The 115343-nt window shown below is 49.9% G+C and carries 101 protein-coding genes, 4 tRNA genes and 1 pseudogene (2 of these 106 running past the window's edge); 45 read left to right on the forward strand and 61 right to left on the reverse strand.

What is annotated here, in order from left to right; all coding sequences use genetic code 11:
• Both rhlB and ACG1BZ_RS18270 read right to left on the reverse strand, forming a co-directional pair.
• Positions 1–570: the start of an ATP-dependent RNA helicase RhlB gene (gene rhlB, locus ACG1BZ_RS18265; protein ID WP_413663063.1), read on the reverse strand. Its footprint begins 939 nt before the window's first position; only the first 570 of its 1509 coding nucleotides appear in the window; its start codon is at positions 568–570; its stop codon lies beyond the left edge, outside the window.
• Positions 571–617: 47 nt separating this feature from the next.
• Complete coding sequence (locus ACG1BZ_RS18270) at positions 618–1235, reverse strand: DoxX family protein (protein ID WP_413663064.1); 618 nt, start codon at positions 1233–1235, stop codon at positions 618–620.
• Between the two features lie 144 nt (positions 1236–1379).
• On the opposite strand from ACG1BZ_RS18270, the gene ACG1BZ_RS18275 reads away from it, so the two are divergent.
• From ACG1BZ_RS18275 to ACG1BZ_RS18285, 3 genes are all read left to right on the forward strand, one after another.
• Positions 1380–2093, forward strand: a complete 714-nt coding sequence (locus ACG1BZ_RS18275) for an alpha/beta fold hydrolase (protein ID WP_413663065.1) — start codon at positions 1380–1382, stop codon at positions 2091–2093.
• A 172-nt stretch (positions 2094–2265) separates the two neighbouring features.
• A complete protein-coding gene (locus tag ACG1BZ_RS18280; protein WP_413663066.1) occupies positions 2266–3696 on the forward strand; it encodes an MATE family efflux transporter in 1431 nt (476 codons plus the stop codon).
• A gap of 121 nt (positions 3697–3817) precedes the next feature.
• On the forward strand, positions 3818–5284 hold the full coding sequence (locus tag ACG1BZ_RS18285; protein WP_413663067.1) for a succinylglutamate desuccinylase/aspartoacylase family protein: 1467 nt from the start codon (positions 3818–3820) through the stop codon (positions 5282–5284).
• A gap of 11 nt (positions 5285–5295) precedes the next feature.
• Here the strand turns inward: ACG1BZ_RS18285 and ACG1BZ_RS18290 are convergent, their stop codons facing one another.
• Genes ACG1BZ_RS18290 through hemA form a run of 4 tightly spaced genes read right to left on the reverse strand, consistent with a single transcriptional unit; the run spans position 5296 to position 9472 of the window.
• Positions 5296–6195 carry a cation diffusion facilitator family transporter gene (locus ACG1BZ_RS18290; protein WP_413663068.1) on the reverse strand — a complete coding sequence of 300 codons (900 nt, stop codon included), beginning with the start codon at positions 6193–6195 and terminating at the stop codon, positions 5296–5298.
• A gap of 42 nt (positions 6196–6237) precedes the next feature.
• Positions 6238–7065 carry a peptide chain release factor N(5)-glutamine methyltransferase gene (gene prmC, locus ACG1BZ_RS18295; protein WP_413663069.1) on the reverse strand — a complete coding sequence of 276 codons (828 nt, stop codon included), beginning with the start codon at positions 7063–7065 and terminating at the stop codon, positions 6238–6240.
• A gap of 50 nt (positions 7066–7115) precedes the next feature.
• Positions 7116–8198, reverse strand: a complete 1083-nt coding sequence (gene prfA / locus ACG1BZ_RS18300; protein WP_282933938.1) for a peptide chain release factor 1 — start codon at positions 8196–8198, stop codon at positions 7116–7118.
• Positions 8195–9472 (reverse strand): glutamyl-tRNA reductase, encoded by a 1278-nt coding sequence (hemA, locus tag ACG1BZ_RS18305; RefSeq protein ID WP_282933939.1) that lies wholly within the window; start codon positions 9470–9472, stop codon positions 8195–8197. The genes prfA and hemA overlap by 4 nt, the downstream gene beginning before the upstream one ends.
• A gap of 237 nt (positions 9473–9709) precedes the next feature.
• On the opposite strand from hemA, the gene ACG1BZ_RS18310 reads away from it, so the two are divergent.
• From ACG1BZ_RS18310 to ACG1BZ_RS18360, 11 genes are all read left to right on the forward strand, one after another.
• A complete protein-coding gene (locus ACG1BZ_RS18310; protein WP_413663070.1) occupies positions 9710–11527 on the forward strand; it encodes a tetratricopeptide repeat protein in 1818 nt (605 codons plus the stop codon).
• Entirely contained in the window at positions 11511–12158 is a 648-nt protein-coding gene (gene lolB, locus ACG1BZ_RS18315) for a lipoprotein insertase outer membrane protein LolB (protein ID WP_413663071.1), read from the forward strand. Before ACG1BZ_RS18310 ends, lolB begins: the two co-directional genes overlap by 17 nt.
• Positions 12159–12244: 86 nt before the next feature.
• Positions 12245–13150 carry a 4-(cytidine 5'-diphospho)-2-C-methyl-D-erythritol kinase gene (gene ispE / locus ACG1BZ_RS18320; protein WP_413663072.1) on the forward strand — a complete coding sequence of 302 codons (906 nt, stop codon included), beginning with the start codon at positions 12245–12247 and terminating at the stop codon, positions 13148–13150.
• Positions 13151–13161: 11 nt separating this feature from the next.
• Positions 13162–13236: transfer RNA gene (locus tag ACG1BZ_RS18325), tRNA-Gln, on the forward strand.
• Between the two features lie 355 nt (positions 13237–13591).
• Positions 13592–14521 (forward strand): ribose-phosphate pyrophosphokinase, encoded by a 930-nt coding sequence (locus tag ACG1BZ_RS18330; protein ID WP_282934570.1) that lies wholly within the window; start codon positions 13592–13594, stop codon positions 14519–14521.
• 189 nt (positions 14522–14710) lie between these two features.
• A complete protein-coding gene (locus ACG1BZ_RS18335) occupies positions 14711–15331 on the forward strand; it encodes a 50S ribosomal protein L25/general stress protein Ctc (RefSeq protein WP_413663073.1) in 621 nt (206 codons plus the stop codon).
• A 5-nt stretch (positions 15332–15336) separates the two neighbouring features.
• A complete protein-coding gene (gene pth / locus ACG1BZ_RS18340; RefSeq protein ID WP_413663074.1) occupies positions 15337–15933 on the forward strand; it encodes an aminoacyl-tRNA hydrolase in 597 nt (198 codons plus the stop codon).
• A gap of 205 nt (positions 15934–16138) precedes the next feature.
• The gene (gene ychF, locus ACG1BZ_RS18345; protein WP_413663075.1) at positions 16139–17230 is read left to right on the forward strand and encodes a redox-regulated ATPase YchF; all 1092 of its coding nucleotides are present in this window, start codon (positions 16139–16141) and stop codon (positions 17228–17230) included.
• 58 nt (positions 17231–17288) lie between these two features.
• A complete protein-coding gene (locus tag ACG1BZ_RS18350) occupies positions 17289–18242 on the forward strand; it encodes a DMT family transporter (RefSeq protein ID WP_413663076.1) in 954 nt (317 codons plus the stop codon).
• A gap of 92 nt (positions 18243–18334) precedes the next feature.
• A tRNA-Met gene (locus tag ACG1BZ_RS18355) sits at positions 18335–18411 on the forward strand.
• A 39-nt stretch (positions 18412–18450) separates the two neighbouring features.
• Positions 18451–18525: transfer RNA gene (locus ACG1BZ_RS18360), tRNA-Gln, on the forward strand.
• 118 nt (positions 18526–18643) lie between these two features.
• Here the strand turns inward: ACG1BZ_RS18360 and ACG1BZ_RS18365 are convergent.
• Together ACG1BZ_RS18365 and ACG1BZ_RS18370 are read right to left on the reverse strand one after the other, a co-directional pair.
• Complete coding sequence (locus tag ACG1BZ_RS18365) at positions 18644–19726, reverse strand: sulfite exporter TauE/SafE family protein (RefSeq protein WP_413663077.1); 1083 nt, start codon at positions 19724–19726, stop codon at positions 18644–18646.
• Positions 19727–19865: 139 nt separating this feature from the next.
• Positions 19866–20573: a SapC family protein gene (locus tag ACG1BZ_RS18370; RefSeq protein WP_413663078.1), complete on the reverse strand. Its 708-nt coding sequence runs from the start codon at positions 20571–20573 to the stop codon at positions 19866–19868.
• A gap of 464 nt (positions 20574–21037) precedes the next feature.
• Between ACG1BZ_RS18370 and ACG1BZ_RS18375 the strand changes: the two genes are divergently transcribed.
• Positions 21038–21157, forward strand: a complete 120-nt coding sequence (locus tag ACG1BZ_RS18375) for a DUF5993 family protein (protein ID WP_413665885.1) — start codon at positions 21038–21040, stop codon at positions 21155–21157.
• A 10-nt stretch (positions 21158–21167) separates the two neighbouring features.
• Complete coding sequence (locus tag ACG1BZ_RS18380; protein WP_413663079.1) at positions 21168–21728, forward strand: disulfide bond formation protein B; 561 nt, start codon at positions 21168–21170, stop codon at positions 21726–21728.
• An 81-nt stretch (positions 21729–21809) separates the two neighbouring features.
• On the opposite strand, the gene ACG1BZ_RS18385 is transcribed toward ACG1BZ_RS18380, so the two are convergent.
• Both ACG1BZ_RS18385 and ACG1BZ_RS18390 read right to left on the reverse strand, forming a co-directional pair.
• Positions 21810–21884: transfer RNA gene (locus tag ACG1BZ_RS18385), tRNA-Cys, on the reverse strand.
• Positions 21885–22080: 196 nt separating this feature from the next.
• The gene (locus tag ACG1BZ_RS18390) at positions 22081–23262 is read right to left on the reverse strand and encodes an MFS transporter (RefSeq protein WP_413663080.1); all 1182 of its coding nucleotides are present in this window, start codon (positions 23260–23262) and stop codon (positions 22081–22083) included.
• Positions 23263–23669: 407 nt separating this feature from the next.
• Here ACG1BZ_RS18390 and ACG1BZ_RS18395 point away from each other — a divergent pair, with 407 nt between their 5' ends.
• From ACG1BZ_RS18395 to ACG1BZ_RS18405, 3 genes are all read left to right on the forward strand, one after another.
• Positions 23670–24683, forward strand: coding sequence for a lyase (locus tag ACG1BZ_RS18395; RefSeq protein WP_413663081.1), 1014 nt, complete (start codon positions 23670–23672; stop codon positions 24681–24683).
• 363 nt (positions 24684–25046) lie between these two features.
• The gene (locus ACG1BZ_RS18400) at positions 25047–25646 is read left to right on the forward strand and encodes a class I SAM-dependent methyltransferase (protein WP_413663082.1); all 600 of its coding nucleotides are present in this window, start codon (positions 25047–25049) and stop codon (positions 25644–25646) included.
• Positions 25647–25693: 47 nt separating this feature from the next.
• Positions 25694–26557: a DUF4396 domain-containing protein gene (locus ACG1BZ_RS18405; RefSeq protein WP_413663083.1), complete on the forward strand. Its 864-nt coding sequence runs from the start codon at positions 25694–25696 to the stop codon at positions 26555–26557.
• 78 nt (positions 26558–26635) lie between these two features.
• Here ACG1BZ_RS18405 and ACG1BZ_RS18410 read toward each other — a convergent pair whose 3' ends face one another.
• The 3 genes from ACG1BZ_RS18410 to ACG1BZ_RS18420 form a co-directional block, all read right to left on the reverse strand.
• The gene (locus ACG1BZ_RS18410) at positions 26636–27037 is read right to left on the reverse strand and encodes a hypothetical protein (protein ID WP_413663084.1); all 402 of its coding nucleotides are present in this window, start codon (positions 27035–27037) and stop codon (positions 26636–26638) included.
• A 34-nt stretch (positions 27038–27071) separates the two neighbouring features.
• On the reverse strand, positions 27072–27986 hold the full coding sequence (locus tag ACG1BZ_RS18415; RefSeq protein WP_413663085.1) for a zinc metalloprotease: 915 nt from the start codon (positions 27984–27986) through the stop codon (positions 27072–27074).
• A 556-nt stretch (positions 27987–28542) separates the two neighbouring features.
• Positions 28543–29094 (reverse strand): putative adhesin, encoded by a 552-nt coding sequence (locus tag ACG1BZ_RS18420; protein WP_413663086.1) that lies wholly within the window; start codon positions 29092–29094, stop codon positions 28543–28545.
• A 764-nt stretch (positions 29095–29858) separates the two neighbouring features.
• On the opposite strand from ACG1BZ_RS18420, the gene ACG1BZ_RS18425 reads away from it, so the two are divergent.
• Genes ACG1BZ_RS18425 through ACG1BZ_RS18435 form a run of 3 tightly spaced genes read left to right on the forward strand, consistent with a single transcriptional unit; the run spans position 29859 to position 30947 of the window.
• The gene (locus ACG1BZ_RS18425; protein WP_413663087.1) at positions 29859–30266 is read left to right on the forward strand and encodes a hypothetical protein; all 408 of its coding nucleotides are present in this window, start codon (positions 29859–29861) and stop codon (positions 30264–30266) included.
• Between the two features lie 6 nt (positions 30267–30272).
• Positions 30273–30521 carry a hypothetical protein gene (locus ACG1BZ_RS18430; protein WP_413663088.1) on the forward strand — a complete coding sequence of 83 codons (249 nt, stop codon included), beginning with the start codon at positions 30273–30275 and terminating at the stop codon, positions 30519–30521.
• A gap of 3 nt (positions 30522–30524) precedes the next feature.
• Entirely contained in the window at positions 30525–30947 is a 423-nt protein-coding gene (locus ACG1BZ_RS18435) for a hypothetical protein (RefSeq protein WP_413663089.1), read from the forward strand.
• 345 nt (positions 30948–31292) lie between these two features.
• Here the strand turns inward: ACG1BZ_RS18435 and ACG1BZ_RS18440 are convergent, their stop codons facing one another.
• The 8 genes from ACG1BZ_RS18440 to edd form a co-directional block, all read right to left on the reverse strand.
• On the reverse strand, positions 31293–31805 hold the full coding sequence (locus ACG1BZ_RS18440) for an Imm26 family immunity protein (protein WP_413663090.1): 513 nt from the start codon (positions 31803–31805) through the stop codon (positions 31293–31295).
• Positions 31802–36640 carry an RHS repeat-associated core domain-containing protein gene (locus ACG1BZ_RS18445; RefSeq protein WP_413663091.1) on the reverse strand — a complete coding sequence of 1613 codons (4839 nt, stop codon included), beginning with the start codon at positions 36638–36640 and terminating at the stop codon, positions 31802–31804. Before ACG1BZ_RS18445 ends, ACG1BZ_RS18440 begins: the two co-directional genes overlap by 4 nt.
• An 879-nt stretch (positions 36641–37519) precedes the next feature.
• A complete protein-coding gene (gene pyk / locus ACG1BZ_RS18450; RefSeq protein ID WP_413663092.1) occupies positions 37520–38956 on the reverse strand; it encodes a pyruvate kinase in 1437 nt (478 codons plus the stop codon).
• Between the two features lie 117 nt (positions 38957–39073).
• A complete protein-coding gene (gap, locus tag ACG1BZ_RS18455; protein WP_413663093.1) occupies positions 39074–40108 on the reverse strand; it encodes a type I glyceraldehyde-3-phosphate dehydrogenase in 1035 nt (344 codons plus the stop codon).
• Between the two features lie 75 nt (positions 40109–40183).
• Positions 40184–40810, reverse strand: a complete 627-nt coding sequence (gene eda, locus ACG1BZ_RS18460) for a bifunctional 4-hydroxy-2-oxoglutarate aldolase/2-dehydro-3-deoxy-phosphogluconate aldolase (RefSeq protein WP_413663094.1) — start codon at positions 40808–40810, stop codon at positions 40184–40186.
• Between the two features lie 21 nt (positions 40811–40831).
• A complete protein-coding gene (gene pgl / locus ACG1BZ_RS18465) occupies positions 40832–41542 on the reverse strand; it encodes a 6-phosphogluconolactonase (RefSeq protein WP_413663095.1) in 711 nt (236 codons plus the stop codon).
• 69 nt (positions 41543–41611) lie between these two features.
• On the reverse strand, positions 41612–43072 hold the full coding sequence (gene zwf, locus ACG1BZ_RS18470) for a glucose-6-phosphate dehydrogenase (protein ID WP_413663096.1): 1461 nt from the start codon (positions 43070–43072) through the stop codon (positions 41612–41614).
• A 53-nt stretch (positions 43073–43125) separates the two neighbouring features.
• Positions 43126–44946, reverse strand: a complete 1821-nt coding sequence (edd, locus tag ACG1BZ_RS18475; protein WP_413663097.1) for a phosphogluconate dehydratase — start codon at positions 44944–44946, stop codon at positions 43126–43128.
• A gap of 828 nt (positions 44947–45774) precedes the next feature.
• Between edd and ACG1BZ_RS18480 the strand changes: the two genes are divergently transcribed.
• Positions 45775–46821, forward strand: coding sequence for a LacI family DNA-binding transcriptional regulator (locus ACG1BZ_RS18480; protein ID WP_413663098.1), 1047 nt, complete (start codon positions 45775–45777; stop codon positions 46819–46821).
• Between the two features lie 29 nt (positions 46822–46850).
• On the opposite strand, the gene nagA is transcribed toward ACG1BZ_RS18480, so the two are convergent.
• Together nagA and nagB-II are read right to left on the reverse strand one after the other, a co-directional pair.
• Entirely contained in the window at positions 46851–47981 is a 1131-nt protein-coding gene (nagA, locus tag ACG1BZ_RS18485; RefSeq protein ID WP_413663099.1) for an N-acetylglucosamine-6-phosphate deacetylase, read from the reverse strand.
• A 31-nt stretch (positions 47982–48012) separates the two neighbouring features.
• The gene (gene nagB-II, locus ACG1BZ_RS18490) at positions 48013–49011 is read right to left on the reverse strand and encodes a glucosamine-6-phosphate deaminase NagB-II (RefSeq protein ID WP_413663100.1); all 999 of its coding nucleotides are present in this window, start codon (positions 49009–49011) and stop codon (positions 48013–48015) included.
• 262 nt (positions 49012–49273) lie between these two features.
• Between nagB-II and ACG1BZ_RS18495 the strand changes: the two genes are divergently transcribed.
• Together ACG1BZ_RS18495 and ACG1BZ_RS18500 are read left to right on the forward strand one after the other, a co-directional pair.
• Complete coding sequence (locus ACG1BZ_RS18495) at positions 49274–50140, forward strand: DUF6279 family lipoprotein (RefSeq protein ID WP_413663101.1); 867 nt, start codon at positions 49274–49276, stop codon at positions 50138–50140.
• 190 nt (positions 50141–50330) lie between these two features.
• Positions 50331–51605: an aminotransferase class I/II-fold pyridoxal phosphate-dependent enzyme gene (locus ACG1BZ_RS18500; RefSeq protein ID WP_413663102.1), complete on the forward strand. Its 1275-nt coding sequence runs from the start codon at positions 50331–50333 to the stop codon at positions 51603–51605.
• An 84-nt stretch (positions 51606–51689) separates the two neighbouring features.
• Here ACG1BZ_RS18500 and ACG1BZ_RS18505 read toward each other — a convergent pair whose 3' ends face one another.
• The 3 genes from ACG1BZ_RS18505 to ACG1BZ_RS18515 all read right to left on the reverse strand — a co-directional run bounded on the left by ACG1BZ_RS18505 (position 51690) and on the right by ACG1BZ_RS18515 (position 54795).
• Positions 51690–53363 carry a lysophospholipid acyltransferase family protein gene (locus tag ACG1BZ_RS18505; protein ID WP_413663103.1) on the reverse strand — a complete coding sequence of 558 codons (1674 nt, stop codon included), beginning with the start codon at positions 53361–53363 and terminating at the stop codon, positions 51690–51692.
• The gene (locus tag ACG1BZ_RS18510) at positions 53360–54151 is read right to left on the reverse strand and encodes a UDP-2,3-diacylglucosamine diphosphatase (RefSeq protein ID WP_413663104.1); all 792 of its coding nucleotides are present in this window, start codon (positions 54149–54151) and stop codon (positions 53360–53362) included. Before ACG1BZ_RS18510 ends, ACG1BZ_RS18505 begins: the two co-directional genes overlap by 4 nt.
• A 311-nt stretch (positions 54152–54462) precedes the next feature.
• Positions 54463–54795 carry a DUF1820 family protein gene (locus ACG1BZ_RS18515; protein ID WP_172975496.1) on the reverse strand — a complete coding sequence of 111 codons (333 nt, stop codon included), beginning with the start codon at positions 54793–54795 and terminating at the stop codon, positions 54463–54465.
• 180 nt (positions 54796–54975) lie between these two features.
• On the opposite strand from ACG1BZ_RS18515, the gene miaB reads away from it, so the two are divergent.
• The 6 genes from miaB to ACG1BZ_RS18545 all read left to right on the forward strand — a co-directional run bounded on the left by miaB (position 54976) and on the right by ACG1BZ_RS18545 (position 61716).
• Positions 54976–56343: a tRNA (N6-isopentenyl adenosine(37)-C2)-methylthiotransferase MiaB gene (gene miaB, locus ACG1BZ_RS18520; RefSeq protein ID WP_413663105.1), complete on the forward strand. Its 1368-nt coding sequence runs from the start codon at positions 54976–54978 to the stop codon at positions 56341–56343.
• A 194-nt stretch (positions 56344–56537) separates the two neighbouring features.
• Positions 56538–57593 carry a PhoH family protein gene (locus ACG1BZ_RS18525; RefSeq protein WP_413663106.1) on the forward strand — a complete coding sequence of 352 codons (1056 nt, stop codon included), beginning with the start codon at positions 56538–56540 and terminating at the stop codon, positions 57591–57593.
• A gap of 16 nt (positions 57594–57609) precedes the next feature.
• Positions 57610–58080 carry an rRNA maturation RNase YbeY gene (gene ybeY / locus ACG1BZ_RS18530; protein WP_413663107.1) on the forward strand — a complete coding sequence of 157 codons (471 nt, stop codon included), beginning with the start codon at positions 57610–57612 and terminating at the stop codon, positions 58078–58080.
• A gap of 71 nt (positions 58081–58151) precedes the next feature.
• Positions 58152–59048, forward strand: a complete 897-nt coding sequence (locus ACG1BZ_RS18535) for an HlyC/CorC family transporter (RefSeq protein WP_413663108.1) — start codon at positions 58152–58154, stop codon at positions 59046–59048.
• 70 nt (positions 59049–59118) lie between these two features.
• Entirely contained in the window at positions 59119–60684 is a 1566-nt protein-coding gene (lnt, locus tag ACG1BZ_RS18540) for an apolipoprotein N-acyltransferase (RefSeq protein WP_413663109.1), read from the forward strand.
• A gap of 114 nt (positions 60685–60798) precedes the next feature.
• Positions 60799–61716 carry a TIGR01777 family oxidoreductase gene (locus ACG1BZ_RS18545; protein WP_413663110.1) on the forward strand — a complete coding sequence of 306 codons (918 nt, stop codon included), beginning with the start codon at positions 60799–60801 and terminating at the stop codon, positions 61714–61716.
• Positions 61717–61726: 10 nt separating this feature from the next.
• Here the strand turns inward: ACG1BZ_RS18545 and ACG1BZ_RS18550 are convergent, their stop codons facing one another.
• The 3 genes from ACG1BZ_RS18550 to ACG1BZ_RS18560 form a co-directional block, all read right to left on the reverse strand.
• Positions 61727–62140, reverse strand: coding sequence for a hypothetical protein (locus ACG1BZ_RS18550; protein WP_413663111.1), 414 nt, complete (start codon positions 62138–62140; stop codon positions 61727–61729).
• Between the two features lie 172 nt (positions 62141–62312).
• Complete coding sequence (locus ACG1BZ_RS18555) at positions 62313–62894, reverse strand: YdcF family protein (protein WP_413663112.1); 582 nt, start codon at positions 62892–62894, stop codon at positions 62313–62315.
• A 197-nt stretch (positions 62895–63091) separates the two neighbouring features.
• A complete protein-coding gene (locus ACG1BZ_RS18560; RefSeq protein ID WP_108734284.1) occupies positions 63092–63541 on the reverse strand; it encodes a zinc ribbon-containing protein in 450 nt (149 codons plus the stop codon).
• 161 nt (positions 63542–63702) lie between these two features.
• On the opposite strand from ACG1BZ_RS18560, the gene leuS reads away from it, so the two are divergent.
• The 3 genes from leuS (at position 63703) to holA (ending at position 67928) form a co-directional block, all read left to right on the forward strand.
• A complete protein-coding gene (gene leuS / locus ACG1BZ_RS18565) occupies positions 63703–66300 on the forward strand; it encodes a leucine--tRNA ligase (protein ID WP_413663113.1) in 2598 nt (865 codons plus the stop codon).
• An 85-nt stretch (positions 66301–66385) separates the two neighbouring features.
• Positions 66386–66910 carry an LPS assembly lipoprotein LptE gene (gene lptE / locus ACG1BZ_RS18570; protein WP_413663114.1) on the forward strand — a complete coding sequence of 175 codons (525 nt, stop codon included), beginning with the start codon at positions 66386–66388 and terminating at the stop codon, positions 66908–66910.
• A 13-nt stretch (positions 66911–66923) separates the two neighbouring features.
• Entirely contained in the window at positions 66924–67928 is a 1005-nt protein-coding gene (holA, locus tag ACG1BZ_RS18575; RefSeq protein ID WP_413663115.1) for a DNA polymerase III subunit delta, read from the forward strand.
• Between the two features lie 92 nt (positions 67929–68020).
• On the opposite strand, the gene ACG1BZ_RS18580 is transcribed toward holA, so the two are convergent.
• From ACG1BZ_RS18580 to ACG1BZ_RS18605, 6 genes are all read right to left on the reverse strand, one after another.
• On the reverse strand, positions 68021–69199 hold the full coding sequence (locus ACG1BZ_RS18580; RefSeq protein ID WP_413663116.1) for a hypothetical protein: 1179 nt from the start codon (positions 69197–69199) through the stop codon (positions 68021–68023).
• A gap of 54 nt (positions 69200–69253) precedes the next feature.
• Complete coding sequence (locus tag ACG1BZ_RS18585; RefSeq protein WP_413665886.1) at positions 69254–69739, reverse strand: hypothetical protein; 486 nt, start codon at positions 69737–69739, stop codon at positions 69254–69256.
• Between the two features lie 306 nt (positions 69740–70045).
• Positions 70046–70891 (reverse strand): CsgG/HfaB family protein, encoded by an 846-nt coding sequence (locus ACG1BZ_RS18590; RefSeq protein WP_413663117.1) that lies wholly within the window; start codon positions 70889–70891, stop codon positions 70046–70048.
• 41 nt (positions 70892–70932) lie between these two features.
• Positions 70933–71334 (reverse strand): curli assembly protein CsgF, encoded by a 402-nt coding sequence (locus ACG1BZ_RS18595; protein ID WP_413663118.1) that lies wholly within the window; start codon positions 71332–71334, stop codon positions 70933–70935.
• Positions 71334–71762, reverse strand: a complete 429-nt coding sequence (locus tag ACG1BZ_RS18600) for a CsgE family curli-type amyloid fiber assembly protein (RefSeq protein ID WP_413663119.1) — start codon at positions 71760–71762, stop codon at positions 71334–71336. The genes ACG1BZ_RS18595 and ACG1BZ_RS18600 overlap by 1 nt, the downstream gene beginning before the upstream one ends.
• Positions 71763–71766: 4 nt before the next feature.
• Positions 71767–72450 (reverse strand): response regulator transcription factor, encoded by a 684-nt coding sequence (locus ACG1BZ_RS18605; RefSeq protein WP_413663120.1) that lies wholly within the window; start codon positions 72448–72450, stop codon positions 71767–71769.
• Positions 72451–73140: 690 nt separating this feature from the next.
• Here ACG1BZ_RS18605 and ACG1BZ_RS18610 point away from each other — a divergent pair.
• Complete coding sequence (locus ACG1BZ_RS18610; RefSeq protein WP_413663121.1) at positions 73141–74799, forward strand: acyl-CoA dehydrogenase family protein; 1659 nt, start codon at positions 73141–73143, stop codon at positions 74797–74799.
• 42 nt (positions 74800–74841) lie between these two features.
• Here ACG1BZ_RS18610 and ACG1BZ_RS18615 read toward each other — a convergent pair whose 3' ends face one another.
• The 7 genes from ACG1BZ_RS18615 to ACG1BZ_RS18645 form a co-directional block, all read right to left on the reverse strand.
• Entirely contained in the window at positions 74842–75582 is a 741-nt protein-coding gene (locus tag ACG1BZ_RS18615; protein WP_413663122.1) for an SDR family NAD(P)-dependent oxidoreductase, read from the reverse strand.
• 31 nt (positions 75583–75613) lie between these two features.
• On the reverse strand, positions 75614–77662 hold the full coding sequence (locus ACG1BZ_RS18620) for an aminotransferase class I/II-fold pyridoxal phosphate-dependent enzyme (protein WP_413663123.1): 2049 nt from the start codon (positions 77660–77662) through the stop codon (positions 75614–75616).
• A 247-nt stretch (positions 77663–77909) separates the two neighbouring features.
• A complete protein-coding gene (locus ACG1BZ_RS18625; protein WP_413663124.1) occupies positions 77910–78314 on the reverse strand; it encodes an NUDIX hydrolase in 405 nt (134 codons plus the stop codon).
• A gap of 80 nt (positions 78315–78394) precedes the next feature.
• Entirely contained in the window at positions 78395–79507 is a 1113-nt protein-coding gene (locus tag ACG1BZ_RS18630; protein WP_413663125.1) for a phospholipase A, read from the reverse strand.
• A gap of 236 nt (positions 79508–79743) precedes the next feature.
• On the reverse strand, positions 79744–80466 hold the full coding sequence (locus ACG1BZ_RS18635) for a hypothetical protein (protein WP_413663126.1): 723 nt from the start codon (positions 80464–80466) through the stop codon (positions 79744–79746).
• A 1152-nt stretch (positions 80467–81618) separates the two neighbouring features.
• Positions 81619–82128, reverse strand: a complete 510-nt coding sequence (locus ACG1BZ_RS18640; RefSeq protein WP_413663127.1) for a GNAT family N-acetyltransferase — start codon at positions 82126–82128, stop codon at positions 81619–81621.
• Positions 82129–82264: 136 nt separating this feature from the next.
• Positions 82265–82468 carry a hypothetical protein gene (locus ACG1BZ_RS18645; protein ID WP_413663128.1) on the reverse strand — a complete coding sequence of 68 codons (204 nt, stop codon included), beginning with the start codon at positions 82466–82468 and terminating at the stop codon, positions 82265–82267.
• Between the two features lie 136 nt (positions 82469–82604).
• On the opposite strand from ACG1BZ_RS18645, the gene can reads away from it, so the two are divergent.
• The 5 genes and pseudogenes from can to ACG1BZ_RS18670 all read left to right on the forward strand — a co-directional run bounded on the left by can (position 82605) and on the right by ACG1BZ_RS18670 (position 86479).
• A complete protein-coding gene (gene can, locus ACG1BZ_RS18650) occupies positions 82605–83261 on the forward strand; it encodes a carbonate dehydratase (RefSeq protein WP_413663129.1) in 657 nt (218 codons plus the stop codon).
• Between the two features lie 94 nt (positions 83262–83355).
• Positions 83356–83526, forward strand: a pseudogene (locus ACG1BZ_RS18655) (rubredoxin); the annotation flags it as partial.
• A gap of 60 nt (positions 83527–83586) precedes the next feature.
• Positions 83587–84972 (forward strand): FAD-dependent oxidoreductase, encoded by a 1386-nt coding sequence (locus tag ACG1BZ_RS18660; protein WP_413665887.1) that lies wholly within the window; start codon positions 83587–83589, stop codon positions 84970–84972.
• A 103-nt stretch (positions 84973–85075) separates the two neighbouring features.
• A complete protein-coding gene (locus tag ACG1BZ_RS18665; protein WP_413663130.1) occupies positions 85076–85588 on the forward strand; it encodes a flavin reductase family protein in 513 nt (170 codons plus the stop codon).
• Between the two features lie 159 nt (positions 85589–85747).
• Positions 85748–86479, forward strand: a complete 732-nt coding sequence (locus tag ACG1BZ_RS18670) for a glycerophosphodiester phosphodiesterase (protein ID WP_413663131.1) — start codon at positions 85748–85750, stop codon at positions 86477–86479.
• A gap of 126 nt (positions 86480–86605) precedes the next feature.
• Here ACG1BZ_RS18670 and ACG1BZ_RS18675 read toward each other — a convergent pair whose 3' ends face one another.
• From ACG1BZ_RS18675 to ACG1BZ_RS18685, 3 genes are all read right to left on the reverse strand, one after another.
• On the reverse strand, positions 86606–89233 hold the full coding sequence (locus ACG1BZ_RS18675) for a TonB-dependent receptor plug domain-containing protein (RefSeq protein ID WP_413663132.1): 2628 nt from the start codon (positions 89231–89233) through the stop codon (positions 86606–86608).
• A 357-nt stretch (positions 89234–89590) separates the two neighbouring features.
• Positions 89591–91150: a M28 family peptidase gene (locus tag ACG1BZ_RS18680; RefSeq protein ID WP_413663133.1), complete on the reverse strand. Its 1560-nt coding sequence runs from the start codon at positions 91148–91150 to the stop codon at positions 89591–89593.
• Between the two features lie 472 nt (positions 91151–91622).
• On the reverse strand, positions 91623–93044 hold the full coding sequence (locus ACG1BZ_RS18685) for an amidase (protein ID WP_413663134.1): 1422 nt from the start codon (positions 93042–93044) through the stop codon (positions 91623–91625).
• Positions 93045–93292: 248 nt separating this feature from the next.
• Here ACG1BZ_RS18685 and ACG1BZ_RS18690 point away from each other — a divergent pair, with 248 nt between their 5' ends.
• Positions 93293–93853 carry a DUF2799 domain-containing protein gene (locus ACG1BZ_RS18690; RefSeq protein ID WP_413663135.1) on the forward strand — a complete coding sequence of 187 codons (561 nt, stop codon included), beginning with the start codon at positions 93293–93295 and terminating at the stop codon, positions 93851–93853.
• Between the two features lie 288 nt (positions 93854–94141).
• Here ACG1BZ_RS18690 and arfB read toward each other — a convergent pair whose 3' ends face one another.
• Complete coding sequence (arfB, locus tag ACG1BZ_RS18695) at positions 94142–94561, reverse strand: alternative ribosome rescue aminoacyl-tRNA hydrolase ArfB (protein WP_413663136.1); 420 nt, start codon at positions 94559–94561, stop codon at positions 94142–94144.
• Positions 94562–94988: 427 nt separating this feature from the next.
• Here arfB and ACG1BZ_RS18700 point away from each other — a divergent pair, with 427 nt between their 5' ends.
• The 3 genes from ACG1BZ_RS18700 (at position 94989) to ACG1BZ_RS18710 (ending at position 98456) form a co-directional block, all read left to right on the forward strand.
• A complete protein-coding gene (locus ACG1BZ_RS18700) occupies positions 94989–97367 on the forward strand; it encodes an autotransporter domain-containing protein (RefSeq protein WP_413663137.1) in 2379 nt (792 codons plus the stop codon).
• A gap of 120 nt (positions 97368–97487) precedes the next feature.
• Complete coding sequence (locus ACG1BZ_RS18705) at positions 97488–98018, forward strand: GNAT family N-acetyltransferase (RefSeq protein WP_413663138.1); 531 nt, start codon at positions 97488–97490, stop codon at positions 98016–98018.
• 147 nt (positions 98019–98165) lie between these two features.
• Positions 98166–98456: a DUF1540 domain-containing protein gene (locus tag ACG1BZ_RS18710; RefSeq protein ID WP_413663139.1), complete on the forward strand. Its 291-nt coding sequence runs from the start codon at positions 98166–98168 to the stop codon at positions 98454–98456.
• Positions 98457–98527: 71 nt separating this feature from the next.
• Here ACG1BZ_RS18710 and ACG1BZ_RS18715 read toward each other — a convergent pair whose 3' ends face one another.
• From ACG1BZ_RS18715 to ACG1BZ_RS18780, 14 genes are all read right to left on the reverse strand, one after another.
• Positions 98528–100243 (reverse strand): AMP-binding protein, encoded by a 1716-nt coding sequence (locus ACG1BZ_RS18715; RefSeq protein ID WP_413663140.1) that lies wholly within the window; start codon positions 100241–100243, stop codon positions 98528–98530.
• A gap of 888 nt (positions 100244–101131) precedes the next feature.
• Positions 101132–102115 (reverse strand): lipoyl synthase, encoded by a 984-nt coding sequence (gene lipA, locus ACG1BZ_RS18720; protein ID WP_282931475.1) that lies wholly within the window; start codon positions 102113–102115, stop codon positions 101132–101134.
• Positions 102108–102809 (reverse strand): lipoyl(octanoyl) transferase LipB, encoded by a 702-nt coding sequence (gene lipB, locus ACG1BZ_RS18725; RefSeq protein ID WP_413663141.1) that lies wholly within the window; start codon positions 102807–102809, stop codon positions 102108–102110. Before lipB ends, lipA begins: the two co-directional genes overlap by 8 nt.
• On the reverse strand, positions 102809–103090 hold the full coding sequence (locus ACG1BZ_RS18730; protein WP_282931473.1) for a YbeD family protein: 282 nt from the start codon (positions 103088–103090) through the stop codon (positions 102809–102811). The genes lipB and ACG1BZ_RS18730 overlap by 1 nt, the downstream gene beginning before the upstream one ends.
• A 167-nt stretch (positions 103091–103257) precedes the next feature.
• Positions 103258–104403, reverse strand: a complete 1146-nt coding sequence (locus tag ACG1BZ_RS18735) for a D-alanyl-D-alanine carboxypeptidase family protein (RefSeq protein WP_282931472.1) — start codon at positions 104401–104403, stop codon at positions 103258–103260.
• A gap of 249 nt (positions 104404–104652) precedes the next feature.
• Entirely contained in the window at positions 104653–105528 is an 876-nt protein-coding gene (locus ACG1BZ_RS18740; RefSeq protein WP_282931471.1) for a septal ring lytic transglycosylase RlpA family protein, read from the reverse strand.
• A gap of 147 nt (positions 105529–105675) precedes the next feature.
• A complete protein-coding gene (gene mltB / locus ACG1BZ_RS18745; RefSeq protein ID WP_413663142.1) occupies positions 105676–106686 on the reverse strand; it encodes a lytic murein transglycosylase B in 1011 nt (336 codons plus the stop codon).
• A 42-nt stretch (positions 106687–106728) separates the two neighbouring features.
• Positions 106729–107874: a rod shape-determining protein RodA gene (rodA, locus tag ACG1BZ_RS18750; protein ID WP_413663143.1), complete on the reverse strand. Its 1146-nt coding sequence runs from the start codon at positions 107872–107874 to the stop codon at positions 106729–106731.
• Positions 107867–109762 (reverse strand): penicillin-binding protein 2, encoded by a 1896-nt coding sequence (gene mrdA, locus ACG1BZ_RS18755; protein ID WP_413663144.1) that lies wholly within the window; start codon positions 109760–109762, stop codon positions 107867–107869. The genes rodA and mrdA overlap by 8 nt, the downstream gene beginning before the upstream one ends.
• Before the next feature lie 120 nt (positions 109763–109882).
• The gene (rlmH, locus tag ACG1BZ_RS18760) at positions 109883–110359 is read right to left on the reverse strand and encodes a 23S rRNA (pseudouridine(1915)-N(3))-methyltransferase RlmH (protein ID WP_413663145.1); all 477 of its coding nucleotides are present in this window, start codon (positions 110357–110359) and stop codon (positions 109883–109885) included.
• 5 nt (positions 110360–110364) lie between these two features.
• Entirely contained in the window at positions 110365–110742 is a 378-nt protein-coding gene (gene rsfS / locus ACG1BZ_RS18765) for a ribosome silencing factor (RefSeq protein WP_413663146.1), read from the reverse strand.
• Positions 110739–111422, reverse strand: coding sequence for a nicotinate-nucleotide adenylyltransferase (nadD, locus tag ACG1BZ_RS18770; RefSeq protein WP_413663147.1), 684 nt, complete (start codon positions 111420–111422; stop codon positions 110739–110741). Before nadD ends, rsfS begins: the two co-directional genes overlap by 4 nt.
• A gap of 48 nt (positions 111423–111470) precedes the next feature.
• Positions 111471–112700: a glutamate-5-semialdehyde dehydrogenase gene (locus ACG1BZ_RS18775; RefSeq protein ID WP_413665888.1), complete on the reverse strand. Its 1230-nt coding sequence runs from the start codon at positions 112698–112700 to the stop codon at positions 111471–111473.
• A gap of 150 nt (positions 112701–112850) precedes the next feature.
• A complete protein-coding gene (locus tag ACG1BZ_RS18780) occupies positions 112851–113426 on the reverse strand; it encodes an LON peptidase substrate-binding domain-containing protein (RefSeq protein WP_413663148.1) in 576 nt (191 codons plus the stop codon).
• 194 nt (positions 113427–113620) lie between these two features.
• Between ACG1BZ_RS18780 and ACG1BZ_RS18785 the strand changes: the two genes are divergently transcribed.
• Positions 113621–113902, forward strand: a complete 282-nt coding sequence (locus ACG1BZ_RS18785; RefSeq protein ID WP_282931463.1) for a peptidylprolyl isomerase — start codon at positions 113621–113623, stop codon at positions 113900–113902.
• 73 nt (positions 113903–113975) lie between these two features.
• On the opposite strand, the gene ACG1BZ_RS18790 is transcribed toward ACG1BZ_RS18785, so the two are convergent.
• Positions 113976–115343, reverse strand: the 3' portion of a protein-coding gene (locus ACG1BZ_RS18790) for an efflux RND transporter permease subunit (RefSeq protein WP_413663149.1). The gene runs 1215 nt beyond the window's last position; only the last 1368 of its 2583 coding nucleotides appear in the window; its start codon lies off the right edge, out of view; the stop codon is at positions 113976–113978.

A 115343-nucleotide genomic window follows, 5' to 3' on the forward strand; every position in this document is an offset into this window, starting at 1 on the left:
TTTACACAGTGCCTTGGCATCATCGGCAATCTGCATTACTAGCTCACGGGTCGGAGCGATAATCAGGGAGCGGGCTTCGCCGGCATAGCGCTCACCTTCAAACGGGTGCTTGAGCAGATCGTCAATCACTGTGATCAGGAAGGCCGCTGTCTTACCGGTACCGGTTTGTGCCTTACCCACCAGGTCGTGGCCATTGAGGGTGTGGGGAAGGGAGCGACCCTGAATTGGCGAGCAATACTGGAAACCCAGGTCGTGAATAGCGTGCATCAGCTCGTTGGGCAGTCCCAGGTCGTGGAAGCGGACCTTGCCCTCCTGTTCTGGAACCTGGAATTCATCCAGGGACCAGGGTGCTGCGGGTGCCGCTGGCTTTCTGCTACGCTGGCGCCCTTTTTGAGCGTTTCTGCTACCGCCCCGGCGCGACTTCCCCTCCGCCTGTGCGGATTTTGTACGCCCCTTGGCAGCCTTATCAGACGGCTTTTGCCCTTCTTTTCGGCGTCCGGAGCTGTCTTCTCCCCGGCGGGAGCCCTTATCCTCTTTGGAGGAGGATCGGCGGAACAACTTTCCTATCAAGTGAAATACTCGCTCAAATGTTCAAATAATCGGCGAGTATAACATCCCTACGGGGATCCCTGCCCGCTATAGTGACGGCACAGCCAGTAATCCACACTGAAAAACCGCCCCGCCCCACTACAAAATAGCGCCAGCAGCATAATGAAGTAGGTAGCTGCAAACTCAATACCATTTTTCAGGATGGTCACTCCTCCAGTTTCCACAAGCCATTCATAATTGCCGTGCTCCTTGAGTAAACCAACAATCTTCTCTTTACGCACCGAAGCTTCATCGATAAGGTCCTTGCGCCACTCCCAGGGCACACTCAAGGTTTTATCCGGCAACGCAGACCAACCGTTCTCCCAGTGGGCCGTATAGGCTGCCACTGCCATCACAAACATCAGGGGAATCGCCACCAGCCGAGTCGCTACGCCCAGCAAGATAGCGATACCACCAAAGAATTCCACCAATGCAGCTATCCACGCCATCAACATCGGCGCTGGAAGCCCCAACCCCCAATCGGGATTGCCAAACCAGGCAGCAACATCTTCGATATTATTCATCTTATTCATGCCGGCCAGGATAAAAATTGGCGCCAAATAAATCCGTAGTAATAATGGCCCCAGCCAGTCTATTTTGCGTACATAATGTACAAAGCAGTTGTACCAACTGCTCAGACTATTCATAGCTCCACTCATTTAGCTCACTCTCTTATCAGTGTCTTTGTTCACTTTAGTCGAGTGATATCGCCAACTCTTACACTGCACTATCTCAGCGCCCCAGAAAGCACATCTATGCTTGCAGAACCCAAGTAACTTGAGGGCAACCTAGTGGGGAAAACTTACGTACTGGTCCACGGGCTATTTCATGGAGGCTGGTGCTGGAGCAAAGTCGCCCACTTCTTGCAGCGTAATGGACATCGAGTGTTCACCCCCACCCACAGTGGTCTGGGGGAACGCAAACACCTACTCTCTCCCTCCGTTGGTCTGGATACCTTTATCCAGGACCTGATCAATACAATCCTCTGGGAGGAGTTGCGGCAAGTCACCCTTGTGGGCCACAGCTTTGGGGGAATGGCCGCAACCGGTGCCGCCGATGCTCTACCCGAGCGGGTACACCGATTGATCTATCTGGATGGCGCTGTTCCAGAGCCCGGGCGCCCATTCAGCAGCCAACTCCCCAGCGGTATAGAGGAGCAGCGATTAAAGCAGGCGCAAAATATCGACGGCACTCTGTGCATTATGCCGCCAACACCAGAAGACCTGGGGATAACCCACCCCGATGATATCCGCTGGCTAAACCGCCGTATGACCCCACATCCCATCAAAACACTACTGGACCCAATCTATTTACAACGCCCTCCAGAACAGGGCCCTCCTTGTACTTTCATTCACTGCACCCAACCCGAGTACCCTCCAGCCATCTACAGTAGCCGCAAAGCAAAGCGGATAAGCGGGTGGCTTTATCGGGAGGTAGCAATAAACCACGACTGCATCATTAATAAGGCAGAAATTGTGGCCAAACTACTTGAGGAAAGTCCGTAATCAGCACTGGGCGCAGGCGCCATTTGTACCGTAGAATGTCGGACCTTTTTGCAGTACCGCCCCGCCTTCCCCCGGCAGACTGAAAGCCTCTCCGAATTTTGGCCCGCCGCCCGTTTTCAGCTGTATTTGCGAAGGCCAGGGCCTGTTAACAACCCCCCGCAGGATTAATTTTTTGTCAAAATTAGCCCAGACCCCAGAACCCTCTATCGAGACCAGCAACAAGAGCTCAGGTTTTTCATTGTTCAAGCTTTACCGAAATGCCACTAAAACCGAATTGTCGCACCTAACCACCTTGGGAGGCCCTCTGGTGGTCAGTAACCTGGCTGTGGTGAGCATGGGAGTTGTCGATACTCTGGTAGCAGGACGCGCTGGAGAAGTAAGTCTCGCTGGGCTCGCCTTGGGGGCCAGTATTTGGGCTGTTTGCGCAGTGACACTAATCGGCCTGCTCGCTGCTATCTCCCCGGTTGTTGCACACTTGCGCGGTGGTCGCGATGAAGCCGGCTGCGCCAGGCAATTACACCAGGCGCTGTGGATCGCACTGATCGGTGGCATTCTGGTGTTTTCCGCCCTGCTTGCGGTTCCTATCTGGAGCCACTGGATAGACACGGAAGAGCCTGTCCGCAAGGTGATGGAGGGCTATGTACTGGCCCTGACTGTCGGCACCCTGCCTTTTGCACTCGGCACGGCGTTGCGCGGTTACTGTGAGGGTATGGGACAAGTGCGCCCGGTAATGCGCATCTATATCACTGCCGCAATTTTAAATATTCCCCTGGATATTCTTTTGGTGTTTGGTGCCGGCCCCATACCGGCAATGGGAGGGGCAGGATGTGGGTGGGCTACCGCAGCGGTCAGCTGCCTGATCGCACTGGCACTCTTCTGGCACGCGAACACTGATCCGGTCTACCACAAGCTAAAACTTAGGCTGTTACCGCCTCGCCCCCACTGGCCAACCCTGCGCCACTTGCTCGCAGTTGGCCTGCCAATTTGTGTGGGTGCAGCCAGTGAAGTTACTTTTTTTGCCAGCCTTACTATTTTGCTTGCCCCTTATGGCGCAGCCATTGTCGCCGCCCATCAGATCAGCATGAATGTGGGCTCGATTTTTTACTTGGTCGCACTAGCACTGGCCCAGGCCCTGAGTATCCGCACCGCCCAACTACTCGGTCAGGGACGGCCAAAGCGCGCGCGCTTCTGTGGCAAAGTGGGCATCAGTAGCGGGCTAATCTACGCACTGGGCACCGGTGTACTTTTGATTACCCTGCGCACCCTGTTTGTTCAGGCCTACACCAGCAATGAAGAAATTATCGCGGTGGCCACCAACCTGCTATTGCTGTGTGCCGCATTCCAGCTCGTGGATGTCACCCAGGCAATGACCTGGGGCGCACTGCGCGGATATAAGGACACCAGTGCGCCCATGTTTATACAGCTATTTTCCTACTGGCTGGTGGGGCTTTCTACCGCCTACTGGCTGGGAGAGAGCTTCTGGGGGGTATACGGTTATTGGACCGGTGTCTGTATCGGCTTGGGAACGGCTTCAATCCTGCTGGGAATTCGCTTTTGGCGAACCAGCCGCAAAGCCATCGAGCGAACCTACGGATACGCGTAATTCGGCGCGTATCACATTCCTCGGGAACGTATTGACTATACTGGCGCTCCAAAGTCCCAATCTGTGCCGGACACAAGGCTCTCCGGCACACCCAGATATACGAAGTTGACCGGAGTGCCGAATGATCCCGCGCCAATCCTCCCGAAGGACCCGACACCTGTTAAGCCTGGCTTTACTGCTTTCATCCACCCAGGCCCTGAGCGCCGACGACAGCACAGGCGAAGAGACAGAAGCGGTCCCCCAGGCTGCCAATATGCAGCTGGACCAACCGGTGATCACAGAGCTGGGGCCACCCACCAACGTTGCCCCTACTGAAGAGCAATCCCAGTCGACAGATGCTGGTTCTGAAGAAGCTTCCCTACCCCAAGCGGAAAATCTGGAGCTGGACCAACCTATCCAGGAACTGGATAAACCGGCATCTCCCACCGAGACTGCTCCCACTGCCGATAAAGAAACTGAAACAGTTAAACCTCAACCCGAATTACCGGAGCCCGGCACCATCTCCCTGGTTCCGGGAGAGACTGCCAAGCCGCTGCGATTGTTAGGCTCAGAGGTTCCCCCTGCGACCTCCACGCGCCTGGCCTGGTCTCCCAGCCAACACTTCGAAGGCGTCTATAGCCCCACCGCTGTATTGGTGGTTAACGGCGCCAAACCAGGGCCGGTTCTCTGCCTTACAGCTGCAGTGCACGGTGATGAGTTGAACGGTGTGGAAACTGTGCGACGGGTTATGTACGACCTCGACGCAGACCATTTGAGCGGTGCGGTAATTGGCGTACCCATCGTCAACCTGCAAGGCTTCCATCGAGGCTCCCGCTACCTGACTGATCGACGCGACCTGAACCGGCACTTCCCCGGCGATCCCAATGGCTCTTCGGCCTCGCGAATTGCCAATTCATTTTTCCACGAAGTGATCAGCCACTGTAACGCCGTGGTGGACTTGCATACGGGTTCTTTTTATCGCACCAACTTGCCACAGTTGCGCGGCGACTTAACCAATCCCAAGGTAGTGAAAATGACCCAGGGTTTTGGCTCCACGGTGGTGCTGCACAGCGCCGGAGCCAAAGGTACCCTGCGCCGCGCCGCTGTGGAGGCTGGTATCCCCACCGTCACTCTGGAAGCCGGAGCACCCATGGTGTTGGATGAGCTATCGGTAAGTCACAGCGTGAAAGGTATACGCACTCTGCTCAACCAGCTGGGTATGGTGAGTAAATTCCGCCTCTGGGGCGATCCCGAACCGGTTTACTACACCTCCACCTGGCAGCGGACATCTACCGGCGGGGTTATCTTTAGTGAGGTACAGCTCGGTGAGTTTGTGCGTAAAGGCGACTTACTGGGAACGGTAACCAACCCTATTACCAATGTGCGCACAGAAATTCGCTCTGAGCACAACGGCCGCATTCTCGGCATGGCATTAAACCAGGTCGTGCAACCGGGGTTTGCCGCCTACCATATCGGCATCCAGGCTCCCCAGGAACAAATCAGCCAGCCCCAGGAAGTAGTAGCGGAAGAGTCAGTCGCTGACAAATCAGAGAGCAAAGTACCGGCCACTCCAGAAAACCGCCAACCGCCGACAGAAGGTGAGGAGTAAATCCCCACCTATTAATCACTGACTTTATCGATCACCGTCACTTCGGGCATTGCCAAAGGTTCCGGTTGAAGGGTGATATGATCGATATCGAAGCGCTTGACCAGGGTTTCCCGCAAGCGCTCCAGTACGCTGGGCCAAGCCTGCAAGTCATCCACCACAATATGGGCCGACAGTGAAATAGTGCTGGAATCCAAGCGCCAAATATGGAGATCGTGCACAGAGCGTACCCCGGTTACCGCCGCCAGTGTCTCGCCCACAACCGGAAGGCTCAACTCCCTGGGTACCCGCTCCATCAATACATCGATCGCATCCCTGAGCAGTCGCACGCAGGAAACCAGGATTAACAGACAAATAAGCAGTGAAAGCAGGGGGTCGATGGGTACCCAACCGGTAAAATAAATCACAGCTCCGGAAGCCAGTGCCGCAACAGAGCCCAGCATATCGCCCATCACATGCAAAAGCGCACCGCGAATATTGAGTGTGCGCTCGCCTTTTAATAAAACCCAGGCCGCCAGAATATTAATCAGCAACCCCATGGCCGCAATCAACATCACCGTACTGCCGTGCACCGGCTGTGGGTTGCGCAACCTATCAATGGCCATAAAAGAAATACCGACCACGATCAGTAGCATAATCAGGCCGTTGGTTACCGCAGCTAAAACCTCCGCTCGCCCCCAGCCAAACGACAATTCCCGATCAGCGGGCTTTTTCGCCAGTACTGCGGCAATAGCCCCCAGTGCCAAGGCAAAAGTATCGGTCAGCATATGGGCGGCATCGCCGAGCAATGCCAGGGAACCAGATAGCCAGCCACCTATGGCTTCAACTATGGAAAAACTGAGAGTGAGAACCAGTGCAACAATTAATGGGCGCAAAGCCCCATTGCCGGTTCGGTGGTGGACATGATCATGCATAGGCTCCCTCCTCAAATCCCTGTGGCAGCTCCGCAGGTATCACTATTTTTGCCCTAAGGTAATTCGCTCCCAACCGGAATAATCCCTGCGACTTGAAACTTTATTCAATCCCGCCGCAGAAAAAATATCCCGCACGCTCTCAGCTTGCTGCCAACCGTGCTCCACCATTAGCCAGCCATCGTTTTCCAGGTAATCGCTAGCGGTTGTGGCGATATGCTCAATATCTGCCAAACCCTGTCGCTCTGCCACCAACGCAGTGCGGGGCTCAAAGCGCACATCGCCCTGCACCAAGTGCGGGTCAGATGCATCGATATAGGGAGGGTTGCTAACGATCAGGGAAAACGGCTGTGGCTCTAAACTGGAAAACCAATCGCTCTGGATAACTTGCACATTTTGCAACTTGAGGGAGCGCCGGTTTTCCTCTGCCAGTGCTACCGCAGCGGATGATTTCTCCGCTGCAATAATTTCCCATCCCGGTCGCTCCGACGCCAGAGCCAGTGCAATAGCACCAGTGCCAGTGCCCAGGTCCAGTACTCGCAACCTGCCCTGGGGGAAAAACTCCAGCGCGGTCTCCACCAACAATTCAGTGTCCGGGCGGGGGATCAGGGTGGAGGAATCCACCTTTAGCGATAGGGACCAAAATTCGCGCTCACCGATAAGGTGTGCCACCGGCTCTCCCGCTTGCCGGCGCTGGAGCAACTGCTCATAGCGCACTTGCTCAGCTTCATTCAATTCGTATTCCGGCCAGGTATAGAGCCAGGTGCGCTCGCGCCCCAACACACTGCCGAGCAGAAGCTCTGCATCCAGGCGCGCGCTGTCGCTATCGGTTAATTGGGCGCAGCGTGCGATATTTTCCTTGACGCTGGTCATGGAGAAAAACCTATAAAAACGCCGCTCGAGGCGGCGTAAAAAATCTGGATTTATTGGGCCAGTGCCGCCAACTGGTCGGCCTGGTATTCCGTACGCAATGGCCCGATCACCTCCCCCAGAGACCCCTGCATAATCTCATCGAGTTTATAGAGAGTGAGGCCGATACGGTGATCGGTAACCCGGCCCTGGGGATAGTTGTAGGTACGGATTCGCTCAGAGCGATCACCGCTGCCCACCAGGCTGCGGCGGGCATCGGAAATTTCCTGGGCCGCCGCCGTTTCCTGCGCAGTATTGAGCTTCGCTTGCAACAGTGCCATCGCCTTGGCTTTGTTTTTGTGCTGGGAGCGCTCGTCCTGACACTCCACCACAATCCCCGTGGGAATATGGGTTAAGCGCACAGCGGAATCGGTTTTGTTAACGTGCTGACCACCGGCACCGGATGCACGGTAGGTATCCACACGCAAATCCGCTTTATTAATTTCAATCGCATCGCGCTCATCCGGCTCCGGCATCACCGCGACCGTACAAGCCGAAGTGTGAATACGACCCTGGGATTCTGTTTCAGGAACCCTTTGTACCCGGTGCGCACCGGACTCAAATTTTAATTTTGCGTAGACATCTTCACCGGCGACGCGAGTGATAATTTCCTTGTAACCGCCGTGCTCACCGAGATTTTCGCTGACAATTTCTATTCGCCATCCCTGCTTCTCCGCATAGCGAGAGTACATGCGGAACAGATCACCGGAGAAAATAGCTGCTTCATCACCACCGGTTCCTGCGCGAATTTCCAGAAAGACATTTTTTCTGTCGTTAGGATCGCGCGGCAACAGCAAAGTCTGTAGCTCTCGCTCCAGCGGCTCCACTTGACCTTCAGCCTCGCGCAGCTCTTCCTGAGCCATTTCGCGCATTTCCGGGTCATCTTCCCCCAGCATCTCCCGAGCCGCGACCATATCTTCCTGCAACTGTTTGTAAGCGCCGTAGCATTTCACCACTTCTTCCAGCTCAGAATACTCGCGGGAAAGATCGCGGAATTGATCCTGATCAGCAATTACGTCGGCGTCGCCCAACAGCGCAGATACTTCCTCGTGGCGCTCAAGCAAGGTTTCCAGTTTATTCAGTAACGATTCTTTCATTGATGCTTTTTCTCTAAATCGATATCGGTGAGATCATCCAACCCAACGACCTCGCGAGCGATACGCAAACGCTCAATATCACCCTCCGCCGTGGCTTTTTTCAGACTGACGGTGGGTGCATGAATTAATTTATTAGTGAGAGAGCGAGCGAGCTGCTCCATCAGTCGACGAGGGTCCTCGCCTTTTTCCAGCTGCAAAAGTACCCGTTCAAGTTCGGAAGTGCTCACTTCCTGGGCTCGCTGCCGGTAGCTCCGAATACTATCCACAGCCTCCAAAGAGCGGCTCTCTTTGGTAAATTCAGCCGCTGCAGCATTTACGATTTCCTGAGCGGCCTCCGCTGCTTTCTCTCGGGAGCGCTTGCCCTCATCAATAACCCCGCGCAGATCGTCCACTGTATACAGATAAACATCATCCAGCTCGCCAACTTCTGATTCGATATCACGGGGTACCGCAATATCCACCATAAACATGGGGCTGTGCCGACGCTTGCGCAGCGCCGATTCGACCGCTCCCTTACCCAGGATCGGCAGCTGGCTCGCGGTGGAGCTGATAACGATATCCGCGCGCGCCAGATGCTCGGGGATATCCGCAAGCAGGATTGCCTCGGCCCCAAAGCTCTCTGCGAGCAACTGGGCCCGGCTCAATGTGCGGTTGGCAACAATGACCTGCTTGATTCCCTGATCGAGCAAATGGCGGGCAACCAGCTCCACGGTCTCTCCCGCACCGATCAACAGGGCAGTCTGCTTTTTCAGGTCGGTGAAGATACGCGAAGCCAGAGAAACAGCAGCGTAGGCAACAGAAACCGGGTTTTCACCGATTGCAGTTTCGGTGCGAACCTTCTTGGCGACGGTAAACACCCGCTGGAATACCCGGTGCAGTTCACTGCCAACACTGCCGGATTCCCGCGCCACCGCATAGGCGGACTTGATCTGGCCGAGGATCTGCGGCTCACCCAACACCAGGGAATCGAGACCACAGGCAACGCGCATCATATGGCGTACCGCTTCTTCATCGCTGTACACATAGGCACAGCCCTTGAGCTGCTCCAGGGGCACTTGGTGGTATTCAGATAGCCATTGCAACAGGGCTTCTGACTCCACATTTCCGTATATTTCGGTGCGATTGCAGGTAGACAGGATGGCCAGCTCGCGGCACCCCAGTGCTTTTCGCGCATCTCCCAGTGCGCCGGGCATCACCTCGGGGGCAAAGGCCACCCGCTCGCGCACTTCGACCGACGCGCTATCGTGGTTGATACCCAGGGTAAGAATTGGCATAGACTTCCGTTAGCATTAAATCTTAAAAGGCGGAAACCGCACTGGGAGCGCATTTTCATAGGCAGCCGTCTCCCTTGCAAGCGCAAGAGGCAGTAAAATTGCCCGCCGATTTGGCAAGAGCCACTGCCCACCACCGTTCCAAACCCGATTCACGACTAGAATTATATGGCGATAATCGTTTAAAACACGCCAGTAATACCCCGCTTTCAGCGACAACGTAACGTATGGACACGATCTATGCTCCCACCTCGCGCACATCAGCTTCCAACCCGAATTTCCAGCCACCAGCTCAAGCTTGCCGCATTCCTTGCCGTATCCGTAATACTTGCTTCTTGTACCCAGCACCAGACGCCGGCAGCCCCCTCTACAGAAATCGCGAGCACAGCACTGGAGCCGAGCAACCTTAAGGGGAAGGAAACCACTGAGTCAGAAGGGCCGGAAGCTAAAACTTTCCCTATTGATACCTTCTACACCCTTCTGGTGGCCGAAGTCGCCGGTATCCGCGAGCAGTACGACGTTGCACTAGCCAATTACTACCACCAGGCGGAGGTCACCAAAGATCCCGGGGTTGCCGCCCGCGCTACACGCATTGCCCGCTTTTTAAATGCCCGCCAGGCCGCCTTGGATTCAGCCAGGCTATGGGTAGAGCTTGAGCCACAAAACGCCGATGCACAGCTGGCCCTCACAGCCGAGCTGACTTTGTCCGGCGACTTACACACAGCCCTGATTCACGCCAGTAAAACCCTGGAACTCGGCGGCAACCCACCCATGCAATCTCTCGCAGCAACCGCTATTGGGCACGAGCAACTCACGGAACAAGCCAAGCGGGAGTTTGCCCGACTGGCAAAAGTCTATCCCCTCGATGACGAGGTCGTGCTCGCCTATGCCATGGTACTGCGCACCGAAAGGGAATTTGCCCGCGCCCTGTCCCTGGTGCGCCGCGTCCAAGAGCACCATCCAGACCAACTGGATGCACCACTGCTGGAAAGTCATCTATTGGTTGATCAGGGCAAGCGCAAGGAAGCCATTTCCCTTCTCGAGCGACTCGTCGGCATCCATCCTTCCGAGAGCCGCCTGCGCCTTCAGTACGCCCGCCTGTTGATTCGGGAGGACCTGGCCCTGGCACGCAAGCAGTTTGCCGAACTGGTTAAGCAGCGCCCTGAAGATGGCAACCTGATTTTGTCGTTGGCCCTAATTCAGTACGAGACCGAGCAAACTGACGAGGCCAAAGTCCTCTTTACCCAACTACTTGAATTACAGCAGCACGAATCCGCTGCTTATTTTTACCTGGGCAGCATTGCAGAAAAATCTGGGGATTTTTCCCATGCAATTAAATATTTCCGCGAAGTGGGGCCCGGTAGTGATTACGTAGAAGCCATTACTCGCGGTACGGAATTACTGGCGAGCCTCGAACAGTACAACACTAACCGGGAGTGGTTTGCTGAACTGAGAAAAAAACACCCCACTCAGGAAGAACATTTTTACCTGATGGAGGTCGAATTACTTCGCAAAAGTGGTGAAGCCAGTATGGCTTTACAGCGAGTAGACGAGGCATTACAAACCAACAGCACCAGCGGTCGCTTGATGTACACTCGCGCGCTGTTGCATGACCAACTCGGCAACGCACAACAATTCGAAAAGGACTTGAGAAACCTGCTGGAAAGAAATCCCGATAACGCCACAGTTCTCAACGCGCTCGGTTATAAACTGATTGAAGATAAATCCCGGCACACAGAAGCCTACCAATTGATCAGCCGCGCTTTGGAACTCGAGCCTGAGGACCCGGCAATAATCGACAGCATGGGGTGGATAGAGTACCGTCTCGGCAATCACGAAGCTGCGGAAAAGTATCTGCGGCAGGCGATGGAAAAGTTGCCCGACCACGAAATTGCCGCACACCTCGGTGAAGTACTCTGGGTTCAGGGAAACAGAGAAGCCGCCATGAATATGTGGAGAAAAGGCCTTCTGCTGAATCCCCACAGCAAAATTATTCCGGCTGCCATGAAGCGCCTACAAATCAAAGAGTCACTGGAACAACATGCATCAGATAGCTGACAAGACAACCGCGCGAAGATTCTATCTGTTACTGCTGGCATGTCTGGCAATAATGGTTTCCGCTTGTGCCGGTCAAAAAACCAAACAGGAACCGGAGCCAGGCTCCCCCACTGAAAATCAAAATCCAACGCCGCAAACAGTCGCTGAATTTACCCAGTGGAATCTCAAGGGCAAGCTGGGTGTTCGCTCCCCCAAAGAAAACGGCAGCGCTAACCTGGCCTGGCTTCAGGGCGGTGCAGAGAATTTTCGCCTGCATCTCAGCGGTCCGCTCGGAGCGGGTACTACCGTCATCACCGGCTCAGCCGGTGGCGTCAGTTTGGTGCGTGGTAGCGAGCCGCCAATTTATGCGCGCAACCCGGCACAGCTAACCCAAGAAGCACTGGGCTGGCCTCTGCCCGCCCGGGAGATGTTCTACTGGGTGCGCGGTCTTCCCGCGCCCGGCGCCAAAAGTGGTGAGCAGCGCAACGCCCAGGGCCAGCTGCAAAGCCTGCAACAATCCGGCTGGGCCTTGAGTTTTAGTGAATATCGCAGCGAAGGCCCCTTTATGCTGCCAACCCGGATCAAAGCACAAACCAACAGTCCTACTGGCCCGGTATCCGTCACCCTGGTGATTAAAGACTGGGGTTTGTAGAGAGTTTCACATAACTCTGCCAATGCCCAAATCGCAGCATGCAGGTATTATGGTGACCCTGTAATTGATTAACCTCTTTTTGCCTCATGCTGCTAACCCTGCCCGCCCCAGCAAAACTCAACCTGATTCTGCGCATTCTCGGCCGTCGCCCGGATGGCTATCACGAGTTACAAACCCTGTTCCAACTTCTCGATTTCGGCGACTTATTGGAATTCAGTGAGCGCAGCGATGGCATTGTCAGTGTCGATGCAGGCCAGCTGGATGTGGCTGAAGAGGACAACCTGGTTTATCGCGCAGCTCAATTACTGCGCAAACAAGCTGAGCCGGACCGACAAAATTCTCTCGGCGCCTCTATTCGGTTGATAAAGAAGTTGCCTCACGGCGGCGGCATCGGTGGAGGCAGTAGCGATGCCGCCACCACTTTGCTCGGGCTCAACCACTTATGGCAGTGCAATTTATCGATCGATAAACTGGCGGAGCTGGGGCGGCAATTGGGCGCGGATATTCCAGTTTTTGTGCGCGGGCGCACCGCTTGGGCGGAAGGGGTTGGTGAAAAATTAACCCCAATAACCACCGAGCAACACCACTACCTGGTTGTCTCAACTGGTTGCGAAGTGAGCACTGCAAAAATTTTTCGCGATTCACGTTTGACAAGAGATTCAGTCGCAATTACATTAGCGGCCCTTCGCGAGGAGCAGGCCAACGAGATGCGACTCGGCAGCGAAAAACTGGAAACATTTTCCGGCAATGACTGCCAGCCATTAGTTGAGCAGCTCTACCCTGAAATACGCGATGCCAGAGAATGGCTCGAGCAATTTGCTCCGGCACAACTCACCGGCACCGGGGGCTGCGTTTTTGCAGCATTCCCTACGGCAGAGGCGGCCACTGAGGCACACGCCAAACTGCCTGAAGCGTGGCAGGGTTTTACAGCAGCGGGTGTATTGGTTTCACCGACACATCAAGCGCTAGCGAAAATCTCCTCAGATTTTTGAGGAAACATTACTGGGGCGTAGCCAAGCGGTAAGGCAGCGGGTTTTGATCCCGTCATGCGAAGGTTCGAATCCTTCCGCCCCAGCCACTTTCTTTATATGCAATGGCACAGTCAAAAACCGGTTCCGACATGATTCAGTCTACGCTGATCCAGCCGGCCCAGGCCATTCGCACAGGGCTTTACAGAGCCACCCCCCAATTTTTAAAGAATCCTGAAGGCAGACTTGAGTGCAAGCGCCCGATGGTTGTGCGAGCACGCACCCAGAGCAACCCGTTGAGCAAGGAAAAAAACTGTGGCCAAAACCCTGTTTTTATCCGCGCAACAGTGCGCCGCTCAACGCAAAAGTGTTGCAGCAAAAACCCTGACTGCTAGCAAATATGCAGGCATCTACACTTCAATTCACTTCAAGACAGAATTAAAGGAACTCGCAGTGGCTGACTTAATGGTCTTTACCGGCAACGCAAACCCGGAACTGGCACAGAAGGTTGTCGACCATATGGCGATCCCCCTGGGTGAAGCCACGGTCAAGCGCTTCTCCGACGGCGAGATTGCAGTAGAAATTACCGATAACGTACGCGGCCGCGACGTTTTCGTGGTGCAATCCACCTGCCAACCTACCAACCGCAACCTGATGGAACTGATCCTGCTGGTAGACGCCCTCCGCCGCGCCTCCGCCGGCCGCGTCACCGCTGTAGTCCCCTACTTTGGCTACGCCCGCCAGGATCGCCGCGTAAGATCCCAGCGCGTGCCGATTTCCGCAAAAGTGGTTGCCGATATGATGGTGAGCGTAGGTATCGACCGCGTATTAACCGTCGACCTGCACGCGGAACAGATCCAGGGCTTCTTCGACGTTCCTGTGGATAACGTTTACGGCTCCTCTGTCCTGCTCGACGATATCGAGCGCCAGAAGTACCAGAACCTGGTGGTGGTATCCCCGGATATCGGCGGCGTTGTGCGCGCCCGCGCCGTGGCCAAGAGCCTCGACTGCGAACTGGCTATCATCGACAAGCGCCGTCCGGCCGCCAATGTTGCCGAAGTCATGAATATTATCGGTGAAGTCAGCGGCCGCACCTGCCTGCTGGTAGACGATATGGTCGACACCGCCGGCACCCTGTGTAACGCCGCCAACGCCCTGAAAGAGCACGGCGCCGAGAAAGTTGTCGCCTACTGTACCCACCCGGTACTGTCCGGCAACGCCATCACCAACCTGAACAACTCCGTTCTGGATGAGCTGGTAGTTACCGACTCCATCCCCCTGGGCGACAAAATGGAGAAGGCACCAAAAATTCGCCAGCTCACCCTGTCTGCAATGCTGGCCGAGTCCATGCGCCGTATCAGCAATGAGGAATCCCTGTCCGCAATGTTCCGCTAGGAACTTGCCGATCAAGGTATCCCAGCGCCCCGTATACCGGGGCACTTTGCCTTTAGCGCTGATTCCCGTAGAATACGCGCCCGCCCGGCACAGCCGGGCGATTACTTTTGGGCCCAGTGCCCATTTAACATCCATGCCAGAGCGGTCCGGTCGCAGGTCACTCTGGACAGACAACCCGAGGTTTATCCCATGTCTGATATTAAATTGAACGCCATTGCCCGCAGCGATGAAGGGAAAGGTGCGAGCCGCCGCCTGCGTCGCCTGGAAGGCCGTGTACCCGGCATCATCTACGGCGGTGAAGCAGAGCCTGCTTCTATCTCCGTGCTGCACAAAGACCTGACCAAAGCTCTGGAAAACGAAGCTTTCTTCTCCTCCATGCTGACTGTTGACGTAGACGGCAAAGAAGAGAAAGTTATCCTGCGCGACCTGCAGCGTCACCCGGCTAAAGCCCTGCTGCTGCACATCGACTTCCAGCGCGTATCTGCCAACACCAAAGTACACGTTAAAGTACCTCTGCACTTCCTGAACGAAGAGAGCAGCAAAGGTGTTAAGGCTGGCGGTATCGTTTCCCACACCCTGACCGAGCTGGAAGTTAACGCTCCTGCCGGCAAGCTGCCTGAGTTCATCGAAGTGGACCTGGCCGACCTGGAAATGGACGGTGTACTGCACATCTCCGACCTGAAACTGCCGGAAGGTGTTGAGTCTGTGGCACTGAGCCACGGTGCAGACCACGATCTGGTTGTAGCTTCTATCCACAAGCCTCGCGGCGCTGTGGAAGCTGAAGCCGAAGCTGGCGAAGGCGAAGAGTAATCGCCTTGGCTGCGGCACCGGATACTCCGATCCAGTTGATTGTCGGCCTGGGAAACCCCGGACCGGAATACGATCGGACGCGACACAACGCCGGTGCCGACTTTGTTGTCGAGCTGGCCCGCCAACAAGGCACCCAGCTCAGCCTCGACAGCAAATATCACGGCCTCACTGGCCGTGTGCGGGTCGGCAGCCAGGATATCCGGCTGCTGATTCCCACCACCTATATGAATCGCAGTGGTCAATCTGTCGGCCCACTGACGAACTTCTTCAAGATTCCCCCGGAAGCCATTCTGGTCGCTCACGATGAGCTGGACCTGGCCCCCGGTATCGCGCGCCTGAAAGCCGGCGGCGGTCACGGCGGACACAATGGCCTGCGGGATATCATTGCCGCACTGGGCAACAACCGAAACTTTATGCGCCTGCGACTCGGCATTGGCCACCCCGGCAGCTCGAGCGAAGTGGCCCGGTTTGTACTCCAGCGAGCCCCCAGGGCGGAACAGGAAACACTGGCTGATGCGATCGATCGCTCGATCGACGTTCTGCCCACCGCCGCTTCCGGCGACTGGGGCGCAGCCATGAAAACGCTGCACACCAACAAATAGATCCCACCCGCCGGCTTGCCTTTTGCCGCGGAAATCTCGATAGTGTGCTGCGCTAAATTGCCGGTATTTTCCCGGCTGGCCCGGACCCTGTGGTGGCCGAGACATCCCGCCCATCCAAAATCCCGCCAGCGCAATCACTACCGGACCTCAAACGCAATTAGCAGAGCGCGCTGTATGCGCCTCGGGCAAACGGAAAAATATCACCATGGGTTTTACTTGCGGTATTGTCGGCCTACCTAATGTGGGCAAATCCACCCTATTCAACGCATTGACCAAAGCGGGTATCGATGCGGAAAACTTTCCCTTCTGCACCATCGAGCCCAATGCCGGTGTCGTGCCAGTACCAGATCCCCGCATCGACAAGCTGGCTGAGATCGTCAAACCGGAAAAGGTCATTCCCACCACCATGGAATTTACCGATATCGCCGGCCTGGTTGCGGGCGCCTCCAAAGGGGAAGGGTTGGGTAACAAGTTCCTCGCCAATATCCGCGAGACCGACGCTATCGCCCACGTTGTTCGCTGCTTCGAAGACGATAACGTTATCCACGTTGCCAACCAGGTACACCCGGTAGCGGATATCGAGGTAATCAACACCGAGTTAGCCCTGGCCGACCTGGACACTGTGGAAAAGGCCCTACAACGCTTTACCCGCGCCGCCAAGGGGCAGGACAAGCACGCGATCAAGATGAAAGCGCTGCTGGAAAAAATCCAGCCACACCTGGATGAAGCCAAGCCGCTGCGCTCTTTCGAGCTTTCAGAAGACGAACTGGCAGACCTGCGCGAACTGAGCCTGCTCACTATCAAGCCCACCATGTATATCGCCAACGTGGACGAGGATGGCTTCGAGAACAATCCGCACCTGGATGCTGTAGCTGCCATCGCCGCTGAAGAAAACGCGGTACTGGTACCTATCTGCAACAAGCTCGAAGCGGAAATTGCCGAGCTGGACGACGAAGAGAAGCAGGAGTTCCTGGAAGAACTGGGTATGGAAGAGCCGGGGCTGAATCGCGTGATCCGCGCCGGCTACCAACTGCTGGGCCTGCACACCTACTTCACCGCTGGCGTGAAGGAAGTTCGTGCCTGGACCATCCCACTGGGCGCCACCGCTCCCAACGCCGCCGGTAAAATCCACACCGATTTTGAAAAGGGTTTTATTCGCGCAGAAGTGATCAGCTACAGCGATTACATTGACAACAACGGTGAGGCCGGCGCTAAAGACGCGGGTAAATGGCGCCTGGAAGGCAAGGACTACATTGTCGCCGACGGCGACGTAATCCACTTCCGTTTTAACGTCTAACCGCCTCTCCTTTTTTTGCCTCCCCACCTCGGGGAGGCGCGCCACCCGTGTAAATTCCATGGCTCAATCAAACTGGAAAGTCGGCCTGCCCCTGGCGCTGATTACCGTATTTATGTGGGCAACCCTGCCCATCGCTCTCAAAGGACTTCTCGAATACATCAGTCCCGGTACCGCCACCTGGTATCGCTTTGCCGGTGCAGCACTGTTAGCGGGCGCCTACTACGGACAAGCGCGCAAATTACAGCTCAAGCCACTATTCAGTCGCGGCTTACTGCTTTTCACCTTCCTAGCCGTTGCCGGCCTTCTTGTGAACTACCTCGCCTACGCCAGTGGACTCAATTACATCACCCCTGGTGCCGCTCAGGTTGTAATCCAGCTGGCCCCCCTGCTTCTACTGATATCCAGCGTGCTTTGGCTGGGAGAGCGCTTCTCTCTGCGTCAGTGGAGCGGCGTGGTACTGGTAGTAATCGGGCTACTGCTATTTTTTAACCAGCGCCTGGAAGAGCTGACCAGTGGCGCCGGCGGCGAATACCTGCTAGGGCTCGGCTATATCCTGATCGCCGCTGTCACCTGGGCTATTTACGGTTTTTTCCAGAAGAAAATATTGAGCCGCGCAACACCCCAGGATTTACTGGTAGTGATTTATATCGCAGGGACCCTGTTCTTCCTGCCCATGGCGGAGCCAATGAAGGTTTCCCACCTGGGCTGGCTCGAGTGGGCGCTTTTAGCGTTTCTCACCGCCAATACGCTGATCGCCTATGGGGCTTTTAGCAAGGCACTAGCGCACTGGGAGGCATCCAGTGTCAGCGCAACCCTGTCATTAGTGCCAGTCATCACCCTATTGTTCAGTACGCTGATTAGCTCTATCTGGCCCAACTATATTACAGTTGAGCCGCTCAACTGGATTAGCTGGGCCGGCGCCGGCGCCGTAGTACTCGGTTCTGCCCTCGCCGCAATCAGTTCCAAGCGTGGTTCTGAGCAGTCCCGGGCATCAGATGAAAAAAATCGCTAACTATCTGAAAAGAATACAAAAAAAGTGTTGACACCCCCGGCCCATCGTTTAATAATGCGCGCCCTCGGGACAGCCGAGACAACAAAAGAAATGGCAAGGTAGCTCAGCCGGTTAGAGCGCAGCACTCATAATGCTGAGGTCGGGAGTTCGAGTCTCCCCCTTGCTACCATTTCAAATCACAGAGACTATTCTTTGTGAACCTTGAAACTGGGGCGTAGCCAAGCGGTAAGGCAGCGGGTTTTGATCCCGTCATGCGAAGGTTCGAATCCTTCCGCCCCAGCCATATTCCCAAATTATCTAGCAGGCCCAAGTCTGGGCAGCAATCAAAAGCTCAACAGTTTTTATCTGATTCTGAGAATAGTTCGCCAGAATTCGCCCGGCGAACGCAATCCAAAAATCAACTACTCGGGCAGCACCACACCATTCGCTTCCATAACGGTTGCTCCGGCACTATCAGACTCAAGGGCAGTAGTACCTGAAGTTGCTGCAGGCGTTCGCACTTGTTCCCTGCGCAAACCAAGGGCCCGCAACCACTCAAACCCCGCCAGGCAGCACAGCAATGCCAGTATTACTAGCGGACCGCCATATCCCTTCATAGCCTCACTCTCGGACATACAAGTCCACACAAGCTGCACAACGCACAGGAAGGCCACAATCAACAGGGTCGGTTTGCGTCCCAGCAAGCTAACAACAAATACGCCCAGAGGCGCCCCCAGGGCCACTACGGGTGCCGCCGCCAGCCAATTCCCAAACACCCCAGGCTGCCAATCTCCCGCCAGCGACTTCACTATTACTCCGAGTACCGAGCAAAATGCCATGATCACCACGGATGTAGGGATCGCCACCTTGAGATCCACCCTGCTCAACAACACAAGAGCCGCATACACCAGCATGTCCACACCCACACCGGTAACTGCCACCACGCAAAAGCCGGCAAAAGCACCCAATAGCAAGCCGACACGAAAATCTGTTGGGCACTGAAGGTCCCCCGCGTGCTCACAATCAGTAATTTCGCTGAGGCGATACAAATGAAAAATGCCAAAACTGCCCCAGAGGACGGCAAAGGAAAGCTTCACCCAGAGTTCGGGTATCAGAGGGGCAAACAGTAGGATACCGGCGGGAGTCGCCAGAAGAGAGCCCAGCAGTGCCCCCCGCAACATCGACCAGGCCAACTGCTGGCGCCGACAGAGAATAAACAAGCTGGCACTGACCATCCCTATCGACTGAACCGCAAAACTAAAGTCGCGACCCAGGCTTGCCGGCATATCAAAAAACAGCACCAACACGGGAAACCCAACTGTCCCGCCTCCCATCGGCGTAGAACCTGCGGCATAGCTACCCAGCGCCATCGCCAGGGCCATGGACCAATGCTCGAGCGCCAGGGCCAGGTTCTCGCCCTGTAAAATCAGGAACAACCAAACACCGTAAAACAGAACCAACCAAGCGAACCAATAGCGAAGAGAGAATCGCGCCACGTTTTTCATCTTATTATTTGTGAGCTAAAGCGTCAGAGGGAGACAATAGTGGTACGAGTGTGAGATGGGATCAAGACAAGATTTGGCGAGTTCGCCTGTCACGGCTAGAAGGGTCGCCCGGCAGACTCAGCTGCCGGGCAAAGCGCAATTAGTTCAAGCGCTTCTTGCGGATCAGGTTTTGAACCTGCATAGAGGACATCATAGAGGCGTAGATTGCCGGCAGCGCGCCACGCTTACGCAGCTCCAAGAAGTCTTCATCAGACAGCTTGTTAAGCTTTTCTTCATCGATAACAAAGAAACCTGTCAGATCGTAAGGCTTGTCATCTTCGCTAACACGGAGAGTCAGTTTCTTCTGGGTCAGCAAGTCCTTGGAAACCAGGAACTCGATAAAAGAGTCAGTCACTGCAACACGCTGTGCAGTTTCAACCACCGCCTGGGCGCGATTCTTCAGGAAGTCAGTTTGCTCGCCTTCCCCATCGAACAGCGCTTCACCTTCAGAGTCGCTCAACATCTTGGAGTCTTCGTCGATACACAGTATGGCCTGATCAGCGTTGTCTGGGTTCTTCACCAAAACAAACGGATAAGTACGCACTTGCAACGGAATGTAGCTGCCATTCCAGCCATCAGCGCCCGAGAAAAGGTTTTCACCAGGGCGCAAGCCCGTGAGCGCCACAACTTTAAACTGATCAGCATTCTGGTCTTTAACGAACAGGATCGGGTAGCTCTGGGCTGCCTGTACTATCTCCTGAACTACCAGCGGCAGGACATGATTACTGCTTACATGGTCAAAAGTAATGTCTTGGGTGAGTTTCAGGTTGCCATGTGCCTTTTTATCCAAAGCTTTGATCTGTGCCATAAGTACAACTCCTAGCTACTTTTATAGTTACTAAATTTTCAGAGATACCCTAACGTACCACTTTTCTACGCATCTACGATGACAAGTGCTTCCCGACAGTCGCCGGAAACCAAAGCCAGCATTAAACAGGGAAGAAGCCCAGCTGGCAAACAAAGTCCGCCAACATTAACCTAAAGACAAATTTATTTGGTTAAGTTCGCACTATTCAAGACTGTCGAACCAACTAAATTCACTGCTCCTCCCTTCAAACGACTCAGCAATGTTCAAAATCGACGAATCGAGTATCAGTTAGCCAACCCTGACAGGTAGGTCATCACCTGTATCGCCCCACCCTCACCTCTACAACTATCGTAAGAAGTGGTGTTTTTTTATACGATTGAAGAAGTGGTTGGAGTGAGTTCGATGCAAAAACCGAGGGGCGCCTCATTATGATGAGCCTACTATTTCTCTTCCATCTCCTTGCAATGGCTCTAGCCGTGAAGAATTACCACACCCTAGCAACCGCAACATTCATTTTTGCCTTGATATCAAGCATCGCCTGGCTGGGCTATCACACCGGCGACAATCTCAACTTAGCCTTGTAGAGGATGGTGAATGGGGCAAACATTTCGAGAGCTTAATGCACTGGGCATACTCGCCGTATGTGCCGTACTCGTCGCCGCAGAGTACTTTCAATTAGTGAATGGAGAAATGCCCTGCCCTCTCTGTTTGCTTCAACGAATTGGGCTCACAGGAGTCTTATTTGGCCTGATGCTAAATGTACTCTATGGCAATCGCCCACTACATTACAGCCTGGCTACACTGTCAGCGCTATTTGGTGCCGCTACCGCACTGCGCCAAGTCAGCCTACATGTTATTCCCGGAACACCAGGTTATGGCGATCCATTAATGGGATATCACTATTACACCTGGGCACTGATTATCTTCTACATGACAATTATTGGCATCGCAATTATCAGTGCATTTAATAAGCAATATGGGAAACCCCTATTTATTAGCTTTCGAGATCAGAGAGCACTCGGAAAAACGGCCATAGTGACTGCATTTTCAATTACCACACTTAATATATTCATAACCTTCGCAGAGTGTGGACCTACTGCCTGCCCGGATAATCCAGACAACTATTGGCTCTTTGGCGGGATCATCGGAATTTAACAGCAAGCCGAGAAAAGAAAAGGGGCGGGGCTATACAAAAGACAGCTTGCCAAGCATATATCCATAGATCAACAGAATAAATGGAGGCCAGGACCGGATTCGAACCGGTGAAAAACGGTGTTGCAGACCGTCGCATTTCCTCTCTGCCACCTGGCCACAAAAAAACCCGGCGCTTTCGCTCCGGGTTCTTTGACTCTACGGAAGCAAAAACGCTTCCGAATAAATTTACAGAAGCACGCAGGCTGCCTGACAGCAACATATAGACAGAAGTTCTTGCGCGTATTTCATAGTAAATTGTCTTGTTTAAGTTGCCGCCAAGAATAATGGAACAAAAACTCCATTTCAACTCTTTCTAGGTAGCCCCAGAATACTGCCCAACCCTAACCTCATTACCGGGCAACGGCTGCTCTGGAACCAGCTGTGCCAGCCCAAGAGAAATTAAGGCCATTAAAGACCCCGCAAAGAATACCATTGGCGGAGAGACAAGCCACAGCAGGCCGAATACTATAGGGATAACCACTGCGGCAATATGATTGATAGTGAAGCTGACTCCAGCTGAAGCTGCGATATCTCGCTCATCGACTATCTTCTGGAAGTAGGTTTTAATCGCAATTGCCATAGAAAAAAACAAATGGTCAATAATATATAATGCCGCTGCCAGCGCAGCACTTTCTACCAGCGCATAACCCGCAAATACCAGTATCAGGCCAATATATTCCAAAGTGAGGATACGGCGCTCGCCAAACCGAACGATAAACTGTCCGATCTTCGGTGCGATATACAAATTAAGTAAATGATTTACCGTATAGAGAGCAGCAACCTCCCCCACACTGTATCCAAATTTTTCCACCATCAAAAAACCAGCGAATACTATAAAGATCTGCCTGCGAGCCCCACTCATCATCGTGAGCGCATAATAGAGCCAATAGCGTTTCCGCAGAATAAGCTTCTTATGCTGGCTGTGGGGCTGAGCAAACTGAGGGAAAAGGACCCAGGCACCTAAAGCAATGACAATGGTCGCGCCACCACCAATTAAATAAACCCAGGAATAATCCAAACCTGCGAAGTTCATTAATCCCCATACCAAACCATAAGCCAGAAGCGCGGCAAAGGAACCTGCGGCAGCCATACGCCCCATCCAAACTGCTGCTGTTTGTTTGGGAAACCACTGGAGTGCCAGGGAAGTCTGCAAGGTCTCATAAAAATGAAATCCCGTAGACATTAAAAGTGTAGTGAGTAACAACCCGGTCAATGAAGGATACAGCCCCGTTAGCATCACCCCAAGGCCAGTTGCTACCAAGGAGATTATCGCCAGTCTCTGCTCCCTGACAAAAAGTAATACAAAGACCACTAGGAAGGCCAAAAAGCCAGGTATCTCACGCACACTTTGCAACAAACCAATATCTGCACCGGTAAATGCTGCCTTTTCAATAACAAAGTTATTAAGTAACGTATTCCAAACAGCAAATGAGAGCGGCATCGAAGCTGCCAGAATAAGCAAAAGAATTTCAGGCCGGCGAAGACGTTGTAGCATAAATGACCTCCTATAGCTAAGGCCCGCAATATACGCCCTCAATATCCAACTGTAAAATTATAAAAATAGTACTGAAGAATGAGTTTTCATCGAGAATATTGCAGCTCATAAAATTAAATACTAATTAAGCCATTAAATAGTGGTAACACCGACCAACAACTTGCTCAACTGCCCGAAAAACGGTGAACAAGACGTACCAATTGGAAAAGTAGCAAGCCATCTAATTATGTATAAATTCCCGCTAATCATGTATTTTTAATGAGATGAGGAAGCTTAGCTCACTACATATAATGACTAGAATCAGACAACTCCAACCTAAATTCACCTATCCTTTAACTGCTATATGTCTAGGCGCCTTACACCACAGCATGACTGATTACCAACATAGATAACTCTTGGAGAGAAAAATGCGCATTCATTCCTGGCGAATTTATCATCTCACCTTAGTCATGCTACTTACCACACTCCCTTTTCTACTGACGAACGCCGCTGCTCAAGAAGATAACTTACCTGACAAACTTAAATTAAACGAATGGAAGGTGCCCTGGGAGGGACTCCCCAGAGACCCGCATGTAGACAGTAAAGGTAATGTCTGGTTCTGTGGACAAGCGGGTAACTACATCGGAAAGTTTACACCGACCTCTGAAGAGTTTAAGCAGTATGAAATACCTGAAGGCACTCACCCTCATAACCTGATTGTGGATTCAAACGATATTGTTTGGTATGCAGGTAATCGCAATGCGCATATTGGGCGATTAGACACCAAGAATGGGCAAATTAAACAGTATCCAATGCCTGAAGGTATCAAAGACCCACATACGTTAATCTTCAATCGAGAGGGAAATATCTGGTTCACGGCCCAGCAAAGTAACCGCATAGGCCTGCTAAATATACAGAGTGGCAAAGTTCTAAGTGCCACCCCAACAACCGCTAATGCTCGCCCCTATGGTATTAAGATTGATGCTCAGGGAAACCCCTGGGTAGCTCTATTTGGCACCAACAAGTTAGCGCGAGTAGACGCAAAAACCATGGCCATAAGTGAGGTTAACCTGCCACGCCCAAATGCTCGCCCTCGCAGACTGGAAATCGATCCTACCGGCAATATTTGGTACGTTGATTATCCAGAAGGCTATTTGGGGCGTTATACTCCGACGACCAAGGAGTTTAAAGAGTGGAAGCTACCCAGTAAGAATCCACGCCCCTACGGAACAGCACTGGACAACAATAACCAACTTTGGCTCGCTGATACTGGAGAGATTCCAAACATCATTTTTGCCTTTAACACAGAAAAAGAGAAATTTACAAGCAAGACCCCAGTTCCAAGTGGTGGAAATATAAGATATATGTATTTTAACAATATGGATGGAAGCTTTTGGTTTGGTGTTGATTCTGGATTTATCGACCAGGGAATACCAAAATAGAAGTATATATAGCTCTATTGATATCAATCGATGTATGGCGTCACTGCAATAGTTCTATATATCCTGATACAGGACAAACTATTCAAATGCAGACTTCCATTTAGAATTCTAATTTTTTCAGCTCTACTAACAGCCATTCACGGCGCCCTATGAGGCAACCATTGATGGATTACCTTATTGGCAACCCACTACAAGTTACACTAGCTTAAAATGGCATGAAGTAGCTCGTGTGGATACTCATGGCGACCGTTATAATTATAGGTGTTGAAGTATTCGCCTCAAATAAATCAAACTCTAACGAATCTACAAAACAAAAAGCGTGCAGCAATCATTAAATAAAACTCGTAAACAGAATTTACAATTATGGAACCGAAACAAACCGGGATAGCATACGATACCATCACACATCTATGGGAACGTAAAGAGTTCAACAGGAACAACGGTATTAGCCAGTATAAGCGGGCACTTGGCTTTGTAAAAAATAGAGGCTCCGCACTAGATGTAGGGTGTGGCTGCACAGGAAGGCATATCGAGCTTCTGCTAACTGAAGGATTTTCTCCCGAGGGAATTGATGTTTCTGAGAAAATGATAGAGATCGCCAGGGATAAGTACCCTAATGTCAACTTCTATCTAGAGGATATATGTAAGTGGAAAGCCACAAGAAAATATGACTTTATAAGTGCGTGGGATAGCATCTGGCATATACCAATTGAAAAACAAGAGGAAACAATAAGGAATCTAGCGTCTTACTTAAACAAGGAAGGCGTTCTAATATTTTCCTTTGGTGGAACAGATAAAGAGGACTATCATACGAATGATGCGATGGGACCGGAATTATATTACTCCACCTTAGGCACAAATAAATTTGTACAACTCCTTATTTCATCTGGTTGTATTTGTAGACATCTGGAGTACGACCAACAGTCAGAATTACACGCCTACTTGATTGCTCAGAAGATATAATTATTTTATATACACGGGCCCCGTCCCCTCAATCATGGGTAGCCTATATGTTAACCGGAGCAATGCTTGTTTGGTTTATTCTTACGGGTCTCAGCCTAGTTTTTGTTATTTGGGACTCAATCACTAATGCGCCAACCAGCTGGGTTCAGCGCCTGGCTTGGGTATTAGTAATTCTTTATACCGGTGTTATCGGCTTAATCTTCTACCTACTCACCTGTCGCCGTCCTTTTCCTGGCGGCCACGATCAATTCACTAGGGCCACATGGAAGCAAAGTGTAAATAGCGAAATGCATTGTCTTGCAGGTGATGCAACTGGAATCCTTATCGCAGCATCTATTGTACCCACACTGGGCCTCACCAATGGATGGGACTCCATAATTGAGTACTTGGCTGGCTTTGTTTGTGGTCTGTTTATTTTTCAGGCATTGATGATGCGAAATATGTATCAGGGAAACTACTTAAAAGCAGTGGGTAAAACTTTCTTTGCTGAAACTGTATCGATGAATATGGTTATGGCTGGAATGATACCCGCTATGGTTATACTGACTTCTCTATGGCCAAACTCTGAAGACCCATCAAATGCTACCTTTTGGTTTCGTATGAGCTTGGCAAGTATTGTTGGAGGTATCACTGCTTACCCTATTAACTATTGGCTGGTAAAAAATCACTTAAAACATGGATGTATGACCCTTCCGGGAAAAGATGGAGCCGCGCCTAATCTTGGTCATTGCTCTCATGAATGTGCCCCAAATTCAGCACCGCACACCTATGGTACCTCACAAGCAGAAACCCATAAAATGGAAATGCATTCTCTATCTATAATGGAATCAAGTATATGGATAACGGGCACTTTTATAGTTCTTTTTCTTGCAATTTATGTCACGGATAAAATCACACCAATATACTTTTGATCTAAGAACCTTATGCACTCAAAATAATCGCTTAAGCATAAGATTCAAAAATTTTCTTTCTCCGCCTATAGTAAGATTTCACTCTGAGGCTGGTTGCCAATTGATTACCGGGCTTATACCTTCAGTATTACATAACCAAACAATCGCTTTTATGCCAACCTTAAGCTTCCCCTTATTATCAATGAATTTCTCCCAATCGCTGGAATGAAAAGAGCGGCCATGGATACGGAACTGCGCTAGAGCCTCTTGCCAATTTGGCATATTCAAATTTAGAACCTCATTTGTTCCATGGTCAGTAGCAATCCAAAGCTTGACTCCATCTTTCACTCGCACAAGTTTTGTGATGTCTCCCTGCCATGAAGTTAATTGGTTTCGATCACAAGTCACGTACTCTGGAACAGCTAGCCTTTGAGCCAAAAGATCCGGGCTAGCAAAAACAAATAAGCTCAGCACTAAAAACAAATAATGTTCTTTATTCATAATTAAAGAAGGGGGAACAAGCCCCCCTTAACTGTTAAAGACCACGATAAGTCGCGCTTTGCTCATCCGCGCGAGTGGCCTGACCTTCAGTGAACTCATACATACAGCTATCGTCAGTGTAATCCATAAAGTTAGTTACCGGATCTTCCCCTTCAGCATTTCTTCCCCTGGTACAGGTATCCCGACCAACAGGGCAGCCATAAGCAGCCGATCTCTCCGCAGGAGTATCTGAGACGTAGTCTCCCCGGCCAAAACATCCACCTTGGAACGTATGATAAAGACCCAACCAGTGGCCAACCTCATGAGTTAAGGTGTCCCCCTCATTGTAGGGCGCAGCATCACCTCCAGGCACAGAACCAGTTAAAATTACTACGCCGTCATCAAGTGGATCAGAGGAGTAACTACTTGGGAATGTAGCCCACCCAAGTAGGCCATCACTAATTTCAGCTACATAGATATTCAAATCCCCGGCATCGCCAACTCGTAAGGAAGATTTCATTGACTGCTCAGCCGAAGAATTGTAACCAACGTTATACCAAGAATTATTTGCTGTAACAGTGGTTGAAACTAAATTAAAACTAAATGGAGTATTTGCGTAAGCATCATTCAACACATCCATTTGCGCATTAATCTCACTATTAGAAAGCGCTCCATTATTAGCTGTGTCAGTAATTACATGAAAGTAAACATCAACTTCTACAGAACCTGCAGGGCGCAATGCGTGCGCCACACTTCTATCACTTGATACACTACGCAGAGTAGAAAAATGCTGCTCTTTTAATGCAGCTTCCTGAATTGATGGGTGGCCTGTACCGCAGCGCTTTAGCCCAACGCCATTGTTGGCAGCCTCAACCGAAGAAACACTTTGAGCAAAACCTATAGTTGATGACGCAAGTACGCACAATGATAGAGCAGTTTTTATCGAGATATTGGAAACAGCCTTTCTCATAACCTAAGCCTTAATTTTATTATTTATTTACACTCCCATAAGAGCCCGCCAACTTTCCACGCTTCCATAAACTTTTGTCAATAGCACCAATTCTTAAATTGATAATAATGACATCAAACTCTTTAATAAGGCGTAACGTTCAACAAGAAAAATGTAAATCCAAAAAAATATAAACTCAAAAAAATAAAATGCAGATACATTTTCTGCTGAAATTAGTTACACATGAAATTTTTTTCATGGAAAAACAAGGTGCAACTCACTTAAAAATACGAATGAAAATTCGCGGAACCTGAAATTACTGACAGGTAAAATCCCAATAAAAAAATACCGAATTTTATTTCAACAAAGCGGACAATTATATTTTTTATGATACATCATCGCAAAAATAGCTCGCACCAACTGGGGTTAATAATAAAAAGATATTCCAATCACTAAAGTATCTAATTCAAAAGACCAATCACAAATAACAAAGACCACCTACCTCCTGTGGTCATGGAGATAAGTGGCCTTTATAAATTTTGCAGCTTTTAAACTAGAGTGAACACTCTACTCTAAATTAGCCCCACTGTTTTTGAGAGCTAAGATCATTTCCGCTACTCGGCGAGCGGCAGGCAGTAAAGTGAAGCTTGTTATAACCTAGCTTATTTTCAGTAATGGCTTTTAGGACATCATCCAAATGAATATGGGCTCCTTCTTCAACCAAAATCAAATCATGATTATGAAGACCGCTCTCCCATGCCTTTTTTATATTATCCATATGACCTGGACTTTTTTCATTATATGAAAGATTATAATTGTAAACCTCAGAACCACCACCAGCTATAGAGTGCACTTTTCCTGATCCCATATTGAGAAACTGTTTAGCTCCAAAATCTGCTACACTATTTTTTCCGTCCGCAGGCTCGCCTGTTTTTGTCAAGCTTCTGACTGCATGATCAGAAGATGCAGAGCCATGAAAAGAGTAGAAGTATAGAGCTAATGTCTCTGGCACTTTGGCCTCACCAAAAGATCCCTTATCATATGAACCATGTGCGTAAAGAATCGCCTCTTTACCATTGGCTTGTTCTTTTTTATGAATTATTACTTTTCCAAACTGAATGGTTTTCATCACAATCCCTATCGTTCAAAGGTTACAGAATCTATTTTTTGACTACAACACCAAGGCACGGTCATAAATTTTAGATTCTTCATTTTAAGCTAAGCTTAATTGTTTTTAATAGTTGCAGATAAACAAAGTTAGATCAATGGAAATAAAATCTACGTAAGCGACTGAAATCCAACCTTCATTGCCACCCTCCCATTAAAGCAAAACCATAATCAGAAAAGTAGAAAAACCACCAGCTGCGAAACAAACATCATACAAAAACCCAAAATAATTACAAAACCTCAATTAAGGAATTTTTCATCCACATTTCAAACTAGGAGTAAAAGGATTTAAGCTAAATGAAAAACCTCACAAAAAAATGGTTATGTAACCTTCGAAACTGAGACTAAATTTTGCACGACAAAAAGTTCTATCACACATAAAAGACAACATTTTTACCTGTTACAACCATCATATAGTCAAGCACACCTAGCAAACTCTTTGTTCAATTTTTTTTGACTAAAGTTAGAGGTGTAGGGCATGCCACCCCTCATCATTGCTCTAGGAAGAAAGGTCAATAAGCTACAAAAATCTAGATTGACAACATAAGCAACACTATATGAAATGCAGAGTTATTTTTTTACAAACATACTAGAGAGAAATCTCTCACAGACGGCTAAGACTTAAACAGCTTTACGGCCTACCCTTTCAGTTGGATTACTATTTTAAGCTGATAAGAAAGAATTGATGAGCTGTGGACGAATGTCTAAGCTGAAAAAGAGTGGCATATGGTATGGATAAAACAAGATAAAAACTCCTCACCAAATCAACCTCCAAATATGAAAGATATAAATCGTATGTTACCAGGCATTGGAGGCTTTCTGGAGCGAAACAGCGATGGTGAGCCTGATGTCAAAACTGTTTGGCAGGGACAAACTAAACTGCCTCACTATTTGAAGGCAGCGGAGACTTTAAATCGGCTTAAAGGGTATGTATTAAATGTAGTAGTTCAGACTCGGTCTGACAGTTACCAGTTTTTAAAAAGGTGCTCCGTCAGGTCAAATTCAGTTTACAAGTTTTTCCTTCCTGATACTTTTCTATCTTTAAATGTTGCCATCTGTGTGCGGCGTGCATTTCTTTGTGCCAGAGATACTGAATCCGGAAAAGAATACGAGCATCGGCACGAATTGATTTAAAGCCGTATGCATAAATTGGCCGAGGTGTTTGCGCTAGATATTGCTGCCTATGCGGTAATAAGTAATCACTACCACATAATGCTATACATCGACACAGATTCTGATGATAAGGTAATTACTCGTTGGCAAAAGCTCTTCAAAGCCTCTAGCTTAGTCCAGCGCTATATTCAAGGCGATACCCTCGATCACGCTGAAGTAAACAGACTAAAAGAAGTCGCCTTTCTATGGCGGGAACTCCTAATGAATATCAGCTGATTTATGCGCTGCCTGAACGAGTCCATCGCCCGCCAGGCCAATGCCGAGGACAACTGCACCGGTTGTTTCTGGGAAGGGCGTTTCAAGTCTCAGGCCTCGCTGGATGAAAGAGCCCTTGCCGCCTGCCTCGCTTACGTGGACCTCAACCCTATCCGTGCCGGTATCGCTAAAACGTCAGAAGAATCCGATTACACTTCGATCCAGCAACGCATTCACACAGCCATCTCAGGCGAGCAGCCCAAAAGCCTAATGCCACTGGTGGGCGGGGAGCACCGGGATATGCTTAAAGGCTTGCCTTTTCAGCTGGATCACTATTTAGAGCTAGTAGACTGGAGTGGCCGGCAGCTGCACCCTAAAAAGCGCGGCGCTATTTCCGAAAACATCCCACCTATTTTAAATCGGCTGGGTATTTCGCCAAAACACTGACTCTATCTAAACCATAATTTTGAAAGCCGCTTTAAACGCTTGGTGGACTCAGCGGAAGCGGTACACCAGGTCTGTGCGCGGCAAAATAAACGCTAGGTACACGGGCTGCGGATTGCCAGCGCTTTCTTAGCCCCACCCCCTGCTAAATTACAGAAACCCGCTTATCAGCTGCCCTAGATTATATCGCCCTAACTCTACTCTCCCCTAATTCCCTACGGGCTCCCCATAAGATCTTTTAACGCCAAATTGCCATCTATTTTGAGAAAGATATACCAGCTACCAAGTAGTGGCACAAAAATTCTTGTCTAGTTTCCGACTCTCCATTCTTTGGATGTCCAGGATTGCTTATTTTGACTTATACTGCTCTTTGGATAACTCATTAACCAATCTATTTTCTAATTGCGCTGCAGTCCATAGTTTATGCGACTCTATTGATTTTGCATTTTTAATTTTGTCAAAAGGAAACTCTTTTCCATCACACCAAACACGCCGATCATCACCTCGACCAAGAACAAATTTAATTTTGCTATAACCAGAATCTTTCTCTCTATTATAACTTTTTGATGATCCAACTTTCCGCCATCTTTTTTTAGATATCCCGTCCCCGACTATATAGACCGGATCAATTAGACGAGGCCTATTAATAATTGACTCAATATCTGAGCCGGCAGGTCCAACAAAATCAAAAATCTCGATGAGGATACCCGCCCCACCCTCACTAGCTACTATTCTACAAAAGCAAAACTCTTGATCGCCCTCACCAAACTTAAACCTAGAATAGCTTTTAAGACTATAATCTTCTGTCAAAAATAATGGAATGAAATATACATCTCCATCTTCAAGTTTTAAACTTTTCATTTTTCTTTACATCCTCGACCTATCGATTTAGCAGGGGTGATTTCAATAACCGCACTCTCATACTCTTGATTAAACATAACCCCCCTTTCATCCGTTCTATTTTTATCAAAAGAATTAACTTTGTTGCCTCTATTCGTCTCAGAAATTGGCTCCCCTATAACTCCTGTTAAAGTACTGTGCTTTTCTATGTATGCCTGCTCATATCCCCGGGCTTGTGCAAAAGTTAAATCCCTCTTTAAAACTACTTGCTCACCTGTTCTCGGATCATAACGACCTGAACGTGTATGTTCATCAAGCCTACGAATAGGATCATTAGAGATCCCTATATAATAGGGTTCATCTGCTCCAGGCTCGTACAAGCCATAAACGGAAAACCCCGTTTCATCAAGCGCTGTTAGCCCGAATGGGTCAATCCAAACTAATGGGTTAGTCACATACCGATAATTATTTATCCCCCCCAACAAGCCAACTGGATCCTGCTGAGTAAACTCCCCAACTTCTGGGTCATAGTACCTAAACCGATTGTAGTGCAGTCCAGTTTCTTCATCGAAGTACTGCCCCTGGAAGCGAATAGGCTGCTCTATTTGGTTTTCATGAGCCAGTGCAATATTGCCATAGCTCTGATAAGCAACACTCCAAACCACCTCACCTTCCTGATTGGTAAGGGTATCAGGCGTTCCCAGATGATCCAGGTGGTAGTGATAAACCTGCTCATCTTCTTTTAGAGCAACCGGCTTAAAGGTACCCGGCTCGAAGTAGTAGGTGCGGGTATTCAGGTCCTGCCGCGTATGGATATCGGCTTTATTTTCACGAAGCAGAACATCGCCATCCCAGAGGAAGCTGGTTTGTTCACTGTTGGTGTTCTTACCAACACGACGACCCAGTGGATCGTACTGGTAGTGAATTTCTTGTTGAAGCTTTTCGCCGCCCTTTTCTACCTCGAGTTTTTCAACCCGCACCAACTGCTGGCGACTGTTGTACTGATAGCGGGTTTGAAGCTTCTGCCCTTTACCGCGCAGCTCGGCGATACGGTTGCCGTGGATATCGTAGCGATAGTGAGTATCGCCACGGAAGGCTAAACGGTTACCTTTGACCTGGGTGGCGCTGGCCTGTTGCTTGGCTTCATCCTTTGAATTAGCGGCGGCCAGAATATTGTGTGCGGGATCGTGCACAAAATGCTCTGGGTTAGGGCCATCAACCTGGGTGAGGCGATCCAGGGCGTCGTAGTGGTAGCTGCGGGTGCCACGTAGACTGTCCTCGATTTTGGCAATCTGGCCAGCTTTATTGTAGTGGTAGCTTCGCTCCAGGATTGAGTGAGAGTTTTGAGTTGGGTCGGAGACTGGGCCACTAGCTTTGTTTAGACATAGCCTTTGCAGCCGCCCTTGAGGGTCATAATCTCGCTGGCTCTCCAGCCCATTGCCGTGCTGGCGCTGACTCTCCCTGCCCTGCTCATCATGATTGATATTGGTAATCAGCTGATCGGTGTTGCTGCCTACCGAGCGGCGGTGCAGGCTCTCGAATTGGCCGGCGGGGTTAAAGGCGAAGTTGAGCACTTCACCATCGGGCAAGGTCGTGGCGATGCGATTGCCGGCAGCATCATAGTTATGGCTGAGTTTATCTTTGCCCTGCCAATCCGCAGTTACGCGTCCGTTAGCATCATATTCCCAGCGCAGCTTGCGGTGGGCATTTTCCGCTTCGATCAGCTGGCCGCTGCGGCTATAGCGGAAATTGGTTGCACCATCCGGGGTGACTTCTTCCAATAGGCGGCCAAAGGGGTCGCGCTCAAAGATGGTATCCACACCTTTGCCGGTATCAGCATCAGTCACTGCCCTGGAACTAATCAGGTGCCCGGCGCGGTTATAGGCGTAGCGAGTCACGCGTCCATCGAAGCCCACTTCTTCAATCAGGCGTTCGTTCAGGTCGTATTTGAGCTGGTACCGCTCACCATTTTCATTGGTGAGGCCCACAAGGTTGCGCTCGCCGTCGTAGTGGTACTCCAGGCGGCTGCCGTCCGGGTTAGTGCGCATCTTAACCTGGCTGAGGCCGTCGTAGGCGTAGCAGGTGCTGCGGCCTTCGGAGTCCATAACTTCCGCAAGCAGCCCCTGGGGGTTGTAACTGTACTGAGTCCTGGCTCCATCCGGGGTAATAACTGCATGGATTCGATCCTGGGCGTCGTATTCATAGCGGGTTATCTGGCCGGGGGCATGCTGAACTTCTTCCAGGCGGCGTGCACCGTCATAACGATAGTGCTGGGTGCGGCCCATGGGGTCTTTGACCGCTGCCAGCTTACCTTCCGGGTTCCATAGATAGCGAGTGGCGTTGCCCAAGGGATCGGTAACACTGCCGATCAATCCTACCGGGTTATAGCTATATCGGGTGCTACTGCCAAGAGGGTCTTTGGTGGTGACGATCTGGCCTTTCTTGTTGTATTCACGTTGCCAGGAGTTACCGGCGGGATCAGTCACTTTGGCAGGCAGACCTTCACCGTTGTACTCGATGCGGTGGCTGTTGCCAGCGGCATCGGTCTTTTGTATCAAGCGACCCTGGTCATCATACTTATAGAGTTCTTCTCGCCGACTGCCATCATCGCTAGGCAATTGTACTTTGGTAACTTGGCCCAGATCGTTGTAGCTGTAGAGGGTCTCTGCACCTTCAGGGTCGCGGTGATAAATCGGTAGGGCGCGATCATTAAAGCGGTAACGTTCCTGTCCCCCACGAGTATCCGTTACGGTAACGCCGTGGCCATCCTCATCCCAGGCAAATTTGTAGTTGTAGGTAGCCTGCCCGTCGATAGCATCACCCCATTGGCGTACGCAACGGGCAGATGGGCCTTCTTTATCCCACTCAAAGTAAAAGCGGTAACCGGTTTTTAGGATGCGCTTGGAAATAACATGCTGGTGATATTCATATTGCTCACTGTAGCCATCCGCATCGGTGGCTTTTATCAGATCACCTTCATCACTGTATTCGTACTGAGCCAGTATTTTAATGCGACCATCGCGAGTTTCTTTCTTTAACTCGCCAATACGCAGGCTATTGGGCTGCCCTTCGGGCGGGCTGATATGCAGAGCTTCACCGAGGCTGCTCTCGATACAAATCAGGCGCTCATCAATATAGTGGAAGAGGTAATAGTTACCGTAGCCGTCGCGGATTTCAGAGAGTTTTAGAGCCCCTTTAGTACCTGTCGCCTTGAAGTGTTTTTGCACACCATTTTGGGCTCCATAGGGAGTTACAACCCAGTGCTCATCGTTCACGCGAGTTAACGATAAATTTTCCACCACATTGTGGCTGCGGCCGCTATTACCCGGTGCAGGTAAGCTGATTACCCGGCCCTCGGCATCATGAAACTGTACCGCTTTGCCTGGACGCCATACCAGGCGCTCATTCAACGTGTGGGTCCAGCCGTGGCCCAAACCGAAATCCCTGGCGTTACTGCTGCGGTAAGTTCGCGCCAGAGTTAGTGGCAGTGGGCCATCCAGCACCGTATCCACCAAAGTCAGACGCTCTTCACCTGTTTTTAAGTTGATCGGTTCACCACCTTCACAGGCATTGGCATTGCACTGGGAGGTGTCACCGTTCTGGTTTTCCCCGGTATCGCTATTGGTATTGTCCGGCTCGTTGCTATTATTCGCTTGGCTACCTTGCGACTCACTTGAATTATTATTGGAACCACTATTGCTTTGATTGGAATTTGAGGTAGTGCTGCTGGCCCCTGAGCCACCAGAACTGCCAGAGCTGGCTGGCGGAGCCGCCGCTTCTGAGGAACTCAAATCGGAGAAATTAGCGCCTTCCCCTCCTTTAGCGTTGCCACCCTTTTTCTTGGAAACTAGCTGTTGCTGCTTCTTCAGTTTGGCCAAGTCCAACATCAGCTCGCCGACATTTTTAAAGGACTTCAGCAGGCGCGCATTTTTGGCCATAGCTACAGCGGCGCCGACGCCTCCAGTAATCGCCGCTAGGACGATAGTGAGGATAATTTCAAAGGCACCACCGCCGGCTATTTCTGTAATTTCCAGGCTGTGTTGTGCTTTTACATAATCCTCGGCAAAACGGAAGATAACCCCGCGCAGGGCCGGATCATCGTAAATAATTTGAGCAACGTCGAATGCCAAATCCAATTGCTGCCGAGTAACCTTTGAAGGGTCAAAACCGAGTACATCCACCACTTCTTTTTGCAGATCCGTAACGTACTCCTGGCCAGATTCTGCGAAGCTCTTGTCATTCCAGAAGTAATTTGCTGTGGCAACACCCAACCTATGCGACTGACGCAGAGGATTCAGCATTTGCGCCACTTCAAGCACATCTTTTGTCCATACCGCCAAGCCCCAGGCGGCATTGCCAAAACCGGTCGCGCCACTTTCAATATAGGCACCCACTTTTTCCAGCATTGAGCGCTTCTCATGCTGCTGCTGGATTTGAGCCGCCTCTGCCCTCTCCTGGGCAATAATTTGCTGTAGGCCGATACGAATCTTGGCAATCAACTCAGCCTGTTTCTCAGCAATTACGGTAGCTGCCGTTGGCGCTTCTTCAATAATCAGTCGATTCTGAATTAAAGCGCGATAAATCTCTCGTTCAGAAGAGGACAAGTGGCCAGGCGGCTCAGATAGGGGCCCCAGGAAGATTGTGCCCGAAGTACCCGCTTGAATACTGGTACTGAGCAAATTGCAGGAGCTACCTCCCAGGCTGAAAAAGTGTTGGTAAATTTTCTCAATAACCGCATCGTCGAACATCGAAAGCAAGTGGCCGACATCGACCTGCATAGGAATTCCCAGCGGGTACGTCCACCCTACTCTCACTTCGTACTGGATGCCTTGCTTATTTTCAACACGTAGCTGCATGATAATCCTTTAAACACTTACGCCTATCTGGACCTAGTGGGGACCTAATTCAGTTAACTCTCACCCGCGAACATCAGGGAACCCCCAAAGAACTCCGGTAAGCTTTCGATTCCGTCTATTTTTCGAACAAAATACCCTTAAGCTGAAACCAGCGTGACTTCAACTGATAATTCCTCCGGGCTTTGTCGGCGTCGATTAAAATCGAAATTGAAAGACCAGCCAATACCACGCCATTACACAACGAAGCCGCTGAGAAGAACATTCTCTATCCAAAAAAGGGAGCTTAAGGGCTACTGTGCTAGAAGAATACTAACGATTAGATTCTTATCTTCCTTTTCAATCTAAATAGGTCAAGAATCCAAGTGGCGCCGAATAAAACATAGGGCTGAGATCTACTTCGCGAGGTTACCGCAAATTAGGAAAATACGGTAGATAGCAAGTGTTAAGCTGAGTAGCGAAGCTTTCGGGAACAGTGATCAAAACTTCAGTAATGAAGAATTAGACTAAAACCATCATCGATTAATTTTTAATAATCAAATAAATATAGTACCTGCGTATTAGAAAAATATCCCGCAATACAACTTCTATGAACAATTATTGTTCAGTTGATTAAAGTAATTGGATAATTTCTCAACAGCGAGTATCAATATTCCATTATTGATAAAAGTATCTAATTAGATAGCGTTTGGCGGACCGCGAAATTGAATTTTTAGATTTGTGACACTCATCACAAAATAATTCAATTACAGGCTGAGGGAAAGGGGAAAATCAGCAAACATGAATGGCTGGAAAATAGCGTTAACTGCAAATAAAGCGCTTATGGGTTGAAGTAGGCCCAGTAACCTCATTATCAGGTGCCTGGGCCTTTTTTCAGAAAGCCTATTCGATCTCTTTGATCCGCATGGAGTTGGTGTGCCCACCCATATTGAGGCGTTCCCCCTGGGTAATCAGTACCCGCTGCCCTTTCTGCAAATCGATTCTAGAGCTTAATACCTCGATAACCGCTTCGGTTAAATGTCCCAGGGGAACTGAAGCCGGATCAAAGCTCACTGTCTCTACTCCCCGTAACAGCATCAGCTGGCGAGCGATCTTAGGGTGCCGGGTTAGTGCATAGATCGGCAAGCGAGTATTTGCACGGGACATCATTCTCGGTGTGCGGCCAGACTCGGTCAATGCGGCTACAGCACAGAGGTTCTCCACTCGCGTTGCAACATCAATCGCCGCCTGGGCAATCACAGTATCGATTAAAGCTGAAGAACCGTGGTCCTCTGCAGTATAGGGAACACTACCCAAATACTGTTCAGCGCCGATAATCACTTCACTCATAGATTCCACAGCGGCAACCGGGTAATCGCCCGCTGCTGTTTCCGCCGATAGCATAACTGCATCGGTACCGTCCAGCACCGCATTGGCAACATCCATCACCTCGGCACGGGTGGGAGTCGGGCTGGTAATCATCGACTCCATCATTTGTGTTGCAGTGATTACGCCGCGATTGAGAGCATTTGCGCGGTTGATCAGTTTTTTCTGCACCCCGACCAAAGCAGGATCTCCGATCTCTACCCCCAAATCACCGCGAGCTACCATAATCGCATCGGAAGCCAGGATTAGGCTGTCCATTTGCTCATCATCGGCAACAGCTTCGGCCCTTTCAACTTTGGCGACGATCGCCGCTTGGCTACCAGCCTCTGCCATGGCTTTGCGAGCAGTATCCAAATCTTCTGCACAGCGCGGAAAACTGACCGCGAGGAAATCCACTTCGAGATCTGCTGCCAGCTTGATATCCCGGTAGTCTTTTTCTGTCAGAGCCGGTGCAGACAGGCCGCCGCCCAACAAGTTGATGCCCTTGTTATTCGACAGCTTACCGCCCTGTAAAACCCGGCAATAGAGCTTGCTTGGGGTAGTGCCGGTTACTTCGAGACGAATCTTGCCGTCATCTAACAGCAGGATATTGCCGGACTGGCAGTCGCTAATCAGGCTTGGATAATCCACTCCAACGCGGTGCTCATCTCCCCCTTCAACCGGGCAATCCAGGTCGAGGGTAAATTCGTCATTGTTTTCAAGCTGTACACTGCCCTTGGCAAAACGGGCAATGCGGATTTTGGGACCCTGCAAGTCCCCCAAAACCGCAACAATTTTTCCCTGCGCTTCGGCGGCGTTGCGCACCTCTGTAACGCGGCGTCGGTGATCCTCTGCCGATCCGTGAGAAAAGTTCAGACGTACAACGTTCACCCCTGCGCGAATCATTTCATCAATTACGCGAGGCTTGTCCGTACCCGGGCCTAAGGTTGCTACGATTTTTGTATGGCGAATCATAAGATCCCGTCATCTAATAAATTGAGAAGGAGGTTCAGAGGGCTATCAAACAGGAATTCTATGTCCATTTAATGGCCCTCAGTAATTGAATTACCAAAATATGGTAAATGAGGGGGATCAGGCGGATTCAGCAACAGGCTGCTTCAACTGAAGTGACTCAGCCATTGCCAGACTGGTATCCAACATGCGGTGGGAGAAGCCCCACTCATTATCGTACCAGGCCATGACCTTCACCAAGTTACCATTCACACGGGTGTGGTTCGCATCAAAGTGACTGGAGGCACTGGTGTGATTGAAGTCCACGGATACCAAGGGCTGATCGCAGTAGGTCAGTACACCGCCACTGGCCTTAGCAGCTTCCTGCATAATGCGGTTAACTTCTTCGGCGGTGGTGTCACGGCCGGAAATAAACTGACAGTCCACCAGAGACACATTACTTACCGGTACACGGACGGCCATACCATCGAGGCGACCTTTTAACTCAGGCAATACCAAACCTACCGCTGCAGCCGCACCTGTTTTGGTAGGGATCATATTATCCGCCGCCGCACGGGCACGATAAATATCTGCGTGCACTGCATCTTGGGTATTCTGGTCATTGGTATAGGCATGCACGGTGGTCATAAAGCCGCGCTCAATACCCAATTCACGATGCAGTGCCTGAGCTACAGGTGCCAGACAGTTGGTAGTGCAAGATGCATTGGATACCACACGGTGATCCGCAGTGAGATTGCTGTCGTTTACACCGTAAACAACTGTGAGGTCCGCATCTTTTGAGGGTGCAGAAATCAGCACTGCAGCGGCACCGGCTTCTATATGGGCAGAAGCGGAAGCGCGATCGGTAAAGCGGCCAGTACACTCCAGGACTAAATCCACACCCAGTTGCTTCCAAGGCAATTTGGAAGGGTCGCGCTCCTGGCAAACCTGAACTCGATCACCACCAATAACCAGAGCATCACCATCGACTTTGACGTCTGTACCAAAGCGACCGTGAATAGTATCGAAGCGAGTCAGGTGAGCATTAGAAGCTACCGGAGCGAGATCATTAATCGCGACCAATTGAACACGATCGCTGTAGCCTGATTCATAGATAGCTCGGGTGACATTTCTACCGATACGACCGTAACCATTAATGGCAATTTTAATTTTCATCTCGCTTTACCCTCTTTATATGCTTCTGGTTTTTCAAGTGGCACCCGCTTGCGAGTGCACCATACCGAGTGTGTGTTATTTCAATTCCGCAGCTTGTTTTGCCAGACGAGTAATCTCAGCCCAGTTCTTTTCACGAACCAGAGTGCTGCTCGCCATCCAGGAACCACCGACACAAACCACATTGTTCAGAGCCAGAAAGTCCGGGGCATTTTGAGGCCCTATACCACCGGTGGGACAAAAGCGAACGTCTTGTAGCGGACCGCCAATGGATTTCAGCATTGGCACTCCCCCTGCCGCCTGGGCTGGGAAAAATTTCTGGTAGCGATAACCACGCTCGTAGAGGCGCATCACTTCTGAAACACTGGCAGCACCGGGCAGCAGCGGTACTTCACTGCCTTCAGCAGCATTCAGTAGGCGGTCGGTTGCGCCGGGGCTCACCATAAAGCTGGCGCCGGCTTCGATAGAGCGACGCAGATCATCACCATTTAGCACCGTGCCAGTTCCCACATGGGCTTCCGGCAGGTGTTTTGCAATTTGTTCAACAACTTCCAGGGCTGCCTCAGTGCGCAGGGTTACCTCAAGTACTTTCAGGCCACCTTCAATCAAAGCGCCGGCAAGAGGGAGGGCATCTTCAACTTTATCTACAACCAGTACTGGGACAACGCCAGCTACCTGCAAAATCTCGGCGATATTTTTCTGCATCAGATAATTCCAAATCTTTCGTTAAGGCGCCCAGTAAACAGTGACTGGTTTCAGCCCCTGCTTAAGAATACTGCGCACCGGCATTTCTAACTCATCACTGCCGAGCAACGCCTCGCGATAAACTTTTAGCTTCTCTTCGCCAGTGATCAATAACTTGATATTGCGCGCTTGCAAAATTGCACTCAGGGTCAAAGTCATACGCTCGGTATTGGAGCCGGTAACTTCACTTTGATTAGCAGTAATTGCCTTGCACAACTTTTGTGATTCAGGATTTAGTGCATCCTGTAAGCCCTGTGCATGGGGGAATAGTGATGCGGTGTGGCCGTCACTGCCCATACCCAGCAAACAAACATCAAACGGTTTCTGCAACTCGCCATATGCGCGCTCACAGGCCTCTTCACCTTCAGCGGCTGATGCATGTGAATTTTTCATACCCAGAAAATTGGCTTCGGCGCCAAAATTCTGTAAAAGCGACTTTTCAATAAAAGCTGCGTTACTACCGCTTTCGGTTTTTTCTACCCAGCGCTCATCAACGAGAGCCGCTGTAATTTGCGACCACGGAAGCGGGCGTTTGGATAGCTCGCGATATACTGGTTCCGGCGTACTGCCGCCAGATACCAGGAAACTTGCGTGATTATTTTCTTTAATACCTTTTTGCAGTTCGCAAGCACAATCGTGGGCTAGAGCCTGCACCAGGCGCTCGCGATCTTGGAAAAATTTTTCTTCAGCCATGGATTCTTCCATTTCTCTTAGTGGAAACCGGCGCGGTAAAATTAATAGCTGCGCCGGCTTTCCAAATTATTACTGCGCGTTAAACCAATGACGATCACTGCGTGACAGCAGTTTTTCTGCCTCTTCTGGCCCCCAGCTACCTGCAGGATAGGGCTGCGGCTGATTAGCCGTTTCGCGCCAATGCTCAATAATTGGATCCACCCACGCCCAGGCAGCAGCAACTTCGTCACGGTGGATAAAAAGCGCGGGATTATTTGCTGCAGCATCCAACATCAGGCGCTTATAAGCGTCGCTGCGGAAGCTGTCGTAAGTATCAGAAAGGGTTAAATTCAATTCAGCCGGTTGCAACTCGGTGGTGAGACTGTCCATTTTCTTCGCCATCAAAACCAGTTTGATACTTTCTTCTGGCTGTAAGCGAATAACCAAACGGTTGGGAACAATCTTTCCGGCTGACTCATCGTACACATGATGAGAAACATTTTTGTACTGCACTACAATTTCGGCACAGCGCTTTTCCATGCGTTTACCAGTACGCAAGTAAAACGGCACCCCTGCCCAACGCCAACTATCGATATGCGCTCGAATGGCAACGAAGGTTTCGGTTGAACTGGTTCCACCGTCGAGCTCATCGAGGTAACCAGGAACATCATTGCCATTGATTTGCCCAGCTATATACTGGCCACGCACAACGTTTTTATCGACCAAGTTTCCGGTAAGCGGGCGCAAAGCCTCAAGCACCTTAATTTTTTCTGCACGGATATTCTTCGCCGACATACTGTTGGGAGATTCCATGGCGATAAGGCACAGCAGTTGCAGCAGATGGTTTTGCACCATATCCCGCATAGCACCAGTTTCATCATAAAAACCCGCACGCCCTTCCAGGCCTACGGTTTCTGAAATACTGATCTGGATATGATCAATGGTTTTTGCATCCCAAAGATGCTCAAACAATACATTGCTAAAACGCAGTGCAAGAAGGTTTTGGACAGTTTCTTTACCCAGGTAGTGATCGATACGGAAGATACTATCTTCCGGGAAGTAACTGGCAATTTTACTGTTAATTTCATCAGAGGTTTGGGCGTTATAGCCCAGTGGCTTTTCCACTACGACTCTGGAATTTCCAGTAATAAGGCCTTTTACTGAGAGGTTTTCACAACAGGGACCAAATACCGCGGGCGGTATTGCCAAATAGAAAATACGAACCCGCTCTGAGTCGGAACCGAGAATTTCTGCCAGGTGATCCCACTGGCTATCCGGTACGGCGATATCCAGTGCGATCGGACAAAGTAATTGGCTAAATTGGTCCCAGCTCGAAGCACTGTACTCACCCTCACGGAGATATTTTTGCAGTGCCTGGTGGGCTGTATCGATATATTGATCAACATCTGACTGGCGGCGACACACCGGAAGGATGCGACAGCTCTCAACCAAGCTGCCCTCTCTAAATGCTCGGTAAAGTGCCGGTAGTAACTTGCGCAGTGCAAGGTCTCCGCCTCCACCAAATAACACCATATCAAAAGGGTTAATCATAAATTTTGCTCTGAGATCGTTCTTGTCTCGGAGCCTGTTTGGCTCCGTAATAATCAATAAAGAATACTTGCACCGGTCTCTGCACCACTGGCAAGCCCGCGCATATTAGCGAATAGTTCACGGCCGGTACCACGGGCACTTTCAGACAGGTCACACTGGGCCGGCTGGCGGGCATTAAATTCAGCTTCATCTACCAGTACGCGTAAAACACCAGCCTCTGAGTCGAGTTCAATCATGTCACCCTCTTGCACCTTGGCAATTGCACCGCCTTCTACGGCTTCCGGTGACATATGAATGGCCGCTGGGACTTTCCCGGAAGCGCCGGACATACGCCCATCGGTGACTAATGCCACTTTAAAGCCACGATCCTGCAGCACCCCCAACGTCGGTGTCAGCTTGTGCAGTTCCGGCATACCATTGGCGCGAGGCCCCTGAAATCTCACTACAGCGACAAAGTCGCGCTCTAACTCACCAGCTTTGAATCGCTTGAGCAGGTCGTCCTGGTTATCCAGGACAATGGCAGGCGCCTTCACCTTGAGATGCTCAGATTTAACCGCAGAGACTTTGATTACACTGCGCCCAAGGTTTCCTTCGAGCAACTGCAAACCACCATGCTGGGAGAAAGGGTCAGTGGCTGGACGAATGACCGTCGTATCACCGCTCTCTTCTGGAGTAGGTTTCCAAACCACACCGCCGCCAGCATCACTGTTGAGGAAGGGGTCTTCACAGTAGGGTTCAAGACCGGAATTACCGAGTACTGTGTGAACATCATCGTGTAAAAGGCCTGCGGAGCGGAGTTCGCGAATCAAGAACTGCATACCGCCGGCTGCGGCAAAGTGGTTAATATCCGCAGTGCCGTTCGGGTAGACATGACAAAGCAGCGGCACCACTTCAGAGAGGTCTGCCATATCCTGCCAAGTCAACTGAATACCTGCTGCACGCGCCATCGCAATAAGGTGCAATGTGTGGTTTGTGGATCCGCCGGTAGCGAGCAATCCCACCACTCCGTTAACGAATGCTTTTTCGGTGAGAATTTTAGCTACCGAAGTGTGCTGGCTAGGTTCAGTAATTTTTACCAATTGCGCCACGGCAGCTTCATTTAATGCCGAGCGCAAATCAGTACCGGGGTTTACGAAGGAACTGCCGGGCAATTGCAGCCCCATAATTTCTACCAGCATCTGGTTACTGTTGGCAGTGCCGTAAAAGGTGCAGGTGCCGGCACTGTGGTAGGAAGCACTCTCGGCTTCCAATAGTTCAGAGCGCCCTACTTTGCCTTCAGCATACAGCTGGCGAACCCGGACTTTTTCCGCATTGGACAGGCCAGTGGGCATTGGACCCGCAGGTACAAAAATTGAAGGCAAGTGGCCAAAAGAGAGAGCACCAATAACCAGGCCGGGGACAATTTTGTCGCAGATACCCAGGAATATGGCTCCTTCGAAAACATCATGCGAAAGCGCGATTGCTGTGGACATGGCAATCACATCTCGCGAAAACAGGCTGAGTTCCATCCCTGCACGCCCTTGAGTCACCCCATCGCACATTGCCGGTACGCCACCGGCAACCTGGGCCGTTGCGCCATTGCGCGCAGCTGCCTCTTTCAATTGAGCAGGGTAGACACCATAAGGCTGATGAGCGGACAACATATCGTTGTATGCGTTGACGATACCCAGGTTCGGCCCCCGCCCAGAGGCGATCAACTGCTTATCACCTTCCGGAGATGCAGCTATTGCGTGGGCCAAGTTTCCGCAAGACACATGTGCCGCTGCCCGCCCTTCAATATGCGCTTTCTCAACCTGCGCCAGATACTCTGCACGAGTTTCTTCGCTGCGCTTAATGATGCGTTCGGTAACGGTCTGAAGCTTGCTGTGAACCATGACTATTCCGTAATAACTCTGTTGAGGTGGTCTCTAGTTACAAAAACCACCAGGGTCACATTTCAGTGGCATCAGCCACCTGTGATTATCTTTCCGTGGAGCGCCTTTCGGCGGAATGGCTCCCACTGCAACCCTTTGGTTGTAGTGCCATCAATGTCCTATTGCCCAATCGTAAATCTGAAGCAGGAGGGACAAAGTTGCTTTTATCAGATCGCTGGAAACCCAATCATTCCAGCGGACAACCTTTCAGCCCACGGCAAGACTGCTTATGGAGACTCATGGGAAATCCTGTTATCGGGTAGAAATCTCACTTCCGAACCTCTTCCCGCTCTTAGAGCTGAATGTTAGTGATCCAACAATGCCGGAACCTCCTCCCCGCTGAGGTGGTAGAGACTTTGGACGCCCGGCTTGAGTAATTCACCCAATCTGTAGCCACTCAATCTTATTGATGCGCATTATGTAGTAAAACTACAAAAATTTTCAAGAGGCTTCAAATAGTGATTGAAGATGTTGACCAGAGGAGACAGGCATATAGGAAGTATTTGGCGTAAAAGCCATCATTTTCTTTAATACTGGGAAACTTAATGCCTTCATTCAGTCACAAAGAGAAAGATTGGCCTTACTTAGGTGTAGGATTTTTACAGACAAATGATAAGGTCTGGGAATCTCAAAGAATTGGGATAAAAAACTACAAATTACCCACAAATTAAGAAAGGAGGCGCACCCCATAAGCTAATTGCAGACTCATAACTGTTAAAATCCCACCTTCCAGCAATACTTACTTGTCGATGCCAGCAAGGCCAAGGCTCAGATAGAACTAGTTGATGCATGAAAGTCACAATTAACGATGTTGCCGAGCGCGCCGGCGTATCTATCAAAACAGTGTCCAGGGTGATCAATAATGAGCCCTCTGTACGCGCAGCCACTCGGCAAAAAGTACTCGACGCAGTCAAAAGCCTGAACTACACACCCAGTCTGGCAGCGCGGAATCTGGCGGGGACACACTCCTATTCCATCGCATTTATTTATGACAACCCTAATGCCCACTACGTTATCGATATGCAAAACGGCATATTGGAAGCCTGCAGAGCAAAAGGGTATGAGCTACTTATCCATCCTTGTAATTCAAAATCTCCAGTTATCCACAGCGACCTAAATAAACTTGTCGAGCACGGCAAAGTAGCCGGATTGGTCCTGACCCCCCCTTTTTCAGAGTCACCTTCTTTTATCGATACGCTCCAATCCATGAATGTGGAATTTGTGCGAATTATTTCTTCCACCAATACAGAGAAAGCAAAGGGAAAATCTATACAGATTGACGACCGCCAGGCCGCCTACAATATTACCCAGCACCTACTTTCACTCGGGCACAAACGTATCGCTTACTTAAGCGGAGGCGAGGAGCACCTTTCCACATTGGGGCGTCAAAATGGATACAGCCAGGCACTCGAAGATGCAGGAATAGCAGTAGACCGACATTTGATTGTTGAAGGGAAATATTCATTTGAATCGGGCGAGATCAATGCGAGAAAGATCCTCGACAGCGACAAACCTCCCTCAGCAATATTTGCCGCTAATGACGAAATCGCAGCGGGCGCTCTATTTGCCGCCCGTATGTTAAAGATTGATGTTCCCGGGCAAGTCTCTATCGCAGGATTTGAAGACAGCCCATTTTCTCGACAAACCTGGCCTAAACTTACAACCGCACACCAACCCAACCAGGAAATCGCCCGTTCGGCAGCAGAATTACTGCTTGAGAAAATTCAGTGTAAAAGTTCAAAAGAACTCAATGGTTCCGGGAAAGAGGGTGAAACATACCGTAGCTTCACCCCCGAGTTAATTATTCGACAATCCACAGGCCCCGCGCCCACATAACCCCTTCAGCTTAAGAGAGATCTGGAAAGTTAATTTCGTCGATAAATTTCACGCCCCAGGCTCCAGGTCCTATTCACTTGCAGATCCTCACCTAATAAAACCATATCCGCTCGGGCCCCTTCAGTGATTACACCTGCTCCCAGATCAAGGAACTGCGCCGGATACAAACTTGCCATGCGCAGTGCTTCCGGCAATTCAATCCCACACCAGTCGCGGATATTTTTAACCGCGCCGATCATATCCAAGTGAGAACCCGCTAATTCTCCGGTACTGGAGGTCAGTTTATCCCCTTCTCGTGTAACCACTCGATCAAATAGGGGAAAACTGGTGGCATCACTGCCCACTAGCGACATTGCATCGGTTACCAGTAACAACTTACCGCGAGGTTTTGCTTTCAAAGCTAACGCCATAGCGCCGGTACTGACATGGTGGCCATCGGCAATTAATCCACACCAGGCATCATCCCGGATCAGGGCTGTCCCCACCATACCCGGCTCACGCGAATGAAGCGGGGACATTGCATTATATAAGTGGGTAAATCCTGTCGCTCCAGCATCCAACGCAGCTTCAACAACTTCAGCACTCGCATTCGAATGGCCGAGGCAAACATGAACCCCCAGGGAAACCAACTTTCGGATATCGGATAGCAATACACACTCTGGCGCCAGAGTGACCAAGCGGATTCCAAGATCTTCCCGAGCGTAGATGGAAAGCTCCTCATGACTCAAAGAGCGGATAAACCCTCCTTCATGGGTACCCTTTTTGGCCTCACTTAAATGCGGCCCCTCAAAATGTACTCCAATCACACCCGGAACACCGCTGGACAAGGCCCCACTTACCGCATCGGCTGCCCGCTGCATCACTGGAAAGCTATCCGTAATCAAGGTGGGCAGGAAAGCACTGGTACCAAACTGACAATGGGCTTCACTTATTTGCTGAAGCGCATTAACTGAGGGCTCCTGATTAAACAGTACACCACCGCCACCATTGACCTGGATATCAATAAAGCCCGGCACCAACAAACCCGGTAAGCGCTCAGCATCGGAATTCACACCCCCACCCACTGCGGAAATCAGTCCGCTATCTCCAATGGTGATAGCAACATCTGCAAGTATGCGCTCGCCATCAAATAGCTTTTCAGCAATCAGGATAACCCCCACTTCCCCCTCCAAATACTATTTTCTGTTTTATTCAGACTGTCTGAGTAACTTTCTTTAAACCCGCCGGCTCATCGGGATTAATCCCCCGACTTACCGCCACGTGGGCCACATCGATATAAAAACGCTGCAACAGCGCCAGTGGAGCCACCCTCGGGTGAACCCCCTTACTCGGCACATGCAAATTAATCAGAGCCGCCCCACGCCGTCGAATTTCATCGATCTGCTGGCTGTGTGTGGGGAATGACTCATCCTCGATTGGAACATTCACCACTGTCAATTTCCCTTCCACCAGCGTAACGGGGCCATGCAAGAATTCCGCACTGGAATAGGACTCCGCATGGATATTGCAAACTTCTTTTAACTTCAGCGCCAGTTCCCGGGTAATCCCATAACCGGGACCCCGCCCCAAAACTACCAAGTTTTGTACCGAGGCCAGGTTTTCCGGACGCAATTGAATTTCTGCCCGCACCGCAGATCTCAAAGTTTCCGGCAACTTTTCCAGAGCATTACAAAGAGCGGGATCCTGCGTCCAATTGGCGACCATCTGCAGTATCGCAGATAGGGTCGCCAGATAACTTTTCGTAGCTGCAACCGCTTTTTCCGGGCCAGCCTTTAAGGGAATTACCAGGTCAACCACATCTTTAATCGGCGCATCTTCATCGTTAAGCAAAGCGACTGTATAAGCCCCCTGCTCTCTCGCCATGCGGGCCTGAGTCAGAATATCTGGGCTTCTCCCAGACTGGGAAATGACGATAACCAGGGCCTCATCGAGCTTTAATTTGCGACCATAAACACTGGAGACCGACGGTGCGGCAGCAAAAGTAGGGGTACCAGTTTCAATCTCTATCAGATACTTGGCAAAGACGCCCGCATGATCAGAAGAACCCCTCCCCACAATCATCACAAAACGAGGAGGCTTCTGGCGCAGCCGCTCTCCCAGATGAGACATTATATTGGCATTGGAATGCAGCTGTTCAGCAATCCTATCCGGCGCCTCACGAGCCTCAGCCTCCATGACCGTGGTAACCATAATACTTCCTACCTGACTCACTCAAAATATGAACCCAGTTCTCACATTAATACCGAGCTCCATCAATCAGTCTATGCCCAGCAGTACTTCACCTCGGTTAATTGACGCCATTAATCGTCCTGCTTTGTTTTCAAACGTCCACTAGCTCGCCAACCCGAAACCCCATTACTGTCACAACAAAACTGGAATTGGGTATACCTTTTTAATCTATGCTTAAGGCACCCCTATCAGTCGCTGCCGATCATATCTACAGGAAGGATCAATGCCCCAAACCCCGGGCAGTTGCACCACACAAAAATGGCGTTTAATCATTCTCCTTGTAGTTGCGAGCTTACTTAGCAGCTGCTCTAGCATACAATTCGCCTATAACAACATTGATTACTGGATACGCTGGAAGCTTCGTGACTATGTCGACTTAAATTCCCAGCAAGAGCTGGAGTTTCAAGGGGCTCTAAACAGCTTCTTTCACTGGCACCGCCAAACACAGCTACCAAAATATGCCGATTTCCTGAGCCAACTGGCAGATAAAGTAGATCAAGGTCAACTTGAGAATCCTCAGCTGGCTCCGGTTGAAAAAGAGGTGTACCACTTCATCGAAAGCGCCAGTAACAACGCCTTCAACTTAATGCTTCCTATTGTGGCGCAGTTAACGCCACAACAGATTGATCGCCTGCAACACAACTTGGCCAAAAAGCAGCAGAAAACACTGGAAAAATGGCAGCGCTCGCCGTGGAAAATACAACGACACCGCGATCGGCAAATTCGCCGGGAGAGCAGGCGATGGCTGGGAAGTTTAACCGAGCAACAAAAGCAGCTGATCGCAGCCTGGGTAAAGCAGGTAGAGTACAACCCTGTATTACGTAACGAACAACATATGATTTGGCAGCAACATGCCATTGAGCTTCTCCGACAGAAGCCTGATGGATACCAACAACAGTTGCGCGGTCTGCTGGAAAACCCAGACCAACTTTGGTCCGACGAATATCGCAAGGCGCAAGAGCAGCGCAAAACCCAAGCTCGCGAACTGGGAGAACAAATTCTATCCAGTACCAGCCCCACACAACGTCGTCATCTAAGCAAAACTCTGCGCGACTATGCCCAGGACTTCCGCTCTCTAGCCAGCCAATAATCAGACGCCCAGATCCCAACACCACCCCAAGCTAATGAACGACATGAGAGCTCAAAAAGCTAGCATATCCAGGATAAATTCCACGCAATAGATTCAAGAGAAACTAATAATCATGTGTGATTTCCTGCTGACGAAAGCGACCTAAGGCTGATAAGCTCGCCAACTCACATTACCAGCCAGGGGAATTCAAGTGCATATCGAATCCGCCACACAGGAACAATTGATCGAGTGGGAAAAAGAATTAAGCACTCACTACAACAAGATCTGTCAACACGAGTTAAGCCTGGATATCACACGTGGAAAGCCCTCGGCGGAGCAATTAAAACTTTCCGATAAACTTGATGGAATCCTCTCCGGTGACTATCGAGCGGCAGACGGTACCGACACTCGCAACTACGGTGGTTTAATCGGCCTGACCTGCGCAAGGGAGCTGGGAGCCGAAATGCTTCAAGTGCCGGTCAACGAAGTGATTGCCGGAGGCAACAGCTCTCTCACACTGATGTATCACGCCCTAGTCACCGGTTACCTGTTCGGCTTTGCGGGCACTACCCCCTGGCGCGAATTAAAAGCTCCCAAATTTCTCTGTCCTGTTCCCGGCTATGACCGCCATTTTACGATCTGTGAGCAGCTGGGTATCGAGATGATTAACGTGCCCATGGGAGAGCAGGGGCCCGACATGGAGCTTGTGGAAAAGCTCGTGCGCGAAGATGCAGAGATTGTTGGTATCTGGTGTGTGCCCAAGTTTTCGAATCCAACAGGAGCCACTTACAGCAAGGAAACTGTAGAAAGATTGGCGCAGCTGGGACAATTTGCCGGCGCTAGCTTCCGGATATTTTGGGACAATGCCTATTCAGTGCACGACATTGGCAACTTTGTAAATCTGCCAAATATTCGCACAGCAACTCTGGAAAATGATACTGCAGACTCCGTAATACAGTTTGCCTCAACTTCAAAAGTCACCCACGCTGGCGCAGGCATTGCGTTTGTGAGCGCCAGCCAGGCAAATCTCGATTCCCTCAAAGGCCAAATGCAGGCAATGACCATTGGTCCTGACAAAGTCAACCAGTTGCGTCACTCGAGATTTTTTACCGAATACACCAGCCTGACAGAACACATGCATAAACATGCAGATATTCTTCGCCCGAAGTTCGAGTGTGTTCTGGAGCATTTACATAATGCCCTCACCGATGCAGATATGGGTACTTGGGAAAAACCTGAAGGGGGTTATTTTGTTTCCTTTAATACCCTTCCCGGTTGCGCAAAAGCAGTGGTTAAAATGGCTGCGGATGCCGGAGTAAAATTAACACCTGCCGGCGCTACCTTCCCTTATGGTAAGGACCCTGAGGACAGCAATATTCGTATTGCACCCAGTTTCCCACCGCTGGAAGAACTGGATACCGCAATGTCTGTTTTCGTCCTCTGTGTCAAACTGGTGAGTCTACGTAAAAAGCTTGGCAAAATTTAACCATCCAAAATGTCAGGTGAGATTTCCTGAATCATCAAAAAAGGCAGCTTTACGCTGCCTTTTTCATAAAGAGCCGCTTCTAAGTCAGCTGGATAAATAACGTTTAGCAAACTTCTCGTCCACTTTTGATAAATCAACAACGACCAGCCCATCCACAGCATCGCAAAAATCCGGGTCAATATTAAAGGCGTGGAAACTGGTCCCTCCCGTTTTAGTAACAGAGGCATACTTTTTAAATAGGGGAGGTAGCATAACGCCCTCCTCACGCAAAATATGCTTCAATTGACGCATATCTGACACCGAATCCCCAAGTAATTCAGGCAGTTCAGATTGTGCTTCCGGAAATGGCAGTCGAGCATCCCCCAAGGAGTTTTCAGGAGCAAAATAATGGGAAAAATAGCGCACAATAACGGACTTCGCTCTCACGGAAAATGTACCGGGCATAGACACTGGGCCAAATAGGTAGCGTACCTTATTGCGCAATACCCACTGTCCAATAGCACACCAGAGCAGGTCCAACCCGCGCCCTCTCCAATATTCCGGCAGTAGGAAGCTACGCCCTAGCTCAGCAGAATCTGGCAGGCACTGCCGAGGAGGCTGCGGGTAATTAAATAGCGTACTGCTGTATATCTGATCATCCGAGAGCGCCTCGGTCGCTGCTATGCGGTAAGCTCCTGCAATCTGTCGATTTTCTGCATCCCACAACAATAGATGGTCGTAATGAGCATCAAACGCATCCCAATCCCGACTCTGGCCGGTCCCCTCCCCCACTGAGCGAAAGGCAATCTCCCTCACTCTGGCCAATTCCCGCATGACGGGGCAATCTGCTTTCTGCCGATATAAACGCACAGAAAAATTACCCAGTTCAGAGAGTGATACACAGGACTCAACCACTCGCGCTACATCGACTTTTGGCTCAGCTTCAACAATTAATTCCGGCCCCAGAGGGGCGGGCGAACGATGTAACTGGTAGACATGTTTACGCCACAGAGCAGCCTTGGCGCGGGGTGTTAGCGGCCAGCTACGAAAGTGTTCCGCTTCCAAGGGACGTCCTATACGAATATCGATACTGCGGCTGGCCTGTTTAAACATCTCCCTGATCAACCATAAAGTCGAGAGGGGCTTGTTCAACATGGAGAGGCCATAGAACCACCAGGAATTCCTCCCTAAAACCTGCACCGGCAATATCGGCGCATTGGTTTTTTCCGCAAAACGGGCAAAGCCTGAATTCCAGCGTCCATCCCGAACCCCATGGGGGGTGAGCCTGGATACTTCGCCCGCCGGGAAAATGATAATCGCTCCCCCATCACCTAAATGGCTATAAATACCTTCAATATCGGCTCGACTGGTACGCCCATTAAAGTTATCTACGGGCAATAAACAGGGGCGCAGGGATTTTATGTTCCATAATAATTGGCTTGCGACAGCTCGAACATCTTTCCGTACCCGCGCCACCATATCGATCAGAGCGAGACCATCCAGGCTTCCTAAGGGGTGATTAGACACAATCACCAGCGGCCCACTAGTGGGAACCCGAGCCAACTCTGATGGATTTAATTCGTAGCGAAAATTCAAGTCATCGAATACCTGGCGAATAAAATCCAGGCCGCCAAGGTGGGGGTAACTGCTGGTAAATTCCTGTAACTGTTCCTCACAACAGATTTTTTTTACTGTGGCAGAAACTAATTTTCGCGTGGTTTTTTGTGGTGCCGCGCTGTACCAGGCGTTTTTCTGCAAAAGAGTCTCAAGATGAATCATGCCGCAACCACCTCTGTCATTATGCTGGCAATTTTTGGAGTCCGATACCAATGTAAAAGATCTAAATTGCCATCCTGTTGTTCTACAACCGCACTCATAGAGTCGACCCAATCACCACAATTCGCATAGGTCACAGCATCCCCAAACACTGTTTTATTTCTAAGGGCAGGCCTATGGATATGGCCACAAATAACACCATCGAATCCCCGCGATATCGCTTCACGGGTGGCGACATCCTCAAAATCACTCATCATTTGTCGAGCGGCACCCACACGATTTTTTATTTGGCTGGCCAGCGACCACCAAGGCTTGTTAAACCGATTGCGCCAATAATTGATCCAGCGATTAAAGCGCAGCATCAGGTAATAACTGCGATCGCCGATATGGTAACTGATTGGATTTATTTTAATTCGGTGTTCAAACTGATCGCCGTGGGTTACCCAAAAGCGGCGTCCATTGGAAGCGGTGTGGATATAGTCTTTTTCAATTCGGATATTGCCGAGCCGCTTTCCGGCCCAGCTGCGCATTGGAGCGTCGTGATTTCCAGGAATATAAATGACTTCAGGCGTCAGGCTACTTAATTCGGAAAGCATTTCCAGTAGCAGCGAAGAGGCCTGGCACCATGTACCCCGTCCTTGAGCGAGTGCCTGCATATCAAAAATATCCCCAACCAGATAGACCGTATCGGCGCGATTCTGAGCCAGAAAATCTGCAAGTCGATGGGGCTCACTGTCTCTGCTGCCCAAATGGACATCGGAAATCCACAGTGCGCGATAGCGATTGCTCATAGCAAAGTTCCAGTCTGTACCAGTTATCAGCCCATAAAAATCAGGGCAGATACGCGGCAAAAATATAGGTCGTCGCTTGAGCTAACTTGAGAAAAATCGATAAATCCGTATTTGCTCTCTTGCTAGCAAATTGAGATCAACTAAATACAGAACGGCGTTGATCGTCAGCGCAACCACTTTGCAGCGATTTGATGACAGTCAGGAGGATTTTTATTGAAGCTTATATTGCAGAGGAAAAAAAGGTGCAGCGGATGATTTTGGCGCTAAAAACCGGGCATAGAGCCCGGCCTGATTCAGAGTAAAAATAAAGCTTACTCTGTGTCCTGGGGATGACGGATAGGCGGGGCAAAAGGAAACTTGGCAACTTTGTCACCCTTTACTTCAACAATCTTGCCGGTGCCCTCTTTTTCCACTTCATCAATACGCACGATGCTGTGCATCGGAATATAGGAACGGGTTACCGAAGCAAATTCGGTTTTCAGCTTTTCCTCACTGGGATCGACCACAAGCTGAGCCTTTTCCCCAAATACAAACTCCTCCACCTCGATAAAGCCGTACATATCACTTTGATAGATGGCCCGAGCGTAGAGTTCGTACACTTGGTTTTGATTGTGGAAAATAACTTTATAAATCGGGTTGGCCATAAGTCTCTCAGGATGGGGATGACCCCGAAGCTCAAATTGATCAAAGAACGGGCAAAGCCCGAAAAAGCGCGCAAGAATAGCACAGGTTCGCAACAGCTAATATAGCCATCTATGCAGTGCCGGGTCGTATCGCTATAATGCCCCACCCTAATTGTTGACCAGTTTTTAACCAGGCGCGATATGTCCGAAACATCGGTGAAAAAGCTATATATTAAGACCCACGGCTGCCAAATGAATGAGTACGATTCCGCGAGGATGCGCGATCTGCTCGGCGAGTCCCACGACATGGTACCTACCGACGATCCCGACGAGGCGGATGTACTATTGGTCAACACCTGTTCTATCCGCGAGAAAGCCCAGGAAAAGCTGTTCCACCAGCTGGGCCGTTGGAAGCACCTGAAGGAAAAAAATCCCGACCTGGTGATTGGTGTTGGCGGCTGTGTAGCCAGTCAGGAAGGCGAGGCGATTGCCAAGCGCGCGCCCCATGTAGACTTGATCTTTGGCCCCCAGACCCTGCATCGCCTGCCGGAGATGATGGAGACCAAGGAGCAAAAAAGCGGCGCAGTTATCGTCGATGTGAGCTTCCCGGAGATCGAGAAGTTTGATCGCCTGCCCCAGCCAGAGGCCGACGGCGCCACCGCATTTGTCTCTATTATGGAAGGCTGCTCCAAGTACTGCACTTTCTGCGTGGTTCCCTACACCCGTGGCGAAGAAGTCAGCCGCCCTGTGGCCGATGTACTCGAAGAGATCGCCCACCTTGCAGACCAGGGTGTCCGCGAAGTGAACCTGCTTGGGCAAAACGTAAACGCCTACCGCGCTACAGGAGAAGATGGCCACGAAGTGGATTTCGCCGAGCTGATCACTTATGTGGCAGCGATTGATGGCATCGACCGTATCCGCTATACCACCTCTCACCCGGTAGAGTTCTCCGATGCGCTGATCGATGTCTACGGACAGGTACCAGAACTGGTTAGTCATCTTCATCTGCCCGTACAGAGTGGCTCCGACCGCATTCTGATGGCAATGAAACGCGGCCACACCGCCCTGGAGTACAAATCCAAGATCCGCCGCCTGAAGAAAATTCGCCCGGATATCTGCCTGTCTTCAGACTTTATTATCGGCTTCCCCGGCGAAACTGACAGGGACTTTGAAGCGACCATGAACCTGATCCAGGACGTGGGCTTCGATATCTCCTTCAGCTTTATATATTCCCCTCGCCCGGGCACCCCAGCTGCCGACCTGGCCGATGACACGCCGGAAGAAGTGAAAAAGCAGCGCCTACAGCTGCTTCAAGCGCGGATTAACCAGCAGGCGGCAGCTATTGCACGCCGCATGGTTGGCAACACCGAGCGTGTACTGGTAACCGGTGTTTCCAAAAAGGACCCCGGACAGCTGCAAGGCCGCACCGAGAACAACCGGGTAGTCAACTTCCGTGCGGACGATCTCGCCCTGATCGGCAAATTTGCCGATGTTGTGATTGAAGAGGCCCTGCCAAACTCCCTGCGCGGTACTTTAGTCACATCTGAGCTGGAAGAAGACCTGTTCTAAGACTTTGTGATTACCTCAAATAGCGGCAAGATGTACTTCGAAAGCACATCCTGCCGCCAAATTAGGCTCAACTTACCCCCCAAATTACGCCCCGTAATTAAAATCAGGTAAAGTTAGAACCTATTTGTAGGAATCACCTCTTTCCCCTTTAGGGAAAATGGGTATACCCTAGCAATATAACCCCTGGATTAAAGGTGCCGGAAACCAATTTGGAAACACAAACCCTCGCTCACAGCATCACTCTCGAGCCCAACGACGCACGCCGTCTCGCCAATCTCTGCGGTCAGTTCGACCAACACCTACGCCAAATAGAACAGCGCCTGGATATCGAAATTCGAAATCGCGGCAACCAGTTTTCATTTTTCGGCGATGCCAAATCGGCGCGTGCCGCTGGCGAACTACTCAGTAGGCTCTACAAGGAAACCGGTACCAAGGACTATCTCACTCCAGATGAGATTCACCTGGCTCTGCAGCAAGCGGGGGTCGAAGAACTCACCGGCCAAGATGGTAGCGGTGACTCCAGCGAAGCTGACCAAGTAGTACTGATTCGCACTAAGAAGTGCTCGGTACGCCCCAGAGGTCTCAATCAGCGTAAATACGTTCGCGCTGTGCAGACCAATGATATCAATTTCGGTATCGGACCCGCCGGTACCGGTAAAACTTATCTGGCGGTAGCCTGTGCTGTGGAGTCTCTGCTCAAGGATGAAGTTGAGCGAATCCTCCTGGTCCGCCCCGCCGTTGAAGCCGGCGAGAAATTGGGCTTCCTGCCCGGTGACTTGAGCCAAAAGGTAGACCCTTACCTCCGCCCACTCTACGACGCCCTCTACGAAATGCTCGGTTTTGAAACTGTTGGCAAGCTGATCGAGCGCAACGTTATCGAAGTGGCTCCCCTTGCCTATATGCGCGGGCGCACCCTGAACAATGCCTTTGTTATTCTCGATGAGAGCCAAAATACCACCCGCGAGCAGATGAAAATGTTCCTCACGCGGATTGGCTTTGGCTCCACCGCCGTAATTACCGGTGACCCCAGCCAGGTCGACCTGCCCCGTGGCCAAGCTTCCGGTTTGCGCCATGCTGTTGGAGTACTGGGGCGAGTTAATGGAATCAGCTTTACCCACTTTGGAGCCAAGGATGTGGTTCGCCACCCCCTCGTGCAGCGCATTGTGGAGGCCTACGATATTCATGAAGCTGAGCTGGAAATGGCCTCAGCAGATCGAATTTCCAATAAAGCCGATGAGAATGCCGCTTAGAGTCCGCACCTGAGTTATGACTGATTTAACAATCGATGTGCAGCGGGTCAGCCGCTGCCACGACATCCCTTCCGATGAGGCTATCAGCAACTGGGTATCCAAGGCTTTGACCGGCCACCGCAACGAAGCGGAACTGTCGGTGCGAATCGTGGACGAAAGTGAGAGCCAGGAACTTAATCACCAGTACCGAGGCAAGGATAAACCCACTAATGTTTTATCCTTCCCTACCGATTTCCCTGCGGAGCTGGATCTCCCAATGCTTGGAGATCTTGTGATCTGTGCCCCAGTAGTTGAACTGGAAGCGGAGCAACAGAGCAAATCACTATCGGCGCACTGGGCACATATGGTGGTCCATGGCACACTGCACCTTCTAGGTTATGACCATATCGAAGATGCAGACGCTCAGGTTATGGAAAGCCTGGAAACGAAGTTGCTCGCCAACCTCGGCATTGCAGACCCCTACGCCCCACTGGATGAAGTGGGATGATAGCCGCTGTACCACCGAAGTAATGGCAAACTGCTACTGAATTTTATCTACAAACGAGAGAACCCCGGAGCATGGCCACTTCCATGACCACAGACGAGCCCCCAAGTAGTCACTCAGCGAGCAAATCCCGCGCGAGTGAAAAAAGTTGGCTGGAAAAGCTGTTCAGCGCCTTTTCAGCTGAACCCAAGTCTCGCGACGAATTATTGGACATCATTAAGGACGCCGCTGAAAATCAGCTGGTAGATGCTGAAGCGCTCTCTATTATCGAAGGCGCACTGGACGTTTCCAGCCAGCAAGTCCGCGAGATTATGATTCCACGCTCGCAAATGGTTGTGGTAGGCCTTCACGATAAGCCGGAAGAGTTCCTCCCCAAAATTATTGATTCGGGGCACTCCCGATTCCCTGTCGTCGGCGAAAGTGTTGATGATATACGCGGGATATTGCTCGCCAAAGACCTGCTCCCTCTCCTGTTGAAAGGTTTCGACGGATTTCAGCTCGAAGACCTGATCCGCCCAGCCAATATTATTCCCGAGAGCAAGCGCCTCAATATCCTGCTGCGCGAGTTCCGTGAGAACCGCTACCATATGGCGGTCGTGATAGACGAATACGGCGGTGTATCCGGTGTTGTGACTATCGAAGATATTCTCGAGGAAATTGTCGGTGAAATCGAAGACGAGACCGACGAGGAAGAAGCGGATAGTTATATCCGTAAAGTTGGGGAAAACGATTTTATCGTTAAAGCTCTGACTCCCATTGAAGAGTTCAATGAATTTTTCGAGAGCGCCTTTAGTGATGAAGAATTCGACACTGTCGGCGGTCTTATTATGCAGTCATTCGGCCACTTGCCGGGCCGTGACGAAGTCACCCGACTCGGTGATTTTATGTTCCGGGTACTCTATGCAGACAGCCGCCAGATACACCTTTTGCGGGTTGCCCATATGCGCAAACCGCCAGAAGAAGACAGCTGAGTACCGCTCATTACTGCAAGCCTTAACACACTGATACCCTGAGCGAACGGGGTATCCTGACAACAACTTTATGCGCAGATTATTTTCTCCTCTCGCCAGCGTTGTAGCTGGCGGGTTGATGACACTTTCATTTGCCCCATTTAACTATTGGGTATGCGGCCTGCTGTCCCTGACACTATTCGCCTGGATTCTGCTCTCTGCAGCCAAAGGGCAGGTGCTACCGGGTCGCAAAAGCTTCTGGCTCGCCCTCTGCTATGGATTGGGCCTCTTCGCCAGCGGGGCTTCCTGGGTCTACGTTTCGATTACAAATTTTGGCAACTCATCGGTGCCATTAGGACTGGCCCTCACCGGAAGCTTCGTCGCTATTATGGCGCTGCTGTTAGCCGCGCCCTTCTTCATTCTGGGCCGCTTCACAGATAATAAATTCAGCTTCGCTCTGGCTTTTGCCGCATTGTGGTTTATCAGTGAATGGCTGCGCAGCTGGGCCTTTACCGGTTTCCCCTGGCTCTTCGCCGGCTATGGCCATACAGAAACCTGGCTAGCGGGCTGGGCGCCGATTTTGAGTGTCTACGGCATAGGCCTGCTATTGGCATTTACCGGCGCAGTGCTGGCCCTGGTTGTCAGTGGCCGCCTATCCCCGCTCAAGCGACACAGCCATATCATTCTACTCACTGCGGCACTGGCCCCCTGGCCAATAGGAGCTGCCCTCTCCCAAGTCGAGTGGACCTCCGCAAAAGGTCCTCTTATCAGCGTTGGGCTGGTGCAGGCTAATATTCCTCAAGAAAAGAAGTGGTTGCCAGAGTTTCGCGGGGAAACTATCAGTCGCTACCAGGAGGGTACTCGCGCCCTTAGCGACCAGGATGTAGACGTTATTATCTGGCCTGAAGCCGCCCTGCCCATGCTCTACGGGCAAGCCCCCAACCTTATGCAGGCGCTGCAACGCAATGCTGAAACTACCAACATCGATTTGATCACCGGTATTCTCTATGACACCCGGGGTTCGGCACAGGAGGAGCGGAGTATTCACAACTCCGCCGCAGTTTTTGGCCAGAGCCCCAGCGTGTATCACAAGCGCCACCTGGTCCCCTTTGGTGAATATGTACCTCTGGAGGATTTTATTCGGGGCACTATCGAGTTTTTTAATCTCCCCACTTCCTTTATCCGCTCAGGCCCGGACGAACAATCACCACTCAATGCTGCTGGTGCAAGCTGGGCGCCGCTTATCTGCTATGAGGTTGTCTATCCCAGGCTGGTTGCCGACTCAGCACTGTCTTCCCAGGTTTTGCTGACCATTAGCAATGATGCATGGTTCGGGACCTCTATTGGCCCCTTACAACATATGCAAATGGCGCAGATGCGCGCTTTGGAAACTGGTCGCTACCTGGTGAGAGGGACAAATACTGGTGTGACGGCAATTGTGGACCCCAAGGGGAAGGTTATTAAAAAACTCCCCCAATTCGAGCGCGCGAATATGACCGGGGATATCAGAGCGATGAGTGGCGCCACTCCGTTTATGCTAGCCGGCATCTCATTGATATTTGCCTTGGCGCTCCCAATGCTGGCCCTGGCCCTGTTTTTACGCCGTAGGGTGGAACCCCAATCCAACTCCCCTCTCAGTGGCGAGCTACCCGATTAAAACAAGCCCTGCAGCCACTCCCTGCCGGGGTGGCCATCGGTAAGCTACCGCCACTGAATATCATTGCTATGCTTCATTCAATTTTCTAGCGAATATAAGGCAAGGTGATTCCCCATGCATTGCTTGATTAGCGGTGGCACCGGGCTTATAGGCAGACTCTTTTGTCGGCGCTGGCTGGAGCGAGGCAATACTATTACGGTATTAAGCCGACATCCGGACAGGGTTCGAAACTTATGTGGCGAATCAGCCAACGCCTGCCGCGATCCCGCAGAGGTAAACCAGCCCGTAGATGTTATTGTGAACCTTGCCGGGGCCCCCATCTCCCGTCGCTGGACAGAAAAATATCGCACTGAAATTCGCAGTTCACGCCTGGACACAACAGAGAAGCTGGTTCGCTGGACACTGGGCCAAAGAGACAAGCCATCCTACTTCTTATCCGGCTCCGCAATCGGCTATTACGGCAATCGCGGAGGGGAGTTACTGAAAGAAGACAGCGCTCCAGGAGGGGGCTTTGCCGCACAGCTGTGTCGGGACTGGGAGGCCGCCACGCTCCCGCTGCAGCACTCTGGCGTTAAGGTAGGCATTATCCGCACAGCTATCGTTCTCTCCATGCGCGGTGGCGCCCTTCCCCAAATGCTGCCACCATTTCGTCTCGGGCTTGGCGGCCCCATGGGCTCGGGCGAGCACTGGATGAGCTGGATTCACGAAGAAGACGAAGTCGGGCTGATATTACACTCCATCGACAATCAACTTTGCCGTCCATTTAACGGAAGTGCACCGGAACCTGTAACCAACAACAGCTTTGCCCGAATCCTGGCCAAAGAGTTGCACCGCCCGGCGTTTTTACGCTTACCGGCCTGGGCTTTAAAGATAGCTTTTGGAGAGATGGCTGATGAATTACTGCTAGCCAGTGATAGGGTCGAGCCCTGTACAGCACTGGAAACCGGCTATACCTTCCAATTTCCAACTCTGGAGCAGGCCCTCTCAGACCTGCTCAAGGGTGACGGCGCTACCACTAAAGCCAGCGCCTGAACAAATGAATTTAAGCGGCGGCCATATCGCTTTCGAGTGCCTGGGCTAAGTAGCGTCGGCTAGATTCACTGGTCACCAGGTCGCCATGGCACTCCATTGGCGCAGATCCCACCCATTGGGCATGCCAGCGATACCAATGGGACTCCTCGGCTTTTGAACGCAGCTCGATAAACTCCACTTCGGCGGGAGCAAAACCGAACTCCCGAACTATCTGCCCGGCAAAGGTCTCAAAATTTTTACTGAGTTGGGCGCCGCTATCGCCACCGGCACACAGAAAAACCAGTGTGCGGCCATCTTGCTCAACCCGCTTGAAGCCAATCCAAACAGCCCGGTTCAACCGGTTATGTAACTGTATCGGAGAGAAAGAAAGTGGGATGCCCTTCATCATAAGGTTATCTCGATTATTGTTATGTTTCTTATCCACAGCCGCTACTCCATATTAAAAGGTAATCAATGGGTATGTCCTGTGGCGCCAGTCATCCTAAGCCCGGTACAACTAGCAATCAAGAGCTCTCAAACATTTGGGCTCGACGCCTGATCCCTCAAATCCTGTAGCCCTCTGAGATTACATTTATCAAAAAGTTCCTTATGGAACCTCAACATTTCCTGATGGACGGTAGCGAACTCCACCGATACCAGATCCGTGCCAGTATTTCCCGCCAGTAGACCTGGGTCCTTAGCAGGGAGACAGCATTGGGCAGCCAGCGCCCCACACCTGTTTGAGCGCGGGGCATCAATTCTCCGGCACTCCCAACCGGCAGGGGCTGTACCTCTAAGCCAGCGCGGGAAAAAATTTCCGCTGCGCGAGGCATATGCCACCAGTGAGTGGCCAAAAAAACCGACCTCACATTAGCACTGTGCAAAATATCAGCACTATTTACTGCATTCTCTGCAGTAGTACGACTGCAATCTTCACGCCAAGTGACCGGAGTGGAAAACTCTTCCTCCAACAACGCAGCCATTAAATCAGACTCTGCCAGCCGCTCTCCGCTGTGAACCCGACCGCCAGATACCAGAATCGGTAACTCTTTTGGTGCTTGCTCGACAGCACCGGCAACTCTTTCAAGACTCGCCGCAGAGAGTCTCTCCCTATTCGAATACCTGTCGCGATAACGCCCTGCACCAAGGATCACAACAGCCTCAGGCCTTATATGGGGTTGATAAGGTACTTTGCCCAATCGATCCCCAAGCCAGGATGAGAATGCCGGGGTCGCCCCTAACCAAAGCACACAAAAGGAAATCACAGCCAAGGGTAGAGAGCATCTCTCAAGCAAGGACCCGGATGAAGAGAATCGCAAAAGGAATGCAACCAGCAGCCCCAACAATGGGGCTGCTGGAGGCATCAGAAGCGTGGCCGCCGCCGTATAGAGCCCATTCAATACTCGAGACCACCCTCAATCTGGCGAAAGCATCCATAACCACACCGGTGGCAGGGAGTGATCTGGGTATTTGCCGGCGGCATAGCTCGGTATCCACAGCCCAAACACTGCAACTCCTCATCCGGCCCTACAAACTCGCCGGCCAAAGCCCAGGGCTTGCCCTCTTTAATGCATCGCATTAAGTTTGGCCATGCGGTTTCTGTGGGGTCCGCCGCATCCAGCAGCCAATCACCGCTGCGCTCCTCCAGGGTCTTCAATTCCCCACCTAGTCCCCGGATATAGTCAGCAGCACGATGCAGGTCATCTTTCAGCCAAGCGCGCAAAAATGCCATCTTATTGGCGGTGAGATTCTCAACAGCCAGCTCACCTTCGACCAAATCTTCAAAGTCTTCGCGAAACTCATTAATCAGATCGTCCTTCGGCGGCAACTTTGGTTCCTTCGTCACGGTATCCCTCCTATAATCCCGCGTTTACGCATCGTAAAAGATGCACTGGGAGCGAAACTTGATCGCGATCAATCTTTACCGATTGACAAGCGTTCACATCCCCCAATAAACACTGAACAGTTTCCCGCAAATTTTGATCACAGAGTATAGGTCCCGAATCGATGGAAGAGCAGTACAACCCCTCCGCAGTCGAAGCTTCCGCCCAGGAATTCTGGGAGGCCGAGAAGAGCTTTGAAGTAAAGGAAGACGCCGGCAGGGAAAAGTTCTACTGCCTATCCATGTTCCCCTACCCCAGCGGCAAGCTACACATGGGGCATGTGCGCAATTACACCATTACCGATGTAATTACTCGCTATCAGCGCATGCAGGGCAAAAACGTGTTGCACCCGATGGGCTGGGATGCTTTCGGTCTGCCGGCAGAGAATGCGGCCATCCAGAACAAGACCGCTCCAGCCAAATGGACCTATGCCAATATCGAGTACATGAAAGGCCAGCTCAAGGCCCTGGGTTTTGGCTTTGACTGGTCCCGCGAACTGGCCACCTGCCAACCCTCCTACTATCGCTGGGAGCAGTGGTTCTTCACCCGCCTCTACGAAAAAGGCCTGGTCTACAAGAAAAACTCTGCAGTGAACTGGTGCCCCCACGACCAGACCGTACTGGCCAATGAGCAAGTCGAAGATGGCGCCTGCTGGCGCTGTGGTACCACCGTTGAGCGTCGCGAGCTGGCCCAGTGGTTTATCAAGATCACCGACTATGCGGAAGAGCTGCTCGAAGACCTGGACAAACTGCCCGAGTGGCCCGAGCAAGTGCGCACCATGCAGCGCAACTGGATCGGCAAGAGCCGGGGTGTAGAGTTGAGCTTTGCTCTGCCCAAGTCTATTGCGGGCATGGACCACTTCGATGTGTATACCACCCGTCCGGATACACTGATGGGCGTTACCTATGTCTCCCTCGCCGCCGAGCACCCCATCGCTCTGGAGCTTGCCGAGTCCAACCCCGAACTCAAAACTTTTATCGCTGAGTGCAAAAAGCAGTCCCTATCCGAAGCCGATATGGCCACGATGGACAAGAAAGGCATGGATACCGGGCTCAAGGCGATTCACCCCATCAGTGGTGAAGAAGTCTCCGTATGGGTGGCCAACTATGTTCTGATGGATTACGGCTCAGGCGCAGTGATGGCAGTACCGGCACACGACCAGCGCGATTGGGAATTTGCACAAAAATACCAGCTGCCCGTTATCCAGGTTATCGAGGCTGCCGACGGCGAGTCTATCGATTTGGAGAAAGAGGCCTATACAGAGAAAGGCAAATTGGTGAATTCCGGCAGTTTTGACAGCCTGGATTTTGATAGCGCCTTTACTGCGATCTCCGAAGCGCTGATTGCTGCAGGTAAGGGTCGGGTTAAAACCAACTACCGCCTGCGCGACTGGGGTGTATCCCGCCAACGCTACTGGGGTGCGCCCATCCCCATGTTCAACCTGGCCGACGGTGGAGAAATACCAGTACCCGCAGACAAGCTGCCGATCCTGTTGCCGGAAGATGTCGAGCTCGACGGCGTTCAATCACCTATTAAAGCCGATCCCGAATGGCGTAAAGACGAACTCAACGGCACTCCCGTAGAGCGTGAAACCGATACCTTCGACACCTTTATGGAGTCTAGCTGGTACTACGCCCGTTATACCTGTCCCGATTTTGAAGAGGGCATGCTGGACCCTGACCGCGCCAACTACTGGCTGCCAGTGGACCAGTATGTCGGCGGTATTGAACATGCCATCTTGCACCTTCTCTACGCACGCTTCTTCCACAAGCTGATGCGGGATGAGGGCCTGGTCAATAGCGATGAACCCTTCAAGCAGCTGCTGTGTCAGGGCATGGTGTTAGCCGAATCCTTCTACAAGGAAGAACACGGCCACAAGACCTGGATCAACCCCGCCGATGTGGACGTTGAGCGCGATGACAAGGGCAAGCCGATCAAAGCGATTGAGCGAGCCACCGGCGAAGAGATTATTGCCGGCGGCGTGGTAAAGATGTCCAAGTCCAAGAACAATGGCATAGACCCTCACGCTGCGGTTGAGGAGTACGGTGCCGATACCGTTCGCCTGTTCACCATGTTTGCCGCCCCCCCGGAGCAGACTCTGGAGTGGCATGATGCCGGTGTGGAAGGTGCCAGCCGCTTCCTGCGCAAACTCTGGAAGACCGTTCACGCCCATATTGCAGCGGGCTCCAGTGAAGCACAGATTGACCAGCAGTCCCTCAATGACAAGCAACAGCAGCTGCGCCGCAAAACCCACGAGACCATCCAAAAAGTGGGGGATGACTATGGCCGCCGCCAAACCTTTAATACCGCTATCGCAGCAGTAATGGAATTGCTCAATGAAGTTGGCAAGCTGGCAGATCGCAATAGTGATCAAGGACTGGCTGTAGAGAGAGAAGCCCTACAGACCGCCGTCTTACTGTTGGCTCCGGTTACTCCTCATATCTGTCACCAATTGTGGCAAATTCTCGGGAATACCAGTGCCCTAATCGATTCTCCTTGGCCAATGGCAGATGAAAAAGCACTGGTGCGCACCTCGATTACTTTGGTCGTCCAGGTCAATGGCAAAGTACGCGCAAAACTGGATGCGCCTGCTGATGCAGACAAAGAGAGCCTGGAAAAACTCGCCCTCGCCGATGAGAACGTTCAGAAATTTATCGGTGAAGCTACGGTGCGCAAAGTAATCGTCGTACCTGGCAAGCTGGTTAATATTGTCGCCAAGTAAAGACCCGCTATATGATGCCGGGAGTTTCGCTCCCGGCTCACTTAAGTCAGCTCGCTGTAGCCGACAAGACCAAGGCAAGTAGTTTATGAAAACAATCGCAAATCGAGCCTTTATTTTTCTTCTCGCTATCACTATTGCCGGTTGCGGCTGGCATCTAAGAGGCGCACCTAAGAATTTTCCTCCAGGCAGTACACTCTATATATCCACAGTAGATCCTCGAAGTGATATTGCAGATCAATTAACGCGATTGCTAAATAACGCAGGGGTGCCTATGGCGGAATCTCCTGCAGAGGCGGACTATACGCTCATCATTCACCAGGAAACCGAGAGAAAACTAACCGTAGCTGTAGACTCTGAAGGGCGAGCATCTGAATACGAATTAATCACCAGTGCAATCTATAGCGTACGCACAGCTTCAGGCCAAGTCCTCCTAAATAAGGCACAGGCGGACGTTTACCGCACCTTGCAGTGGGATGTCGATGAAATTGTCAGTAAAGGTGAAGAGGAAAATACCTTACGCGCGGAGATGCAGCGGGAGCTTATTGGGCGTATTATCGACCGCTTACGGCGTATCGATGTGAATGCTTCATTAGAAGAGAAGAGCTACTAGGTTAGTTTTATTAATGCGCGTTAACCCCCATCAATTATCGCAAAATCTAAAAAAGGGCCTATCGCCAATCTTTATTATCACTGGTGATGAGCCCTTAATAGTGCAAGAGTGCTGCGATTTAGTTCGCTCAACAGCGAAAAAGCACGGTTTCACCGAGCGAGAACTTATTCACGCAGAACATAATTTTGACTGGAGCACGCTGGTTGCTTCAGCTGGAAACATGTCTCTGTTCGCAGAAAAAAAACTCGTCGAGCTGCGTTTGCCTGGAGGTAAACCGGGGGATAAGGGCAGTAAAGCCCTGCAAGAGTTTGCTTCACTGGCGAGTGAAGATCTTTTGCTTTTATTGGTATTACCGAAACTTGATAAATCGCAACTCAACAGCAAATGGGTCAAAGTCCTAGAACAATCGGGAGTACTGGTTCAGGTATGGCCTGTGACGATTCAGGAAATGCCCCGCTGGATCAACCAGCGCCTTGCATCTGCAGGCCTCTCAGCCGAGCCAGAAGCAGTACAAATCCTGGCAGAAAGAGTAGAGGGCAACCTGCTTGCCGCAAGCCAGGAGATAGAAAAACTTAAGCTTTCCAGCCCCGGGCAAGAAATCACCCGGGAAATGATGGAGCATAGTGTTACCAGCTCCGCCCGTTACAGTGTTTTTGACCTAATTGACACAGCACTCTCTGGCAACTCAGCCAAAGCCATCAAAACACTCGACGGATTGAGGGTCGAAGGTATTGAACCACCCATTGTACTTTGGGCAATAGCAAGAGAAATTCGCACTCTTCTCGACATCATGGAAAAACTGGATCAAGGCCAACCTCTAGCAAGATTGGTTCGGCTGCAAAAGCGACAGCCATTGGTCCAAGGAGCCCTACACAGACTTAATAAGAAGCAACTGGAAAGCTTATTAATTCGCGCTCGAGCTATAGATGTCTCTATCAAAGGTGGTAGTGGGCAGCAATCTCCATGGACAGGGCTATTAGAGCTGACTCTCAATTTTTGCGGGCAGAGAACCATTTAATCAATCTAATCTTAGAGAAGTCTCTGCAGCTATTTTATACACAAAAAAACCGCCCAATAGGGCGGTTTTTTCATACCTGAGTCTTTTCAGAATCAGTTCTGAGTGATGGTGGCAACGTTGCTCGCACCAACCTGCTCAATGCTCGCCATATTGTATGCACTGCTCTGGCTAACAGTGGCAACATTCTCATAGCCGCCCTGTCCAACATGAGCGGAATGCTCGTAGCCAGTTTGAGCCACAGTAATCAGGTTATCGCCACCAAAGTCTTGGTGAACATCTGCCAGGTTCAACTCACCCGCTTGATCAATATCTACAATATTTGCAACACCAGCACTATAACCATAGGCGGAGTTGCTGTTGCCAGTCTGATCAATATTTGCCAGGTTAGCATCGCCATACTGACCAAAATCAGCACTATTCATGTCACCGGTTTGTACAAGGTTAGCGGTGTTGTCATTGCCAAATTGAGCCATAGCACCAAAGTTATTGGTCTCATTCTGGGTAATATTGGCAACGTTGTTAACACCTGATTGGTAGCCAAAAGCAGCGTTAGCATCACCTTGCTGCAAGATAGTTGCAGTGTTGCTAATGCCGGACTGAGACAGGTCGAGCAGGTTAATATCACCGCTCTGCATCAGGTTTGCATTGTTCTCAGCACCTGACTGATAAACAGTCCCCACGTTGAAGTCACCTACCTGACCACCAACAAAACCGTCAAAAGAGGGGTACCAGGTGCTGTTCCAAACACCGTTATTGTCTCCAACCTGGGTGCTGACGAAGTAGTTGCCATCACCTTCCTGTTGCAGAACGCCCATGTTGTCGTTGCCGTCCTGATACATATCGGCATAGTTAAAGTTAGAGTCAGTATACTGATCCAAATGGATCATATTCTCACTACCAAACTGAGTAGCATAGGCACTATTATAGGAACCGGTCCACTGGTGGATAGTTCCAGAATTACCCTCCCCATCCTGGTAGGTCAAAGCTTCACTGCCCATTTGGCTTGATTGGCTGGTGAAAGCAGCATTGCGATCGCCGAGCTGGGTCTGATCGATGTAGTTGTCATCAGCATAATCCTGAGTTGCATCAGCTACGTTATTATTGCCCTCTTGCCACTGATAGGCAGCATTATTGTTAGCTCCATATACTTGGGTAACATTTGCAGAGTTATTGTCACCGACCTGTACCTGATCACCGTAGTTATTGTCGGCTACAGCCTGGCCTGCGCTAGCAATCAAAGCAATAGCAGCAGCAAGTGTAATTTTTTTCATTTATCAATCTCCCTCGGAATAAAATTATAAATACAAGTAAAATAGTGCAATGCCTTAATCGTACTGCACCAGTTGCACCGCATGGTCGTCACCGAACTGCGCGACATAACCAAACAATCCATCACCATTTTGAATAATGTTTGCAGAATTTCCGTAACCAACCTGGCTAATTAAAGCCACATTATCTACGCCATTCTGTATCGCTGTAGCTTGGTTGTAGGCTCCTGACTGCGATATCGCAGCATAATTAGAATCGCCTGTTTGTTGCACCAAGGCTGCATTTGAGCCACCCTCCTGGATCAGGACAGCCTGGTTGTAAAGACCAGACTGGGTAACTTCAGCAAGGTTGTAATCACCTACTTGTGAAACCTGGGCCAAGTTACCCGTAATTGAATCTTTTCTTAACAAAAGAAGATCCAGAGCACCCTGCCCAGCAGACAATTCATTGTGGTCATCTAAATCAGAAGCCCAGCACACCGAAAGCGGTAAAACCAGAAACAGAAATAAAATTGCCGTTACTCGTTTAGCTGTAGCAATCACCAACCACCTCTCCAATAAGAACGGTTAACAACTATAAGAAACAACATGAACACTATAGGTAAAAAAAAATATATCTTAAATCAGAAGAAAGATTACATTTAACCGGAAAGAATAAGAAGAACGTAAAACTTTTGTATTAAGGTGGTGATTCAAATCAAAACACACAAAAAATAAAACAGTTCAATTCCACCAAATTACACACACAAACATGAAAATACATAGATATAATTTAATAAAATTCCATTTCGCTAAATTACATATACCTATAAATGAACATACCAATAAAATTTAATATCCGCTAAAGATTTATAATATTTTTACTGGTGTCGCAGAATATTCACTGAGGACAGACATAGGGTATTGGCTATTATCTTCCAACGCCCACAAATTAGCATTAACCCCCTGGGATATAAGATGAATTACCGCCGACTCTATCGCAGAAAGAACACATAATTGAGCTGGATCGTTCGTGGTCATCCCAGCCTCTATTTCAAGTAAGCGTTTGTATTCCACAAAAGTATAAACATCGCCTTGAACTTGCCTCGACAAGATTTTCTTGCTCGTTAAAACACTACTTAGAACTCGTCCACTTCGGACATCTACCGCACGCAGGTTTACAGTAACCTCATCTACACGATATTGTTCAGAAATACCGATACCGAAGTAACGAGCCCCCGCACCCCCTGTTTTAATGTTTGTATCGTAACCGACTATTCCACCCTCTAACATAATATTGGCTGACATAAGAGAAGGCAGATCGAATACAGGACTGGCAGGATTGTCCTGTTCTTTCAGTGCAGCTCTAATTATTTTCCTTTCGGTTAAGAGGTTTTGTAAACCCTCCCGCTCAAGAGTCACAAACCACCCAGATTCATTCAGAACCTGAACCAGCATAGCTGCAGCCCCTTGAGTCACTGCGGTCGAGAATGAGCTGGAGGGCGCTGGCCGATATTGTCCAGTTTGATCACTAAAACCGTACACTGCTGCAACTATTTTCCCTCTAGGAGCAGGCAAACTGACTAAGTCAGAATAGGTGCTCATTCTATCCGTCAAAGTTGCCTTTTGTTGTCCAGGGCCGAACAACGCTTCCTTAACAGAACTGCACCCACTAATACTAAAAACAATAATTAGAATAAATATTCTCGATAACATCGCACCACCCCACAAAACCTAAGCTTACAAATATAATTTTATTAGTTACTTGGATTGAGACCTACAACTACAATTTCAGATATCTCACCCGTAACAGCGTCGGTAATGGTGATCGTCAATTCACCATCAATATCAACAATATTTACGATATAGTCATCAGTTACCAAAGTACCGTCATTACCATTTCCCACATCTGTTAGCAGCTGTGAGAGAAGACGAGATTCTAACGTGTCAGTAAATCTATCCAGGGAAGAAGAATCAGAGTACGGTGAATCCTTAGCATCAGGATCTTTTTTACTGTTCTGTGCGCTAGCATTATTCAGTAAATAATTACCATTAAGAGGATTGCCCCCAAACGATGGATTCACAGGCGTGTACACCAGCTCTGTTGCAAACACCGAGCCAGAAAACAATAAAAAAGCCGTTGTGAATAAAAATTTCATTATATTTCATCCCCCGCCAAATCAACATTTTGAGATAAAAGATCCTGCAACCGTTGCTGCCTCACATTATTATTTATTTGCGAAGCAGCCTGCTCGACAATTGCACCGAACTTTCTCCGCCCAGGATAAATGACAGTTTTAAAGACTTGCTTGCTCTCAAAGGTTACCCAAACAACACTGCCCCACCTTGCCGAAGGCCTTTCATGCACGGTCAGGTTGTAGTCGAATCCTGTCAAATTAGTTGTTATATAAATTGATAGCGATCTAGCGAACTCATGACCTATACCGCTTACCGTATTATCAATTACCAATCCAGTAAGCAGGGATTCCTCAGAGCTTTGATCACTTGTTTCTTGAGCGTAACTTTTGTGAACGATACACGAAAGCGCAACTGTTAACACAGTTGCGTACAAAAATAGTGATTTCATAGTATTACAAGTTTTGACTGGCCCAACTACTTGCTTCTAACCGATTCTTACAGCCTATTTTTCTATAGATTTTATACAAATGACTTTTAACGGTATGCTCACTTACACATAATGTTTCGGCTATATTGGCATTGGTATTACAGTCACAGATCAACTGTAAAATTTGCCGTTCTCGCTGCGTGAGGTTTGAAGCCTTATCGCACCACTTTTTCGGCTTTCTGTGTTGCCTGAGAAAATTATGGAGAACATCTCTTGGAAACCAGTATTCTCCCGAGAATATCCTACCCAACCTCTCCATAATGACTTTTGCTTCGCATTCGGAGGGTATTAATCCCAGAACTTTTTCCCAATGCAGAACAAAATCAATATCGGCCTTCTGATCGACATTGATCAATACTATGTTAGGAGGTGTGGGCAGGGAGTGTATCTCCCTCAAAAGATTCTCGAGATCTGAAGAGGATACATCGGCACAATCAAGAAGAAGGTATTCGGCCTTAATACCACTTAGGGATGAAAGTGTCGAGCGCTGAAGGATAGCGCAGGTAGTCTTAAATTCATCTTCAATTCGCCCGGCAAATATTGAGGATTGAAGATTGACGCATGCGGTTAAAAAGGCAACTGTAATCCCTGTTTTTTCTGACTTAGGGCTAACAACCTTTAGTGGTGCATAATCCTTATGCAAATTCATCTGGGTTCCCCCAATGTGCAGTCCTTTTATGTTTCAGCCTGTTACCAGCCTAACTATTTTTTATCAATTTTCCGCGCTCATCTTACGCTGTGAGCTAAATCTATTCGATCAACTCATTAACTGCAACCGGTAGTGATCTAGATATCAAAAATTCAATCTTAAGTGTGCCAACTTGGTTCTCTAATACCATTTTGTAATACAAAGGTATCATGGATCAGTAAACTAAAAAGAAAAATCAACATGCTTTGGTATAGATTTTCTATCGGCAATAGAACCCTATAAATATCAATTTTTTTGTACTGGTCCACATTATTAATAAATTTATTTTGACTAATTTAAGATAAAAAAAATTGCTACCAACAATAAGACGACAAACACAAGATGATTCGAGCCTCATCAGAGACAGACTGACAAAACGGTATTCGATAGCAATAAAATATAAATTTCACCTCATTACTTTTAAGCCATATTTGATCGAGTAAAATCACCTGAGAATTCATAGGATCAGACCCTGCAAATAAAAACGGCAAAATCACGACTTAAAATTAAACAGCTTAAATAGTAATCAGGAAAAGCTTGTTTTATGCTCATATTCGGCTATGCCTGAACTATTCCCCTAGGGGAATTGGCAAAACCGTACAAGTTAAATTGCAGCATCAAATAGAAATCTACATCCTCCAGGGTGAAGTTATGAACAGTGAGATCCACACATCAGATTGCAAAACCAACTATCAGGTTGCCAACCAGCCCAGCCCGCTTTCTGGTCATAACCTCTATATTGCTGATCAAGCGTTAAAGGAAGCCGTACATATTAATGGGGCCCATTGGGCTGAAGATGACCTGGAGCGGTATGGGGAGGTGTGTGGCAGGCCAGAAATGATTGAGCGGGGTTATGCCGCTAATGAATTTAAACCTATCTTCGAAAGTCACGATCGTTCCGGCCACCGCATTGATTTGGTTCGATACCACCCCTCTTATCACCAGCTAATGCAGCTGGCACTTTCAGAAGGTTTACACAGCTCTCCCTGGACCGACCCACGCGCGGGTGCCCACGTGGCCAGAGCTGCAAAAAATTACTTGCACACTCAGCTTGAAGCCGGTCACGGGTGTCCTATCACTATGACCTTCGCCTCAGTGCCCACTATCGAGCTAAACTCTGAAATCGCCATCGAATGGATACCCAAAATAACCAGCCGCACTTACGATGGAAGTAATCGCCCATATTTTGAGAAAAATTCATTGACGATCGGTATGGGCATGACCGAAAAACAAGGGGGCTCAGATGTCAGGGCAAATACCACCGCTGCAATTCCCCTCGCCGATGGAACCTATGAATTATTAGGGCACAAATGGTTTATGTCCGCCCCTATGTGCGATGCCTTTTTAATTCTTGCCCAGACGCCCGGCGGCTTATCCTGCTTCTTGGTTCCAAGATGGAGGCCGGATGGATCGAAGAACCAGCTGGAGATTCAACGCCTGAAGACAAAGTGTGGCAATGTTTCCAATGCATCTTCAGAAGTTGAGATACGCGGCGCATTGGGCTGGCTAATCGGCGAGGAAGGGCGTGGAGTCAGCGCCATCATCAAGATGGTAGCGATTACACGGTTTGATTGCATGATGGGTTCATCTGCAGGGCAGCGGCAAGCTGTTATCCAGGCAATATACAACGCTAGTGAGCGTAAAGCATTTGGCAAAAAGCTGATTGATCAGCCACTGATGCAAAATGTGCTTGCCGACCTGCAATTGGAGGTGGAAGGCTCAATTGCCTTTACCATGCGCATAGCCAGAGCAATGGATCAAGAGGGCAGCGAACACGAAAAGATGCTACTCAGACTTGGGGCCGCGGTGGGAAAATACTGGATATGCAAACGCAGTCCCCATCACGCCTATGAGGCTATGGAGTGCCTGGGAGGCAATGGAGCTATTGAAAACTTTATTACGGCACGGCTGTACCGAGATGCTCCGATAAATGCAATCTGGGAAGGCTCAGGGAATATTCAAGCGATGGACGTGTTACGTGCCATCACTAAAACCCCTGCAGTAATTAGCCACTGGTTTGATGAGTTAAACATTAGCCGAGGCATAAACACACAATTTGATACGGCAGTCGACAAGTTAAGAAACGATCTTTCCGACCTAAATCAATTTGAATACCGTGCCCGTCATATTATTGACCAAATGGCCCTGACCATGCAGGCGCACCTTCTGCTACAGGGGAGTAACCCTTGTGTAACTGACGCCTTTATCAAATCAAGAATAGGGATTAACGGCACACACAATACTGGAAGCCTACCCACTGGGATTGATATCGCCACTATTCTGGAGCGGGGAAACCCTCTTATAACTTAAGATACGATAACAGCTACTATCGCGCCTATTTCACGCTGATCGCTACCAGGGTATAAAACTTCCATCCCATGACAGTAATTTTCCGGTGTCTGCCGATGCCAGTTGACTCAAGACATCTACAATACGATTCGCGCTTAATTCAGGGGTGTAGAGTTTATCTGGGGGCAAATTAGACTGAAAAGGTTTGGATAGTGAAGTATCTGTCGTACCTGGGTGAATCGCTACCACACAACTTTCCTCCAGTTTCCGCGCCCACTCAATAGACAGATTCTTAACCAGCATATTTAATGCGGCCTTACTACACCGGTAGCTGTACCAGCCACCGAGCTGGTTATCCGTGATACTTCCCACCTTTGCCGAAAGCGATGCCCACAACAAAGGGCGTCTACGCTTCAAGAATCCATCCAGTGCGCGCGCTAAATGTAAATGGGAAAGTACGTTGACCTGAATCGACTGCAATAACCAGTGATCATCACATTGCGATAGGGACTTCTCCGGTCCGTGGAACTCATCATGTAAAATGCCACAACAGTTGATTACCCAACTTGGTGGCTCAGAGTGTTCGGCCAAAAAATTTTCAACAATATCGATGGACTCGGCTTGCTCTAAACAAACGGATAAATGGTGTCGCTCACCGACATGGCCAGGAATCATATCAACTGTGATTCGACTCAAGGTCAATAATGTAACTTGAGGATAGCGCCGAATAATTTCGGCGCCAATAGCCTGCGCTATGCCACCGGAAGCACCGGCTATCAACACAGATTGTGGACTTTCGAGCATACCGGCCTCCATGCCGGATTATGGAGTTTTACTATTTTCCTTTCTTTTTCTCTCCAGAAGACTGCACTTTCTCAGCTTTGCCCTTGGAGGCTTCCTTAACGACCCTTAGCATCGGCTCATCAGAGCGGAAAATAAGACCGTGAATTTCTGTCGTATTCTGCCCCTGAAGTAGCTGCTGTAAAAACTGCACTATCTGGGCTGAAATTTCCTGTCCCGGCACAAGGACCGGAATACCTGGCGGATAGGGAACAATTTCATCTGCACTGGTCCGACCAACCAGGTTCTCAATAGCTTCTGTGCCATTATCCATCAGCGGCAATTCTTCTGCTTCCGAAAAATAAGCATCTGCCGGTAGACATGTAAAACGGGTAAATTCTGGCAAACGCCTCGGCGACCCGATATGAATACGCTTGTGAGTATTTCCTGCCAATTGCTTAAGAGCATGAATCAAGCGAAGTAATTTGCTCTCTGTACTACCGAGGGTTACAAGTACAGTAATGGTATTGTAGGTGGTCTTTTCCACCTGGATGCCATACTGATCAAACAATTTAATCTGCATTTCATTGCCAGAGTAACCACTCTTGGAAATATCAATAGTCACCTTGGTGGGATCAAGGCGAATGTTATCACTGGCAAGTGGGTCAGCAATTAAGTCATCACGTGTTAGCGCGCGGAACACACCTGTCTCATTGACGGCATTACGTAAAACTTCCACCATCTTTAGACATTGCTTCAAACGACTATACCCCTCCATCGCCATTTGTTTACGCGCCACATCTAGGCTCGCAATCATTGCGTACTGAGGACTGGTAGAGGCGTGCATATTCAGGTTTTCGCGAAAACGGAATTCATCAAAGTCCGGGTCTTGCACGTGGATCATACTGGCCTGGGAAAAGGCCGACAGCATTTTGTGGGTGCTTTGGGTCACATAATCTGCCCCACACTCCAGTGCTGTGGGCCGTAACTCGGGATGGAAGAAACCATGGGCAAACCAGGCTTCATCCACCAGCACTTTCACTCCACGCTCATGGGCGTAGTCGATAATTGGCTTAAGGTCGTAACGCAACCCATCATAGGTGCAGGAGGTAATTACCAATAGGCGCGCATCACTGTGCTCATCCAGGGCAGCTTCAATATCCGAAAGCTTTACCGGCCCGTAAATTCCAAATTCTGGATGCAGTACAGACTTCAGGTAAACCGGCTCACAGCGATTCATCACAATCGCATGGTGAACTGATTTGTGACACGCTTGGTCAACGATAATTTTTCCGCCACCGCCAAGAATTTGCTGAATAACCACTTTATTCGCGGTAGAAGTGCCGTTGGTCAGGAAAAAGGTATGGCGAGCTCCAAAAGCCTGAGCCGCTAGATCCTGCGCCTCCTGAATAACCGAGTGGGGCTCGAGTAAACTATCTAAAACTTGAACAGATACAGACAAATCTGTATTGAAGATATGTTCACCCATAAAGCGATAAAAATCCCCCACCCAGGGACTATTGCGCAAACTGTCACCACCAGAATGGCCAGGTGTATGCCACGCATCCCGAGCTGAGAATACGTATTCTTTCAGGGTGTCGGCAAAAGGAGTCGAAGCTCTTCGAGCAATAAACGCCTGCACCAGGCGGAACATATGGTTGAAATTGCCCTCACGGCGGTCGAACAACTCATCGAAGCGGCGACGCAAATTTGCCAGGGATTTTGAACCGGATTTGCCCGGCTTGGAGGTTGTTCCAGCAAAACCACTGTGGGCTACGAGGAAGATATTAAGCTGGGAACGCAAAGCGTGAATTCGGTCAGCGAGGTCATCTGCAGCATCCAGCCCCTGCCCGTCACTGCCACCATCGACAATGACCGCTTGCAGGGAATCCTCTTCTTTTGCCAACCTTTCAGCATCTGCAGGCGTTACGGCTTCAAAATGAAGGCCAAAAGGATTGTCGTGTACTGCTGCCGTATTATTGAGAGCGGTAATCCACTCATTGGCCAATTTGCTATCAGAACTGACCAGAGCGACCCGGCACTCTAATTCAAGGCTGTTTTCGTTTAGGTTGCCCAACTCAGGCATCTTCAATTCCAAACCCATAATTCTTATCCATCAGCATAGCTTGCAGGTGAGTACAACTTGCTGTATCAATTATTCAACTATTTGATTTTATTAACTTTTATAAGGCCCCCGCGAGTTGCGGTGGCTCTGGAATTCCAGGGCAATAAACACCAGGGGGCAAATACTAATGTAGGAGGGAGGGGAATTCTGCGACTACATTGCATTTGGCGATTTTCGCCAAATGTACCCAGGCATACCAGATCTATTGCCAAGGAAGATAATAAAGTTAGAACTTTGCGCTACGCACAATACCATTAAACGTGAGGCAATCCTCGACCCTGTGACGCTGTACCTGGGATAATTGGTGAAGCGGAAAGTAAGCCCATTGGGAATGTTCATCAGAGAGAATATAGTCACCCTCTTTAATGAAATGGGCTCGAAAAATAAAAACATGTGAATTGAAAGCGTTGTGGTAGTAGATGCCACTGAGATACTCTATTCGAACTTCTCGTCCAAGTTCCTCATGGCACTCCCGCACCAATGCCTCATGGGCAGTTTCACCCGGGTCTAATGCTCCGCCAGGCAAGCCCCAGCTACGCTCAGCATAAGTCGCTTTCAGCTGTAGTACTTCTCCGCCAGTATTCGTGATTACCGCATGGGCACTCAAGCGGTAACTATCATCAAAGGCCATGAACAAACCCTGATAACAAGTCAGGTTAAGAAGGGAAAAACGAGAGCCTATTCATTGAGAGTACGCCCTCGTCGTTAAGGTTAAAACCCCTGGGCTAATACAAATCCAAATCCTAAAGTTTGCACTGATTCATCATAATCAAGGAGGCTCTCGCCGTAACCATTGAAATAGCGGATATATCCATCGACGCGTTTCCCGAGAGGGAAGCCCCAAGTCAGCTCCACTGCACCACGATTATCTGAGCGCAAATTGTTACGTAACATCAGTGAAACCGTGTGATCTCCATCGCGGTATCGCCCACCTAGTTCAAAATGCCCCAGGTAGTGCTCGATATCCGGATTATCATCATCATCCTTATCTTCAGGAACCCTGTACCAGGGCTTTAGGCTGATTGAATAATTATCCCGCTCAAAAATGAAATTCGCATATATTCTATTCCAGCTACGGGAATAGGGTTCACTGCGCCCATTTGACTGGTGGTTAATCGCTACCTGGTTAGCCACATTATTCCAACCAAATAGGCTCCAGTCATTGAGCCAACTCAGAATCAATTCCGGCTCGTGGTTTGTCTCACGGAAGGGAGCGGAGTCATCGGAGTTGTACGCCTGCCAAAAGCTGCGATTTGTATAGGCGACACTCAGTACAGAAGCCTGCCCCAAAAAACCCCGCCAAATAGGCACCTGCACAGAAAGCTGGAATTGAACTTCGACGTTATCCAACTCTTCTGCCTCAGCTAGGCCTTCAATGTCTGCCAGCCCTCCCTCTTCAGGGGCTGGATTGTAGACCATTGGCAGCACGTAGTTAGTTTTATGGGAAGCTAAAGTAAAAGGGTTATTGGCAGCATCCCTGATAGCCTGAGCCCTCCCCCCTAACAATACTTCATCTGTAGGAAGGTCTTCCTCATACTCGTCGACAATAAAGTCCGCTATCACCGGATCCTCTTCAAGAGTCAGTTCAGCTCTAACTCTTTCAGCGCAGATACGTCGGATTTCCCTTATCGTGACATCGGCATCCGAAACAAGAATTTGCTCGTTCAAGCAGCGCTTATGGTGGGTCTGCAGGTTTTCTCCCGCATCCATAGAAAAAGTTGATTCTGGCGCCTCTTCAGCTAAAGCTGTTGGCAACTGTGCAACTAACCCAACAGAAGAAAGTAATGTGAGCCCGGCAAAAACCCTTCTTCGATAGTAGGACAAAACGCTTTCCCCCAGTCATTTATTGCAATCGTGATGCAAGCTTACACTGGAGAGGATTACAAGTCCCACTACATAATTTTGCGATTATCGTGACAAGACAGCCAATCAGGCTAGAGAAGCCCTTATTTCAGCTTAGATAGAACAAAAAACTAAATAATGACAGGTATAGAAACAGCAATCTTCATTTAAGACTATTTGTGTGACCAATAATCGTTATAAAGTTTCCTCAAGCTGGACTAAAGTAGTCCTTTTAAGCTCGACGACCACTCCAAGTCCCTCAGCCGAACCTGCCACAGGCGACCAGTACTAGATGGCCAATCGTACCCCACTAACAGGCTCCGACTATCAACATAGCAATGGGCATCTCTTTCAGCTTCATCACCCTGGTAAATGTAAGCAATTATATCGGAACCCAGTTCCTGAGCCTTCTGGCTCGAAACATCCCCCGCCATTGATCTTGCCGTGCGATGACTCACCCTAGGAGAGAGCAACTTACCCCGCTGAGATGGATCGACGATATCAGGGGATACAACTTCCAGGCCATTTTCATGTTGTACCAACCTCGACAGGACAGGCCCCATAAAAACCCGCATCAGTGGAAACAATAGCCGCTCTTCCCCTTCGATATTGAGTTGCTGAGGGCCATTGGGGCCTGTCCAGCTGGCTTGAATATCATCACCTATCGCAGGACTCTTTCCCTCTTCTGGAATTAACTTGTAGTGGGCGCTCACCTCATCAACTTCATCTCGCCAATGCACAACACACTCACTCACTAGCCCCCCTTCCAAAAGAGCAAATACTTCGATACCAAACCCCTGGTCCCCGACTAAGCGCCGACTGACAAGCGAGCGTCGCCCCTGCTCATCATTCCCTAACTGCCAACTATCTTGCACAGGCATTTCCCTGCCATCACAACTGTAGTGATAGCGACCCTGAGCCAAAGTTGAATTTAAACGCATCGCAGGTTCCCTCCTTGCTCGCTGTACATCAGACCGGCGGTCCAGTACCCAAAAAGTATTGCACATGGAGGGAGGCTAACCTCGTTTTTTACGCCTCCTTTAGCCAAACACTATGGAGACAGTGACTAACACAAGGATTTAAAAATAGGAGAAAACTATGAAACAGCTGAAACACCCCCAAAGTGAATGACTTCACCTGAAGTAGTTGAAGAATTTTCCAGCCGGATGCGCCAATAGAGTGAACGTTTTATATAAAGCATTGGTGAGGTTCATTTAAGGTATCCAGAAATTAGGCTCGTCAAAATTCCAGGTAACTCCTGACCTAGAACCAACTATCAATTATCGGAAAACCTATATCTACAAAAGTACTTACAGCCTCTTCTTTTATTCTCATTCACCTAAAAGAAACTTAAGCTATTTAAGCGGAATAACGTCAAGCTGGCGCAATAAACATCAAATAATTTTTCCCACGTAACATAAACACAAAATTCCAACTGGCAGCACAGGATTTCCGGGGGAATGAGCCAAATATATTTGGTAGCCTTTAATTCTTGAGCATGACCAAAGAGAAAACCCTCTAATTTTATCATTAGCCATATCACTCATCGAAACCAGTAACTTGCAGGTACAGCAAAGTGAATGGCTTTCATAGCGAGTAAAAGTCGGCGCAACGGCATGTCAGAAATTTGTTTGAATAGAGGATCGCTAATTTAACTACTAATTCTCTTAGAAGAGATACGGAGACAATATCTTTAGGTATCCATGATGTTACTGGAATACAACCATTAGATCCCTATAAATGTCGCTTTCTCCTACCAGCTTTCACGCACTAGCGTCACCGAAGTCAAGAAATATGATATTGGCATTTAGGACTCTTAAAACACCCAAAACCTCAAGAAACATTCCCTTCCATAAAGCTTCTGTGTATCTACTGCTACCACCGTTTGTATGGACATTATTTTTAATATTATCAATCAGTAAAATCTTAGGGCTACAGACCCAAACTATGGAACTAATAATTGGGGTACATCGCACTTCAGCAGCTACCAATAAAATATCTAACAGTATTGGTCAGCCGTAGCTGTCAGATCACAGCCACGGCTTATCGGAAGATAGCTCCATACAATGACTACAAATTTGAAAAGGTGAACATTAAAGATATCGCTGCCAAAATTCGGCTTGACCGAACTCCTCATCCATGGCGTACGGTTTAAAACCAGTCTTACGGTAAGCAGCCTGCGCAGTGTAATTTTTTTGTAGAACTTCCAAGGTCAACTTACAACATCCCCTATCTTTTGCTTCTTTCTCAAGAAAACCCAGCATAGCCGTACAAACGCCCAAACCTCGTGCAGATTCACTAACAACAACATCGTGAATATTAATAAGAGGCTTACATAAAAAAGTGGAAAAACCAGTAAAGCAATTAATAAGACCAACAGCTCTATTATCTCGGTATGCTAAAATACTAAAAGCTCCAGGAAATTCACTTAGTGCCGACACCAACCCTGTTCGACAATGATCAGAAAGAGCTTCACCACCACCAAATGGATGAAGTGCATACTCTTCCATTAAAGCAATTATGCTTTTTGCATCATGCAAGTCATCATAATTCGCCAAACTAATTTTTAAATCAATATCTACATTACAACCTGACAACACCATATGATTCTCTTTTTACTTTTCCATTAGCTTAACGGTTTTATTGAATGTAATTTATTAACCACTTATACAGCCAACTTATCCACCACACTTATAGATCTCTGATACAGCGTGGACAACAGAGGGTACAATATCGGATTTACTCCGTAACTTCAGCACCCTTCTTTTCCGGTACCGCCTCGATATTGGCTTTTTCATCCATTGGGAAATGCTGTAAATAGCTACGCAAACGCGTCCGTCTTGCAAGCAATTGACGCACTCTCAAGCGATGCCGCCCCACTGAATTCGAGTGCCTGGAAACCCTCTGCCGCCTTCTGGGAATGGCGCTTTTCTTTCTTCCCATGATCTTAGATTCCTTTTTAGACCAGGTTTTAGGCAATAGTCATCTTTTTAGATTAGACCAGATACACTTGGCGCGCACGAACAAAGTCGCTATCCTGCTGACTAATTGTCCAAACGGTCACATCAGGATAGATTCATTGCACCCGCTTAATCATTTAATAGAGAACAACCAACATTGGTCAGAGGCAACTCGCGAAGATAAGCCTGACTTTTTCCTTAAACTGTCTGAGCAGCAGAGCCCTGAATACCTCTGGATTGGCTGCGCTGATAGTCGCGTTCCCGCGAATGAAATTGTCGGCCTATTACCCGGGGAGCTTTTTGTCCACAGAAATGTTGCCAATGTAGTAGTCCACTCAGACCTGAACTGCCTTTCAGTACTGCAGTACGCTGTAGAAATCCTAAAAGTAAAACATATTATTGTCTGTGGTCATTACGGCTGCGGCGGTGTCCAGGCTGCACTTAATAACGAGCAGCTTGGCCTGATCGATAACTGGCTGAGACACATTCAGGATGTCAGGGATAAGCATCACACCTTGATAGATCTTTTCCAGCAACAGCAACGCACAGACTTACTGTGCGAACTCAATGTTCTGGAACAGGTAATACACGTTTGCCAGACCACCATTGTCCGCGATGCCTGGCGTAGGGGCCAGGAACTGACCGTCAATGGGTGGGTATATGGACTCAAGGATGGCCTGGTGCACGATTTGGGTATTTCAATCAAGCACCCGGGGGAAATTGCTGATATTTATCAAAGTGCTCTCAGCAAAATCGCCCAGCGCAGCACGGAATAATACCGCCCAACCACAACTCCTTTCGTTTTTACCGCTATAAATGGGAAAGCCCCGGTATTTATTTATCGGGCTCGACCCTGCTTGGTGGAGAAACATGTCGGCATACAGAAAGTGGCAGTGCCAGAACTGCGGCTGGATATACGATGAGTCCAAAGGTTGGCCCGAGGATGGAATTCTTCCCGGTACTCGCTGGGAAGATATACCTGAAGACTGGTACTGCCCGGAGTGTGGTGCAGCCAAACAAGATTTCTCCATGCTGGAGATTGGCGCCGATACCACTCAAGCCAGCTTAGCTAGCAATGATGGCTTCCGGATCTGGGAGTGTATGGTATGTGGCTGGACATACAATGAGGCCGAGGGATGTCCACAAGATGGCATTGCTCCTGGTACTCGGTGGGAGGATATTCCCGACGAATGGAATTGCCCTCAATGCGGCGTTAGTAAACAAGAATTTGATATGGTCCTCGTGGGCCAAGCCCCCATAGCCCCGTCCCCTTCAGCCAACCAAAACGCATCCACTACAACCTCAGCACCTTTAATTATTATTGGCACAGGGCTGGCCGGGTATAATCTGGCGCGAGAATTTCGCAAGCTTACCCCCCGGTCTCCTCTCCTGTTAATCACCGCCGATGATGGGGCTTTTTACTCCAAGCCTTTGCTGTCAGCCTCTTTCTCTCACGGCAAGACTGCACAGCAACTCAGCACTTCCAGTGCTGAAGATATGGCTCGCGAACTCAATGCACAAATTCTGGTTCACACGCGGGTAATACATATAGATCGCCAAAACAGAACTCTGACGATTCAGCAGGATGGTGCAGAGCATGTATCCAAGATTCCCTATGGAAAGCTAGTTCTGGCAACCGGGGCCAAGTGCCGCAAACTTCCTCACTATGAGGGGGATGCCCAATCACATATCTTTCGCATAAATAATCTCAGAGACTACCACCGTTTTCGAACTGCCGTGGTGGGGCGCAAGCGCATACTACTCCTGGGCGCTGGTTTGATTGGCTGTGAATTTGCCAACGATCTGGTACAGACCGGCTTCGCAGTGGATCTGGTTGATATGGAGCAATGGCCACTGGCGACACTGCTGCCGGAAGTCGCCGGACGCGATCTGCAGAGAGCCCTGGAAGACTATGGCGTTCGCTTCCATGGGGGCTCATCATTAAAGCGTATTGAGAAATTGAGCACCGGTTTCCGGGCCCAGCTGAGTAATGGAGAGCAAATAGAAGCGGATGTCGTTCTCGCCGCACTTGGACTTGAGGCTAACACCGGCTTAGCCTCCATGGCCGGTATAGCCGTGCAAAGAGGTATTGCTGTAGATCGATATCTGCAAACAAGCGATCTCGATATCTACGCCCTGGGGGATTGCGCAGAAATAGATGGCCATCAGTTACTCTTTGTCGCCCCCCTAATCAGCTGTGCGAAGAGTCTCGCACAAACTCTGTCAGGAAATCTGACTCCCGTTTGCTTTGGCGTTATTCCTGTGGCCGTAAAGACAACCCTGCACCCAACTACCGTTTGCCCACCAAGCCCTGATACCAAGGGGACTTGGCAAATCAACAAAGAAGATTCAGGGGTTTGCGCCGCATTTCGCGACAAAAAGGGCAATCTACTAGGTTTTGCCCTTACCGGTAGTGCGATCGCCCTCCGGGAAAGGCTCAGCCAAGAGTGCCAGCCAATTATGAACGATCAGTCAAAAAATGACTGATAATCATACTTATTTTAATAGCTATTCGAGGTAAAGCGCGCAAACCGTTAACTTTTGCCTTAAAATGGCGGCCCTTCAAAGTTTTGGTACAAGTAGCCCTAGTATGACGACAGAGAAAAGCCGTACGATTTCCCCGTCACCCGAGCAAAGCCGGCTACTGCGGGACACCCTCGGCCACTTTGCTACCGGTGTAACTGTCATTACCACTCAGGATACCAATGGCCAACCTGCCGGCATGACGGCTAACAGCTTTAATTCCGTTTCCCTCGACCCCGCCCTGGTTCTATGGAGTATCGATAAGCAGTCCATGGGCTATAAAGCATTTACCACCCGGGAGCACTTTGCCGTGCATATCCTGCGAGCAGACCAACAACATGTCTCAAACCTATTTGCTGGTCGAGGGGCAGACAAGTTTGGACAGGTCAACTGGTATGAAGGCCCCAATGGTATACCTCGCCTAGAGGAGTGTGCAGCCTATTTCCATTGCCGCCGCGCGCAGTGCATTGATGGTGGAGATCACACAATATTGCTTGGAGAGGTGCTGGAATTTGCCGCTTTTGGTGGTGAACCCTTGGTCTTTCATCAAGGCTGTTATCGTGCATTGGCTGGAGAGTAGCAGCTCACTTTTTGGAGCCTAATCACTACCCAAAGGCTATAAAAATAATTTTTTAATGCCAATTAACCAGTATTTGGCAGAAACTTTGGTGTTGCATTAGTGACCTCGTAATAATTCAAGGGCAGTCTGAAGCAAACCATGAAAATGGACTGATAAGCCATGACTTCAACTACGCTCTTCTGTTTCGCCCACCGGGGCTATCAACAGCGAGCCAGTGAAAACACTCTCCAAGCAATCGGGCATGCGTTGGAACTCAACGTCGGGGGTATCGAAATTGATGTGTGGAATATTGGTGGGCAGCTTCTGGTCAAGCATGACCGGCGACTCGGACGCCTAATCGCGGGCTCTGAACTCATCACTGAAATGCATCCCGATGCCCTGAAAGAGAGACCTCTCCCTTGCGGGAATAAGGTCCCTACATTAAGGGAAGTTCTGGAACTTGTGGGAAATAGTGCCCAACTCAATATCGAGCTGAAAGGGCCTAACTGTGCAGCCCTTTTCGCGGATGAAATCCACACCTTTACGCAGGATACTGGTGCAAGCTACGAGCAATACATCGTTTCCTCTTTCGATCACCGCCAGTTGTACCAGTGCCTGCAATTAGCTCCTGAGGTTCGGCGGGGAGTGCTGGTTTCCGGTGTTCCCCTCGATCTTGCAGCCTGCTCTGCTCCATTAAAGGCCTATTCATTACATACGAACGTAGATTTTATAAATGCAGATTTAATAGCCGATGCAAAACAGCGCGGGCTTAAGAACTACGTATTTACCGTCAACGACCCCAACGATTTGATACTGTTGGCAGCTCAAGGTATCGATGGGGTTTTCACTGATGAACCTCAAATCGTATCCGATTTTAATGCCCGTGTTGAATTCACAAAAACTGGCACTTAGACGTTGGAGAAGATCCCCTTCACCAATTAAGAGAACAGACAGTAACCCGGGACAATTACCGGGCTACTGCTGTGAGTTAAAGCAGGAAAAGACTCGAGGCTAAATAGTCTCCCCTATTTATACAGCTTAAAACTCTGCGCTAGCACGTAAATACCAATAACCACCATTAAAGCCAAATGGTGATGTGAGGGCATGGCGTACCCCGAGATATCGCAATGTGGGCTCCTGCTCATCATCAGGCATTACGTCAAAGATATTCTCGCCCCCCAACGACAATTTATAATTTTCATACAGCGTAAACGTCGCTTCGATATCAACGAGAATTTCACTGCCATAACTATAGGTATCACTGGCATCCCCAGCACCAAACAACCCGCCTGTTGATTCCCAACTGCCATAGCGATTAAAACGCAGGTACCCTGCAAATAAATCACCCGTATCGAGATCAAAAGTTAAAGTCGTTCGATCACTGGGAACTTGGTTTTCCAGGTCAAATACCCGTGAGGCATTGATGGTATTTGGCGTAACACTGGTAACTTCCTGGCGATTGTGATTATGGCGTAAATCCACCACCAATAAACTTTCAAAAATCTCGAAATCACTGGTAACTGCCAGATCTATACCAGACACTTCCGAGTCATAAGCATTGACGAAATAGTTTGCATTGCTGCCGTTGAGTAGTGCTGCATTTTCTATACCGGCATTTTGCAACAGAATCACTTCGTCATCTCCGATGGCATTGTTGCGCAGAGCCAGGCGATCCTCGATGTCGATGTTGTAGTAATCTATTGTCACACTGGTATTGTCCAGTGGGGCAAAAACCGCACCCAAGGTGAAACTGGTGGATTCCTCCGGCTCCAGCTCAACGGCTCCGAGCGCTGACGCTACCGGATGAGCCACAGGATAGGTTCCATTGGGTATCAGGTTGCCACTGGAGTCTGTCGTAGTAGTAACATTTAAGGTATTCACCTGTCCGGGTGTTGGCGCCCTGAAACCAGTATTTACCGTCGCTCGAAATGCCAGTTGTTCATTCACATCATACCGTGCTGACAATTTCCAATCCGATGTCGAGCCAAACTCATCATATTCCTCTAACCGTAAAGCCGCTCCCAAAGTCAGAGCCTCAGTCACATCGGCTTCAAGGTCAATATAAGCTGCAATACTCTCACTACTGAAACTGCCCAGCGCTTCAATCGGGAACCCCTGAAAACCATCTGAACCCACACCAAAATACGCAGCAGTTGGACCTACCTCAGTGGACGCTGCATCCCCCCTACCAATTGAGTAAGTCTCTTCACGCCACTCAGCGCCGAATGCAAGGTTCAATGGCGAAGCAAAAGCCATGACATCAATGGGGTAGACAAAATCCGCATTGAGGCTGGACTCTTCCTGCGTGAGGGTTCCCGGCTTGAAGGAAGTAGGAGACAAAATACCCAAACTTGGATTGATTGAATTTTTCAGGACATAGTCCACTTCATTTTCAGCCAAACGTCCGCGTAGATCCCAGGAGAGGCCATTGGCAAGCTCTCCACGCGCCCCGAATACAGCCGCGATATCATAAATATCTGCACCGAATTCAGGGTTGTAGCCGCCGGGGAACTGAGTATAAATTGGGTTCCGCAACACGTACCCACTGTCGCTGGAAGTATCTGCTACCAGGTAATCCGAGGGGTTTAGGCCTTGCGCCAAAATAGAATCCACTAAAGACTGGGGAGCTGGATCGGGCATGTAGTCGATACTATTCGGATCAAGGGGGTCATTGGGGCTGTCTACTTGCAGGGTACCTCTCGCAGTAAACTGGTGTTCTGGATCGAGCACCGGTCCACGATAGAAAAAGTCAGAAATTGTTTCATTTTGTGAATAACCGAAGTTTCCATAGAGCTCTACCGAATCAGAGATCTCCAGGCCGCTGTTAATAAAAAACTTCAGGGACTCAACATCGGGATCACCCCATCTCTGACCCAAGCCATCCAGTGGTACTAAATTACTTCCCACAACTGATCCTACCTGCTGCGCATCTGGCCGCGCTTCGCTACGCCAGGTTTTATCTGCGCGGGAAAATTCAACGGTGCCATTAATAAATCCTGCATTACCCAGCGCAAATCCCGTATTAGCGGCAATACTCATCCGGGTTCCATCCCCTTCAAAATACTCCCCTGTCTGAGCTGATAAGCTAAATCCCTCTGCATCATCCTTCAGGATAATGTTAACGACACCGGCAATCGCATCGGAGCCATATTGTGCTGAAGCTCCATCACGCAAAACCTCAACTCGCTCTATAGCCATAGAGGGTAGCGCTGAAAAGTCGACGGCTTGGGCACCCTGGTTAACTGTGCCCAGGGGGGCAAGCTGCAAGTTAACCAGCGCAGAGCGATGGCGGCGAGCTCCATTGACCAGTACCAAAGTTTGATCTGGGGATAAATTACGTAAAGTTACCGGGCGGATAAAAGCGGTGCCATCCGCAATTGGAAATCTCTGCGTATTAAATGAAGGGGCAATTTTTGCCAGGGACTCAGTAAGATCAAAGCTCGCTTGATCCGCAATGTCCTCTCCGCCAACCACATCTACCGGAGAAAGAGTCTCGGTGGGAGATACACCCTCTTTGCGCGTACCTGTGGTTATCACTTCCTCCATTGCCCGATCAGCAGTATTAGAGGCACCCTCTTCCTTTTCCTCAGCAATCGCATACCCACCAGAGTTAAAAATCGCAACTGCCACCGCCAATGACAAAGGTCTCAACAAGTAACGCTTCATATTCACCACCCTCTCTTCTCATTATTAACATCAAACAGAACATCACCGGATAATTCATCAAAGCAATGCACATCAAATTAGATCCGTGCAGGGGTTAAACAAAAAAAGCGGCATACTGACGTTCCGTTAAGTTGCATCCATGCCAGAAATTAGTGCACGCCTAGGGTAGATCTTTTACGCGATTAAATGTCAACTTCCAACAAATCAAAAAATTAATGTCGCGATATTTATTTTAAAAGGAGGGGGTACACGTTTAGCAAATGCCAAAAACTGCCAAACGTGACTTTTAGAAAGGCTGAAGCAAAAGTGACAGCAATGAATTCACTTAAAAAAATAAATAGGTGAAATCAGCACCGTCTATTGAGGTGTATAAGTAACGTCAACCTCATAATCCGATCCCAGGCGACTGTAGCCCCGCACCATAAAATAGGCTTCACTCTCACCACTTGGCACGGTTAAGGAACAGTTCTCAGAGCTATCTCCCTCATAGGGACGGCAATCGTAATAGCGCCAAGTAGGTGCCGCACCAAAACGGACATATAGATCGGCATCATTAGTACCGGTCATATCCGCGATAAAATCTGTACCGGGCGTTACACTGAGAGGTCCATAGTGATCCTCCGAACCTCGACCCACATCACCACTAAAGGTTTCTGTTTGTTCCTCACCGGGGTCGGGATCGGGGTCCGGATCGGGGTCTGGGCCCGGATCATCCCCTATATAACCCTTGGCCAATTCAGCGACATAGGCAGCAGCAAGCTTTCCAAACTTCACCGCATGACTGGCATCTCCACCACTATTAGCGAGGGTATCACTTGAAGTGTGGATATAAGGGTTTGAGCCATTAAAAGTCGCCTCAAAAGGAAAGGAAACCGGATAACCCTGGTTATACCAAGATGCGTGATCAGAACACGCATAACCACAATAAGTTGTTCCAACAGTAAGGCCGCTCAGGTAGGTCTGGGCCAGATCCTCAAGAAAGCTATTCTGGGCACTATTGGTGTAATCTCCAATAATATAGATATCACTATTTGAGCCATAGTAATTGGTCATATCCAACTGCAAGGCACCTATCACATTTTTATTCTGTGACTTGTAATCGCTGGCAATATCATCTGAGCCCCGCAGCCCCACTTCCTCAGCAGCGTACCCCATAAAAGCCAGCGTTTTATCCGGCTTATAATCTGTAGCGACAATTGCATTAATGACATCAGTCAATGTTGCTATGCCAGACGCATCATCGTCAGCCCCCGGCGCTCTCGTACCTTCACCAGTGCCAAAACCGACCGTAGAATCCAGGTGCGCCCCCAGCACGATAATTTCATCCGGATCAGTTTGCCCCTGAATAGTCAAAATTACAGAGGGTTGCGCCCAACTATGGCTATAAAGTTCGACTGAGGCATCACTTCGTGAACTCGTTAATGCCTGCCACTCATCCCTTATCCACTCAGCACCATCCACGCCGGTTGAAGTGGTGTAATAGCGATTAGTAAAATTCGACAAACTTTGAATAGTTGACCGTATATTAGACTCTGAGATCTCTGCTTGCAGGGCGTTAACCACATCTGCATTATCAATAGAGTAAGCGATCACGTTATTCACTATTGTCGTCAGCGATGAAACCTGGGCAGCTTCTGCTTCCTCCAATGAGTCATGTACCATAAAGCCGCCACAACGGTTATGGTTGATATGCATCAGAGTCGATATTTCGGAAAGATTCTTTTCATTAACTTTTAGAATAGTGACTCCGTTACGTTCCTCACCTTGAATCGCGAGTGGTTGCTTGGCAACCAGGCTACTGTTTTGCTTTAAGGTTTTATAACCATCACTACCTATAGTTATCCACAGCTCTTCTGCCATAACAGCGCCGGGGAGTGCAAGAACCCCAACTAAAGACCTACTAATAATTTTTTTCATTATCTTCTCCACATTAAGTTAGCCCCCTGCGAATCCCTGATATTTCAAAAACACAGGCAGGCAATAAACACACATGCAAGAAGCCTGCACAAACAGCAGTTTTGAATCTCAATAATATTCAAATAATACAAAAATCAATGAGGATGGAACTACAGGCCATACCTATAAACAATCGCGGACAATCCAGAAATATTTTTATTATTCGAATTTCGAAAAGCGCAGAGAGAACAAACAAAACCGGATTGACCAATCCGGCAAGGAAAAGCTAGCACATTCAAATAAATACTAAAACAATTTGGCATCTTTCAGCGTAAGAGCCCCAATAAACTTTAAGTGGATCACAAATACACAAAAAACATAGAATATAAAAACACTATTAATAGCAAATAGAACTAGGAATAATTTCTGAACTAAAGGGTTTTTCAGCCCTTTATTTTAATTAGATCTACAAGAAGAATTTTAAGATTGCAACTCACACAGAATCTACCCAACCAGGAAGCCTCCTTTTTAACCCCTGCTGGTTTTGTAAAGCAGCGGCTGCACATAAAACGGTCTCATCAGCATATTTTCTGCCTACTATTTGCAGACCTACTGGCAGACCACTCGCTGAAAAACCGCAATTGATTGATATTGCCGGATGGCCTGATAAATTGAAGGGGTAGGTATAAGGTGTCCAGGAATACCATAGAGAGCCTGAATTACTATCCGGCACATTGACCCCAGCACTAAATGCGGTAATAGGTAAAGTTGGGGTCACTAACAGATCATATTTCAGAAAAAATTCCTGTAATCGCTCGACAAAGTTATCTCGCCACTTCAGCGCGTCGAGATAATCAGGTAAGGATAATTTGTCCGCTTGTTCTGCGACCTCTAACAATTGGGGCTCCACCAGTTGGCGCCTGGTACTATCCATCGCCCTAAAGATACTCGCTATTCCCGCACAAAATAGACAGCCAAAAGCTGCACTAGCATCATCAATACCCGGGTCAACCTCTACAACTTCAGCACCCAATTCCTGGAAGTGCATTACACTAGCAGAAACGTTGCTCACCACCATGGGATCAGGTGCTACGTAACCAAGACTGGGGCTGTAAGCAATACGCAACTTTCCTGTTCTTTCAATCAACCTTCCCTCTGTAGCTGCAAGGAAATCAATGTTCCGGCGAGGTATTGCGCGGATATCCCGATGATCCGGTTCACTGATTACATTCATCATCAGTGCACAGTCTTCCACCGTCGATGCTAAGGGCCCCACATGCACCAGGGAGGAGAAGGTACCTAATGGCCAATGGGGAACCTGTCCAAAACTCGGTTTGAACCCAATTGTGCCGCAAAAGCTGGCCGGAATCCGGATAGATCCACCACCATCAGCCCCCACAGCCAGAGGGCTCAATCCCAGTGATACTGCAACCGCAGCCCCGCCACTCGAACCACCCGATGTCTTATCCCTATCCCAGGGGTTTCTCGTAATACCGTCTATGGCGTTATCCGTCACCGCCTTCCAACCAAACTCCGGTGTCGTGGTTTTCCCTATTGGCGTGTACCCGTTGCGCTGTAATGCCGCAATGCAAGGGGCCGCACATCCCAGCGTCGTCTCTGGATCAATTATTTGGGAGCCGAAAACCGTTGGCCACATCGGTGTATAGAAGACATCCTTTATTGCCACTGGCACCCCATCAAGTAATCCCCGCACATTGCCAGACATATAGCGGTGTTCAGCTTCCCGCGCATAGGCGAGGCTTGTCTTTCTGTCAATCAAACAAAAAGCCTTAACATGCCTATTAAGTCGCTCAATTTGGTTGAGTAACTCCTCGGTAACCTCAACCGGTGAGAAAGACTTCTTCCTGTATCCATGCAACAGCTCAAGAGCTGTCATCCCAACGAAATCACCCATCGAGTAAGCCTTCCAATTACTGATCCGCTAACTTCATCAGACTAGTCGTCGGTAGCTAACTACTTGCTCCACCTTCTCTTAAAAAGATCCGATGGAATAATTTCACGCAATACAGAAAGTTCAGCTTCCAGTCAGGAAATTCACAGTAAGCTTTGGTGAAATCACCGACACGGATAACCGCTGTGAAATTTCCCTCTCAAATTGCACTCCTCTTTCTTTTAGTTTCATTGATCTCGGGATGTGCCACCATGAGCGAAGATGAATGCTATGTCGCAGACTGGCAGGCAATCGGGTATGAAGACGGTGCAGCAGGTCGAGACATTTCTTATTTAGGGGGGCGTCGTGAGGCTTGTGCAAAGTACGGTGTGTCAGTCAATACAATGGCTTATCGCAATGGGCGAACTGAAGGGCTGGAGCTTTTTTGCACCGAGCTGCGCGGCTTTGATCAGGGGCGCTCTGGCAACAGCTATAACGGGGTCTGCCCCGCAGACCTCGAAGGGTTATTCTTGCGGGGATACAATTCAGGCCAGAATATTTTTCTTGCCAAATCTGCTGTCGAGGAACTGGTATCGGCAATTCATGACCTGGAACTGGCAAGAGAGCATATTCTCGATGATATGACAGAGATCGGTGCTTTATTGGTAGATGAGACAGTCGACAACTCTGAGCGGGTGACCTTGCTCGCTGATATTGCTCGCCTAAAGGTCAGGCATTCAGAACTGGGGATGGAAATTACTGGCTTGCAGTTCGAACTAATGCAACGAGAAGCCGAGTATCAGGAAGTATTGGCCCGTTCCCCCTACCTGTAACTCTGCTCTAAAATCCCATAAGAGCCAAGATTACCTCTGCGGGCCCTAATCTGCAGAGGTTAATTCCTGTCTCTATCTATTGTCGTGAATCAACCATTTCTAATCCCGGTCTCCATCACTACCAAACTGGCACCATATGATAAATGGAAAAAGTAGGCCTCCTACAAAAGGCAGGCTTGCAGCGGTTGCCCCCTATTCGACTTATAGACCACCAGGAAATTTGCACCAAAGAACCAAGTAAAAAGACAGTTTCAAGAAAAATTATTCTCTATATTTCGGGCAATTGGATCAGTGCTGGTCTTTTATCCTACCCCGCATTGACTTCACCTGAGAGCGACGACTTTTTGCTTGCAGGCGACGCTCCTTGGCACCACGACTGGGTTTTGTGGCCACGCGGAATTTTGGCTTAAATGCAGCTTTATCCACCAGTTCCTGCAGTCGCTCCAGGGCATCCAGGCGGTTTTTCTCCTGGGTTCGGAACCTCTGAGCCTTGATAACCACCACGCCATCAGAGGAGATTCGACGATCTTTTAACTTTAAAAGACCATCCTTAATCAACTGTGGAAGTGAAGAAGCCCGAATATCAAACCGCAGATGAATTGCACTGGAAACTTTATTTACATTTTGGCCACCGGCGCCTTGTGCGCGTATCGCACTCATTTCGATTTCTTCTTGAGGGACAGACACCTTCCCTTTTCCATAAACCATAAACACCCAATGCCCGAGTTACATCATTTTACTAAAAATACAAAATCTAATGACCATTCTGCCCAAATAGTGCAGCTATTAACCAGCCCCACAACACAGATACAATTCGCCATTGACAGAAATCAAATTATAAAAAAATGCTTCCTATAAAATGAGCGTATCTAGGGGTAAACCTCATTTACCGGGAAACCCTCATTAAGTAATATTGCGCCAGCCGAATAAAAGCTATTTAAGGGGCCTTAAAGGCCAACCAGGATTTGCGGAATGATTTGTGACTTATTTTCAAGTCATAGTCAAATCCGCTAAGATTGCCCGGCTTCCTAGAAGTACTGGAGCAAAGAACAATAAAGACTCGCGCCCTGTAGTTTCCTCTGGACTGCTCCCGATGTCTCCGCGGGTGTGAGATTACCGCGACAAGGAGAAAACCATGCATAACGCCAAGCGTAGCCTCGCAGCGGCCATAGCACTCGCAACAATGACAAGCTCTGCGGCTTTTGCCAAAGAGGCAGCCTTTTCCCAGGTTATCGCCTTCGGTGACAGCCTAACCGATGTCGGCAACTACGATGTATTCACTAATGGGGGCGACGATCGCGAAGTAGCCATTAGTCTTTTATCCCAGAATCTGGGCCTGGGTGCCGTAACTCCGTCTTGTGCAGGTATGGAATCTTCCTTTTGCCTACCCACCGTAGACCCCTCACTGAGTGCAGAGGAACTTGAAGCTTCCGTTACTGCTCAGATTGCTGCTGGCTTGAGCAATGCCGGTACAGGCTGGGCCGTAGGCGGGCACAAAGCAGCTGATGTTCTGATGAATATCATCGGTCCCGACAACTATGCAGCCTACCTGCAGGCATATGGCCTGGAGGCTGACCCGAGCCGTCATAACCTGTTAAGCGCCCTGATGCCAACCACTGGTGACGAAGGCTTAACTCCCAGCTACCCGGACTCCGAACTCCTGACCCAATTGCTGGTACAACAGGCCACTGCAGCCCAATTAGTAGCCCAAGCCGAAGCTGCCCTGGCAGAAGGTGATACCGCAACTTATGCTGACCTGATGACCCAAGCTTCTGCTATGGGCGACGCCATTGAGGGCACCTTTGCTGATCTTATAGCCACTACTGGAACTTCCGGTAACCCACACCCACTGGGAATGGGCTACCTGGAAAGTACTCTGGGAAGTGCTGATCACAACGCTCTCTATTGGGTAAACGGCGGTGGTAACGACTTACTCAGCGGTTTCGAAGATGTCGTCGCTGGCACCTCAACCATCGAAGAAGTCACTGCGGATCTGGACGTTGCATCAACAATGCTGGCAAGCGCAGCTGGCGCTCTATCCGATGCAGGTGCCAATTACATCCTCGTATCCAATGTACCGGATGTCAGCAAAACTCCTGGCGTTTACGCTGCTGCATATGAAGCCGTTTACTCCAGCGACAATGCAGAGGCTCTGCAAGCTGCAGTTGATGCTGGACTAGTGAGCCAGGAAGATGCTGATGCCCAGCTGGCCACCGCCTTCGAAGAGATACTTTTCGAAGCAAGTAGCACTTCTGAAACCTTCAACTCAGCACTGTTAGCTAAGGCCAAGGATATCGACGGCGTTCTGATGGTTGACCAGGCAGGTATCCTGAAAGTCGCCCTCAATAACCCGACCATCTTTGGTTTATCCTCCTCAGAGAACCAACTGTTTTGTTACGACGGCAGTGGCAACGACTGTATTGAGCATTCCGTTTATGGCATTAACGGCACCGACCCCGATGCAGACAAGCTGATCTTCAACGACAGTGTTCACCCCACTCAAATTGGTCAGGAAATCCTCGGTGACTACTACACCGCAATCGTGAATGCTGCTCAGGTTGCCGGTCAGCTGCCAGATATCGCAATCCAGGCTACTCGCACCCACACCAACAGCCTTGACGAGAGCCTGGCCAGTGTTCGTTACCGCTCCGCTCAGACTGGCGTTTTCGCCGGTAGCTCCCTGGGTAACGTCGACTACGATACAGATTACACCGCCAATGTCAGGGGAGATGGCTACTCCAATATTCTCGGCATGACTTTCGCCGTGCGCGACAATGCGGAAATCGGTTTTGCAGTAAGCCGCTCCAATATTGATGTGGATAATTCACAGCTTGCTATTGATTCCACCTCAACCAACTACAGCGTTTTTGGCCGCATGCACTACGACATTTTCTTTGTCGAAAGTAACGCGACCCTGACCGATGTAGATTACGATGACGTCAGCCGTTCTGTCTCTCTGGGCGACACTTATAACGGTAACCTGACCGGGAATACCTCTGGCGAGAACTTGTCCTTGGGTATCACTGCCGGTGCCAACCTGCTCAACAGCGAAACCTTCCAGTTCGGTCCATTTGTAAGCTTCACCAAGGTAACTACGGATGTAGATGGCTACACCGAAGATGCCATCGAAGGCTTTACCTATACCGACCTGAGTGGCAATGAGCTCGACCCGCTGGGTATGCACTACGGTGATCAAGAGCGCCGCCTGAGAAATATGCGTTTTGGTGCTTTCGCCAATAAGAGCTGGGACACCATTAATGCCTATGCAGAAATTTGGTATGAAGACACCAACGGCACTGAAGAAGACACTATTGAAGTGGGTGTAAAATCCATGGAAGGTAATATGAATGCCATGCCTAGCTATGCCAGTGTCGACGAAGGTATCTTCAACGGTGGCATGGGTATGATTGCCGGTATCCGCTGGCAAGCAGCTGACGCTATTGCAGTTAGCGCAACTGTCGCTTCCCGCCCAACGACTGAATCTGCCTCCGTCAATTTGACTTACCGCTTCTAAGTGGTAACTGTGCCCCCTTGCCAGGGGGCACAGCCTCCCCTTCTATTTAATTTAACTACGATTCTTCTCACCTCAGAGCCTTCCCTCATCAGTGAAACTGAAAAAATAGGGTCCGTCCAAATGCTCCGATTAGAAACTGACAACCTGGTTATTCAGGAGCTTAATGAAGACCGGGATAACGGTTTAATGCTGGCACTACTCAATGATGCCGATTTTCTAAAGAATATTGGCGATCGCGGAGTTCGCACAAAACGTGAGGCTCGCAACTATATCCTAAATGGTCCCATTGCCATGTATCGTGAGCACGGCTTTGGTATGTACAAAGTGTCCTTGAACAATGGCACTGCAATAGGCATCTGCGGACTGGTTAAGCGAGAGGGGCTCAATGGAGCCGATATTGGTTTTGCCTTTTTACCCGATTATCGTGGCCAGGGTTTTGCTTTAGAAGCTGCCAAAGCTGTAATGACGTACGCCAGGGATATACTGGGATTAACGCGAATCCTTGCGATTGCACAACCAGAAAATAAACCCTCTATACGATTACTGGAAAAACTCGGCCTAGCCCACGAGAAGCAAATTGTATTGCCAGGCGAGACTGAGAAACTGGCTTTAATGGCCTGGCACAAAGACGCAGCTGAAATAACAAACTAGAATAAAAAGTATTTCTTAAGAAAGTTATTCTGATATACAACGTCGCTGCACCTTGATAATAAAAATACCACACAGACCCTGTGGTTTTTCATTGACATGCAACCATGCTGGTCTAGTCTCCAACTTACTATTAAGGAGAGGACTGCCATGATTATCGCAACCGATATGCCAGAAGTCAGTCGATGTGCCGCCAGCCAATGCGCTTATAACGCCAATGATGCTTGCCACGCCAGAGCAATTACCATTGGTGACGGTGCCGATCCCGACTGTGATACTTTCTTCACCAACTCCCGTCATACAAGCAGCTCCCGTACCGCCGGCGTTGGTGCCTGCAAAATGGAAGACTGTAAATTTAATGATGACTTCGAGTGCTCAGCAGAAAGTATTCAAATTGGGCTGACAGGAAAATCCCAGCACTGTCAGAGCTACACTCACTGACCAGGCAACCAACAACCCAATAAAAAAGCCCGGATCAATACTCACCGGGCTTTTCTATTAATCGGGGGCGATTAACTCACAGGTTCAAGTGAAGCCTCTTTTGAGCCCTCACTCACCGCAGTGCGAGGCTCCCATACAATCCCCTTGATATCCACGTGTTGTTTAAATAGAGGCTGATAATGAGCTTCAAGTACCTTTCGCTTAATCTTTAGTGTCGGCGTTAGGAATTCATTGAGGGGAGTCCACTCTTCCTTGGTAATAAAGATGGTCTTAATCCGCTCATGTTGCGGTAACTTATCATTTACCGAAGTCAGTAGCTTCTGCAAATGCTCATTAACTTCTCCCCGTGGTAATTTCTCAGCGGACTCGGAGATAGTCACCAGCATTACCGGCTGATCCATACCGTGCCCCAGAACACAGAGCTGGGCCAGCATTGTCTCATTACCAAAAAATCCTTCGAGTCGGCTGGGCTGAATAAACTTGCCTTTACTGGTTTTGAAGGTTTCTGAAATACGCCCAGTGATATGTACCAGACCGTCTTTATCAATAAACCCAGAATCACCCGTGTGGTAATAACCATCCCGTATTACCTCTGCGGTTTTTTCCGGTTCAAGATAGTATCCCTTCATCAAGGAACCGCTCTTAAAGAGTATCTCCCCTTCCTCAGAAATCTTAACTTCACAGCCATGGTAAGGCTTACCAACCGTCCCCGGCACAGGATCTTCCCCCGGCGGAGCAAAGCAACCGTAAATAAAATTCTCGGTCATACCGTAGCCATCGGCCACCTTCATTCCCATACGGTGGTACCAGCGCAGTAGTTCAATGGAAATAGGGGACGCACCGCTAACCAATATTTCTGCATCATCCAACCCCAGACCATTACGAACTTTCTTTCTCAACCAGGTATTGATTCCAGGAATACGTAGCAGTACTTCTTGCAGCGACGGCGGGATTTTTTCATCAATTCCCTCTTTAAACTTGGTCCAAAGGCGAGGAACCGAGAAGAACATCGTCGGACGCGTTCGCTTTAAATCTTCCAGGAAAGTATCCAGAGATTCGGGGAAATGAATTGGGGTACCAGAATACAAACAATGGAATTCAACCAGTATCCGCTCTGCGGCATGAGCTAAGGGCAAATAAGAAAGAACACGGTCATTCTCATCCATTCCATAACCGCGAATCATATTTGGGGAGACAAAAACCACCGAAGACCAGCTATGCATAACTCCTTTTGGATTACCTGTAGTTCCAGAGGTGTACATGATCGTAAAGATATCATCCAGATCAAAGGTCGGCTTTTCCTCAAAGCGCTCACTCTCTTTGATTAGGGTTTCCAGATCCTGGTCACAACGGATCTCACAGCGTTGGATAGCAACCGAGGGCAGCATATCAGCAACTTCCTGTAGAGCCGCATTATTGTCGGTGGCCCCACAGAAAAGCATCTTCGATTCAGAGTGCTGTAAAACATAAGTCATCGAGGAGACAGATTGACCTGGGTAAAGCGGCACGCTGATCATTCCCGCCAGCATGATACCCACATCCACAATAATCCAGTCCGCACAATTTTTGCCGTGAATAGCGATGCGATCACCGGGCTCGTACTGAGCGCGCAAGTAGCCAGCAATCCTGCGAGCCCGATCCATTACCTCACCCCAGGTATAGTCTCTCCATTGCCGCTGCTGCATTTGGCGAAGAAAGACCGTATCAGCCTGCTGCGCCTCCCTCTGATAAAGAAGCTCTAAAGGTTGCAGGCCCTTCACCTTCTCGTACTTTTCTTCCGGGGTCATCGCTAGTCCTCTCTGATTATTGTGTTTTTTTAATTATGAGCAGTATCATTTGTCCGGGCAGATTGCACCAATATGCAGCACACCCTGAGCGGAGTTACCAAGATAACTAAGCAGTAAAGCCATTAAATAACGACTTTTACCCGGCTTGGCTAGATCCGCCGAATGAATATGGCAGATGAAACACCTAAAAAGGCAGAATCTCTGACAGTTATTGTTTTACCTTAAGTTACTGAAGATCAGCTATTAGTGCAATTATTGTTATCAACAATAAAATGCGAATGACTGGTCACAAAGGAGCAGGCTCTTTGCTGCTTAATTAGGACATCAGGTCTAACAAAAGTATCCCTTTTATCAGGGCGCTACTTACTAATAGGACTAAAAACTAGAGCATTGTGGTACACAGTGTCACATGAGTGTAATTCAAAATTACTTTTGATTTCTTAAAAATTTAATCCGCACCAATTTCTAGTTTGATATCAGGGTTACAGAGAAACAACCTGAGACAACAAGCAAAAACAAATAGCAACACCCAACTTAAAAAGCCCGAAAACTACAAAAGCTTCCTTTTAGCAAGTGCGAGCACCCAGGTAAAACTAAAAACGACAAAAGCCGCGGAGACTTAAAATCCATTTAAGGCAATTAATACAATAACCTTAATTTAATTAAGAACATTAACAGCTCTTAAATATTGAAAATAGCCGCCTCAATACTTCAGAGAAAATAACTTTAATTTCTCATTCAAGAATATACTTTCAGAGCTCGCAACACCGAAAGCATTGTAAGTTTTGTTTAAAAATAGATGTGTTTAACTGGGCGTTAAAAGCGAGATTGAGGAGGGAGAAATGGGGAGAGGGATGTGAAAAACACCCCCCTCTCCTACAAATTGTATTAACCTACCTTTTCTCCGTGAGCCTGCTTATCAGCATGGTAAGAAGAGCGTACCAAGGGACCACAGGCCGCGTGCTTAAAGCCGATTTGCTCGGCGTAGCGGCGATACTCTTCAAACTCATCCGGGTGGACGTAGCGCTGCACCGGCAAGTGTTCTTTACTCGGTTGCAGATACTGGCCGATCGTAAGCATATCGATATCATGCTCGCGCATATCGTCCATTACCTGGAAAATTTCCTCTTTCTCCTCACCCAGGCCAACCATCAACCCGGACTTGGTCAGTACGTCAGGGCGACGCTTTTTGTATTCCTGCAGCAGCTTTAAAGACCACTTGTAATTGGCACCGGGACGAGACTCTTTATACAGGCGTGGCACAGTTTCCAAATTGTGGTTAAACACATCCGGAGCTTCTTTCTCCAGAATGTCCAGCGCTACATCCATACGGCCGCGGAAATCCGGAGTGAGAATTTCCACTTGCAGGTTCGGGGACTGCGCTCTCGATTCACGAATACAATTGGCAAAATGCTCGGCGCCACCATCGCGCAAGTCATCCCGGTCAACAGAGGTGATTACCACATAGCGCAAACTCATTGCAGCAATGGCATCCGCCAGGTTCTTAGGCTCTTCCGGGTCCAGTGGATTGGGCTTACCGTGGCCTACGTCGCAGAAAGGACAGCGACGGGTACAGATTTCACCCATGATCATAAATGTCGCGGTACCGCCACTAAAGCACTCTCCCAAATTAGGGCAGCTCGCCTCTTCACAAACCGTTGACAGTTTTTGTGAGCGGAGAATATTTTTGATGCGATCCACTTCTTTTGAAGCGGGAACCTTTACGCGAATCCAGTCAGGCTTACGCAGCAGGTTATCGCTGGCAATTACCTTCACCGGGATACGCTCTACCTTATCGCCATCGCGAAGTTTCTCCCCCTGCTGGAGGCGGCGAGTGCGCTTAACGGGCACCAGGTCGGGTTTATCAGCCATTACTTAATTCCTGCTGTTCTGCGCTCAGCTGCGCAAATACTTTTTCATCAATGGGTTGCCACTGGGCGTCGGGCAACTGAAGAGTGTGGAGCAGCTCGCGTACAAAAATCTCGGCGACCTGGCTCCAACTCGGGGTTGGTTCCAATATTTCTGCTATCTGCACCATCTGCATCCCCGCATAGCCACAGGGGTTGATCCGCAGGAATGGAGCCAGATCCATATCGATATTGATGGCGATACCGTGGAAACTGCACCCCCGCCGAACTCGCAATCCGATAGAGGCTATCTTACTTCCCGCACGGGGGCCTTCAGTGAGGTAGACCCCAGGCGCATCGGCCCTGGGTGCCGCTGCAACACCAAAGGTTTCCAGCATTGCCACCGTGGCAGTTTCCAGGGCAGTGACCAAGTCACGTACGCCGATTTTTGCTCTGCGCAGGTCCAGCAATGGGTACACCACCAACTGGCCGGGGCCGTGATAAGTCACCTGTCCCCCACGATCCACCTGAACCACGGGTATATCACCGGTATTCAGCAGGTGCTCGGCTTTGCCTGCTTGCCCCTGGGTGAAAACCGGCTCGTGCTCTACACACCAGATCTCGTCAGCAGTTTCGCCATCACGACTATCGGTATAGCGCGACATGGCCTGCCAGACACTCTTGTAATCTCGCCGCGCAAGATCGCGAACAATGGTCATCAGAGCACCATATGCACAGCGGGGTGCTGTTTCAGTTCTTCAAATAATGCTTTGAGCTGCTCCTCACCAGTGGCGAGGATAAAGAAAGTCATTGAGGTGAATTTACCAGTACTACTGTCACGTAAGGTAACGCGCTCTTCATCCAGGCCGGGGGCATGGCGACGCATCACATCCAGTACAAATTCGTGCGCCTCATCATTGGCATCACGCACGACCTTGACCATGTAGTCTTCGCAGGGAAATTCAATTTTCGGGGCTTTTTGATTGGGATCTTGACTCATACCACTCTCCGGGGCCGGGCTGTTAGATATTGAGAAAAGCTTAGGCACAGCCGGGCGGCGATTATACAGCGGCTAAACAGCAGTGGACAGTGAGCAAAAGGGGAAGTGGACAGAGAGTGGGGAGGGATGGACAGGGATGGGAATCATTCCCATCCCTAAATCAGCAATTAGCTAAAAAAGCCCATTACAAAGCGCTTGATGGAGTCCCACATGCGCTTGAAGAAACCGGCACGCTCCACATCTTCGGCAGCAACTGCTTTAACATCGGCGACAGTCTCACCATCCAGGGTCACAACAACTTTACCCACTGGCTGGCCCTTCTGCACAGGCGCTTCCAGCTCACCATCCACAATCAGGTCGGCCTTAATGCCTTCCTCACCGCCACGGGGGATAGTAACGAATACATCTTTAGCTACGGCAATACCCACGCTGGGCTCTTTACCACCCCAGACACGCTCCGTCTGCAACTCTTCACCCTGACCATAGACCTTGTGGGTTTGGTAGTAGCGGAAGCCGTAGGCGAGCAGTTTTTGGGTCTCAGAGGCGCGCTTCTCATCACTGTCGGTGCCGACAACAATAGCAACCAGGCGCATGCCGCGCTTCATTGCAGAAGCTACCAGGCAGTACCCTGCTTCTTCCGTATGGCCGGTCTTAATTCCATCTACAGAGGAATCGCGCCACAGCAAACGGTTGCGGTTGGGCTGGTTAATGCCGGAGTAGCTGAAATACTTCTCGGAATAAATATCGTAATGCTCTGGGTGGTCCATTATCAGCGCACGCGCCAGTACACCCAGGTCATGGGCAGTCGTTACGTGCCCCTCTGCAGGCCAGCCAGTGGCGTTGACGAAGTTAGTATCTTCCATGCCCAGCAGCTCTGCCTGCTGGTTCATAACTTCGGCAAAGACCTCTTCACTACCGGAGACGTGTTCTGCCAGGGCAATACTCGCATCGTTACCGGATTGAATAATCACACCGCGCATCAAGTCGATAACCGGCACCTGGTCACCCACTTTAACAAACATCTTGGAGCCACCCTTGCGCCAGGCCTTTTCAGAGATACGAACCATATCGTTTTCTTTGATGCTCCCCTTAAGGATCTCCTCAGAAACGATATAGGCCGTCATCATCTTGGTTAGGCTTGCCGGCGGTACCGGAGTATCCGCCTCGTGCTCAACCAGGACCTGACCGGTATTGGCATCTAAGAGCAGGTAAGACTTCGCCGCCAATTGAGGCGGTGCAGGGATAAGAGATTGCGCCTGGGCCAGGCCCGCACATAACAACAGGAAAGAACAGGCGATAATCCGTGTGATCATAGGTATATGTCTCGTCATTCCTCGTTTTCGTTGGCTTAACCTGCAACGAAATCTACAAGGTTAATCAGCGGCACTAGAGCTTGTCACCAAACGCCGCCTATCATTACAAAAATACAAAATACAAGAAAAAACGCGTCAATGCGCACTATTTTGTGAACGGGTATTCAAATGACTGCCGCCGATAGCATCAGTCACAATCATTTAAGGCAGATATCACCCTTACCTATTGATACCCAAAAGCCCACAACACTATTCGTAAACTACTTGTGGCTGTCCAAATTGCTTCTGCTCAACAGTTTCCCGCGCTGTTGCCAAAGCTCTCTGCTGGGTGAGTGGACCAATTCGAACTCGATAATAAGTCTTGCCGCCACTCTGAACAGAACTAACAGCAACAGGATAGTCAATGGCCGCTGCCAATTGGGTGCGAATTTCCTGGGCCTGCGCGGAACTGCTATAAGCACCAACTTGCAGATAGGTATTGTCGGGCAACTTGATAGTCGTATCTTCCGCCAAACCAGCGGTGCCATCACTATTGGCCAGCACTTCATTGGCCGCCGGCAACGCGGCCGGGTCCAGAGCCTCTACCTCAACCCGAGCAATGCCTTTATCAATGTATCCAAGCTTTTGCGCAGCAGTATAACTGAGGTCGATGATGCGCCCGTGCACAAAGGGCCCCCGATCGTTTACCCGCACGATAATACTGCGGCCATTGTCGAGATTGGTGACCTTGGCATAGCTGGGCAGTGGTAGCGTTTTATGGGCAGCAGACATGGCATACATATTGTAGACCTCGCCATTTGCAGTGCGTCGGCCGTGGAATTTTGTTCCATACCAGGAAGCCTGCCCCACCTCTTTATAGCCCTTGACGTCATTGCGTACACGATACGTGACACCGTTGACCTTATAAGGGGATTTATTGCCGGCGTCGCCGATCGGCTCGCGGACAGGGATCGGCTCAGGGGCTGCTTGCATATTTACCGGAGCAGCAGGGCCACTATCCTTGATGCTATTAAAGTCCGGTTGCTTGGTGTTTTCGGTTTTCTGTGGTTTTGGCTGCGGGCCACTACAGGCCGCTAATATCAGGACCGCCAGGGCCACTCCCCAACGCGCTTTGCACTGAAACATAATCCCCCCGGCGCGCGACAACTTATTGCTGCCGTCTCCAAGCCGCTATTATCTGGAACTGCTAAATAAAATAGAAAAATATGAACACTAAAAACCCAAATGGTTCCCTCCATTTGGGTTAAATTTAGCTGCGGGACTGAAGCCGCCTTAAGACTTGCCGCCTCTCGCTTTAACAATCTCTTGGGCCAGATCATTGACGGCCATAGCGTAAAGGCGACTGCGGTTATAGCGGGTGATAGTCGCGAAATTATTCAAACCGAGCCAATACTGTTTTCCCTGCTCAGTTTGCAGGGAGAATACGTTGGCCGGCATTTCCGGAGCCACCTGGCTAGTAGCGTTAAAGCCTTTGTCCGCCAATTCTCCAACGGTCCACTGCGGCTGCAGAGTATCGTTGACGATTGTCATGTCCGCATTCGGGCGGGGGCTGGCCAGTACCGCGACCGGTTCACCGGGCTTCCATCCATGTTTAACGAAATAGTTAGCCACACTGCCGATCGCATCGGTAGGGTTGTTCCATATATCCGCCTTGCCATCGTCGCTGAAGTCCACCGCATAAGAGCGGTAGCTTGAAGGCATGAATTGGCCGTAGCCCATAGCCCCAGCATAAGAGCCCTTGAGAGCCAAGGGGTCCATATCCTGCTCACGAGTCAGCAGAAGGTAGTTTTCTAACTCTTTGGTAAAAAACGCAGAGCGACGGGGGTAGTTAAATGCCAGCGTGGAAAGTGCATCCAAAACCCGGTAGCCGCCCATATTACCGCCGTATCGGGTTTCAATTCCGATGATGGCAACAATCATCTCTGCCGGTACACCGTATTTCTTTTCAGCCTCAGCCAGGGCCTCGGCATTTTGATCCCAAAAGTCTACCCCACCGGCAATGCTCTGCGGGGTGAGAAACATTTTGCGATATTCGTGCCAGGGCTTGGCTTTCTCAGCTGGCCGTTTGATCGCCTTTAGGATGGAATCTTTGCGCTTGGCCTCACGCATCAGAGTCTGCATTTCTTCGCGATTAAAATCGTGCTCTTCCACCATATAATCTACGAATTCTTGCGCTTGTTTATTATTTCCGTGACCCGGTTCCTGCGCACAGGCGGCGAGGGCCAGTCCCATCCCGATTAATAATCCCGAGGTCCACTTCAAAACGACCGCTCCTGTCTTCATCTCGCGTCTCTAAATCCGGTTATTGTCCCTATGCAGTGTTCCTCAAAAGTGAACTCTGCGCCGCTCAGTGCCAACAGCCATCAACAAGCCAAATCCGGCCATCAATGTAATCAAGGATGTCCCGCCGTAACTAATCACAGGCAAAGGCACCCCAACTACCGGCAACAATCCTGTAACCATACCAATGTTTACAAATACATAGACAAAAAAAGTGAGGGTAATACTCCCCGCCAACAATCGGCCAAATACGTGCTGGGCCATAAAGCTGATGTAAATGCCACGGGCGATAATCAGTACATATAGCAAAAGCAGCAACAGGGCGCCGCGCATGCCCCACTCCTCCGACAGTACCGCGATAATAAAATCGGTATGGCTCTCCGGCAGGAAATCGAGCTGTGACTGGGTTCCCTGCAGGTAGCCTTTGCCGTAAACACCACCGGAGCCGATAGCCGCTTTGGAGTTAAATATATTCCAACCAGCACCAAAACGGTCATCATCTGGGTTGAGCAGGGTCAAAATTCGCTGCCGCTGGTAATCGTGGAGCCCCCAGTGCCAAATTGGATAGGCAGCAACCAACAGCGCCATTGCCGCGGCACTGATCATCTTCCAACTCAACCCCGCTAGATACAGGGCAAAAAGACCGGACGCCGCAATCAGGATCGAAGTCCCCAAATCCGGTTGCCGTACGATAAGAGCTGCGGGAATCGCCACAATTGCCAAAGCTCCAATCACTGTGGTCAGTGATGGCGGCAAACGGCGTTGATGCAGGTAAGCTGCCACTGCCATGGGGACACCGAGCTTCATCACTTCCGATGGCTGGAAGCGAAACCCGCCTATCTCCAGCCAGCGCTGTGCCCCCATCGCCTTGGTGCCAAAGAACAATACCCCAACCAATAGCGCACAACCGGCCAAATAGGCCCAGGGGGACCAGCGCCGATAAAAATCCAGGGGGATTTGCGCAACGATAAACATGCCCACAAAGGCCACGCACATAAAAATTGACTGGCGCCGCACATAGTTCATATCACCGCCAGAAGCGCTGTACAGCACTCCAAGTCCTACAGCGGCCAACACCAACAACAGTACCAGTAGCGGTATATCAATATGCAGGCGGCGTGAGAGACTGACCGGCTTGCGCAGACTGCCGTGGGCATCTGACAAACGGTGGGAGAAATCGCGACTAGCCATTGCCAGCCCCCTCGCTCAAATAAGTGGTATCCGCCGTCTTCTGCGGTTCCAACTGCGGGCGTGACATCCACTCCGCAAATAGCTCTCTTGCCACCGGAGCAGCGACCTTGCCGCCGCCCTCACCATTTTCGACTAATACCGAAACAGCGATACGGGGGTTATCCACAGGCGCGAAGGCCACAAACAGGGCGTGGTCTCGGTGGCGCTCTTGCAGGGCCTCTGAGTCATAGCGCTCCCCCTGGGCAATACCGACCACCTGAGCGGTACCGGACTTACCCGCCACGCGGAAGTCCAGATCTTTACCTGCCCGTTTCCCGGTACCGGTACGGTGGTTGACTACAGCCTCCATTCCCTCGAAGACCAAATCCCAGTGATCAGGGCGGGCCTCGAGGTTGTGCAGTATCTCGGGAGGTTGTTCCACCCCGTTGATCGACTTGACCATCTGCGGGCGGTAGTGGGTACCGCGATTGGCAATCGTGGCAGTCATTACTGCAAGCTGCAGTGGCGTCGCCAACACAAAGCCCTGCCCCAGCACCGCATTCAAACTGTCACCGGGGAACCAGGGCATTCCGCGGGCGCCGCGCTTCCAGTCTCGGGAAGGAAATAGTCCAGAGCGCTCCATGGGCAGATCAATCCCTGTCTTGCTGCCCAAGCCAAAATGAGAGGCGATGCTGTGCATATCATCGATATCCCAGCGGTGCGCCATATCCCAAAAGTAGACGTCACAGCTCTGCGCCATGGCCTGTATCAGATCCACTTTCTCACCGTGCCCCCAGCGCACGTGGTCGCGGTAGATGCGCGGATCGTTGGGCAGCTTGTAAAAGCCGGGGTCCTTGACTGTACTCTCTCGGGTAATAATGCCCGCCTGGAGTCCACCCAGCCCCATCAACGGCTTTAGAGTCGAGCCCGGTGGATACTGCCCCTGCACCGCCCGATTAAACAGGGGCACATCGAGAGAATCGCTGAGGGCGCGATAGTCGGCAAAGCTGATGCCGGTCACAAACAAGTTGGGGTCGAAGGACGGCTTGCTGACAAACGCCAACACACCACCGCTATTTACATCGATCGCAACTACTGCACCGCGGCGATCTCCCAGGGCATCAGAGGCGACTTGTTGCAGTTGAGCATCCAGGTTGAGCACCAGATCCGAGCCCGGTTTGGGGTCCCGGCGCTCCAGTACTCGTAAAACCCGGCCACGAGCATTAATTTCAACATTTTCATAACCGACCTCCCCAAGCAGGAGGTCCTCGTAGGAACGTTCCAACCCGACCTTACCGATACTGCGGGTACCGCGATAGCGGCGCACATCATCCTCGGTAAAGTTACTCAGGTCGCGGTCACTGATTCGTCCCACGTAGCCCACACTGTGGGCAAATAGATCCCCGAGGGAGTAGTAACGCACCAACTCCGCCTCCACTGACACTCCAGGCATACGGAATTGATTAACACTGATCCGTGCGATTTCATCTTCGTTCAAACGAAACCGGAGAGGCACTGGCTCATAGGGGCGCCGGCGTTTGAGGCGTTTCTGGAACTTGGTGACATCATTTTCATCGAGTCGCACCAGGTTACCGATCAGCTCTAGCGTGGCATCCATATCGCGCACGCGCTCGCGAACTATCGACAAGTTATAACTGGCGCGGTTATCGGCTAGTAAAATGCCGTTGCGGTCGTAGATCAATCCGCGGGTCGGCGCGACCGGGCGCACCTGGATACGGTTCTCATCAGATTGAGTGCGGTAGTCTTCGTAATTAACCACCTGGAGGTTGTAGAAACGCGCTACGAGCACACCCAGTAAAAAGATAACCCCCACAAGCGCCACCAACATACGATTGCGAAACAATCGCTGCTCGGTATGGGGATCCTTGAGATGGTAATCGTGCGGCATCAGAATTTATTCGATGGTTTTTGACTGGCGTGCAAAAAATCTAATTCCCTACATTAACACAGGGCGAGTCAGGAGAGAGAACCGAGTCGGCAAATCTCTCCGCGACTTATCGCAAATATTTTATTTGTGGTAGGGATGGCCGGCCAATAATGTCCAGGCGCGATAAATTTGTTCAGCCAGAACCACCCTCACCAGCGGGTGCGGCAAGGTCAGAGGGGACAGAGACCAGCGCTGGTGTGCACGGGCGAGGCAGTCTTCGGATAAACCGTCGGGCCCGCCAATTAACAGGCTGATATTTTCCCCGAGCATTTGCCAATCACTTAATTGCGCCGACAACTGCTCGGTACTCCAGGGCTTACCTTTCACATCGAGCGCTACCACGTGGTCCCGCGGTCCCAAAGCGGCGAGCATCGCCTCGCCCTCTTTTTTTCGCGCTTTTTCAATCAGGGCTGCAGAGCTCTTTTGGCCTCGTTGGCCGAGTGGAATTTCCACCATTTCCAGAGCAATTTCCCGGGGCAGGCGCTTAGCGTACTCGGCGTAGCCCTCCTGCACCCAAGCCGGCATTTTTCCACCGGCGGCAAGAATGCGGATTTTCACAGCAATTAACCCTGGTGCGGATCACTGCCATCGGCATCGTCACGGGTATTCGGAGTCATAGACCAGAGTTTTTCCAGATCGTAGAAACCGCGAACATCTGCGAGCATCACGTGAACAACCAAGTCACCGTAGTCGACTAATACCCACTCACCCTGGTCGACACCTTCAACACCAATGGGGCGAATACCTTCTTTTTTCAGCTCGTCTACAACGTTCTCTGCCAGGGACTTAACCTGGCGGCTGGAAGTACCAGTACAGATCAGCAGATTGTCCATTACATCTGAAAGCCCGGAAACATCCAGGGAAACAATATCCTTACCTTTCAAATCTTCCAGCGCATTGAGAGCGATATCTTTAATATTTGTCATAACACCTTGATTCATTGCGGGTCGCCTGAAGCAACCTCTGTATAAAGTCGATGATCTTCTATGTACTGCAACACAGTTGCGGGCAGTAAATAGCGTGGCGACTGGCCACTTTTAATTAATTCGCGAATTTGCGTCGCGGAAATTGGCAACATGGTCTGCTCCCGCAACAACAGGCAACCACATGCTCGTGTATGCAAGTCTGCAACCGTGCCCCGATGATTCTCCAGCAGTTCTGCCAGAGGGCCATGCTCTTCGCTATCGCGATCTGGCAGGTGCCAGCCCGGCCTTGTTACTACCACCAGATGTGCCAGCTCCAAGAGGCGCTCCCAGCGGTGCCAGCGGTGCAGACTCAATAGGGAATCCAATCCCATGCAGAAACTGATGGAGGCTTCACCTCCCAGCTCACTGCGCAGCTCCTCCAGGGTATCTACCGTATAAGTAGCTCCGCCACGATGGAGTTCTCGCTCATCCAGGGTGAGTTCCTCACACCCCTCCAGCGCCAGAGCCAGCATTTCGCTGCGCTGGCGGGACGATACACCTGGCGTCTGCCGGTGGGCGGGCTGGTGGCTGGGTAGCAAGCGCATTTCATCAAATTCGAGCACCTGGCGCAGCTCCAGCGCCATGCGCAAATGACCGAGATGAATCGGATCAAAGGTTCCGCCAAACAGGGCCAACGTATGCCTTTTGCTCGCCACAATTATTTCTCGTACCCCTCGCACTCGCTGCCCCAAAGGAAAAAGTGCTTATTGCCGGATATGGCCATCTCCGAACACAATCCATTTTTGCGAAGTGAGCCCTTCCAGGCCAACCGGGCCGCGGGCGTGGATTTTATCAGTACTGATACCAATTTCCGCCCCCAAGCCGTACTCGAAACCGTCAGCAAAACGGGTTGAGGCATTAATCATCACTGAGCTGGCATCCACAGCACTCATAAAGCGGCGGCTGCGACTGTAATCCTGGGTGACAATTGCCTCGGTGTGGCCGGATCCGTAACAGGCAATATGGTCCATAGCCGCTTCCATATCCGCAACAACACGCACAGCGAGAACCGGGGCAAGGTATTCCTCACTCCAGTCATCTTCTGTCGCCGCTACACAGTGAGGAATGATTTCACGGGTCCGGTCACAACCGCGCAATTCAACCCCTTTTTCTTCGTAGGCACCAGCCAAGCGCGGCAGTATATCCGCCGCAACCATCTCGGCAACTAAAAGTGTCTCCATGGCGTTACAAACACCATAGCGATGGGTCTTGGCATTGAGGGCGATATCGTAAGCTTTGTCCAGGTCAGCCCGATCATCGATATACACATGACAAACACCGTGTAGGTGTTTGATCACCGGCACTCGGGCTTCGCGACTGACCCTTTCAATCAGGCCGGTTCCGCCCCTGGGTACAATCACATCCACATATTCCGGCATGGTGATCAGGGCACCCACCGCCGCTCGATCGGTGGTATCGACAACCTGCACCGCCGTTTCCGGCAAACCCGCTTCGCGCAAGCCGGCGGTAATACAGGTGGCAATTGCCTTGTTCGAGTGCAGCGCTTCACTGCCTCCACGCAAAATTGTGGCATTGCCGGATTTTAAGCACAGGCTCGCTGCATCAATTGTCACATTGGGCCTGGACTCATAAATAATGCCCACCACCCCTAGGGGCACACGCATTTTGCCCACTTGAATACCGCTGGGGCGATAGCGTAAATCTTCAACTTCTCCCACCGGGTCGGGCAGCTCTGCCACCTGCACCAAGCCCTCGATCATGCCATCGATGCGGGCATCGTTAAGCTCCAGACGATCCAGAAGAGCCGCATCCAGGCCGCGCTCGCGACCGGCCTGCATATCCAATGCATTGGCCTTCAGTAAAGATACTCGCTGTGCCTCCAGTTGGGCAGCGATGGCTTTAAGAGCATTATTTTTGGTGGAGGTATCCGCAGCAGCTATCTGTTTAGCGGCGGTACGGGCTGCGCGCCCCATTTGTTCGAGCTTGGCGCGAGTGGATTGCTGATCAGCGGTGTCTGTGGCGGTCACTTGGCTCTCCGTGCAAAATCCGGTCGGCCGCGCAGTATAACCCAGCGAGACCCGGTTGAAAGTGCCGATTACCGGGCCCCACAGCTTTATATCTAGCTATTCCCGCGTCCAACGGTCCAGGTTCTCGGCAATGGTTGCAAGCCGCATAAGAGGATCTTCTACCGCCAGCAGATCGGTGCGAACCTTATCCTCCAGTGGCAAAAGCTGAGCCAATTGCCAGGAAAGTGAGTCCGCAGACTCCACCGGCTCAAATTTAAGTGATAGCGACTGCGCCCGCTCCTTCAACTCTTCCAACACCGATAGAAGACCGTCGCAATCCGCCGGAATCGGCTTTTCATCTTCATCTGGTATCCATTCCACGTCCCCCAGAAGCAGGTCATCTTCTGCGCGACGGGTGTGGACAATGCGAAAGCGACGCCGACCTTTCACCTCCACGTTTAGCAACCCTCCCTCGCCCTGTCCCCAATCCACGATGTCGACATAAACACCGAGAGGCCATACTGAAGCACGCCCCACTTCACCCCCGGAGCGAATCAATACAATGCCGAAGCCACTATTGGTTTTCATGGACTCACTAACAAGGTGGATATAGCGCTGCTCAAAAATCCGCAGGGGTAAAGTCACGCCGGGGTATAGAGGGACACTCAGGGGAAAAAGGGGTATCTGTTGCAAAGTCATCACTCATTATTTTTTGTGTGCCCTAAAGATAACATCGCCCTAGGGAACTCTGCGGCAGGTTAAGAGACTTTTTACCGCCAACCGGTTGGATTGGGAGCAAGTTTTTCCACTTTGCGGTAATTGTCGCTGGCAAGCCCAACATCCAGCCTTTAAGCTGCTGCGGTAAATTGACCAAACGGAGATTTTTCATGCCTACAGCAACCGCTCGCCATATCCTGGTTGAAAATGAACAGCAGTGCCAGGACCTGAAACAGCAAATCGAGAACGGCGCTGACTTCGGTAAAATTGCCGAGCAGTACTCCCAGTGCCCCTCTAGCCGTTCCGGCGGTGACCTGGGCTCTTTCAGCAAGGGAATGATGGTTCCCGAATTTGACAAGGTCGTATTTTCCGAGGAGCTGCACAAGGTGCACGGCCCAGTCAAAACCCAGTTTGGCTACCACTTGCTGGAAATTACCAGCCGTCAGGACTGAGTCCCGACTGTTGAGCAGACATAAAAAAAGCCGGGGTTATCCCGGCTTTTTTTATATTTCAAATTCCTTCGATTCAGGCGCTGGGCGCCTCCTGCATCGGTGCCTCGGGCTCAACTTTATCAGATTGCCTCTGACGACCGAGCGGCTTGAACATCACCAGCAACAGGGGCAGAAGTGTCAGGGAACCCAACAGTGCGGCGGACATCGCCAGCGCGGTGAGGAGGCCGAAATAGATCGACGGAACAAACTTCGACAGCGCCAAAATTGAGAAACCGACAATAATCGTGATCGCAGTGTAGAACATGGCACGGCCAATCGTCGCATGGCTGCGATGCATGGTCGCCAGGTAATTGCCATCTTTGGCAAACTCCGCGCGGAAGCGATACAGGTAGTGAATCGCGTGGTCCACCCCGATACCCACGGTAATCGCGGCGATAGTGATGGTCATCATATCCAGCGGGATACCCGCGAGCCCCATACCACCAAGTACCACACAGGCCGCCAGCATATTTGGCACAAGTGCAATCAGAGCAATCCACAGAGAGCGGAATAGCACCAGGAACATCAGCAGGATTCCGACAAAAACGGCACCCAGGGTCAGGATCTGGGATTTAAACAGGCTCTGTAACATATTGTTGTACAGAACCAACAGGCCGGTCTGATGAACATTCTCTGGAGCTATGCCCATCTCATTGTGAGCGTAGTTGTAGATACGCTGGATCAGCTCATCGCGACGCAGGGTGGGGTCTGTCTCCATCACCCGCAGGGTGATACGAGCCTGGTTGTTCTCCACAGATAAATAGGGGGCTACCAGAACGGAGCGAATTTCGGCCGGCAGGCTGGTATTGGCCACCGCCAGCTCAAAGTCATTGAGGGGACCGCCATTCAGATCCACGGCAACTTTATACAGGGTCGCCAGAGATTGAACCTTGCCTATCTCCGGCTGCTCCTCCAGGTAATCATGCAGCTGCTCCAGCTTTGCCAAACCGGCAACCGTAAACCAGTAGCTCTGCTCTACTGACTCCTCTTCACCGCCAAATGGATCATCGGAGGCAAAGGGGTCCTCTTCTACAGCGAAGGGATCTTCCTCTGCTTCCATCGCAAAGGGGTCTTCTTCTCCCTCGAAAGCTGCCTCCTGCTCCTCGGGCTGATCCAGAATAATATCCAAGGTCACAGTGCCACCCAAGCGGCGGTCAATCACCAGCATGCCCTGATAAATTTCCGTGGAATCATCGAAGTAATCGATAAAGCGGTTTTCCACTTTCAGCTGGGATATACCCACCACACTCACGACGGCTGCCAGCAGTGAAATACCTAGCACCACAAACTTGTGGCGCTCAGCAAAGCGGGAAAACTGCAGGGTAAATGCGTGGGAGTTATCTGCACTCACACTGCCCACACGCTTCGGCAGCACCATCAGGAAACTGGGAATAATCAGGAA

It is taken from the genome of Microbulbifer sp. CNSA002 (genome assembly GCF_047324085.1).
Lineage (GTDB): Bacteria > Pseudomonadota > Gammaproteobacteria > Pseudomonadales > Cellvibrionaceae > Microbulbifer.

What these genes read in the sequence shown, in the direction of transcription:
- ACG1BZ_RS18375 (WP_413665885.1), top strand. Translation starts at nt 21,038, where the DNA reads ATGGCTCTAGCCGTGAAGAATTACCACACCCTAGCAACCGCAACATTC.
- ACG1BZ_RS18415 (WP_413663085.1), bottom strand. Translation starts at nt 27,986, where the DNA reads ATGAGAAAGGCTGTTTCCAATATCTCGATAAAAACTGCTCTATCATTG.
- prmC (WP_413663069.1), bottom strand. Translation starts at nt 7,065, where the DNA reads ATGACCAGCGTCAAGGAAAATATCGCACGCTGCGCCCAATTAACCGAT.
- ACG1BZ_RS18505 (WP_413663103.1), bottom strand. Translation starts at nt 53,363, where the DNA reads ATGATTCATCTTGAGACTCTTTTGCAGAAAAACGCCTGGTACAGCGCG.
- leuS (WP_413663113.1), top strand. Translation starts at nt 63,703, where the DNA reads ATGGAAGAGCAGTACAACCCCTCCGCAGTCGAAGCTTCCGCCCAGGAA.
- miaB (WP_413663105.1), top strand. Translation starts at nt 54,976, where the DNA reads ATGTCCGAAACATCGGTGAAAAAGCTATATATTAAGACCCACGGCTGC.
- rsfS (WP_413663146.1), bottom strand. Translation starts at nt 110,742, where the DNA reads ATGAATCAAGGTGTTATGACAAATATTAAAGATATCGCTCTCAATGCG.
- ACG1BZ_RS18635 (WP_413663126.1), bottom strand. Translation starts at nt 80,466, where the DNA reads ATGCGTTTAAATTCAACTTTGGCTCAGGGTCGCTATCACTACAGTTGT.
- ACG1BZ_RS18710 (WP_413663139.1), top strand. Translation starts at nt 98,166, where the DNA reads ATGATTATCGCAACCGATATGCCAGAAGTCAGTCGATGTGCCGCCAGC.
- ybeY (WP_413663107.1), top strand. Translation starts at nt 57,610, where the DNA reads ATGACTGATTTAACAATCGATGTGCAGCGGGTCAGCCGCTGCCACGAC.
- ACG1BZ_RS18645 (WP_413663128.1), bottom strand. Translation starts at nt 82,468, where the DNA reads ATGGGAAGAAAGAAAAGCGCCATTCCCAGAAGGCGGCAGAGGGTTTCC.
- mrdA (WP_413663144.1), bottom strand. Translation starts at nt 109,762, where the DNA reads ATGCCGCACGATTACCATCTCAAGGATCCCCATACCGAGCAGCGATTG.
- zwf (WP_413663096.1), bottom strand. Translation starts at nt 43,072, where the DNA reads ATGATTAACCCTTTTGATATGGTGTTATTTGGTGGAGGCGGAGACCTT.
- ACG1BZ_RS18350 (WP_413663076.1), top strand. Translation starts at nt 17,289, where the DNA reads ATGGCTCAATCAAACTGGAAAGTCGGCCTGCCCCTGGCGCTGATTACC.
- ychF (WP_413663075.1), top strand. Translation starts at nt 16,139, where the DNA reads ATGGGTTTTACTTGCGGTATTGTCGGCCTACCTAATGTGGGCAAATCC.
- ACG1BZ_RS18285 (WP_413663067.1), top strand. Translation starts at nt 3,818, where the DNA reads ATGATCCCGCGCCAATCCTCCCGAAGGACCCGACACCTGTTAAGCCTG.
- ACG1BZ_RS18705 (WP_413663138.1), top strand. Translation starts at nt 97,488, where the DNA reads ATGCTCCGATTAGAAACTGACAACCTGGTTATTCAGGAGCTTAATGAA.
- prfA (WP_282933938.1), bottom strand. Translation starts at nt 8,198, where the DNA reads ATGAAAGAATCGTTACTGAATAAACTGGAAACCTTGCTTGAGCGCCAC.
- ACG1BZ_RS18680 (WP_413663133.1), bottom strand. Translation starts at nt 91,150, where the DNA reads ATGAAAAAAATTATTAGTAGGTCTTTAGTTGGGGTTCTTGCACTCCCC.
- ACG1BZ_RS18390 (WP_413663080.1), bottom strand. Translation starts at nt 23,262, where the DNA reads ATGCTACAACGTCTTCGCCGGCCTGAAATTCTTTTGCTTATTCTGGCA.
- ACG1BZ_RS18545 (WP_413663110.1), top strand. Translation starts at nt 60,799, where the DNA reads ATGCATTGCTTGATTAGCGGTGGCACCGGGCTTATAGGCAGACTCTTT.
- holA (WP_413663115.1), top strand. Translation starts at nt 66,924, where the DNA reads ATGCGCGTTAACCCCCATCAATTATCGCAAAATCTAAAAAAGGGCCTA.
- ACG1BZ_RS18675 (WP_413663132.1), bottom strand. Translation starts at nt 89,233, where the DNA reads ATGAAGCGTTACTTGTTGAGACCTTTGTCATTGGCGGTGGCAGTTGCG.
- ACG1BZ_RS18640 (WP_413663127.1), bottom strand. Translation starts at nt 82,128, where the DNA reads ATGGTGTTGTCAGGTTGTAATGTAGATATTGATTTAAAAATTAGTTTG.
- ACG1BZ_RS18440 (WP_413663090.1), bottom strand. Translation starts at nt 31,805, where the DNA reads ATGAAAAGTTTAAAACTTGAAGATGGAGATGTATATTTCATTCCATTA.
- ispE (WP_413663072.1), top strand. Translation starts at nt 12,245, where the DNA reads ATGCTGCTAACCCTGCCCGCCCCAGCAAAACTCAACCTGATTCTGCGC.
- ACG1BZ_RS18775 (WP_413665888.1), bottom strand. Translation starts at nt 112,700, where the DNA reads ATGGGGCGCGCAGCCCGTACCGCCGCTAAACAGATAGCTGCTGCGGAT.
- ACG1BZ_RS18715 (WP_413663140.1), bottom strand. Translation starts at nt 100,243, where the DNA reads ATGACCCCGGAAGAAAAGTACGAGAAGGTGAAGGGCCTGCAACCTTTA.
- ACG1BZ_RS18365 (WP_413663077.1), bottom strand. Translation starts at nt 19,726, where the DNA reads ATGAAAAACGTGGCGCGATTCTCTCTTCGCTATTGGTTCGCTTGGTTG.
- pgl (WP_413663095.1), bottom strand. Translation starts at nt 41,542, where the DNA reads ATGGCTGAAGAAAAATTTTTCCAAGATCGCGAGCGCCTGGTGCAGGCT.
- ACG1BZ_RS18510 (WP_413663104.1), bottom strand. Translation starts at nt 54,151, where the DNA reads ATGAGCAATCGCTATCGCGCACTGTGGATTTCCGATGTCCATTTGGGC.
- pyk (WP_413663092.1), bottom strand. Translation starts at nt 38,956, where the DNA reads ATGATTCGCCATACAAAAATCGTAGCAACCTTAGGCCCGGGTACGGAC.
- ACG1BZ_RS18595 (WP_413663118.1), bottom strand. Translation starts at nt 71,334, where the DNA reads ATGAAATTTTTATTCACAACGGCTTTTTTATTGTTTTCTGGCTCGGTG.
- ACG1BZ_RS18660 (WP_413665887.1), top strand. Translation starts at nt 83,587, where the DNA reads ATGGTATGTGGCTGGACATACAATGAGGCCGAGGGATGTCCACAAGAT.
- lptE (WP_413663114.1), top strand. Translation starts at nt 66,386, where the DNA reads ATGAAAACAATCGCAAATCGAGCCTTTATTTTTCTTCTCGCTATCACT.
- ACG1BZ_RS18735 (WP_282931472.1), bottom strand. Translation starts at nt 104,403, where the DNA reads ATGATCACACGGATTATCGCCTGTTCTTTCCTGTTGTTATGTGCGGGC.
- ACG1BZ_RS18435 (WP_413663089.1), top strand. Translation starts at nt 30,525, where the DNA reads ATGCGCTGCCTGAACGAGTCCATCGCCCGCCAGGCCAATGCCGAGGAC.
- lipB (WP_413663141.1), bottom strand. Translation starts at nt 102,809, where the DNA reads ATGACCATTGTTCGCGATCTTGCGCGGCGAGATTACAAGAGTGTCTGG.
- ACG1BZ_RS18370 (WP_413663078.1), bottom strand. Translation starts at nt 20,573, where the DNA reads ATGGCACAGATCAAAGCTTTGGATAAAAAGGCACATGGCAACCTGAAA.
- ACG1BZ_RS18615 (WP_413663122.1), bottom strand. Translation starts at nt 75,582, where the DNA reads ATGCTCGAAAGTCCACAATCTGTGTTGATAGCCGGTGCTTCCGGTGGC.
- ACG1BZ_RS18605 (WP_413663120.1), bottom strand. Translation starts at nt 72,450, where the DNA reads ATGAATTTGCATAAGGATTATGCACCACTAAAGGTTGTTAGCCCTAAG.
- ACG1BZ_RS18670 (WP_413663131.1), top strand. Translation starts at nt 85,748, where the DNA reads ATGACTTCAACTACGCTCTTCTGTTTCGCCCACCGGGGCTATCAACAG.
- ACG1BZ_RS18665 (WP_413663130.1), top strand. Translation starts at nt 85,076, where the DNA reads ATGACGACAGAGAAAAGCCGTACGATTTCCCCGTCACCCGAGCAAAGC.
- ACG1BZ_RS18740 (WP_282931471.1), bottom strand. Translation starts at nt 105,528, where the DNA reads ATGTTTCAGTGCAAAGCGCGTTGGGGAGTGGCCCTGGCGGTCCTGATA.
- ACG1BZ_RS18535 (WP_413663108.1), top strand. Translation starts at nt 58,152, where the DNA reads ATGGCCACTTCCATGACCACAGACGAGCCCCCAAGTAGTCACTCAGCG.
- ACG1BZ_RS18495 (WP_413663101.1), top strand. Translation starts at nt 49,274, where the DNA reads ATGCCCCAAACCCCGGGCAGTTGCACCACACAAAAATGGCGTTTAATC.
- arfB (WP_413663136.1), bottom strand. Translation starts at nt 94,561, where the DNA reads ATGGTTTATGGAAAAGGGAAGGTGTCTGTCCCTCAAGAAGAAATCGAA.
- ACG1BZ_RS18625 (WP_413663124.1), bottom strand. Translation starts at nt 78,314, where the DNA reads ATGGCCTTTGATGATAGTTACCGCTTGAGTGCCCATGCGGTAATCACG.
- ACG1BZ_RS18590 (WP_413663117.1), bottom strand. Translation starts at nt 70,891, where the DNA reads ATGTTATCGAGAATATTTATTCTAATTATTGTTTTTAGTATTAGTGGG.
- ACG1BZ_RS18410 (WP_413663084.1), bottom strand. Translation starts at nt 27,037, where the DNA reads ATGAATAAAGAACATTATTTGTTTTTAGTGCTGAGCTTATTTGTTTTT.
- lolB (WP_413663071.1), top strand. Translation starts at nt 11,511, where the DNA reads ATGCATCAGATAGCTGACAAGACAACCGCGCGAAGATTCTATCTGTTA.
- mltB (WP_413663142.1), bottom strand. Translation starts at nt 106,686, where the DNA reads ATGAAGACAGGAGCGGTCGTTTTGAAGTGGACCTCGGGATTATTAATC.
- lipA (WP_282931475.1), bottom strand. Translation starts at nt 102,115, where the DNA reads ATGGCTGATAAACCCGACCTGGTGCCCGTTAAGCGCACTCGCCGCCTC.
- ACG1BZ_RS18445 (WP_413663091.1), bottom strand. Translation starts at nt 36,640, where the DNA reads ATGCAGCTACGTGTTGAAAATAAGCAAGGCATCCAGTACGAAGTGAGA.
- gap (WP_413663093.1), bottom strand. Translation starts at nt 40,108, where the DNA reads ATGAAAATTAAAATTGCCATTAATGGTTACGGTCGTATCGGTAGAAAT.
- ACG1BZ_RS18515 (WP_172975496.1), bottom strand. Translation starts at nt 54,795, where the DNA reads ATGGCCAACCCGATTTATAAAGTTATTTTCCACAATCAAAACCAAGTG.
- ACG1BZ_RS18420 (WP_413663086.1), bottom strand. Translation starts at nt 29,094, where the DNA reads ATGAAAACCATTCAGTTTGGAAAAGTAATAATTCATAAAAAAGAACAA.
- ACG1BZ_RS18330 (WP_282934570.1), top strand. Translation starts at nt 13,592, where the DNA reads ATGGTCTTTACCGGCAACGCAAACCCGGAACTGGCACAGAAGGTTGTC.
- ACG1BZ_RS18310 (WP_413663070.1), top strand. Translation starts at nt 9,710, where the DNA reads ATGCTCCCACCTCGCGCACATCAGCTTCCAACCCGAATTTCCAGCCAC.
- hemA (WP_282933939.1), bottom strand. Translation starts at nt 9,472, where the DNA reads ATGCCAATTCTTACCCTGGGTATCAACCACGATAGCGCGTCGGTCGAA.
- ACG1BZ_RS18290 (WP_413663068.1), bottom strand. Translation starts at nt 6,195, where the DNA reads ATGCATGATCATGTCCACCACCGAACCGGCAATGGGGCTTTGCGCCCA.
- ACG1BZ_RS18425 (WP_413663087.1), top strand. Translation starts at nt 29,859, where the DNA reads ATGGTATGGATAAAACAAGATAAAAACTCCTCACCAAATCAACCTCCA.
- edd (WP_413663097.1), bottom strand. Translation starts at nt 44,946, where the DNA reads ATGGTTCACAGCAAGCTTCAGACCGTTACCGAACGCATCATTAAGCGC.
- ACG1BZ_RS18480 (WP_413663098.1), top strand. Translation starts at nt 45,775, where the DNA reads ATGAAAGTCACAATTAACGATGTTGCCGAGCGCGCCGGCGTATCTATC.
- ACG1BZ_RS18430 (WP_413663088.1), top strand. Translation starts at nt 30,273, where the DNA reads ATGCATAAATTGGCCGAGGTGTTTGCGCTAGATATTGCTGCCTATGCG.
- ACG1BZ_RS18580 (WP_413663116.1), bottom strand. Translation starts at nt 69,199, where the DNA reads ATGAAAAAAATTACACTTGCTGCTGCTATTGCTTTGATTGCTAGCGCA.
- ACG1BZ_RS18400 (WP_413663082.1), top strand. Translation starts at nt 25,047, where the DNA reads ATGGAACCGAAACAAACCGGGATAGCATACGATACCATCACACATCTA.
- ACG1BZ_RS18700 (WP_413663137.1), top strand. Translation starts at nt 94,989, where the DNA reads ATGCATAACGCCAAGCGTAGCCTCGCAGCGGCCATAGCACTCGCAACA.
- ACG1BZ_RS18335 (WP_413663073.1), top strand. Translation starts at nt 14,711, where the DNA reads ATGTCTGATATTAAATTGAACGCCATTGCCCGCAGCGATGAAGGGAAA.
- ACG1BZ_RS18610 (WP_413663121.1), top strand. Translation starts at nt 73,141, where the DNA reads ATGAACAGTGAGATCCACACATCAGATTGCAAAACCAACTATCAGGTT.
- ACG1BZ_RS18620 (WP_413663123.1), bottom strand. Translation starts at nt 77,662, where the DNA reads ATGGGTTTGGAATTGAAGATGCCTGAGTTGGGCAACCTAAACGAAAAC.
- lnt (WP_413663109.1), top strand. Translation starts at nt 59,119, where the DNA reads ATGCGCAGATTATTTTCTCCTCTCGCCAGCGTTGTAGCTGGCGGGTTG.
- rodA (WP_413663143.1), bottom strand. Translation starts at nt 107,874, where the DNA reads ATGGCTAGTCGCGATTTCTCCCACCGTTTGTCAGATGCCCACGGCAGT.
- ACG1BZ_RS18600 (WP_413663119.1), bottom strand. Translation starts at nt 71,762, where the DNA reads ATGAAATCACTATTTTTGTACGCAACTGTGTTAACAGTTGCGCTTTCG.
- ACG1BZ_RS18690 (WP_413663135.1), top strand. Translation starts at nt 93,293, where the DNA reads ATGAGCGAAGATGAATGCTATGTCGCAGACTGGCAGGCAATCGGGTAT.
- ACG1BZ_RS18785 (WP_282931463.1), top strand. Translation starts at nt 113,621, where the DNA reads ATGCCTACAGCAACCGCTCGCCATATCCTGGTTGAAAATGAACAGCAG.
- ACG1BZ_RS18730 (WP_282931473.1), bottom strand. Translation starts at nt 103,090, where the DNA reads ATGAGTCAAGATCCCAATCAAAAAGCCCCGAAAATTGAATTTCCCTGC.
- ACG1BZ_RS18405 (WP_413663083.1), top strand. Translation starts at nt 25,694, where the DNA reads ATGTTAACCGGAGCAATGCTTGTTTGGTTTATTCTTACGGGTCTCAGC.
- eda (WP_413663094.1), bottom strand. Translation starts at nt 40,810, where the DNA reads ATGCAGAAAAATATCGCCGAGATTTTGCAGGTAGCTGGCGTTGTCCCA.
- nagB-II (WP_413663100.1), bottom strand. Translation starts at nt 49,011, where the DNA reads ATGGTTACCACGGTCATGGAGGCTGAGGCTCGTGAGGCGCCGGATAGG.
- ACG1BZ_RS18270 (WP_413663064.1), bottom strand. Translation starts at nt 1,235, where the DNA reads ATGAATAGTCTGAGCAGTTGGTACAACTGCTTTGTACATTATGTACGC.
- ACG1BZ_RS18395 (WP_413663081.1), top strand. Translation starts at nt 23,670, where the DNA reads ATGCGCATTCATTCCTGGCGAATTTATCATCTCACCTTAGTCATGCTA.
- ACG1BZ_RS18685 (WP_413663134.1), bottom strand. Translation starts at nt 93,044, where the DNA reads ATGGGTGATTTCGTTGGGATGACAGCTCTTGAGCTGTTGCATGGATAC.
- ACG1BZ_RS18380 (WP_413663079.1), top strand. Translation starts at nt 21,168, where the DNA reads ATGGGGCAAACATTTCGAGAGCTTAATGCACTGGGCATACTCGCCGTA.